The organism is Bacillus sp. BB51/4 (genome assembly GCF_008368845.1).
GTDB classification, from domain to species: Bacteria; Bacillota; Bacilli; order Bacillales; family Bacillaceae_G; genus Bacillus_A; species Bacillus_A wiedmannii.
This window is the reverse complement of sequence record NZ_QOSC01000001.1, coordinates 56,569-137,639: the sequence shown is the minus strand read 5'-3', so window position 1 is coordinate 137,639 and position 81,071 is coordinate 56,569. Positions and strand designations below refer to the sequence as shown.

The 81,071-nt window shown below is 36.1% G+C and carries 76 protein-coding genes, 13 tRNA genes, 3 pseudogenes and 1 riboswitch (1 of these 93 running past the window's edge); of the genes and pseudogenes, 69 read left to right on the top strand and 23 right to left on the bottom strand.

The genetic code is table 11. The features are described 5' to 3' along the window. Positions 1 to 33 precede the first annotated feature (33 nt). From DN392_RS00805 to DN392_RS00720, 16 genes are all read left to right on the top strand, one after another. Positions 34 to 106: transfer RNA gene (locus tag DN392_RS00805), tRNA-Ala, on the top strand. A 20-nt stretch (positions 107 to 126) separates the two neighbouring features. Continuing rightward, positions 127 to 203 (top strand) — tRNA-Met (locus DN392_RS00800). Between the two features lie 4 nt (positions 204 to 207). Beyond that, positions 208 to 284: transfer RNA gene (locus tag DN392_RS00795), tRNA-Ile, on the top strand. Positions 285 to 301: 17 nt separating this feature from the next. Further along, positions 302 to 394: transfer RNA gene (locus DN392_RS00790), tRNA-Ser, on the top strand. A 27-nt stretch (positions 395 to 421) separates the two neighbouring features. Then, a tRNA-Met gene (locus DN392_RS00785) sits at positions 422 to 498 on the top strand. Positions 499 to 556: 58 nt separating this feature from the next. After that, positions 557 to 625, top strand: a tRNA-Phe gene (locus DN392_RS00780). A gap of 14 nt (positions 626 to 639) precedes the next feature. Then, a tRNA-Thr gene (locus DN392_RS00775) sits at positions 640 to 715 on the top strand. A 10-nt stretch (positions 716 to 725) separates the two neighbouring features. Continuing rightward, a tRNA-Lys gene (locus DN392_RS00770) sits at positions 726 to 801 on the top strand. A 13-nt stretch (positions 802 to 814) separates the two neighbouring features. After that, positions 815 to 885: transfer RNA gene (locus DN392_RS00765), tRNA-Gly, on the top strand. A gap of 10 nt (positions 886 to 895) precedes the next feature. After that, positions 896 to 972: transfer RNA gene (locus DN392_RS00760), tRNA-Ile, on the top strand. Positions 973 to 979: 7 nt separating this feature from the next. Continuing rightward, positions 980 to 1,054 (top strand) — tRNA-Asn (locus tag DN392_RS00755). A 6-nt stretch (positions 1,055 to 1,060) separates the two neighbouring features. Beyond that, a tRNA-Ser gene (locus DN392_RS00750) sits at positions 1,061 to 1,151 on the top strand. A gap of 5 nt (positions 1,152 to 1,156) precedes the next feature. Continuing rightward, positions 1,157 to 1,228 (top strand) — tRNA-Glu (locus DN392_RS00745). Positions 1,229 to 1,545: 317 nt separating this feature from the next. Further along, positions 1,546 to 2,076, top strand: coding sequence for a sigma-70 family RNA polymerase sigma factor (locus DN392_RS00735; protein ID WP_064056408.1), 531 nt, complete (start codon positions 1,546 to 1,548; stop codon positions 2,074 to 2,076). After that, positions 2,069 to 3,097: a DUF4179 domain-containing protein gene (locus tag DN392_RS00730; RefSeq protein WP_064449158.1), complete on the top strand. Its 1,029-nt coding sequence runs from the start codon at positions 2,069 to 2,071 to the stop codon at positions 3,095 to 3,097. Before DN392_RS00735 ends, DN392_RS00730 begins: the two co-directional genes overlap by 8 nt. Positions 3,098 to 3,635: 538 nt before the next feature. Then, positions 3,636 to 4,580, top strand: coding sequence for an L-lactate dehydrogenase (locus DN392_RS00720; RefSeq protein WP_000715335.1), 945 nt, complete (start codon positions 3,636 to 3,638; stop codon positions 4,578 to 4,580). A gap of 171 nt (positions 4,581 to 4,751) precedes the next feature. Here the strand turns inward: DN392_RS00720 and DN392_RS00715 are convergent, their stop codons facing one another. Together DN392_RS00715 and DN392_RS00710 are read right to left on the bottom strand one after the other, a co-directional pair. Beyond that, positions 4,752 to 8,975: a S8 family serine peptidase gene (locus DN392_RS00715; protein ID WP_088321317.1), complete on the bottom strand. Its 4,224-nt coding sequence runs from the start codon at positions 8,973 to 8,975 to the stop codon at positions 4,752 to 4,754. 32 nt (positions 8,976 to 9,007) lie between these two features. After that, positions 9,008 to 9,613, bottom strand: coding sequence for a CalY family protein (locus tag DN392_RS00710; protein WP_088321318.1), 606 nt, complete (start codon positions 9,611 to 9,613; stop codon positions 9,008 to 9,010). A 471-nt stretch (positions 9,614 to 10,084) separates the two neighbouring features. Between DN392_RS00710 and glgB the strand changes: the two genes are divergently transcribed. The 5 genes from glgB (at position 10,085) to glgP (ending at position 18,124) form a co-directional block, all read left to right on the top strand. Next, positions 10,085 to 12,022 carry a 1,4-alpha-glucan branching protein GlgB gene (gene glgB, locus DN392_RS00705; RefSeq protein ID WP_000382602.1) on the top strand — a complete coding sequence of 646 codons (1,938 nt, stop codon included), beginning with the start codon at positions 10,085 to 10,087 and terminating at the stop codon, positions 12,020 to 12,022. Beyond that, positions 11,970 to 13,100, top strand: coding sequence for a glucose-1-phosphate adenylyltransferase (gene glgC / locus DN392_RS00700; protein WP_000057613.1), 1,131 nt, complete (start codon positions 11,970 to 11,972; stop codon positions 13,098 to 13,100). Before glgB ends, glgC begins: the two co-directional genes overlap by 53 nt. Positions 13,101 to 13,118: 18 nt before the next feature. Then, on the top strand, positions 13,119 to 14,153 hold the full coding sequence (gene glgD, locus DN392_RS00695) for a glucose-1-phosphate adenylyltransferase subunit GlgD (protein WP_000504142.1): 1,035 nt from the start codon (positions 13,119 to 13,121) through the stop codon (positions 14,151 to 14,153). Between the two features lie 113 nt (positions 14,154 to 14,266). Beyond that, positions 14,267 to 15,697, top strand: coding sequence for a glycogen synthase GlgA (glgA, locus tag DN392_RS00690; protein WP_002107519.1), 1,431 nt, complete (start codon positions 14,267 to 14,269; stop codon positions 15,695 to 15,697). An 18-nt stretch (positions 15,698 to 15,715) separates the two neighbouring features. Next, positions 15,716 to 18,124, top strand: a complete 2,409-nt coding sequence (glgP, locus tag DN392_RS00685; RefSeq protein WP_000494074.1) for a glycogen phosphorylase — start codon at positions 15,716 to 15,718, stop codon at positions 18,122 to 18,124. A gap of 159 nt (positions 18,125 to 18,283) precedes the next feature. On the opposite strand, the gene DN392_RS30645 is transcribed toward glgP, so the two are convergent. The 3 genes from DN392_RS30645 to DN392_RS00675 all read right to left on the bottom strand — a co-directional run bounded on the left by DN392_RS30645 (position 18,284) and on the right by DN392_RS00675 (position 20,174). Beyond that, positions 18,284 to 18,418 carry a hypothetical protein gene (locus DN392_RS30645; protein ID WP_000911067.1) on the bottom strand — a complete coding sequence of 45 codons (135 nt, stop codon included), beginning with the start codon at positions 18,416 to 18,418 and terminating at the stop codon, positions 18,284 to 18,286. A 76-nt stretch (positions 18,419 to 18,494) separates the two neighbouring features. Continuing rightward, positions 18,495 to 19,217, bottom strand: a complete 723-nt coding sequence (locus DN392_RS00680; protein ID WP_001260117.1) for a lipase family protein — start codon at positions 19,215 to 19,217, stop codon at positions 18,495 to 18,497. A 174-nt stretch (positions 19,218 to 19,391) separates the two neighbouring features. After that, positions 19,392 to 20,174: a TIGR00266 family protein gene (locus tag DN392_RS00675; RefSeq protein WP_001147830.1), complete on the bottom strand. Its 783-nt coding sequence runs from the start codon at positions 20,172 to 20,174 to the stop codon at positions 19,392 to 19,394. Positions 20,175 to 20,495: 321 nt separating this feature from the next. Between DN392_RS00675 and cspD the strand changes: the two genes are divergently transcribed. Then, the gene (gene cspD / locus DN392_RS00670) at positions 20,496 to 20,696 is read left to right on the top strand and encodes a cold-shock protein CspD (RefSeq protein WP_001193052.1); all 201 of its coding nucleotides are present in this window, start codon (positions 20,496 to 20,498) and stop codon (positions 20,694 to 20,696) included. Between the two features lie 43 nt (positions 20,697 to 20,739). Here cspD and DN392_RS00665 read toward each other — a convergent pair whose 3' ends face one another. Continuing rightward, positions 20,740 to 21,471 carry a yteA family sporulation protein gene (locus DN392_RS00665; RefSeq protein WP_000957360.1) on the bottom strand — a complete coding sequence of 244 codons (732 nt, stop codon included), beginning with the start codon at positions 21,469 to 21,471 and terminating at the stop codon, positions 20,740 to 20,742. 109 nt (positions 21,472 to 21,580) lie between these two features. Further along, complete coding sequence (locus DN392_RS00660) at positions 21,581 to 22,534, bottom strand: 1,4-dihydroxy-2-naphthoate polyprenyltransferase (protein ID WP_064056403.1); 954 nt, start codon at positions 22,532 to 22,534, stop codon at positions 21,581 to 21,583. A gap of 194 nt (positions 22,535 to 22,728) precedes the next feature. On the opposite strand from DN392_RS00660, the gene DN392_RS00655 reads away from it, so the two are divergent. The 16 genes from DN392_RS00655 to DN392_RS00580 all read left to right on the top strand — a co-directional run bounded on the left by DN392_RS00655 (position 22,729) and on the right by DN392_RS00580 (position 40,251). Beyond that, entirely contained in the window at positions 22,729 to 24,123 is a 1,395-nt protein-coding gene (locus DN392_RS00655; RefSeq protein ID WP_088321319.1) for an isochorismate synthase, read from the top strand. Beyond that, positions 24,120 to 25,874: a 2-succinyl-5-enolpyruvyl-6-hydroxy-3-cyclohexene-1-carboxylic-acid synthase gene (menD, locus tag DN392_RS00650; protein ID WP_064056402.1), complete on the top strand. Its 1,755-nt coding sequence runs from the start codon at positions 24,120 to 24,122 to the stop codon at positions 25,872 to 25,874. Before DN392_RS00655 ends, menD begins: the two co-directional genes overlap by 4 nt. Next, positions 25,871 to 26,683 carry a 2-succinyl-6-hydroxy-2,4-cyclohexadiene-1-carboxylate synthase gene (gene menH, locus DN392_RS00645; RefSeq protein WP_000869206.1) on the top strand — a complete coding sequence of 271 codons (813 nt, stop codon included), beginning with the start codon at positions 25,871 to 25,873 and terminating at the stop codon, positions 26,681 to 26,683. Before menD ends, menH begins: the two co-directional genes overlap by 4 nt. 68 nt (positions 26,684 to 26,751) lie before the next feature. Further along, a complete protein-coding gene (gene menB, locus DN392_RS00640; RefSeq protein WP_000963888.1) occupies positions 26,752 to 27,570 on the top strand; it encodes a 1,4-dihydroxy-2-naphthoyl-CoA synthase in 819 nt (272 codons plus the stop codon). 317 nt (positions 27,571 to 27,887) lie between these two features. Next, positions 27,888 to 29,333, top strand: a complete 1,446-nt coding sequence (locus tag DN392_RS00635) for an o-succinylbenzoate--CoA ligase (RefSeq protein WP_000449564.1) — start codon at positions 27,888 to 27,890, stop codon at positions 29,331 to 29,333. Beyond that, complete coding sequence (gene menC / locus DN392_RS00630; protein ID WP_000403297.1) at positions 29,334 to 30,440, top strand: o-succinylbenzoate synthase; 1,107 nt, start codon at positions 29,334 to 29,336, stop codon at positions 30,438 to 30,440. Positions 30,441 to 30,675: 235 nt separating this feature from the next. Continuing rightward, positions 30,676 to 31,374 (top strand): response regulator transcription factor, encoded by a 699-nt coding sequence (locus tag DN392_RS00625; protein ID WP_000822500.1) that lies wholly within the window; start codon positions 30,676 to 30,678, stop codon positions 31,372 to 31,374. Continuing rightward, entirely contained in the window at positions 31,367 to 32,473 is a 1,107-nt protein-coding gene (locus DN392_RS00620; RefSeq protein ID WP_088321320.1) for a sensor histidine kinase, read from the top strand. The genes DN392_RS00625 and DN392_RS00620 overlap by 8 nt, the downstream gene beginning before the upstream one ends. 82 nt (positions 32,474 to 32,555) lie before the next feature. Further along, a complete protein-coding gene (locus tag DN392_RS00615) occupies positions 32,556 to 33,416 on the top strand; it encodes a M15 family metallopeptidase (protein ID WP_088321321.1) in 861 nt (286 codons plus the stop codon). A 360-nt stretch (positions 33,417 to 33,776) separates the two neighbouring features. Then, entirely contained in the window at positions 33,777 to 34,877 is a 1,101-nt protein-coding gene (locus DN392_RS00610) for an amidohydrolase/deacetylase family metallohydrolase (protein ID WP_064469212.1), read from the top strand. Beyond that, positions 34,855 to 35,958 carry a DgaE family pyridoxal phosphate-dependent ammonia lyase gene (locus tag DN392_RS00605; RefSeq protein WP_064056398.1) on the top strand — a complete coding sequence of 368 codons (1,104 nt, stop codon included), beginning with the start codon at positions 34,855 to 34,857 and terminating at the stop codon, positions 35,956 to 35,958. Before DN392_RS00610 ends, DN392_RS00605 begins: the two co-directional genes overlap by 23 nt. A gap of 1 nt (position 35,959) precedes the next feature. Next, positions 35,960 to 36,715: a 2-dehydro-3-deoxy-phosphogluconate aldolase gene (gene dagF / locus DN392_RS00600; protein WP_000181913.1), complete on the top strand. Its 756-nt coding sequence runs from the start codon at positions 35,960 to 35,962 to the stop codon at positions 36,713 to 36,715. Next, positions 36,708 to 37,724, top strand: coding sequence for a sugar kinase (locus tag DN392_RS00595; protein WP_061673087.1), 1,017 nt, complete (start codon positions 36,708 to 36,710; stop codon positions 37,722 to 37,724). Before dagF ends, DN392_RS00595 begins: the two co-directional genes overlap by 8 nt. Next, positions 37,724 to 38,449: a GntR family transcriptional regulator gene (locus tag DN392_RS00590; protein WP_088321322.1), complete on the top strand. Its 726-nt coding sequence runs from the start codon at positions 37,724 to 37,726 to the stop codon at positions 38,447 to 38,449. The genes DN392_RS00595 and DN392_RS00590 overlap by 1 nt, the downstream gene beginning before the upstream one ends. 109 nt (positions 38,450 to 38,558) lie before the next feature. Further along, positions 38,559 to 39,884 carry a gluconate permease GntP gene (gene gntP / locus DN392_RS00585; protein ID WP_000356137.1) on the top strand — a complete coding sequence of 442 codons (1,326 nt, stop codon included), beginning with the start codon at positions 38,559 to 38,561 and terminating at the stop codon, positions 39,882 to 39,884. Positions 39,885 to 40,053: 169 nt separating this feature from the next. Beyond that, a complete protein-coding gene (locus tag DN392_RS00580) occupies positions 40,054 to 40,251 on the top strand; it encodes a YjcZ family sporulation protein (protein ID WP_001290407.1) in 198 nt (65 codons plus the stop codon). A 50-nt stretch (positions 40,252 to 40,301) separates the two neighbouring features. Here DN392_RS00580 and DN392_RS00575 read toward each other — a convergent pair whose 3' ends face one another. The 6 genes from DN392_RS00575 to DN392_RS00550 all read right to left on the bottom strand — a co-directional run bounded on the left by DN392_RS00575 (position 40,302) and on the right by DN392_RS00550 (position 48,871). After that, positions 40,302 to 42,281 (bottom strand): FtsX-like permease family protein, encoded by a 1,980-nt coding sequence (locus tag DN392_RS00575; protein WP_064056395.1) that lies wholly within the window; start codon positions 42,279 to 42,281, stop codon positions 40,302 to 40,304. After that, a complete protein-coding gene (locus tag DN392_RS00570; RefSeq protein WP_064056394.1) occupies positions 42,278 to 43,030 on the bottom strand; it encodes an ABC transporter ATP-binding protein in 753 nt (250 codons plus the stop codon). The genes DN392_RS00575 and DN392_RS00570 overlap by 4 nt, the downstream gene beginning before the upstream one ends. Positions 43,031 to 43,050: 20 nt before the next feature. Next, a complete protein-coding gene (locus DN392_RS00565) occupies positions 43,051 to 45,006 on the bottom strand; it encodes an ABC transporter permease (RefSeq protein WP_088321323.1) in 1,956 nt (651 codons plus the stop codon). A 79-nt stretch (positions 45,007 to 45,085) separates the two neighbouring features. Beyond that, complete coding sequence (locus DN392_RS00560) at positions 45,086 to 47,056, bottom strand: FtsX-like permease family protein (RefSeq protein WP_064056392.1); 1,971 nt, start codon at positions 47,054 to 47,056, stop codon at positions 45,086 to 45,088. A 94-nt stretch (positions 47,057 to 47,150) separates the two neighbouring features. After that, positions 47,151 to 48,173: a sensor histidine kinase gene (locus tag DN392_RS00555; RefSeq protein WP_000765354.1), complete on the bottom strand. Its 1,023-nt coding sequence runs from the start codon at positions 48,171 to 48,173 to the stop codon at positions 47,151 to 47,153. A 2-nt stretch (positions 48,174 to 48,175) separates the two neighbouring features. Then, positions 48,176 to 48,871, bottom strand: coding sequence for a response regulator transcription factor (locus DN392_RS00550; protein ID WP_000276736.1), 696 nt, complete (start codon positions 48,869 to 48,871; stop codon positions 48,176 to 48,178). A 207-nt stretch (positions 48,872 to 49,078) separates the two neighbouring features. On the opposite strand from DN392_RS00550, the gene DN392_RS00545 reads away from it, so the two are divergent. Next, positions 49,079 to 49,351: an autorepressor SdpR family transcription factor gene (locus DN392_RS00545; protein WP_064056391.1), complete on the top strand. Its 273-nt coding sequence runs from the start codon at positions 49,079 to 49,081 to the stop codon at positions 49,349 to 49,351. Continuing rightward, positions 49,348 to 49,986, top strand: coding sequence for an SdpI family protein (locus DN392_RS00540; RefSeq protein ID WP_064449162.1), 639 nt, complete (start codon positions 49,348 to 49,350; stop codon positions 49,984 to 49,986). The genes DN392_RS00545 and DN392_RS00540 overlap by 4 nt, the downstream gene beginning before the upstream one ends. Before the next feature lie 42 nt (positions 49,987 to 50,028). On the opposite strand, the gene DN392_RS00535 is transcribed toward DN392_RS00540, so the two are convergent. Then, positions 50,029 to 50,901, bottom strand: a complete 873-nt coding sequence (locus DN392_RS00535) for an AraC family transcriptional regulator (RefSeq protein ID WP_064449163.1) — start codon at positions 50,899 to 50,901, stop codon at positions 50,029 to 50,031. Positions 50,902 to 51,207: 306 nt separating this feature from the next. On the opposite strand from DN392_RS00535, the gene DN392_RS00530 reads away from it, so the two are divergent. From DN392_RS00530 to DN392_RS00485, 10 genes are all read left to right on the top strand, one after another. Beyond that, positions 51,208 to 51,978: an ABC transporter ATP-binding protein gene (locus DN392_RS00530; RefSeq protein ID WP_000859653.1), complete on the top strand. Its 771-nt coding sequence runs from the start codon at positions 51,208 to 51,210 to the stop codon at positions 51,976 to 51,978. After that, complete coding sequence (locus DN392_RS00525; RefSeq protein WP_016085794.1) at positions 51,965 to 53,914, top strand: ABC transporter permease; 1,950 nt, start codon at positions 51,965 to 51,967, stop codon at positions 53,912 to 53,914. The genes DN392_RS00530 and DN392_RS00525 overlap by 14 nt, the downstream gene beginning before the upstream one ends. 143 nt (positions 53,915 to 54,057) lie before the next feature. After that, positions 54,058 to 54,636: a class I SAM-dependent methyltransferase gene (locus DN392_RS00520; RefSeq protein WP_088321324.1), complete on the top strand. Its 579-nt coding sequence runs from the start codon at positions 54,058 to 54,060 to the stop codon at positions 54,634 to 54,636. Beyond that, positions 54,636 to 55,241, top strand: coding sequence for a DedA family protein (locus DN392_RS00515; RefSeq protein ID WP_000418937.1), 606 nt, complete (start codon positions 54,636 to 54,638; stop codon positions 55,239 to 55,241). The genes DN392_RS00520 and DN392_RS00515 overlap by 1 nt, the downstream gene beginning before the upstream one ends. 37 nt (positions 55,242 to 55,278) lie before the next feature. Continuing rightward, on the top strand, positions 55,279 to 55,980 hold the full coding sequence (locus DN392_RS00510; RefSeq protein ID WP_088321325.1) for a response regulator transcription factor: 702 nt from the start codon (positions 55,279 to 55,281) through the stop codon (positions 55,978 to 55,980). Next, positions 55,964 to 57,472 carry a sensor histidine kinase gene (locus DN392_RS00505; RefSeq protein ID WP_048565817.1) on the top strand — a complete coding sequence of 503 codons (1,509 nt, stop codon included), beginning with the start codon at positions 55,964 to 55,966 and terminating at the stop codon, positions 57,470 to 57,472. The genes DN392_RS00510 and DN392_RS00505 overlap by 17 nt, the downstream gene beginning before the upstream one ends. A gap of 143 nt (positions 57,473 to 57,615) precedes the next feature. Further along, positions 57,616 to 57,981 (top strand): YxeA family protein, encoded by a 366-nt coding sequence (locus tag DN392_RS00500; protein WP_088321340.1) that lies wholly within the window; start codon positions 57,616 to 57,618, stop codon positions 57,979 to 57,981. Between the two features lie 200 nt (positions 57,982 to 58,181). Further along, complete coding sequence (gene mreC, locus DN392_RS00495) at positions 58,182 to 58,946, top strand: rod shape-determining protein MreC (protein WP_179209975.1); 765 nt, start codon at positions 58,182 to 58,184, stop codon at positions 58,944 to 58,946. Positions 58,947 to 59,215: 269 nt separating this feature from the next. Beyond that, a complete protein-coding gene (locus DN392_RS00490) occupies positions 59,216 to 59,977 on the top strand; it encodes an ABC transporter ATP-binding protein (protein ID WP_088321326.1) in 762 nt (253 codons plus the stop codon). Between the two features lie 15 nt (positions 59,978 to 59,992). Beyond that, positions 59,993 to 61,840: an FtsX-like permease family protein gene (locus DN392_RS00485; RefSeq protein WP_071743624.1), complete on the top strand. Its 1,848-nt coding sequence runs from the start codon at positions 59,993 to 59,995 to the stop codon at positions 61,838 to 61,840. 487 nt (positions 61,841 to 62,327) lie between these two features. Here DN392_RS00485 and DN392_RS00480 read toward each other — a convergent pair whose 3' ends face one another. Continuing rightward, positions 62,328 to 62,507 carry a cold-inducible protein YdjO-related protein gene (locus DN392_RS00480; RefSeq protein WP_000289926.1) on the bottom strand — a complete coding sequence of 60 codons (180 nt, stop codon included), beginning with the start codon at positions 62,505 to 62,507 and terminating at the stop codon, positions 62,328 to 62,330. 240 nt (positions 62,508 to 62,747) lie between these two features. Next, a pseudogene (locus tag DN392_RS00475) lies at positions 62,748 to 62,888 on the bottom strand (helix-turn-helix domain-containing protein); the annotation flags it as partial. A gap of 41 nt (positions 62,889 to 62,929) precedes the next feature. Here DN392_RS00475 and DN392_RS31115 point away from each other — a divergent pair. The 3 genes and pseudogenes from DN392_RS31115 to DN392_RS00465 form a co-directional block, all read left to right on the top strand. Then, positions 62,930 to 63,089: pseudogene (locus DN392_RS31115) on the top strand (YxeA family protein); the annotation flags it as partial. 76 nt (positions 63,090 to 63,165) lie between these two features. Continuing rightward, positions 63,166 to 63,345 carry a hypothetical protein gene (locus DN392_RS00470; RefSeq protein WP_000924670.1) on the top strand — a complete coding sequence of 60 codons (180 nt, stop codon included), beginning with the start codon at positions 63,166 to 63,168 and terminating at the stop codon, positions 63,343 to 63,345. A gap of 88 nt (positions 63,346 to 63,433) precedes the next feature. Then, a pseudogene (locus DN392_RS00465) lies at positions 63,434 to 64,056 on the top strand (hypothetical protein); the annotation flags it as partial. A 40-nt stretch (positions 64,057 to 64,096) separates the two neighbouring features. Here DN392_RS00465 and DN392_RS00460 read toward each other — a convergent pair. Continuing rightward, on the bottom strand, positions 64,097 to 65,044 hold the full coding sequence (locus DN392_RS00460; protein ID WP_000483130.1) for an Rpn family recombination-promoting nuclease/putative transposase: 948 nt from the start codon (positions 65,042 to 65,044) through the stop codon (positions 64,097 to 64,099). A gap of 122 nt (positions 65,045 to 65,166) precedes the next feature. On the opposite strand from DN392_RS00460, the gene DN392_RS30210 reads away from it, so the two are divergent. Next, complete coding sequence (locus DN392_RS30210) at positions 65,167 to 65,304, top strand: DUF7003 family protein (protein ID WP_162937148.1); 138 nt, start codon at positions 65,167 to 65,169, stop codon at positions 65,302 to 65,304. Between the two features lie 24 nt (positions 65,305 to 65,328). After that, the gene (locus DN392_RS00455) at positions 65,329 to 65,838 is read left to right on the top strand and encodes a DUF2199 domain-containing protein (RefSeq protein ID WP_064056383.1); all 510 of its coding nucleotides are present in this window, start codon (positions 65,329 to 65,331) and stop codon (positions 65,836 to 65,838) included. Positions 65,839 to 65,878: 40 nt separating this feature from the next. Here DN392_RS00455 and DN392_RS00450 read toward each other — a convergent pair whose 3' ends face one another. Next, positions 65,879 to 66,781 (bottom strand): diacylglycerol/lipid kinase family protein, encoded by a 903-nt coding sequence (locus DN392_RS00450; RefSeq protein WP_000167911.1) that lies wholly within the window; start codon positions 66,779 to 66,781, stop codon positions 65,879 to 65,881. An 86-nt stretch (positions 66,782 to 66,867) separates the two neighbouring features. Further along, positions 66,868 to 67,395 (bottom strand): hypoxanthine phosphoribosyltransferase, encoded by a 528-nt coding sequence (gene hpt, locus DN392_RS00445; protein ID WP_001047287.1) that lies wholly within the window; start codon positions 67,393 to 67,395, stop codon positions 66,868 to 66,870. 160 nt (positions 67,396 to 67,555) lie between these two features. On the opposite strand from hpt, the gene DN392_RS00440 reads away from it, so the two are divergent. From DN392_RS00440 to DN392_RS00415, 6 genes are all read left to right on the top strand, one after another. Then, positions 67,556 to 67,771 (top strand): hypothetical protein, encoded by a 216-nt coding sequence (locus DN392_RS00440; protein ID WP_002096247.1) that lies wholly within the window; start codon positions 67,556 to 67,558, stop codon positions 67,769 to 67,771. 183 nt (positions 67,772 to 67,954) lie between these two features. Further along, positions 67,955 to 68,287, top strand: a complete 333-nt coding sequence (locus DN392_RS00435) for a hypothetical protein (protein ID WP_064056382.1) — start codon at positions 67,955 to 67,957, stop codon at positions 68,285 to 68,287. A gap of 177 nt (positions 68,288 to 68,464) precedes the next feature. Next, a complete protein-coding gene (locus tag DN392_RS00430; RefSeq protein WP_064056381.1) occupies positions 68,465 to 68,953 on the top strand; it encodes an LPXTG cell wall anchor domain-containing protein in 489 nt (162 codons plus the stop codon). 88 nt (positions 68,954 to 69,041) lie between these two features. Next, a complete protein-coding gene (locus DN392_RS00425; protein ID WP_064472347.1) occupies positions 69,042 to 69,662 on the top strand; it encodes a class D sortase in 621 nt (206 codons plus the stop codon). A 39-nt stretch (positions 69,663 to 69,701) separates the two neighbouring features. Further along, entirely contained in the window at positions 69,702 to 70,391 is a 690-nt protein-coding gene (locus DN392_RS00420) for a response regulator transcription factor (RefSeq protein WP_048565812.1), read from the top strand. Next, positions 70,388 to 72,238, top strand: coding sequence for a sensor histidine kinase (locus DN392_RS00415; protein WP_088321327.1), 1,851 nt, complete (start codon positions 70,388 to 70,390; stop codon positions 72,236 to 72,238). The genes DN392_RS00420 and DN392_RS00415 overlap by 4 nt, the downstream gene beginning before the upstream one ends. Positions 72,239 to 72,446: 208 nt before the next feature. Here the strand turns inward: DN392_RS00415 and thiT are convergent, their stop codons facing one another. Next, positions 72,447 to 73,052 carry an energy-coupled thiamine transporter ThiT gene (gene thiT / locus DN392_RS00410; RefSeq protein ID WP_001246569.1) on the bottom strand — a complete coding sequence of 202 codons (606 nt, stop codon included), beginning with the start codon at positions 73,050 to 73,052 and terminating at the stop codon, positions 72,447 to 72,449. 86 nt (positions 73,053 to 73,138) lie between these two features. Continuing rightward, positions 73,139 to 73,240: riboswitch (TPP riboswitch) on the bottom strand. A 194-nt stretch (positions 73,241 to 73,434) separates the two neighbouring features. On the opposite strand from thiT, the gene DN392_RS00405 reads away from it, so the two are divergent. The 3 genes from DN392_RS00405 to DN392_RS00395 are packed head-to-tail and all read left to right on the top strand — an operon-like array spanning position 73,435 to position 75,831. Continuing rightward, the gene (locus DN392_RS00405) at positions 73,435 to 73,662 is read left to right on the top strand and encodes a FeoA family protein (protein WP_000060512.1); all 228 of its coding nucleotides are present in this window, start codon (positions 73,435 to 73,437) and stop codon (positions 73,660 to 73,662) included. Continuing rightward, positions 73,659 to 75,647 carry a ferrous iron transport protein B gene (gene feoB, locus DN392_RS00400; RefSeq protein ID WP_088321328.1) on the top strand — a complete coding sequence of 663 codons (1,989 nt, stop codon included), beginning with the start codon at positions 73,659 to 73,661 and terminating at the stop codon, positions 75,645 to 75,647. Before DN392_RS00405 ends, feoB begins: the two co-directional genes overlap by 4 nt. A 16-nt stretch (positions 75,648 to 75,663) precedes the next feature. After that, the gene (locus tag DN392_RS00395; protein WP_000989597.1) at positions 75,664 to 75,831 is read left to right on the top strand and encodes a FeoB-associated Cys-rich membrane protein; all 168 of its coding nucleotides are present in this window, start codon (positions 75,664 to 75,666) and stop codon (positions 75,829 to 75,831) included. 37 nt (positions 75,832 to 75,868) lie between these two features. Here DN392_RS00395 and DN392_RS00390 read toward each other — a convergent pair whose 3' ends face one another. Beyond that, positions 75,869 to 76,447, bottom strand: a complete 579-nt coding sequence (locus DN392_RS00390) for a lipoprotein BA_5634 family protein (protein WP_000737476.1) — start codon at positions 76,445 to 76,447, stop codon at positions 75,869 to 75,871. Between the two features lie 402 nt (positions 76,448 to 76,849). Here DN392_RS00390 and DN392_RS00385 point away from each other — a divergent pair, with 402 nt between their 5' ends. The 5 genes from DN392_RS00385 to DN392_RS00365 all read left to right on the top strand — a co-directional run bounded on the left by DN392_RS00385 (position 76,850) and on the right by DN392_RS00365 (position 79,671). Beyond that, positions 76,850 to 77,515: a PspA/IM30 family protein gene (locus DN392_RS00385; protein ID WP_000110279.1), complete on the top strand. Its 666-nt coding sequence runs from the start codon at positions 76,850 to 76,852 to the stop codon at positions 77,513 to 77,515. A 79-nt stretch (positions 77,516 to 77,594) separates the two neighbouring features. Beyond that, positions 77,595 to 77,999 carry a DUF350 domain-containing protein gene (locus tag DN392_RS00380; RefSeq protein WP_000220323.1) on the top strand — a complete coding sequence of 135 codons (405 nt, stop codon included), beginning with the start codon at positions 77,595 to 77,597 and terminating at the stop codon, positions 77,997 to 77,999. Positions 78,000 to 78,020: 21 nt separating this feature from the next. Beyond that, positions 78,021 to 78,527, top strand: coding sequence for a DUF4178 domain-containing protein (locus tag DN392_RS00375; protein ID WP_000051738.1), 507 nt, complete (start codon positions 78,021 to 78,023; stop codon positions 78,525 to 78,527). A 12-nt stretch (positions 78,528 to 78,539) separates the two neighbouring features. Then, positions 78,540 to 79,355 carry a DUF4247 domain-containing protein gene (locus DN392_RS00370; RefSeq protein ID WP_000071201.1) on the top strand — a complete coding sequence of 272 codons (816 nt, stop codon included), beginning with the start codon at positions 78,540 to 78,542 and terminating at the stop codon, positions 79,353 to 79,355. 97 nt (positions 79,356 to 79,452) lie between these two features. Continuing rightward, positions 79,453 to 79,671 carry a hypothetical protein gene (locus DN392_RS00365; RefSeq protein ID WP_000180094.1) on the top strand — a complete coding sequence of 73 codons (219 nt, stop codon included), beginning with the start codon at positions 79,453 to 79,455 and terminating at the stop codon, positions 79,669 to 79,671. A gap of 103 nt (positions 79,672 to 79,774) precedes the next feature. Here the strand turns inward: DN392_RS00365 and DN392_RS00360 are convergent, their stop codons facing one another. After that, positions 79,775 to 80,647, bottom strand: a complete 873-nt coding sequence (locus DN392_RS00360) for a YitT family protein (RefSeq protein WP_000411241.1) — start codon at positions 80,645 to 80,647, stop codon at positions 79,775 to 79,777. Between the two features lie 188 nt (positions 80,648 to 80,835). Next, a protein-coding gene (locus DN392_RS00355) for a YdcF family protein (protein WP_000007814.1) crosses the window boundary here: on the bottom strand, positions 80,836 to 81,071 show its 3' portion. Its footprint extends 799 nt past the window's final position; the window shows 236 of its 1,035 coding nt (coding positions 800-1,035); its start codon lies off the right edge, out of view — the gene reads right to left on this strand; its stop codon occupies positions 80,836 to 80,838.

The window sequence follows — 81,071 nt, the reverse complement described above, 5'->3', positions numbered from 1 at the left end:
TCAAATCCTGTCTTCCCGATTTTCCAAAAACACGGGGCCTTAGCTCAGCTGGGAGAGCGCCTGCCTTGCACGCAGGAGGTCAGCGGTTCGATCCCGCTAGGCTCCACTTATTTTAATATCTTTTATGGCGGTGTAGCTCAGCTGGCTAGAGCGTACGGTTCATACCCGTGAGGTCGGGGGTTCGATCCCCTCCGCCGCTACCATAAAGGACCTTTAGCTCAGCTGGTTAGAGCAGACGGCTCATAACCGTCCGGTCGTAGGTTCGAGTCCTACAAGGTCCACCACTAAAGCTTTATATCTCGGAGGTATACCCAAGTTCGGCTGAAGGGATCGGTCTTGAAAACCGACAGGCGGCGAGAGTCGCGCGGGGGTTCGAATCCCTCTACCTCCTCCATTTTTTCTAAATTAAATATTTTATCATCGCGGGGTGGAGCAGCACGGTAGCTCGTCGGGCTCATAACCCGAAGGTCGCAGGTTCAAATCCTGTCCCCGCAACCAAATGGTCCCGTGGTGTAGTGGTTAACATGCGTGCGGGTCCGCCATTTTTTTACATAAAGGCTCGGTAGCTCAGTCGGTAGAGCAGAGGACTGAAAATCCTCGTGTCGGCGGCCGTCCCGAGCCACCATTTTGAAGTAGCAAGCCGACTTAGCTCAACTGGTAGAGCAACTGACTTGTAATCAGTAGGTTGGGGGTTCAAGTCCTCTAGTCGGCACCACTTTCAAAATGAGCCATTAGCTCAGTTGGTAGAGCATCTGACTTTTAATCAGAGGGTCGAAGGTTCGAATCCTTCATGGCTCACCATTTACAATTTAATGCGGGTGTAGTTTAGTGGTAAAACAAGAGCCTTCCAAGCTCTGGTCGAGAGTTCGATTCTCTTCACCCGCTTTTCAATTATGGGCCTATAGCTCAGCTGGTTAGAGCGCACGCCTGATAAGCGTGAGGTCGATGGTTCGAGTCCATTTAGGCCCACCATAATTATTCCGCAGTAGCTCAGTGGTAGAGCTATCGGCTGTTAACCGATCGGTCGTAGGTTCGAGTCCTACCTGCGGAGCCATATTATAGAGAAGTACCCAAGTGGCTCAAGGGGCTCCCCTGCTAAGGGAGTAGATCGCGAACGCGGTGCGAGGGTTCGAATCCCTTCTTCTCTGCCAGAATTGGCCCGTTGGTCAAGTGGTTAAGACACCGCCCTTTCACGGCGGTAACACGGGTTCGAATCCCGTACGGGTCATACTAAAAGAGATAGCATAATCTGCTATCTCTTTTTTATTGTGTAAAAGCGGACTTTGAATAGTCTGCTTTTTTTTATAGATTTCTTGTATACTTTTTTCTATTTGAATCGTCTAACTAATAGAAAGGAGAGAGCGATGGAGTATGAAAAGATTATTGTAGAAACATCTATTTCTATCTGGATTTCTGGTGTCTTTTCTTTAATGCTGGGTCTTAATCATTGCAATAAATTGTAGAAGATTTATGTATATGCACTTATTTTTGCAACCTTTTTATTCTCTCATTCGACTATATTAGTAAAGGGAGGAAGAAATAAAAATGGACATAGCCTATTTAGTAAAACAAGCAACAAGAGGAAATGATCAAGCATTTGAACAACTCATTACTTTTGTTCGCCCAAAATTATATCGAACAGCCTATTCTTATGTAAGAAATGAACAAGATGCACTGGATATATACCAAGAAACAATTTATGAAGCATATCTTTCACTGAGAAAATTAAAAAAGCCGGAGAAATTTCAAAGTTGGATTATCAAAATTCTTGTTTTTAAATCCATTGATTTTGTAAGAAAATCCTCTAGACAATTTGTTGCGAATGATGAAATATTTGCTAATTTATGTACAGAAGAGAGCATGAATACATTAGAACAATCATTGGATTTAACCGAGGCATTTAATTTCTTAGATCCTACTTACAAAACTATTATTTTATTACGGTATTATCACGATTTATCTATTAAAGAAATTGCTGAGGTTCTTAATTCTCCAGAAGGAACGATAAAATCTCAATTACATCGAGCAAAGCAAGCCTTACGCCCCATTTTAAAGGAGGGATATAGTTATGAATAAAGATGAATTTAATCACCATATCAATGATATTCCTATACCAGAAGACCGGTTAATTCAAAGAGAAAAAACAGCCATGCTCCAAGCTAAGAAAAATCAATACCGTAGAAAAAAAACAATCAAGTATTCTAGTCTTGTTGCTTGTGGAATATGTGTTTCTCTCTTAGGTTTTGGATTCATTTCTCCTACTATGGCAAAGACATTATCGAGTGTTCCAGTTATAGGCCCGATTTATGCACAATTTAATGATATTGCTTCTGATAAAATTGAAAAGGATGAGCTTGCTACATCAATTGAGAGACAAGATAACCATAGTGGTTTAACGATGAATGTGAAAGAAGCTGTTTACGATGGTGGACGTTTAGTAATCACAGTGGAATACAAAGGAGAAAATACTATTTCCAATAGTAATGAAGATAAAGCTGGACTTAGTTATGTAACCATTAATGGGAAAGAAGTCAAATCTGCGATTGGTTCTACTTCACAGAAGTCAAAAGGACGAAACACCATTATCGAGCAGCATGAATTCACTCTGGCTAATTACGGTGAATTTGGTGATAAAATTGATGTTTCCGTCCATGGAGAAGATTTATTTGGAAAAACAGGAACATGGAACGTAGCATTTCCTCTTACAAAAGTTGAAGATGAGATTCGTAAATTCACTCCTAATATAAAAACATTAACGAAAGATAATCTGTATGCATTAACAGTAGATCAAGTAACCTTTTCTTCACTTTCAACGAGGATTGATTTGACCTTTGATTATCCAAAAGAAATGGAAGCTAATGATAGGTGGCCAGCACTTGATTATACTGTCACTGATGATAAAGGAAAAATCTACGAAGGAGTCAGCTTGCAAGTTGGTAGCACGGGACTATACGGACACCATATTGTTTTAGCTCTTCCACCAATGGATAATCCTCCAAAATCCTTAACAATTGAACCTACGTATCTTAGTGGTCAAAATGATACATTAAAAAATGGAGGTGCTGAAGATTTAAAAACAACTGTGTTGCTACAATAATTGAAGAGCTTTGCTAGGTTTTCATGTCTATTGACTGTTAATAAGTGATGGTATGTTAATTTGACGTGTATGGAAAAAATATCGCTATCCAGCTAAGATAAATTTGTATCCATATAATCAAAAAACGCTATTCTTTTTGTAGAAATATACAGAAAGGATGGCGTTTTTTATGCTGTCATCATTGGCGGGCTTTGTCGGTAAGTCGATATATTGCAAAAAATCGCTGATATATCTGGAGTTGCGCTTGATATATTCAGAAAATCGCCGATATAATTTCAATCACCGAAGAAAACATAAGAAAAACCCTTTCACAATCTAAAGAAAACGCCTCCATTGAAATGGATTCCACACCTATTCCATCAACTTTACACTCTATGTGAAAAAGTTCACAAATAGGTCATAATTTGTGAAGTAATTCACAATAATACGTGCTACAATATGAATGTAAAGAAGTTAAACAACATTAAATTAGTATTTTAATTAATTACTTAAACAATCATAAAAAAATATATGTGAACAATAGAGAGGGGAAATTAACATGAAAAAAGGTATCAATCGTGTAGTATTAGTAGGAACAGGAGCTGTAGGTTGTAGTTACGCTTACTCAATGATCAACCAAGGTGTAGCTGAAGAATTCGTACTTGTAGATGTTAATGAAGCAAAAGCAGAAGGAGAAGCAATGGACTTAAGCCATGCGGTACCATTCTCTCCAGCGCCAACAAAAGTTTGGAGCGGTAGCTATGCAGATTGTAAAGATGCAGATTTAGTAGTTATCACTGCTGGATTACCACAAAAGCCAGGTGAAACTCGTTTAGATTTAGTTGAGAAAAACACAAAAATCTTTAAACAAATCGTTCGCGGCATTATGGATAGCGGGTTCGATGGAATTTTCTTAATCGCTACAAACCCAGTTGACATTTTAACTTACGTAACTTGGAAAGAATCTGGTCTACCAAAAGAGCGTGTAATCGGTTCTGGTACAACTTTAGACTCTGCTCGTTTCCGTTACATGTTAGGTGACTACTTAGATGTAGATCCACGTAACGTTCATGCTTACATCGTTGGTGAACACGGTGACACTGAACTTCCAGTATGGAGCCACGCTACTATCGGTGTACAAAAACTAGAAACAATCTTAGCTAACAACGAACAGTACAAACAAGAAGACTTAGACAAAATCTTCGAAAACGTACGTGATGCAGCTTACCATATCATCGAGCGTAAAGGTGCAACTTACTACGGAATCGGTATGTCACTACTTCGTGTAACTAAAGCAATCTTAAGCAACGAGAACAGCGTATTAACTGTATCTGCATACCTTGAAGGACAATACGGTGAGAAAGATGCTTTCGTAGGTGTTCCAGCTGTTATTAACCGCGAAGGTGTACGTGAAATCGTAGAACTTGAGCTAAATGAAGATGAAAAAGCGAAATTCGCTCATTCTGTAAAAGTATTAAAAGAAACAATGGCACCAGTACTATAATAATTGATAAATCATTCAGAGGCGGGACACTGCTTCCTACCTCTGAATTCATATAATTTAATATAAATTCCTTTTCCGGTTTCCCTTGTATATCCCCAATATACCCCTTTTGCTGGATAAGGATCGTTTATAGAAAAGAGCACTCTACTTTACGTAGAGTGTTCTTTATTATTATTTTTTAGGCGTTAATCCCAATTTCTTTAAGATATCTGCCAGTGTACCGCTTTTTGATTTTTCCGCAGGTGTTTGTGATTTAGATGCATCCGGACCCTTTTTCAAGAAGTTCTTTTCAACGAAGCGAATATCTTTTTCGTCGACAATACCATCTTTGTTAAGGTCTCCGTCTTTTACAGATACTCCTTTTTTACCATAGTTGCTAGCGATAATTTCAGCATCTTTTATATCAATTACTTTATCACCGTTTACATCACCGGCAAGGTTTTCATCAAGGCGTGCATAATAATATTGGCCAAGCAGCTTACCATCTTTTTCAGTACCTAATTTCGTTGTTAGACGGCTTGTTAAATGTCCTGGAACTTCTACATATAAGTTATAGTCGCGTTTATTAGCTGGAATTCCATTCAGCTTGAAGTATCCATATTTATCTAGTGAGCCTTCAAACTTATGACGGTAGGAATCTGTTGCATATACTTTTACGCCAAGCTTTGTATAATCGAATTTTTCATCTAAATATCCACGTTCATTTAAGAATGCAACAGGTTTAATATTTCCTTCTACTAGTGAGTTTAAGGACATAACTGAGAATGTTTGATCTTGAAGTACACGCATTCTGTTTGGTTCTGATTCACCTTGTTTCCAGTAAGCGAACACTGATAAATCTAATTGAGCATTTGCTTCATAAAACTCATCATTTTCTACTTTGAACGTTACATCAATGAATGGGAAATCACCATCTAATCCAGCGAAGTTTTTGTCATCGATAGCGCCGCCCACTGTAACAGAACCTGCTTCTAGTTTCGGTTCATTTACTTTTGCTGTTACCCCTTTTTCAGAAAGGAGTTTTTCAAAAGCAGGATTCAATTTCGCATTTGCAAATTTGAAGTTCTTCTCTAGGAATTTTACGTTATATTCCCCAGCAACGAATTGTTTTACGTGTTTCGCATTTAGGGTTACAGTAAGTTCATCATTTTTGTATACTTCTTTTTTATCATAGCTAGTTTTCGCATATTGAGCTCCTTGTGGGATAAACCAATAGTTATTTACACCGTTTGGATAGTCAGGTCCTGCAGTTGCATAATCGAAAATATATACGCCTGTGTTCATTGGGCCTTCCACCTTAAAGGATTCAGGAGTAATGCCAACTTTAAAGTCACCATTTGCATTAATAGGTAAAAACTTATGCAAGTATGGGGAATAATCATAGTACATAACGCCATTCGCTTCTTGCGTAATGTTTAAGCCTTTTCCTTTTAAGTAGTCAACGTTTGAATCATATACATTACCTTTAATCCATAGTGCCTTTTTGCCATCTTCCACTGTATAATTCTCTTCATTTAATTCATAAATACCAGGTTTTAATCCCGTTAATTTCACTTCCGGTGGTGTATTATCAATTACGACATAATCACCTTTCACACGTGCTTTCCCGGCTTTATCGTAGCCGACAAACTCAATTGTGTAGTCTCCTTCTGGTAAGTTGATTTTCTCATCACCGATTGGTTTTGCAGGATCATTTGTAAAAGGATATACTTTTCCGTTAAAGAATGAATCTAAGTAATAATACACATCCGTTTTTAGTCCACTCGTGTTTAATGTTCCAATGAAGCCGAGCGCTTTATTTGTTTTGGAATCTTTCACGATAAGATCTAACGTTTCAAGTTCGCTATTTAATTGGAATGCCCCGTGAACATAGGATTCACCGTATGGATTAAATTTCGATGTATCAGTTGAAATGGCTTTTCTTGATAATATCGCGTTTTCAATACCAGGCTCTGATACACGAATAGAGAACGGAATTTGATACGTTTCTTCTTTATTTTTCGTATTTGTAATATGAATATATCCTTCATATCGGCCTTGTTTTACACCGGCTGGGACATTAATTTTTGCTTCGATTTCATCTGATTTGCCAGCATCAAGAGTAATTGTTTCTGGAACAGAGACTTTTACACTGTTTGCGACAGCATCGTTAATAGTAGAAGAAGCCGGTGTATAAGAAATTTCTGTTTTAAATTCTTTCTTCTCTTGTTTATTATGGTTTTCCACTTTTATATTTCGTTTTTGTTCAAGAGCTTCACCGTCTTTTTGATAAAACTTACCGAATGCAATAGATCCAGTTTCTTCTGGTACTTCAATTACTTCATCATTTACAACAGTTTTTGTCGTATCTAATACTTTAAAGCTTGTTTCTGTATGAACAGCGTTGTATGCATCTACTCGCCCAGCTCCAACTTCATATACAGAATACTTTTCTTTTAAATCATCAGCCGTGTTCATAAGAGACGCCTTTACATCGAATGGAGAGTATTCTGGGTGTTCTTGTAAAATAAGAGCAGCAACGCCAGCGATATGAGGGGATGCCATAGATGTTCCTTGCATACGCTCATAGGAAACGTCATAGTTTTCGCCTTCTTGTGGATCGTTAATATATTCAGGCACTGTTGAAAGTACAGCAACACCAGGTGCTGTAATATCAGGTTTAATATCATCATTTGATGTAACAGGGCCGCGTGAGCTAAAGTCTGCAAGATGATCGCCTTCTGTTTGAATATAACTAATTTCGCCAAAAGTAAAGGAGGTGTTACCTTGTTCGATTTGAGCTTTTAGTTTTTCACCATCTTCTTTCGTTAGGCGGAATGCTGGAATGTATTTTGTGCTTTCGCCAACGTAGAAAGGAATTTCTCCGTCCACATTGTTATAAATAATAACGGCTTTTGCACCAGCTTGTTTCGCATTCGCGATTTTTTCATCAAATGAGAGTGTACCACGTGCAACGAGAGCGATTTTCCCTTTTACATCCTTTTTACTAAATTCGTCAGGCGTACCGATTCCTACAGATTCAATAGGGAGAGATTGTCCTTTGAAATCTTCTATTTTATCAGTGAAGTTTTTGCCAAATAAAATTAAGTTAGGGAATTGTACTTGTCCAGCATGACCTGATAGTTTTGGTAAGGAAATAGAACAATCACTTGCCCCGACCGTAATCGCAAATGGAGAAGCACCTGGTGATCCGAGTGTCGCTGGATTTGGACCAGAGTTCCCAGCAGCAACGACTGTAACAACACCGGAAAGCATTGCGTTATTGACAGCGATAGACGTTGGATCAAGTGGATTGTTACTATCGTCACCTAACGATAAGTTAATAACGTTCATACCGTCAGAAATAGATTTATCGATTGCAGCAATAATACCAGAACTATCTCCGCTTCCGTATGGACCAAGTACACGATAGTTATACAGTTCAATGTCAGGTGCAACACCTTTTACTGCGGAATCGGATGTATTTTTCTTTTGAGCAGAAACGATACCTGCTACGTGAGTACCATGCGCGGTGTAGAAGGAAGAGCCACGATCATCAAATTCAGGAGCGCCAGATTGTTGCCATTCTGCATACGTAGTTTCCATCGGATCTGCATCGTTATTAATAAAGTCCCAACCTTTTACGGAGTTTGGGTCTATCTTACTAGAATCCTCACCCGGTTTTGCGCGATAGCCTTTATACACGTCTTTTAAGTCAGGGTGATTGTAATCAATACCTGTATCTAGTACACCAACTTTAATTCCTTTTCCGGTAATACCCTCGCTATGTAACTTATCTACCCCAATTTGGGGAATGCTATCTGTTAGTTTTTGAGGTACTTTCTGCTCTGCTTGTTTTGGTAAATTTAATTTCACTTCGTAATCTTTCCAAATACGTTTTACAACGCCAATTCTTAACAATTCTTCAACTGTATTTGCAGGTAATGTCAGCGCAACGCCATTTATAGCGTGCTTATAAGAACGTTTAATTTGTACAGACTGGAAATTCCCTGATTTTACTGATGGGCTAAATTGATAAAGGCGTTTTAATCCTTTTTGGAATTCCTCATGTTCTTGATCAATACGTGCCTTTATATTTTCAGGAGCAGCTTGTAACCCTTTTTCTTTTTGTTTTAATTCATTAATCTTTACTGGCGCAGTTTGAAATTCTACAATGATATTTACTGGTTCGGAACTGCTCGTATTAATATCTGGTGAAATCGTAAAACCAGGATTGGCATCTAACGTTTGTAATGCCTGACGCTGTTCTTTTGAAAGTTTTGATAGTAAAGACTGGGCGTTTGAAGGGTCAATTTGGTTAATAGGGTTTTCAGCAAGTACATTGAACGGAAGGGCAGTTGAAAATAGAACACCAGCCGTTACAATTCCGGTAACAAAACGATTTTTCTTTTTCATGTATAGGCCTCCGATAATTTATATTTTAAAAATTATTTCTCCACGCCTGGTGTTTGCTCTGCATGGAATGTCCAGTTTAGCTGCATGGAATCACCCTGGAATTTATTTTGATCTTGGTCGTTATCTTCAAAGGAGAAGAGAACGTGTAAATAGTCTGTTTCACCAGACTTAATACCGTCTATTAAGTTATGACGTTCTAGAGAAGTAGCTACATCCTCAGGTTTCATAGTTTTTAATTCTGATAATTTTGTTTCCCACAAAATTTCATGATCATCGTTTGGATTAGATGGCTTTCCGTCATTCACTAAAAATTTGACGATGATGTGATCGCCTAAATCTTCACCATCATTATTTTTCTTTGCATCTGTAACTTCATAGGATGTTTCAAGTGCTACTTTTGCAATATGCAATGTTCCTTTATTTTCAAGCTTGAAGTTTCTTTCAATCAAATCACCTGGTTTTAAATCTTTCACATTAACAATTACGCTTGGGTTAATAGAAAGATCTAGTGTACCAGCTTGAAATGAGTTACTAGATGTTTCAGAATCACTGAAATAGGCGAATACACCGCCAAATGTAAGGGATAAGCCAAGTGAAGCTGTGACAACTCCCATTCCAACTTTTTGTTTTAATGACATAAGAAAGCCCCCTAATTTAATTTTTTATCAAACTTTTTCCAGGAGAATGGACAGAGTAAACATAGTGTTTCAGTATGAATTATATTTGCGAGAGTTCGTAGTTCTTTATTGAGAACAAGTATATGCTTATGAATTTGCCATTTCAATAAAATTGTGACAAAAAATGTTGAGAAACATTTTTTTATGACAGATTATTTTGTTACGATTTTAAGTGATAAATAGCGGGTAAAATAGGATAACTCTAATGAAATAAAGGTTGAGAAATAAATAATAGGATGAAAGACTAGTAGGTAATAAAGCGTTTACAATGAATATTCGTCAAAATTCGATATTTTACACAGTAAATTTGAATATTTTAAGCGAAATTAAAGAAAAAAACGAATATTTTTAAAAAAATAACAAGGATATTTCAGTTTTTCGCAGAAATGATAAAGAGTAAAAAATTTCTGTCATCTTAGTGAGGTGAACATATTGGATGTAATAAATTGTGAAGAAGTGAAACGAGATGAGTTTCATACAGAAAAGTACTATGACAGTTATAACATCTTTGGGGCACATATTGTGACGGAAGATGGGATGCGAGGTGTACGATTCACAGTATGGGCTCCTCATGCGAAAGCAATGAGTGTTGTTGGAGATTTTAATGAATGGAATTATGAGCAACATAAGATGCTACAAGTGACAGAAGAGGGGATTTGGTCCTTGTTTGTACCGCATATTGAAGAGAATGAGATATATAAGTATGCGATTGAAACGATGGATGGTGACGTTATTTTAAAAGCAGATCCTTACGCAGTATATGCAGAAGTAAGACCAAATACGGCATCTGTAGTTTTTGATATAGAGGGATATGAATGGAATGATAAAAACTGGATTCGTAAGAGAAAGAAAAAATCGATTTATAAAGAAGCGATGACAGTTTATGAATTACATTTCGGTTCTTGGAAAAAGAAAGAAGATGGCGCTCTGTATTCTTATAGAGAAATGGCCGAGGAGCTCATTCCGTATGTGGTGGAACATCAATTTACACATATTGAAATTATGCCGCTTGTTGAGCATCCATATGATCGTTCTTGGGGATATCAAGGGACGGGATATTATGCAGCGACAAGTAGATTCGGCACGCCACATGATTTGATGTATTTTGTCGATGAATGTCATAAATATGGAATCGGTGTCATTTTAGATTGGGTGCCGGGGCATTTTTGTAAAGATGCTCACGGTTTATATTTGTTTGATGGGACACCGACTTATGAATATAAAGATATAGATGTACAAGAAAACCTAGTATGGGGAACTGTTAATTTTGATTTAGGGAAGAGGGAAGTACGTAATTTCTTAATTTCAAATGCGTTATTTTGGATGAAGTATTTCCACATTGACGGTTTCAGGGTGGATGCAGTTGCGAATATGCTGTATTGGAATAAAGAAGGACAAGAACAAAGTAATGAGCACGCTGTTTCATTTTTACGAGAGTTAAATGAAGCGGTGTTTGCAGAAGATGAAGATTTTCTTATGACAGCAGAAGATTCAACAGCTTGGCCACTTGTAACAGCTCCAACGTATGAAGGTGGGCTTGGGTTCAATTACAAATGGAATATGGGCTGGATGAATGATGTGCTGAAATATATGGAGTGTGCGCCTGAGTATAGGAAGTATATTCATGAGAAAATGACGTTCTCTTTAATATATGCTTACTCTGAAAATTTCATATTACCGCTTTCTCATGATGAAGTCGTTCATGGGAAAAAGTCGTTATTAAATAAAATGCCAGGAGATTACTGGGATAAGTTTGCTCAACTTCGTTTATTATATGGATATTTCTTTACTCATCCAGGTAAGAAATTGCTCTTTATGGGTGGAGAATTCGGGCAGTTTGATGAGTGGAAAGACCTTGAAGATTTAGATTGGAATTTACATGATTTTGAAATGCATCGTTATATGCATGATTACTTTAAAGAGCTCATAGCATTGTATAAGCGCTCCAAACCACTTTGGCAGCTTGATCATTCACCTGAAGGATTTCAGTGGATAGATGCTAATAATCATGAGCAAAGTATTTTCTCATTTATTCGCCAAGGGGATAAACAAGAAGATGCGTTAGTTGTCGTATGTAATTTTACGAAAGCTACATATGAAAACTATAAAGTAGGTTTGCCAGATTTCGAGTATTATAACGAGATTTTAAACAGTGACGCTGAGCAATATGGCGGATCGGGGCAAGTGAATAAGAAACGTCTCAAGACGATTCAAGAACCGTATCATAATCAAGCGGCACATGTAGAAATTACAATTCCACCATTTGGCGTATCCATATTACGACCAGTGAAGACGAGAAAGGGGAGCAAAAAACAAGATGGCTCAAAAGCAAAAGTGCGTAGCAATGTTACTAGCAGGGGGAAAAGGTAGTCGATTAAGTGCATTAACAAAAAATTTAGCCAAGCCAGCTGTTCCATTTGGTGGTAAATATCGCATTATTGACTTTACGCTAAGTAACTGTGCGAATTCTGGTATTGAAACGGTTGGGATTTTGACGCAATATCAACCACTCGAACTTCATAATTATATCGGAATCGGCAATGCTTGGGATTTAGACCGAGTAAGCGGTGGAGTCACAGTGTTACCTCCTTATGCGGAGTCTTCAGGTGTGAAGTGGTACACAGGTACAGCAAGTGCCATTTATCAAAACTTAAACTATTTAAGTCAGTATGAACCAGAGTATGTTCTGATTTTATCAGGCGATCATATTTATAAAATGGATTACAGTAAAATGTTAGATTACCATATTGAGAAAGAAGCGGACGTTTCGATTTCTGTTATTGAAGTGCCGTGGGATGAAGCGAGTCGCTTCGGTATTATGAATACGAACGAAGAGATGGAGATTGTTGAATTTGAAGAGAAACCGCAATTTCCAAGAAGTAATCTTGCATCAATGGGAATTTATATTTTTAACTGGGCAATTTTGAAAGAGTATTTAGAGATGGATGCAAGAAATCCTGAATCTAGTAATGATTTCGGAAAAGATGTACTTCCGCTTTTATTAGATGAAGGGAAAAAGCTGATGGCGTATCCGTTTGAAGGATATTGGAAAGATGTTGGAACGGTGAAAAGCTTATGGGAAGCGAATATGGATTTACTTCGCGATGAAACATCGCTGAATTTAAACGATCGTAATTGGCGTATTTATTCTGTGAATCCAAATGAGCCACCTCAATATATTGCAGAAAAGGCAAAAGTAGAAGAATCACTTATTAACGAAGGATGCGTCATTGAAGGGGACGTGAAGCATTCTGTATTATTCCAAGGGGTGACAGTGGAAGAAGGTAGTATGGTTATTGATTCTGTCGTTATGCCAGGAGCGAAGATTGGTAAAAATGTTGTGATTGAAAGAGCGATTGTTGGATCGGAAATGGTTATTGAAGATGGAACAATTATTCGTCCAGAAAAAAATGTCGACGATGTAGTACTCATTGCTGAAGGGAAATAGAAAAGGGGGATGAAATGAATGGGAGAAAAAATGTTAGGAATTATTAATGCAACGGGAAGTTTTCCTTCCTTAAAGAAAGTAACAGGGCATCGTTCATTAGCGGCGTTACCATTTGGGGGCCGTTATCGACTCATTGATTTCATGCTTTCAAATATGGTGAATTCTAATATTCATAGTGTAGCGGTTTTTACAAGTCATAAAAACCGTTCACTAATGGACCATGTTGGTTCAGGAAAACAGTGGGATTTAGATAGAAAAAGAGACGGACTGTTTTTATTCCCGCCAAATTGCCAATGTGACCAAGATGAATTTGGGTCTTTTGCACATTTTAGAAGACATATTGATTATTTTTTAAGAGCTAGAGAAGAATACGTTGTTATTACGAATAGCCATCTCGTAACAGCATTAAATTTTCAAGCGGTGTTAGAGCGACATATACATACGGCAGCTGATATTACTGAAGTTTGCCATGAAGGGGTTTCGCTTCAAACATACGTGTTAAAGAAACAATTATTGTTAGATTTATTTGAGACATATAAAGATGTGGAGCAATACAGTTTATTTGATGTAGTGAGAGAAAAGCGCGGAAAATCACTGCATATTGCTACGTATGAGCATACAGGATATGTAGCTATTATTGATTCGATTGAAAGTTACTATAAACATAGCTTAGAAATTTTGCAACCTGCTATTTGGAAGCAATTATTTAAGAAAGAAGCACCGATCTTTACGAAAGTAAAAGATGAACCACCAACTCGTTACCTGAAGGGTGCAGCCGTGAAAAATACAATGATTGCAAACGGCAGTATTATTGAAGGAGAAGTAGAAAATAGTGTTATCTCCCGTTCTGTTAAAATTGGAAAAGGTTCAATTGTTCGTAATAGCATTATTATGCAAAAGAGCAAAATTGGAGATAACTGTATAATAGACGGTGTTATTATTGATAAAGACGTGAAAATTGGTGACGGTGTAGTACTAAAAGGAAACGCCGATGAGCCATATGTTGTAGAAAAAGGAAGCATTCAAAACAGTACGATTAATAGTTATTCTTAAAAGAATCAGTGGGGGGGTTTCCTCCACTGATTAAAGCATTCATTCAAATGAAAACTCGAAGGGAGGAAGCTGCAAGGGAAGTCGTATAAGCTTTTCGTGCAGTGGGACAACAAGTGAATATTTTATTTGCAGTATCAGAATGTGTACCATTTGTTAAATCGGGAGGATTAGCTGATGTAGCAGGTGCGCTCCCAAAAGAGCTGAAAAAATTAGGTGTGGACGTTCGCATTATACTTCCAAATTATAGTCTTATTCCGCAAAAATTAAGGGATGGATGTACGTTACATAAAGTAATTAACGTCCCGCTTGGGTGGAGAAATCAATATTGCGGAATTTTAAAAGGTGAGCAAGACGGGATTACGTATTACTTAATAGATAATGAATATTATTTTAAGAGAGATTCTCTATATGGTCATTATGATGACGGAGAGCGTTTTTCTTATTTTTCAAAAGCAGTTTTAGAGTGTATTCCGCATCTTGATTTCGAAGTGGATGTTCTCCATAGCCACGATTGGCATACAGCTATGGTGAATTTCTTACTACGTGAAAAGTATCAAGATAATCCATTATATGAGCATATTAAAACGGTGTATACGATTCATAACTTGCAGTTCCAAGGTGTATTTCCTCCTGAAGTGATGTACGACTTGTTAGAACTTGGTGATGAATATTTTCATAGTGAGCAGCTAGAGTTTTATGGAAATGTGAACTTTATGAAGGGCGGAATTATCGCTTCTGATCAAATTACAGCGGTTAGCCCGACATACAAAGAGGAAATTCAATATGAGTTTTTCGGTGAGAAGTTAGATGGGTTGTTACGAAAAAATAATGGTAAGCTTAGCGGCATCGTAAATGGAATTGATACGAGCGTATATAATCCAGAAACAGATTCGTATATTACTGCTCAGTATGATGCAGAGTCATTAGAGGAAAAGAATGAAAATAAAAGCGCCTTGCAGCGTTATTTTGGTTTGCCAGAAAAAGAAGATACACCAATTATTTCGATGGTAACGAGATTAACGAAGCAAAAAGGTCTTGATTTAGTACGTACTGTATTCCGCGAAATAATGGAGGAAGATGTGCAATGTATTATTTTAGGATCAGGTGATTCTGAATATGAACAATTCTTTGAGTGGATGGCATACGAGTATCCTGAGAAGGTAAAAGTGTATATCGGATTTAATGAAGAACTAGCCCATCAAGTGTATGCGGGAAGTGATTTATTCTTAATGCCATCACTATTTGAACCGTGTGGACTTGGACAACTTATCGCATTAGCGTACGGTACAATTCCGATTGTAAGAGAGACAGGCGGATTAAATGATACTGTACAATCTTATGACGAAGAAACTGGAGAAGGAAATGGTTTTAGTTTCACGAACTTTAATGCGCATGACATGTTGCACACGGTTCTTCGTGCGATTGAATTTTATCATGATAAACCGGTATGGGAGCAGCTTGTAAAACAAGCGATGACTGAAGATTATAGCTGGGAGAAATCAGCTCTTGCCTATAAGAAATTGTATAAAAGTCTCATGGAATAACATGTAGGTGGTGAAGAAATGTTTACTCATGTTGAAAGTTTCAAATCAGCTTTTCTAGAAAAGTTAGAGACGATGTATGGTAAAAGTTTTAAAGACTCTACAACTCGTGATCAATACAATACGCTTGGGTACATGGTACGTGAGTATATGAATAGTCAATGGATTGCAACGAACGAAAGTTATCGGTCTGGAGAGCAAAAGCAAATGTATTACTTATCCATTGAGTTTTTACTTGGGCGTTTGCTTGGAAGTAACATATTAAATTTAGGCATCAGGGATGTATGTGAGCAAGGACTTTCTGAGCTTGGGATTTCTTTACAACAGTTAGAAGAGGTGGAAGCAGATGCAGGTCTTGGAAATGGTGGACTTGGACGATTAGCAGCCTGTTTCCTTGATTCACTTGCATCTTTAAACTTACCAGGTCATGGCTGTGGAATTCGTTACAAACACGGTTTATTTGATCAAAAAATTGTTGATGGTTATCAAGTTGAATTTCCAGAGCAGTGGCTTCTTCATGAAAACGTATGGGAAGTAAGAAGGCATGATCAAGCTGTAGAAGTAAGTTATTTCGGCAATGTTGAACCGCTATACATTGATGGGCGTTTAGAGTTCAGGCATACGAATGCAGAAGTGATTATGGCAGTACCATATGACGTTCCAGTAGTAGGTTACGAGACGAGTACTGTAAATACACTCAGACTTTGGAATGCTGAACCAGTTCCTTTCCCGCAAAATTGCAAAGATATTTTGAAATATAAGCGTGAAACAGAGGCGGTATCGGAGTTTTTATATCCAGATGATACGCATGATGAGGGGAAAATACTTCGTTTGAAGCAACAATATTTCCTCGTATCAGCAAGCTTGCAAAATATCGTTCGTTTGCATAGAGAAAGATATGGTGACCTTCGTCAATTACATGAGAAAATTGCGATTCATATTAATGATACACATCCAGTTTTGGCGATTCCAGAACTAATGCGTATTTTATTAGATGAAGAAAAACTAGCATGGGAAGAAGCTTGGCATATAACATCGCAAACGATTTCTTATACAAATCATACGACGTTATCAGAAGCGCTTGAGAAGTGGCCAATTCACATTTTTAAACCGTTATTACCGAGAATTTATATGATTATTGAAGAGATTAATGAACGTTTCTGTCATGAACTTTGGGAACGTTATCCATATGAATGGCATCGTATTGAAGAGATGGCGATTATTGCGCATGATCTTGTGAAAATGGCTCATTTAGCAATTGTCGGTAGCCATAGCGTAAATGGTGTAGCAAAAATTCATACGGAAATTTTAAAGCAACGTGAAATGCGACTGTTTTATGAGTTTTATCCAGATAAGTTTAATAATAAAACGAATGGAATCGCTCATAGACGTTGGTTAATGAAGGCGAATCCGCAGCTGACGAACCTTATTTCAGAGGCGATTGGAACAGAGTGGAAGAAAGAACCAATTAAGCTTCAAGCGCTGCAAACAGTTCAATACGATGCGAGTTTCCAAGAGAAATTTGCAGAGGTAAAACAAGAGCGTAAAGAGATTTTAGCGGAGCGTATTTATAATAAAATGGGGATTACAATTGATCCTAATTCTATTTTTGATGTGCAAGTAAAAAGACTACATGCTTACAAACGACAACTATTAAACGTTCTTCATATTTTATATTTGTATAACCGTTTGAAAGAGGATGCTAGTTTTACATTTTATCCGCGTACGTTTATCTTTGGAGCGAAAGCATCACCTGGCTATTACTATGCGAAAAAAATTATTAAATTAATCAATGAACTCGCAAGGAAAGTGAATAATGATCCGTATGTGAGTCAATATATGAAAGTTATCTTTCTAGAAAACTATCGAGTGTCTTTAGCGGAAGATATATTCCCAGCTGCGGATGTGAGTGAGCAGATTTCAACTGCGAGTAAAGAAGCATCAGGAACAGGGAATATGAAATTTATGATGAATGGTGCGATTACACTCGGAACGTTAGACGGAGCTAATGTTGAAATAAAAGACCGGGTCGGTGATGATAACTGTTTCATTTTTGGCCTAACAGCGGAAGAGGTTCTTCATTACTATCAAAATGGTGGATATCGTGCAAGTGATTATTATCACCACAATATGCATATTAAAAAAGTAGTAGATCAGTTAACGAATGGTTTCTTTGCACATTCGGGAGCTGAATTTGAAGCGATTTATGATTCTCTCGTAATTCAAAATGATGAATACTTCGTTCTGCGGGATTTTGGTCCATATGCGGAAAGGCAAGAAGCTGTTGGTAGAGCGTATGAAAACCGAACGAAGTGGTTAGAAATGTCGATTTTAAATATTGCACAGTCTGGTCATTTTGCGAGTGATCGAACGATTTTACAGTATAGTAATGAGATTTGGAGTATTGGTAATGCGGTTACACAGTATTAAGTGAAAGTCCCTTTTGAAGGGACTTTTATTCATGGAGATAAAGTGTAAAAATGAATAATACGTATAGGGACGCGCTAAAGTGTATTCACTTTTAAAAGAGGAATATAATCACTTGAAAAACCGAGCTTAATCTCATTAAGCTCGGTTTTCTTTTTTTGCTTAAGAAAGAAATGGGATGGCGGTATATATGATACCTGTTCCATCGTATTCTCCTGTCGCAAAGTATGAAAATGTAAAGAAACCTGTAAACGAAAAAATTACAATGAGAAAAAGTGCAAAGATAAATTTTAGCATGTAAGGTCCCCTCATCCAAAAATAACTTCATATATTATTATAGTATAAGGATATAGAGTTTCCAATCATTACCTGGTTAAAAATGAGAAGTCAGACATGTTTTGTATGTTGTCATGGCATGATTATTTGTAATGGATTTTGTGTTTTTTGTAAAAGTCATATTGTGATGAACGTGTGCATATTCCCAGTCTTGGTCATTAAAATGGACATTACGCGGAGGGAGAAGAGGAACGACATCAAATAGATTAACGAAGCGAAAGCTACTAGCTACTTGTAGTTTATAATAATTGCGAAATGCAATATCGCCCACTTTGGGGGAGGCAAATGTATAAAGACCGTACTGTGCGAAGGCGGTGTTGATACGCGCATCTAGTATATGTAGTGTAGCGAGCGCGCCGCCTAAGCTATGACCTGTTGCAAGAAGTTTTTTATGGGCTGGTAATGATACGAGCATATCCATAATAGAATCTCGGCAAGATTCATAAATAGAAAGAAAGCCGTTATGGACATTTCCGCTATTTAAAGCATATGGATATGGTTTTTGATTGACGAGTGAATCGATAATCCATTCGGTATCTGTTTGTGTCCCGCGAAAAGCTACGATAATCGTATCCTCAGATTCTAGTATGAATCCAAACCAATCTGTCGTTTGAATGGTTTTTCCTTGAAAGCCTTGTACATATTGAAAACCATCTGGTATTTCGAAAATCCCATTTTGTTTATATTGTTCATACGTTAACTCACAACAAGAAGCTAACAATATGGCGGTATCTTTATCGAAGGATAAAGGAGTACGCATTAAGGAAGCCCTCCTTAAGAAAAGGTATAGTTCAATATATGCAGTGAGGGACTTGATTCATTCTTTTGGAGGGGGCAAATAGTTTGTATCGCGTATTTAAATTAGTGGATGAAATTATAGTGACTTATGGACGAATCATGCCAAAATAAAACAGCACCCCCATAAGGGCACTGTTTACTCTTTTCCATCTAATAAACGTCCAAGTCCGCCTAAAACGCTGCCTTCACCGCTGTTTTGAGCTGCTGGGCTTGTAAGGCGTGCTGCTAAACGGCTAAGTGTTAAGGACTGAATCCAAACCGTTCCAGGACCTTCTAACGTTGCGAAGAATAAACCTTCGCCGCCAAATAGAGCTGTTTTTACTTTTCCAACGAACTCGATATCGTAGTTAACGTCTTTTGTCATGGCAACGAGACAACCTGTATCGATGCGAAGTCTTTCGCCAGGTTTTAATTCACGCTTATATACAGTTCCTCCTGCATGCATGAAAGCGAGTCCATCACCTTCAAGTTTCTGCATGATGAAACCTTCACCACCGAAGAAACCAGTTCCAATTTTTTTCGTAAACTCAATTCCGATAGAAACGCCCTTTGCTGCACAAAGAAACGCGTCTTTTTGACAAACGACTTTCCCTTGATATTGTGTTAAATCAACAGGGATGATTTTTCCTGGATAAGGAGCGGCGAATGATACGTGGCGCTTGCCATGACCTGTATTTGTAAAGACAGTCATAAACATACTTTCACCTGTAACAAGACGCTTACCAGCGCCCATTAATTTACCGAATAGACCACTAGATGGGCCAGAACCATCACCGAAAATGGTTTCCATTTCGATATGATCTTCCATCATCATCATTGCGCCAGCCTCTGCGATAACGCTTTCTTCTGGATCTAATTCAATTTCAACAAACTGCATATCATCGCCATATAATTTATACTCGATTTCATGTGCTTGCATTTTTTCACCTCATCATATGTAGTAATTATATTGTACAGAAATCAAAGGAATTAGAATACTGTAGATTTGTTAATTTTTGAATAAAAATAGAATGAAAATTTAAGGTTATACTAGGATTATAAAAAACGATGGATTGAAAGTGTTCTCATTTGACGTTTTTGACATAGCATGATATAGTGAAAGAACTATTGAGCTACATAATGTGGTACGGAAATAAAGCACGTTGTATTAAAGGCTGTAAGCTTGTTATACATTCATGTCCTTTATATCCACCTTTTCATGTGGATTCATAGTTTCATTTTTATTTAGGAGGTACATGACATGCAAACAGGTAAAGTTAAATGGTTTAACGGCGAAAAAGGTTTTGGCTTCATCGAAGTTGAAGGCGGAGAAGACGTATTCGTACATTTCTCAGCTATCCAAGGCGACGGCTTCAAAACTTTAGAAGAAGGTCAAGAAGTTTCTTTCGAAATCGTTGAAGGAAACCGCGGACCACAAGCAGCTAACGTTACAAAAAACTAATTAGCTAGCGATAAAAAGCATTCCGAATTTCGGAATGCTTTTTTTATTCTTTGGAGCTAGATTCATTTGAAGATAACTCGCCTTTGAAAGTACGCTCTTCAAAGTCATCAAGCATTTGTTCATACTCTTCATGTTCTTCTGTGGCGAAAACTTGAGGATTTTTGCCATACATGTCTGTTCCTATAAAATTTTCGAAATCCTCTACATACCCAACATTTTCTTCACTATTTACGTACATGCCATTATAGTTTTTGGAATCCTGTCTTTCTAAATCGGACGGTGTTTCTGATGTCCCATAATTTGCGACATCTTGCCATGCATCTTCAGCATCGTATTCTACAGAATGATCTTCGTCGTGCTTGTGAAAAGAAGGAGCCAACACCTCTTCTTCAACTGGTCGCGTGTTCATATTTAATTTATTTGTCGTGTGCTGAATACATGTTGTAGCGGTTGGCATTGCCTCTAGTCTTTCAAACGGAATTTCTTCGCCAGATACTTCGCAAATTCCATACGTACCTGCTTCAATTTTTTGCAGGGCATGTTTCGTATCTTCTAGCTGCTTATGCCAAAATTCGATGAGCCCGAAATCTTTCTCACGTTCGTACAATTCTGTAGCCATATCACCTGGATGATTGTCATAGCTAGATAATTCTCCAACAGAATCGCGTTCAGAAGCACGATCTGTATTCTCATGAGTTTGTATTGTTTGTTCAACTTCTTGCTGTTGTTTTTCTAAAATAGATTTAAATTGATTTATTTGTTGTGGAGTTAACATAGTCGTCCACCTTCCTACAATTCAGTTTCTTTACATAGTATGAGCGTCGAGAGGAGGAATTATGAGCTGAAATTGGTATATGAAAAAAGAGCTGCATAAGCAGCTCCTTTTAGAGGAAATATCCAAGCAATAATCCGATTCCCATGAGGAGACCGAAGATTGTATTTGTTTTCGCTGTTGCAATCATCGCAGGTACCATTTCCATTGGAATGCTTTTACCAACAAAGCCTTTCGTCGCTTTCAATGCTTTCGGTGCACTTAAAAATACGATAAGCATCCACGGTGATACGATGCTCACGATAATTAGAGCGATTGTCCAAATATAAGAAACGATGAACATAGAAGCGAGTACACCAACGGCTCTTTCACGTCCAACGAGAATTGCTAATGTTTTACGACCGTTTTCTTTATCGCCATCTAAGTCACGAATGTTATTAGCTAGTAAAATGGCACCAATTAAAATGGAGCTTGGAATAGATAATAAAATGACTTCTGATGTTACAGTTCCAGTTTGAATAAAGAATGAAATCCCAATAATAATAACACCCATAAATAATCCGGCTGTTAACTCTCCAAATGGTGTATAGGCAATTGGAAGTGGGCCGCCTGTATAAAGGTAGGCAACGGCCATACAAACAAGACCGATTGCAGCAAGCCACCAGCTAGAATTCATACAAATATAAACACCTAATAGTATTGCGATCCCAAAAAATCCAAATGCTAAGTTAAGCACCGTTTTCGGCTGAATGCCATCGCGAACGATAGCGCCGCCGATACCAACTGATCCTTCGTGATCGAGTCCTCTTTTATAATCAAAGTATTCATTAAACATGTTTGTTGCTGCTTGAATGAGAAGACAAGCGAGAAGCATCATAAGAAAAAGAGGGAGATGTATTTGATTTATACCTCCGACCTGCATCGCATAGGCTGTTCCGATGAAAACAGGAACGAAAGCTGCTGTTAATGTATGGGGACGTAGTAAACTCCACCAAATGCGCCAGCCTGTTTGCTTACTTGGCTTTGGCGCCGTAGGAGAGGAATTCGTTTCGACGTTCATTTCCATGTTGAATCCTCCTTTGGTCACATATTGTACACAACTAAGTGTAGAAAAAGCATCATTTAGTGTCAACGTTTATTTTCTAGGAGGAGAAGGTGAATTTCTCAGAAATGCTAAACGTTGACAGGCCTTTCGTTTGAGGTGTATCTTAAAATCAAGCGTAATTATGACTATTTTTCGCCCATAGGGGGGAGACAATTGTGATTCAAACGAAACAAATAGGCTTGCAAGAAGTTTTGAGTGCAGCCATTAAGCGTGCAACTGATGAAAAAATATTAGTGAGCTTCGTAAAACAAATAGACTGGATGGATCCGCTTCTGTTTTATGCAGCAGGAAAAAGGATTGCATTCGAAAATAGATGTTATTTTGCAGACCCAGCTCAGCATGTAATATTTGCTGGAATTGGCTCTGTTTTCACTATAGCAACTTCTTCTCACAAACGCTTTCAAACGGCTCGTGACGAGTGGGATAAAGTAAAAGAGAAAGCATTTGTACAAAGAGAAAGATACGAATTTGGAACAGGTCCTCTTTTATTTGGTGGATTTTCATTTGACCGAGAAAAAGAGAAAACCGACTTATGGAAAGAATTTGATGATACGACATTTTCACTACCAGCATTTTTATTAACTGTAAAAAATGAAAAAGCATGGTTAACAATGAATACATTCGTTTCAGCAACTGATTGTGCAGAAACTCTTTATAACGAAATTGTTTCTTTAGAAGAGAAAATTTTTGGGGAGAGTAAATGTGCACTAGAAGGACCGAAATTAACAGTTACTTCTAAAGTAGAAGTAGATCCGAAAGGCTGGATGAAGGCCATTGAGAAAGTGCAAGATGAGATGAAGCAGGGGAACGTGCAGAAGGTTGTATTAGCAAGGGAGCTAAAAGTAGAAATGAATCATCATATTGATTCTGCTCTTGTTTTAGAAGCGCTTCGCATTGGGCAACCAGATTGTTACGTATTTTCTTTTGATTATAAAGGAGCATGCTTCTTAGGAGCGACGCCAGAGAGATTAATTCGCAAAGAAGATGAGAAGTTTACGTCGATGTGTCTTGCTGGTTCAACTGGTCATGGTCAATCTATAGAAGAAAGTAAACGAAATAGTAATGCGCTTCTTCATGATGAAAAGAATTTAGCTGAACACGGTTATGTTGTGAACATGATTCGAGGAGTACTAAATGAGCACTGCGAATCCGTTAATATTCCGGAAAGTCCGGGCTTATTAACAACGAAAAACTTAATTCATTTATATACGCCTGTAGAGGCAAAAGGCGATGCGAGTCTTTTGACAATGGTAGAAGAATTACACCCAACACCAGCTCTTGGCGGGACACCTCGTTTGGAAGCGATGAAACTGATTCGTGATGTTGAATTGTTAGACAGAGGGTTATATGGTGCACCGATTGGCTGGATAGATGATGAAGGAAATGGTGAATTTGCGGTTGCACTTCGCTGCGGATTATTAAATGGCGCAAAAGCATCCTTATTTGCCGGGTGCGGGATTGTAATTGATTCAGTACCGCAACTTGAATATGAAGAAACAAGCTTGAAGTTTAGACCGATGCTTGGTGCTTTGGAGGAATTAATGAAATGAACAATCATATAGAAGCATTATCATATTATTTAGGCGCGTTCGTGGATGAACTGACGCGTCTAAATGTATGTGATGTTGTCATTAGTCCAGGCTCACGGTCAACACCGATTGCTCTACTAATGGAACAACATGAAGGAATGAACACATATTTACATGTAGATGAAAGATCAGCGGGATTTTTTGCACTCGGTATCGCAAAAGCAAAAAAACGCCCTGTTGCATTATTATGTACGTCAGGAACGGCAGCAGCGAACTACTATCCAGCTGTATGTGAAGCTTTTCATTCACGAGTGCCGCTTATCGTCTTAACGGCAGATAGACCGCATGAATTAAGAGATGTTGGTGCACCACAAGCGATGAATCAATTCAATTTATACGGTACATTTGTGAAGCAATTTACAGAGATGGCACTTCCAGAAGCGAGTGAAGCGATGTATCATTATGCTCGCATGACGACGCAGCGCACGATAGCAAGCGCACTTTTAGCGCCGCAAGGACCTGTTCATCTTAATTTTCCAGTTCGCGAGCCGCTTATCCCAGATTTCTCATTAAAAAGTTTATGGGATAAAGGACGCGGGGAATATACAGGAGTAGTTCAGCAAGGGAACGTGATGATGCCGAGTGAATATGTAGATTCTCTTGTAGGGCGCCTTTCACATATGGAAAAGGGGCTTATTATTTGTGGAGATGATAGTCATTCAGAAATCGCAGCGTTTGCGGCAGAACTAGCTGAAAAAACGGGATATCCAATATTAGCGGATCCACTTTCTAACATTCGTAGCGGACATCACGATAAAACGATGATAATCGACTGTTACGATACATTTCTACGAAATGAATTGTTAAAAGAAACGTGGAAGCCAGAAGTTATAATTCGCTTTGGTGGTATGCCTGTTTCGAAAGCATTAACGCAGTTCATTAAAAAACAGACGAAAGCCATTCATATCGTTGTTGAAGAATCTGGCCAATGGAGAGACCCAGCTCTCGTTGCGACAGAAGTTGTACAGGCAAGTGATATTGCATTTTGCAGTGCACTAATAGAAAAAATGCCAGTTATGAAAAAGAATGATTGGTTCGGAATGTGGAAACATATAAACGAAAAAACGAAGGAAACGCTTCGTGAAATGGAAACATATGAAACGGCATTTGAAGGGAAAGTCATTACGGATATCGTCCGCGTATTACCAGAAGGGGCAACGTTATTTGCAAGTAATAGTATGCCAATTCGTGATACAGATTCATTCTTCTTCACATCGGATAAAAATATTCAAGTGATGGCAAACCGCGGTGTAAATGGGATTGACGGAATCATTTCGACAGCTTTAGGAGCGAGCATTATTTGCGATCCGCTCGTATTAGTGATCGGTGATTTATCATTTTATCACGATTTAAACGGATTATTAGCCGCAAAATTACATGAATTAAATATAACAATTGTCGTTGTAAATAATGACGGTGGTGGTATTTTTTCATTCTTACCACAGTATGAGAAAAAGGAACATTTCGAATCATTATTTGGAACGCCAATTGGACTTGATTACGAGCATGTTGTTAAAATGTACGGCGGTTCATTTAGCCGTGTAAACGGCTGGGAGCAGTTCCGAGAAGAGGTACAAAAAGGAACGACGACAGACGGTTTACACGTTGTGGAAATTTGTACGAATCGTGATGAAAACTTAACATTACACCGTACATTATGGGCAAAAGCGATGGACGTAATTACTACATCGTTGCAAGGTGAATCAAAATGAAAGTAACATTGCAAGGTGTATCGTATGAATATGAAGTAGTCGGAAGCGGGGAACCACTTCTACTTCTTCATGGTTTTACGGGAAGCATAGAAACGTGGCGTCCTTTTATCTCTTCATGGAGTGAGCAGTTTCAAGTTATTGTAGTGGATCTTGTTGGACACGGAAAAACGGAAAGTCCTGAAGATGTGACTCATTATGATATTCGAAATGTAGCATTGCAAATGAAAGAACTACTAGATTACCTTCATATTGAAAAAGCGCACATACTCGGCTATTCAATGGGCGGTAGACTGGCGATTACGATGGCATGTCTATATCCAGAGTATGTACATTCTCTTTTATTAGAAAATTGTACAGCTGGGCTTGAAAGTGAAGAGGCTAGAAAAGAACGCTGTGAAAAAGATGAGCGACTTGCCGATAAAATTGAGCGAGAAGGCATCAATAGTTTTGTAACGATGTGGGAAAATATTCCGCTGTTTGAAACGCAAAAACGTTTAGCACAAAACGTACAAGAAGCAGTGCGAAAAGAAAGACTTGCTAACAATCCAAAAGGAATTGCAAATAGCTTGCGCGGCATGGGAACAGGGGCTCAGCCTTCATGGTGGAACGAGCTGCAAAACTTAAAAATACCTGTTCTTTTAATGAATGGGGAGCATGATGAAAAGTTCTTTCGCATATTAAAAAACATCGAAAAATGCGTCTCTGACGCGAAATTTGTCAAAATTGATGGTGCTGGCCATGCAATTCATGTGGAACAACCGGAAAAGTTTGATACAATAGTAAAGGGATTTCTAAAAACTATGCAGTGATGCTTTTTCATCTAAGAAGGAAGCTACACTTATAGAGGAGATCAGAAATATACAAGGAGGTAGTTGTAATGGCTATTGAATGGGTAAAAGAAGGCAATTACGAAGATATTATTTATTCAACATACAATGGTATCGCAAAGATTTCGATTAACCGTCCTGAAGTACATAACGCATTCCGTCCTAAAACGGTAATGGAGTTAATCAACGCTTTTGCACACGCTCGTGATGATGCAAATGTTGGCGTTATCATTTTAACAGGTGAAGGTGGACGTGCATTCTGTTCTGGCGGCGACCAAAAAGTTCGCGGTCATGGTGGATATGTAGGTGACGACCAAATCCCTCGTTTAAACGTATTAGACCTACAACGTCTAATTCGCGCAATTCCTAAACCAGTTATCGCAATGGTAGCAGGTTATGCAATCGGTGGTGGACACGTACTTCATATCGTATGTGACTTAACAATCGCTGCAGACAACGCTGTATTCGGACAAACAGGTCCTAAAGTAGGAAGCTTTGACGGTGGATACGGAGCTGGTTACTTAGCTCGTATGGTAGGTCATAAGAAAGCTCGCGAAATTTGGTACCTATGCCGTCAATACAGCGCACAGGAAGCGCTTGATATGGGCTTAGTAAACACAGTAGTACCATTAGAAGAGCTTGAAGCAGAAACAGTACAATGGGCACAAGAAATCTTAGCAAACAGCCCAATGGCACTTCGTTTCCTAAAAGCTGCATTCAACGCAGACACAGACGGTCTAGCTGGTATTCAACAACTAGCTGGAGATGCAACGTTATTGTACTACACAACTGACGAAGCAAAAGAAGGTCGCGACGCGTTCAAAGAAAAACGCAGTCCGGACTTCGGTCAATTCCCTCGTTTCCCGTGATTAAAAGCGGAAGCGGCTCGTTTAGAATGTGAGGGCGTTGGAACTCCTGACGTAGAGGCGCTTTTTGCCTCGTAGGAAGGCGTGAAACGACCGACTGTTCTAGCCGCTGTAGCTAGATGTTTTAAAAGCGAAGCCGACTGCTTAGCCCCGTTGGCTAAGGTTCTTTCGCACAGAAAGTGTTTTTTACTTTCTCGTGCGGAAGGTTCTTAGACGGAAGGGGCTAGGAGGCGTAGCTAGATGAGATCAACAGGAAACAAAACAACTAAGAGACTTGATGTCATATCAAGTCTCTTTCTTTCATGAAAGGAGAATGAATGATGGAGACGATGCCAAATTGGTTAATGCAACGTGCATTTTTAACACCAGATCGCACTGCAATTGAAATAGAGGATGAAAAGGTTACTTTTATGCAGCTGCATGAAAAAGTAGTATCTGTTTGTGAACACCTTTCATATGTTGGGATAAAGCGTGGGCAAAAGGTGGCTGTTCTGATGAAAAATGGTATGGAGATGATTACAGTTATTCACGCCCTATCTTACGTAGGTGCAGTAGCTGTACTTTTAAATACGCGTCTTTCAAGAGAAGAGCTACTTTGGCAAATGGATGATGCTGAAGTTATTTGTTTAGTGACGGATCAAGATTTCGAGGCTAAAGATGTTCCTGTATATTCATTTGCCGAAGTGATGAATGGACCAAAGGCGGAAGCCTCTATACAAGAAGAATTCTCTTTAGAAGAAGCGATGACAATTATTTATACGTCAGGGACGACAGGGAAACCGAAAGGCGTTATTTTAACGTACGGTAATCACTGGGCAAGCGCAGTCGGTTCTTCGCTTAATTTAGGGCTTCGTGATGATGATTGCTGGTTAGCTTGTATGCCAATGTTCCACGTTGGCGGTCTTTCCCTTTTAATGAAAAACATTATGTACGGCATGCGCATTTTACTCGTTCCGAAATATGATGCGAATTTCATTCATAAAGCACTTCAAACGAGAGGTGTTACGATCATTTCTGTCGTTTCTAAAATGTTAACTGATTTATTAGAGATACTTGGAGGAGAGACATATCCATCTTCTTTACGATGCATGTTACTTGGCGGAGGACCAGCCCCGAAACCGTTACTCGAAACATGTGTAGATAAAGGAATTCCTGTGTATCAAACGTATGGTATGACAGAAACTTCGTCGCAAATTTGTACGTTATTCGCAGATTATATGTTAACGAAAGTAGGATCAGCTGGAAAACCACTATTTCAGTGTCAACTTCGTATTGAAAAAGATGGCGTAGTAGTACCGCCGTTTGCAGAAGGCGAGATCGTAGTAAAAGGACCGAACGTAACAGGTGGTTATTTTAACCGTGAAGATGCGACGCGCGAAACCATTCAAAACGGATGGCTTCATACTGGTGATCTCGGTTATTTAGATGAAGAAGGATTTTTATACGTATTAGATCGCCGCAGTGATTTAATTATTTCTGGCGGAGAAAATATATATCCGGCTCAAATTGAAGAAGTGTTGCTTTCTCATCCGATGGTAGCGGAGGCCGGTGTTGTCGGTATGACTGACGATAAATGGGGACAAGTACCCGCTGCTTTTGTTGTAAAAAGTGGAGAGGTAACAGAAGAAGAAATTCTTCATTTTTGCGAGGAGAAATTGGCAAAATATAAAGTGCCGAAGAAAGCGTGTTTCTTAGAGGAATTACCACGAAATGCTTCGAAAAAATTGTTAAGAAGAGAGTTAAGACAATTAGTGGAGGAGATGTAAGTGGAAATAAAAAAAGCGACACTTTATATAATAGAAATGCCACTCGTCATTCCGTTTGCTGCAAGCTACGGAACTTATGAAAAGCGTGAAAGTATCGTCATTGAATTAGAAGATACAGACGGGCACATTGGATTTGGCGAAGTCGTTGCATTCTCTGAGCCGTGGTATACGGAAGAAACGGTGAAGACAGCACTGCATGTACTGCAAGACTTTTTATTACCTGATTTATTAAAGGCTGAAATTTCTCATCCGAATGAAATGCCGAGTTTGTTCCAGCATATAAAGAGAAACCGAATGGCAAAGGCCGGAATTGAAGGAGCTGTTTGGGATTTATATGCGAAGCGTCAAAAGAAACCGTTAGCGACATTACTTGGTGGAACTAGGACTGAAATTGAAGTCGGTGTTGTAATTGGAATCAATACGATTCCGGTTATGTTAAAACAAATCGAGAAGTACGCGGAAGAAGGATACGAGCGTTTTAAAGTAAAAATAAAGCCAGAGCATGATTACGAATTATTGAAAGAAATTCGTAAAGAGTTCCCGCATATCCCGTTAATGGCTGATGCAAATTCAGCGTACACGTTAGCGGATACGGAGAAACTGAAACGATTAGATGAATTTCAATTGCTGATGATTGAGCAACCGCTAGCGGATTACGATTTTCTTGATCATGCACAGCTGCAAAAGAAAATTGAAACGCCGATTTGTTTAGACGAAAGTATCCATAGTTTAGAAGACGCGCGCGTTGCGATTACGCTTGGCAGTTGCCGCATCGTTAATATTAAACCAGGACGAGTGGGTGGATTAACGGAGTCGATTCAAATCCATGATTATTGTATGGAGCATAACATACCTGTTTGGTGCGGAGGTATGGTAGAGATGGGGATTTCACGAGCTCAAAATGTTGCTCTCGCCTCATTGCCGAACTTTACGATTCCTGGTGATATATCCGCTTCTAGTCGACATTGGGAGAAGGATATTATTTCGCCGGAAGTGATGCTTGAGGGCGGGAAAGTGATTGTACCGCAAAGCGTTGATGCTGAGTATGAGATAGATCGCGGGAGACTAGCAGAAATTACGAAGCAGCGAATTGTTTTGGAGCGGTAGGTTGAGTCTTTCAAATAGCAGGCGAATTTCGTCGTTAATTGTCGGTAAGTCGATATTCCTTGTCGAAACATCGATATATTAAAAAAATCGTTGATATATTTCAAGTTGTGTTCGATATATTTGAAAAATCGTCGATATAATTTCATTTACTAAGGTTACTCCCGCGAGTAACCTTTTCATATTGTACAAATTGGATAGACTAGTTTACAATCGAGCGTATATAAGGGGGAGTAATATGAAGCGCATTTCAATTTTAATAGCGGATGATGAGGCAGAAATTGCTGATTTAATTGAGATACATTTAGAAAAAGAAGGGTACCACGTCGTGAAAGCAGCTGATGGAGAAGAGGCAATTCATGTTATTGAAACGCAGCCAATCGACTTAGTGGTTTTAGATATTATGATGCCGAAAATGGATGGTTATGAAGTGACGCGCCAAATTCGCGCGAAGCACCATATGCCAATCATTTTTCTAAGTGCGAAAACATCTGATTTTGATAAGGTGACAGGTCTTGTATTAGGTGCAGATGATTATATGACAAAACCTTTTACACCAATTGAATTAGTCGCACGTGTGAATGCACAATTACGCCGATTTCTTACGTTAAATCAACCGAAAGTAGCGGAGAGCAAATCTGCTTTAGCCATAGGCGGAGTTGTGATTGATCCTGAGCGCCGAACGGTAGATGTGTACGATGAGAAAATTGAATTAACGCCAAAAGAGTTTGATATTTTATATTTATTAGCGAGCCATCCGAAGAAAGTGTACAATGTGGAAAATATTTTTCAGCAAGTGTGGGCGGATGATTATTTTGAAGGCGGAAATACAGTTATGGTACATATTCGTACGTTGCGGAAAAAGCTTGGGGAAGATAAAAGAAAGGATAAGTTAATAAAAACAGTGTGGGGAGTAGGGTATACTTTCAATGGCTAAAAAGATGAGAAGTTTTCGCTCGAAGATGGTTATGCTATTTGCGTTAAGTATGATATTAGCTGCTGGCATAACGTATTTCATTTATGAAGGATTACGGATTTATTATAAATTAGTCGTTCGTTATGAGGATCCGTTAGCTCAATTTCGTTCCATGGTAAGACAAATTGGGGATGTTAATTTCTTTTTAATTATTTTCATCCCTCTGTCCATTATGTTTTTCTTCTTCCTTACTAGGCCGTATTTAAAATATTTTGATGAGATTTCAAACGGAATTCATCATTTGGCGAACGGAGATTTTACAAATAAAGTGCGCGTTTCATCAAATGATGAGTTTGGATATATCGCAAGCGAAATAAATGTAGCAAGTGAGAAATTAAAGGAAGCAGTGGAACGAGGAGACTTCGCGGAAAGTAGTAAGGACCAGCTTATTGTTAACTTAGCTCACGATTTAAGAACGCCGTTAACATCTGTTTTAGGTTATTTAGACCTAATTCTTAAAGATGAGAATTTGACGAAGGAACAAATTAAACACTTTTCCACGATTGCTTTTACGAAATCGCAAAGGCTTGAAAGCTTAATTGATGAATTATTTGAAATTACACGTATGAACTATGGCATGTTACAACTAAATAAAAAGCCAATTGATATAAGTGAGCTGCTTATACAGTTAGATGAGGAATTATATCCGTTATTAGAGAAACATCATTTAGAAGCAAGGTTGAATGTTGATCCGCATTTACCGATTAACGGTGATGGAAAATTGTTAGCCAGAGTATTTGAAAACTTGTTAACAAATGCCGTTCGATACGGATATGATGGGCAATTTGTTGATATGAATGGGTATATCGATAATGAAGAAGTTGTCGTACAAGTTATGAATTACGGAGATAGCATTCCAGAAGAAGATTTACCGTATCTATTTGATATGTTTTATACAGGTGATAAGGCAAGATCAGAGCAGCAAGGTGGTACAGGCCTTGGGCTATTTATTGCGAAAAATATTGTTGAACAGCATGATGGGAAGATTTCGGCTGAAAGTAATGTAGTTAGAACAATATTTGAAGTACGATTGCCAAAAGACGAGAATGTAACAATTTAATAAAAATTTAAACTTTATCCCACTTTTTATTTTAATAGTTTTTTCTATTCTATACGTAAGTTACGTTAAGGAGGAACTAGAAATGAAAAAGTGGGTATTTATTTCTCTTTTTATAGCATGCACAATCTGTGTGGGCGTTTATATATCACCGTTATTTCAAAAGGAAATTGATGTGAAAATTGGCGGAGAAAATAGTGCAGGAAAGACTGCAAATATGGAAAAGATAGAGATTACAAAAGAACAAATTTATAAAGGGGATCTATTATTAGTTAATAAAGATTACCCAGTAAAAAAAGATAGTATTAGGTCTGACATTATAAATGTAAATCACAACAGTGAATTAGTAAGAGGTTATGTAATATTTGATAGAAATCTGCGTTTATCAAAGGATATTGTAAAAAAGTTTTTGAACGTTGTCGATGCGGCTGGAAAAGATGGCGTACAACATTTCTTAATGAATAGCGGGTATCGAGATTTTCAAGAGCAAAGTAAATTATATAAAGACATGGGATCTGATTATGCACTCCCAGCAGGATACAGTGAGCATAATTTAGGGTTATCACTCGACGTTGGTTCAACACAAAAGAAAATGGAGAAAGCGCCTGAAGGAAAATGGATTGAAGAAAACGTATGGAAGCACGGCTTTGTATTACGTTATCCGAAAAATAAAAGCAATATTACAGGCATTCAATATGAGCCATGGCATATCCGTTATGTCGGCTTACCCCATAGTGCGATTATGCAAAAAAAGAATTTCACACTAGAAGAATATTTAGATTTCTTAAAAGAGAAAAAAGAAATTACAACCGATGTGGAAGGTAAGAAATATACGGTTTCTTATTATAAAGTTTCCGGAAACATGAAAGTGAATGTTCCGGTGAATAAGCAGTATGAAATTTCGGGGAATAATATGGATGGGGTTATTGTGACGGTTCAGGAATAGAGAAAGAGGTTGTTCCGTTTTGGAGCAGCTTTTTCGTATATAAGAAAGGGATTGGCGTTTTTTGTCGGTAAATCGATATTTCTTGTTGAATCGTTGATATATTTTGAGTTACGGTAGATATATTTGAAAAATCGTTGATATAGTGCAGGTTTTGATAGATATATTCGAAAAATCGTTGATATAATTTCCTGTACTATCAGAATTTTGAGGAGTATCTCTTATTCTACTTTTAAACATTATAACGTTATATTTACTTCTTCCTTTTTTTGTGCTACTCTAAATATGTGAAAGAGATAAATAAAAATGAAACTTTAATGTAAGCGTATTCTTGGGCTTCTTATAGAAAAGGGTGGAAATACAATGACAGAACGATTCGTACTACGTAATGTGAAACGTGTGAACGGGGAAGAGATTGACATTGTAATTGAAAATAATAAAATCGCAAAGGTGACGAAAGCTGGTGCTGGCGAGGGTGGAAAGGTTCTTGATTACTCAGGTACTTACGTATCGAGTGGCTGGATTGATTTACACGTTCATGCTTTTCCAGAGTTTGATCCGTATGGCGATGAGGTGGATGAAATTGGCGTTAAGCAAGGGGTAACGACAATTGTTGATGCGGGTAGCTGCGGAGCTGATCGTATTGCAGATTTAGTAAAAAGTAGAGAGCAGGCGAAAACGAATTTATTTGCCTTTTTAAATATTTCTCGCATCGGTTTGAAACGAATTGATGAATTATCCAACATGGGATGGATAGATAAAGAGAAAGTAATAGAAGCAGTAGAAAAGTATAAAGATGTAATCGTCGGGTTAAAGGCGAGAATGAGTAAAAGTGTCGTTTGTGATAGTGGAATTGAACCGCTTCATGTTGCACGCTCTTTATCTCGTGAAACATCATTGCCAATTATGGTACATATCGGTTCAGCGCCTCCTCGCATAGAGGAAGTTGTACCTCTTTTAGAAAAAGACGATGTGATTACACATTACTTAAACGGGAAAGAAAATAATTTATTCGATGAAGAAGGCAAACCGCTACCTGTATTACTAGATGCCGTGAAGCGCGGTGTTCATTTAGATATTGGTCACGGCAATGCTAGTTTTTCTTTTAAAGTAGCAGAAGCGGCGAAGCGTCACGGTATTGCCTTTAATACAATTAGTACAGACATTTACCGGAAGAATCGTATACACGGTCCAGTGTATAGTATGGCTCACGTTCTTTCGAAATTTCTTTACTTAGGATATCCGCTAGAAGAAGTAATAAATGCGGTGACGAAAAATGCGGCAGAGTGGCTGAAGAAACCAGAGCTTGGCCGTATTCAAGAAGGCGATATTGCAAACTTAACTTTATTTACGGTGAAAGATGAACCGATTACGTTAATTGATTCAGAAGGGGATCAGCGCGTTGCTGAAAGAAGAATTGATACGAAAGGGGTTGTAATCAATGGGTCATTCATTGAATGCTAAGTACGGATTAAAAAGAGTGATTAATGCGAGCGGTAGAATGAGTATTTTAGGTGTATCCGCTCCGACAGATACAGTTATGGATGCGATGAAACATGGTGGACAAAATTATGTGGAAATTGCAGATTTAGTAGATAAAGCGGGAGACCATATTGCGAGAATTCTAGATTCAGAGGCAGCTGTCGTTGTAAATTCAGCATCGAGCGGAATTGCACTTTCTATCGCTAGTATCGTTACAGAAGGAAATCGCCGTAAAAGTGAAAGACTTCATCAAGAGGTCATCGCGAAAAACGAAGTGATTATGTTAAAAGGTCATAACGTTCAATACGGTGCTCCTGTTGAAACGATGATTTACTTAGGCGGAGGAAAACTTGTAGAAGTTGGCTACGCAAATGAAGGGAAAGCAGAACATATTGAAGATGCGATTGGTGAAAATACAGCAGCGATTCTATATGTGAAATCCCATCATGCCGTGCAAAAAAATATGATTTCTGTTGAAGAAGCATGGGAAGTTGCGCAGCGAAATAACGTACCACTTATCGTCGATGCGGCAGCTGAAGAAGATATTCAAAAATATGTGAAGTATTCAGACCTTGCCATTTATAGCGGTTCAAAGGCAATTGAAGGACCAACTTCTGGTATTGTCGGCGGTAAACGAAAATATATCGAGTGGCTGAAAGTGCAATTACATTGCATCGGAAGAAGTATGAAAGTTGGGAAAGAAACAACTTTCGGCTTACTTCAAGCGCTTGACGAGTACGGAGTAAAAGAAGATAAGAGTGAGCAAGAAAAAGAGTTATTACAAGTACTTATGCCGCTAAAAGAATTAAACGGTGTAAATGTAACGATCGTTCAAGATGAAGCAGGAAGAGCAATCTTTAGAGCACGTATTCACATTAAAGAGAACGAGTTAAATAAATCAGCAAAAGACGTCGTAACAGCATTACGAGAAGGGGAAATCGCAATTTATACACGTGATTACGGAGTAAGACAAGGATTCTTTGATATTGATCCACGTCCACTTCAAGGTGATGACATACATGTAATCGAAGAAAAAATGAGAGAAATTGTAGGGGGAAACTAAAATGACAAACATTCAAAAACGTTTTTATAAAGGCCGCGTAGCATTAAATGTATTAGCGAACAATATCGAAAATGCGAAAGACATTTTTGAGGCCGCAGAAGGTTATGTAGTTGTTGGAGTGTTATCAAAAGATTATCCAACAGTAGAAGAAGCAGTTACAGCGATGAAAGCATACGGAAAAGAAATTGATGACGCTGTATCGATCGGATTAGGCGCAGGAGATAATCGCCAAGCAGCAGTTGTAGCTGAAATTGCGAAGCATTATCCTGGTAGCCATATTAATCAAGTGTTCCCTTCAGTTGGAGCGACACGTGCAAATCTTGGCGGAAAAGATAGCTGGATTAATAGTTTAGTATCACCAACAGGAAAAGTAGGGTACGTAAATATTTCTACTGGTCCAATTAGTGCAGCTGGAGAAGAAAAAGCAATCGTTCCAATTAAAACAGCAATCGCACTTGTACGTGATATGGGCGGAAATTCATTGAAATACTTCCCAATGAAAGGTTTAGCTCATGAAGAAGAATATCGCGCAGTTGCGAAAGCTTGTGCGGAAGAAGGATTTGCATTAGAGCCAACAGGCGGAATTGATAAAGAAAACTTCGAAACAATTGTACGTATTGCGCTAGAAGCAAATGTAGAGCAAGTTATCCCGCACGTGTACTCTTCTATTATTGATAAAGAAACTGGTAATACGAAAACAGAAGATGTGCGTGAGTTATTAGCGGTAGTGAAGAAGCTAGTTGATCAATATGCGTAAGAAAATTGCAGCATTCGGCGAAGTCATGATGCGTCTGCAAGTACCAGGATATGAGTTATTGTCGCAAGCTAACACATTAAATTACTCCTTTTCTGGTACAGGTGTGAACGTTGCAGCAGCACTTTCTCATCTCGGTCATGAAGGCTTTCTTATTTCAACTTTACCGGAAAATTCTGTTGGGGATGCTGCGGTATCACATATTCAAAAGTTAGGCATTCGGGCACCGTTTATTTCAAGAGGCGGTAAATATGTCGGCATGTACTTTTTAGAAAATGGATTTGGAGCACGTGCAAGCCGCGTTACATATTCAAATCGATTAGAAAGCAGCTTCAATACGGCATGTGAAGACATGTATCAATTTGAAGAAATCGCAAAGGAAATTGATATCGTTCATTTTTGCGGAATTACACTTGCGATGAATGATACGGTGCGCCATCATATGAAATCTTTAGCGAAAGCAGTGAAAGAAAACGGAGGAACTGTCGTCTTTGATTGCAACTATCGTCCATCTCTTTGGGGAGAAGACGGGTATGAGCAGGCGAAACCACATTACGAAGAAATGCTAGCTCTTGCTGATATCGTTATGATGAACGAAAAAGATGCAATGTTCGTTCTTGGAATGAAAACAGAGGAGACAGAGCGAGAGGCGCAACTTGTTGATCTTATTCCAAAGGTTGCTGAAACATATCATATCGCTACAATTGCTGGTACACATCGCTCTATTAATAGCGATAATACACACTCGCTTCGCGGGTTTATATGTAAAGATGGTGCGTTCACTTTTGCAAAAACACTTACGTTTTCTGTATATGATAGAATAGGTGCTGGAGATGCTTATACGAGCGGGATTATTCATGGCGAGATAGAAGAGTTTGCACCAGAGAAAGCTGTTTCATTTGCGTCAGCAGCTGGAATGCTTGCACATACAATCGTCGGTGATACGCCAATGTCATCAGAGAAGGATATACTTCGGGCAATGACGGCATCAGTAGGTGATGTAGAAAGGTAGTGGGTGTAAAGGTGAACGTAACGAGGAAAAAAGGACCATTATATTTACAAATAAAAAATATTATTCGTGATCGAATATTGCATGGTGTATATGCGATTCATACGAATATTCCTTCCGAACCGCAGTTAGAAGAAGAGTTCAAAGTGAGCAAAATTACAGTGCGTAATGCGATTAAAGAACTTGCTCAAGAAGGATATTTAGAAAAGAAAAGCGGTAAAGGAACGAAAGTGATCCGTAATACTTCTGCGACAAAGTTGTCAAAGGGTAAGAAATTTACAGAAGTGTTAGTGGAAGAAGGATATAAAGTACAAAAGAAACTGCTAAAAGCAGAAATCGTTCATAATGAAGAAGGAACAGTGCCATTTCAATTATTCGGTAGGGAAAGTTTTCGTATCGAACGTTTATATACGTTAAATGATGCACCGTACATTCATTATACGCACTATTTCTCAGCACACATGGCAAGTACAGATTTATCGGACTTTGACTTGCAATCGCTTTACGATTTAGTTGAAGACCGAGGTATACATTTAGAAAACTTCAGAGATGAATTCGCTGTTGGACTTGCGCCTAGTTTCGTTGCAGAAGCGTTAGGTGAAAAAGAGGGGACAGCGTTATTAAAACGTATGCGCTATTCTTACGATGAAGTTGGCGAAGTAATTGAATATAGCGAAGGCTACTACAACACAGAAATGCAGCATTATGTAGTGAATTATGACGTATAAAAGGAGGGTATTCGCCCTCTTTTTTTATAAAGTGTTTCATTAGATTCATCCCGCACCAATTAGGTGTTTATTGCCTGCAAATACGGGATAAAAGTAAGGGGAATGAGAGATGGATATATACTTATTAATCGTCACGTTATTTGCAATCGCGATTGTTATTTTAGGGGTATCATGGTGGAAATGGCATGCATTTATTAGTTTAACAGTTGCGAGTTTATTTTTAGCTATCATGTCTGGATTGAATTTGACGAAAATAGTGACTGCCTATGAAACTGGTGTTGGTAGTGTACTAGGGCATTTAGTTGGTATTTTAGCTCTCGGAACAATTTTAGGAAAAATGATGTCCGATTCAGGGGCCGGCATGCAAGTGGCAGACTTCTTTATTCGATTTTTCGGTGTAAAGAAACTACCGTGGGCTATGTTATTTGCAGGATTTGTTATAGGAATTCCAGTGTTTTTTGAAGTGGGGATCGTCATTTTATTACCACTTGTTATTTCTATTCGAAAAACGACGAAGCAAAATATATTATTAATTGCGTTACCTGTTATTGCTGGATTATCTATTGTGCATGGGCTAGTGCCACCACATCCAGGGGCGATGACAGCAATCGGTATTTATAACGCGAACTTAGGAAAGGTACTTTTATATTCATTAATTATCGCGTTACCAACAGCCATTATCGCAGGACCGATATTTGCAAAGTGGGTACATAAAAGGGTTATACCTGAAAATGAACCAGAGCTTGTTCGAGTTACGACTGTATCAACAGATTTACCAAGTCGTAAAGTTTCATTTTTTATTATTTTATTACCAGTTGTATTGATGATTTTATCAGTAGTGGCACCATATATTTCATTACCAAAAAAGATAACTGAATTTTTTGTATTTATAGGAAGTCCAGTAATTGCTTTACTTATTTCATGTTTTGCAGCATTTTATTTACTTGGAATAAGGCAAGGAATTAATAAAAAGATGATTAAAAAATTAACGGATGACAGTTTATTACCGGTCGGTTCCATTATTTTAATTATTGGTGCAGGCGGTGGATTTAAACAAATATTAATTGAAAGCGGCGTTGGAACAGCGATTGCCCAAATGGCAGAACATATAGCGTTATCACCAATTGTGTTAGCTTTTATGGTAGCTGGATTAATTCGAATTGCAACAGGTTCAGCGACAGTAGCATTAACGACAGCAGCAGGGATTGTTTCACCAGTTATTCAGCACATGTCAGGTGTAAATTTAGAATTGCTCGTTATAGCAACGGGTGCAGGATCATTAATGTTTTCTCACGTAAATGATGCAGGATTTTGGCTTGTAAAAGAGTATTTAGGATTAACGGTGAAGGAAACGTTTAAAACGTGGACGGTACTTGAGACATTGTTATCATTTATTGCATTTGGTTTTGCGCTTTTATTAAATACTTTTATTTAGAAGATACCTTAATTGGTATCTTTTTTTTGATGAAGCCCATTTCCAAAAACAAGCCCGTTTTTAGGTAAGCCAAGCTTCCTATTCGCCCTGAAAACATACTATAAATGGAATCCCCTCATTTAGAGCAAGGTGAACTTGTTATGAATGATACTAAAGGAGGAATAGAGTAATGAGCGAAAAGTGTGAACACAGACATGATGATTGTAACCGCAGAAACCATGGTTGCGGAGGCGGTTTTGCGCTTCTAATCGTATTGTTTATTTTATTAATTATCATCGGTGCTAGCTGCTTCGGCGGAGGCGGAGGCGGTTGTGGTTATGGTGGTTACGGCGGTTATGGCGGCGGCTATGGTGGATATTGCTGCTAATTAAAAACTATTGAAAATAGCCTTGTGCATACTGCACAAGGCTATTTTATTCATATTTTTATATGCTGTGATAATTTATTAATGTACAGAGAACGGATTAAGAAGAAGAAAATAATCTCGATAATCCCGAAAAAGGTGAGTACAATCAATAACTCTTTTAGTAAAGAAAAAGCGAACATGCTTTGTAAAAACTTAACCGCAAATAACGTGTGAACACCAGCAACGATATAAGGAACGAAAAATAAAATTCCTAACTGAATCGTTGCAGAGCGAAACATTTCTGATTCAGTTAAGCCTAGTTTTGTAATCGTAATGTATTTTTGTTTTTCATTCGTTAAGTCGTTATACATACGGAAGTATAAAACGCTAGCCGCACCGATAAAGAAGATAAAGCCAAGAAATGCCCAAATAAAGAATTGAGCAACTGCATTTTCTTTATTATGGAGTAACTCATCAGTAGCTGTATAAATATTAAAAGGAACGGGAGATGCATGCTTATCGTCTTTATGTGCCTCATAATATTTTTCGGTGTCATTACTAATACTTTTTAATATATTTTTTGTTGGAATAATTGCATTTTCCCAATTATCCACGAAGTAGTTATAAACTGTAATGGTTTCAATATGAGGAATCATAGTATCGATTGCATAATCTTGCATAATAACTAAATTTGCTAATGCAAATGGTGGTGCTATTCCTTTGTTAATAAATCCCTTTATATAAAACTCCTTTTTATTGGATTCAAGCGTAATTGTATTTTGTTTTACAAATGGATTTGATACAAGGTTTAATAGCTCTGGTGAATAGCCAGAAATAATGTAAACTTCTTTTGAATCAAGGGTGATTGTAGGTCTCTTTAACTGTTTAGCAATTTCGTTATAATCACTCATTTTCATAATTGCAATCTCTTCTTTTGAAGCAGTATCTTTTAAAAGCGTAAATTTATATTTTTTATATTGAAAATGAGCATTGGAAAGTTCGGATTCAATAGTATTAACGTGCTTTCGTTCAAGGGAATGATCCCCTTCTAATTTGTATGTGAAGGGAATAGGATATCGCTCTAGTATCGACGTTTTCGTATTATTATTCGCAGCAAATAGTCCGATAATAATCGTAAATGCAAGCGCAGATAGCATAGAAACGATAAAGAGTACATTAATATTACTACGGGTACGAGCAACTAAATCTGAAATCCATAACATGTTTATTTGTTTCAAATAAAACTTTCTACGCTTCTTTAAAATATAGATAAAAAGAAGAAATGTTTGTGAAAAGAAAAAATATGTTCCGATTACTACGAGTGGCAAAATAGATAATATAATAAAGAAGACAGATCCGTTTTGCACATTTTTTTCGGTTACGTAGCCTTGTGGATAACCGGCAATATAATAACATAACCCTAAACAAGTTAAAGCAAATATCGAAATGAGTATAGACGGCCTTTTTTCGGCTGTCACTTTCTTGTTCCCTTTAATAAGGTGGACTGTTTTACGAGTCCGAATAAACATCGGTGTAAACGTAGAAACGATTAAAAATAAAATGATAAACGTTACGGTTGTCACGATAATTGCTTCTGTTGGCCAATATAAATAAAGGCCTTTCGCACTTGTTAATTTCGAAGTGACTAATAAGAAAAAGTTAGAAAATACAAGCCCACCTTGAATGCCGATAAAGATAGATAATATCCCGATTATCATGTTTTCAGTAAATAACAATCTTTTTAATTGTCTCTGTGAGATACCGAGAATCGTGAGTATCCCGAATTGCTGCTTCCGAACATTTAAAAAGGTCCCGATTGAATATAAGAGAAAGAAGAACGAGAACATAACGATAACGAATTGAGCTGTACTAGCTAAATTCATTAGAGGATCTCGATCTTGAAAGTTTTGTACACTTTGTAAGCGCGGATGATACGCGTATACAGTAAATGAAAAGAAAACCATTATAGAAAAAGCACTACTTACAAAATAAGCGAAATATGCTTTAGAATTACGCGAGACATTTTTAAATGCGAATTGCCAAAATGTCATCCACGTCTTCCTCCTAATAAGGCTAAAACATCTAATATTTCTTGATAAAATTTCTCGCGATATAGTCCGCGGTGTAGTTCGTTGTAAAGCTCGCCATCTTTAATGAAAATGACACGGTTACAATAACTTGCTGCAAATGGATCGTGCGTAACCATTAAAATGGTTGCATCTTCTTCGTTATTTAACTTCGTAAATAACTCCATTACATCAATTGCCGCCTTTGAATCTAAGTTTCCTGTCGGTTCATCGGCAAGTAGAAGTGATGGATGATGAATAACAGCACGTGCTACTGCGGTACGCTGCGCTTGTCCGCCAGAAACTTCAAAAATACGCTTGTCTAAAATATGATCAATTCCAAGCTTTTTTGAAATGTTATCAAGCTTTTCATCCATCTCTTTTAATGGAACATTATCTAACGTTAAAGGGAGTACGATATTTTCACCGATTGTTAATGTATCTAGTAGGTTAAAGTTTTGGAAAACAAATCCTAACTCTTGGCGGCGGAAAATAGCTAACTTCTCTCTACGAAATGTGTGCGGTTTTTTTCCGTTAATAACGACATCACCAGAAGTAGGTGAATCAATTGTAGAAATAACGTTTAAAAATGTAGATTTACCACTACCAGATGGTCCCATGATAGCAACAAATTCACCTTTATCTACATGTAAATTTATATTTTTTAAAGCAGTATGAGGGACTTTTCCTTCATAGACTTTTGATACGTTTTTTATGTGTAAAACTTCTTCCATAGTAATCACCTTTCTATTCGTTAAAACTTAATATGTTGTGATAATTTTTGCATATAGAAGGAACGAATTAAAAGGAAAAATATCACTTCAACTGTTCCAAAAATCATCAGTACGACTGTAATCTCAGCGAAGAACGAGAGATGTAAAACTTCTTGTAGCATCTTTGTCGCAAACATCGTATGGATCGATGCCATAATGTATGGAACAAAGAACAGAATCGCAAGTTGAATTGTAGCAGATCGTTTCATCTCGGATTCTGTTAAACCAATTTTTGTAATCGTCACATACTTTTCTTGCTCACTTGTTAAATCTGTATACATCCGGAAGTAAAGAACACTGCCAGCACCAATAAAGAAAATAACACCTAAGAAAGTACCAATTAAGAAGAACGAAGCGACATTGAGTTTAGTTGTGTATAGAGAATCACTTGCTTCACTTGCATGGAAAGGTGGGTGCTCTGCTTGAATTTTTATCTCGTCGTTATCAATCTTTTTTACAAATGCCGAACCGATGTTATTAGCTTTTTCCCAATCGTTAACTTTAAAGCTATATACACTCATCTGTTTTGAAGCTGATGATAATGTCTCGACATTTTCATCAGATAATACGAGTAATTGTGAGATTAAGCTATTTGGGAATGGATTATAACTTTTATATTCTTTTATGTGTAACTGTAAAGAATTTTGGTTCAGCGTAAGCGTATTTTTCGTTTTTTGATCATGAAGTGTTTCAAAAACTTGATTATCTAAATCTTTAATAAGGATATAAGATTCATTATTCTTCACGTGGAGATTTTCCCAGTTTAATGCTTTAGCAAGTATATTATAGTCACTTTGTTTAATTGCATAATAGAGCTGCGGTGTTTCTTCCGCCGAAGATACTTCATATATATCCGTTTTAAATTGTTTATAAGTAAATTGTTCTTCATTGAACTTTTGTTTTAACCAATTCAAATGTTCATCCGCTAACGTATTTTCAGTATGTGATAAATATGTAAAAGGAAAAGGATTTTCCCTTACTGCATCAAACTTTGTAAATTTCCCAAAACCGTATAAGAACGTAATCATAGTGAAAGCGAGTGTTGATAGCATCGCTACAATAAAGAGCATGTTAATATTTGTCCGAATGCGAGCTGCTAAATCAGAAATCCAAAGCATATTAATACGTTTCATATAAAATGTTCTTCTCGTTTTTAATATACGAATGAGTAAAAAACTAATTTGTGAAAAGAAAAAATATGTTCCAGCCGCAACGAGTGAAGGAATGACAAATATACTGGTGACGGCGTACAAAATTCCAATTACGTCGCCAAGCGATATGAAATATAGCGGATTTGCTGCTAGTACGTATCCAGATATTAAACATGTCGCACCAAATAGAGAGATGAGCACGGATGCTTTTCTTTCTTTTTGCTTTGTTCCTTCTTTTAAAAGACGTACAGCCTTTCTCGTCCGAATGAGCATCGGCGTAAAAGATGAAACGAGAATGAAGAGTCCAAGAAAGATGATCATAGTTAAAATAATAGCACTCGTTGGCCAATATAAATATAAACCAGGTACATGTGTAATTTTGGCGGTAACTAGTAGAAAGAACTGTGAAAAGACAAGTCCAAGTTGAATGCCGAAAAATATGGAAAGAACACCAATTAACATGTTTTCTAGAAATACGAGTCTCTTTAATTGTTTTTGAGATATACCAAGTACTGTTAAAATCCCAAATTGCTTTTTTCTTACTTTTAAGAAAGTACCGATTGAATATAGTAAAAAGAAAAACGAAAAGAATACAATAACAACTTCTGATATTGTCATTAATATGTTCAGAGCAACATTTACGTCTGTCATATGCAATTTAGGATGAAATAAATAAACTGCAAATGAGAAAAAAATTGCGATGGAAAACGCACTGCTTACAAAATAGGCGAAATAAGCTCTGGCGTTCCGAGTCACGTTTTTAAATGCAAACTGCCAAAATGTCATTCACCTAAGCCTCCTAATAGAGTGAAGATGAAAAGGATATAAAAGATACCCTTTTCCTGTACTAATATATTTATAAAACTTAACCATTCGTATACTCTGATAACTTTTGCATGTAAAAGGAACGAATGAATAAGAAAAAAATGACTTCAACGACTCCAAAAATAATAAGAACAGCTGAAATTTCTTTGAATAGTGATAAATCAATTACGTCTTGGAGCATTTTTGTTGCGAACATTGTATGAATGGACGCCATAACGTACGGAACGAAAAATAAAATGCTAAGTTGAATGGTTGCAGATTTTTTCATCTCTGCATCTGTTACACCAATTTTTGAAATTGCTACATATTTTTCTTGTTCATTCGTTAAATCAGTATACATTCTAAAGTAAAGAACGCTACCTGCTCCAATAAAGAAAATGACACCTAAGAATGTCCCGATTAGGAAGTATGCGGCACTTCCTGATGTAATTCTATATAATGAGCCTGCTGATTCATAGGAGCGTATAAGGGGTCCTTCGTATTGGAATTCCTGTCGATCTTTTTGTATTCTTTTCATAAAATCATCAGCAATTTCATACGTCTTTTCCCAGTTTTGTACGTTATAATTGTACGCTGCAACATGTTTTGTTGTATTTGGTAAGTTGTTTACAACAACGTCAGGTAAAATTAAAGTTTGATATGAAAAGTCAGAGGGAATGGCCCCTACTTGTTCATATCCTTTTACTTGTAATGTCGTATTTGTGCTAGAAAGTGTAATGGATTTTCTATTGTAGCTTGGCTCAAATTGGCTGAATAAGGTGAAATAAGCGCTACCTGTTAAGACATATGCTTCGTTATCGCTCATGAATAGTTGTTTCATTCGCAGGGAAGCTGCAAGTTTGTTATAGTCACTTTGTTTCATTGCATAGATGTCATTGTAAGTCGTTATACCTTCATCTTCTTTCAGTGGTGTTTCATATAAATCAGCCTTTAGTTTTTTATAAGAGAAATCTTCCTTTTGTAACTGCTTTTCAAGCCAAGTTAAATGCTCGTTAACAAAAGGATTTGCGTCATATGAAAAATAAGAAAATGGAAAAGGTGAAGTTCTCGAAACATCTAGCTTTGTAAACTTTCCGAATCCATATAGGAACGTAATCATTGTGAAAGCAATTGTAGAAAGCATTGCTACAATAAAAAGCATATTGATATTCGTTCGAATACGACTTGCTAAATCCGAAATCCAAAGCATATTAATTCGTTTCATATAAAAATTTCTTCTTTTCTTTAAAATATAAATAAGTAAGAAACTAATTTGAGAAAAGAAAAAATATGTCCCAATTGTAACAAGTGCTGGAATCACAAAAACACTTGAAACCATATAGATAACGCCTACTTGCGTGTTTATTGAGAAGAAATATTTAGGGTTTGCAGCTAAAATATAACTACCTAATAAACAGATAGCACCAAATAGAGAAATGAATATGGATGGTTTTCTTTCCTTTTGTTTCCCACCATTAGTTTTTAAAAGGTTTACCGTCTTTTTCGTACGAATTAGCATGGGTGTAAATGAAGATACAGCGATAAAGAGACCAAGAAATACAATCGTTGTTAAAATGAAAGCATTCGTAGGGGGATATAAATATATCCCTGGTAGATGTGTAATTTTCGCTGTCACTAATAAGAAAAATTGTGAAAATACAAATCCAAACTGCATACCGAAAAAGATAGATAAAATACCAATTAACATATTTTCAGTGAAAACGAGTCGATGTAATTGTTTTTTTGATATACCTAAAATAGTTAAAATACCAAATTGCTTTTTACGAACTTTTAAAAACGATCCGATTGAATAGAGTAGAAAAAAGAACGAGAACAAAACAATAACAACTTCTGAAAAAATCATTAATCCTGAAATTTCAGAGATCATAGTGGGATTTTGTAATTTCGGATGAAACAAATAAACAGCAAAGGAAAAGAAAACAGCAATTGAAAACGAACTGCTTACGAAATAAGCAAAATAAGCTCTTGAGTTGCGCGTTACATTTTTAAACGCGAATTGCCAAAATGTCATAGACTATACCTCCAAATAGAAGATATAGAAGTAGTTTTATTGCAAAAAATGTATGAGAGTAAGTTCTCATACATTTTGCTAGCATATGTCACGATCATGCTTCGGTCACCTTCTCCGTATGTTCTGCTTGATTACTTGCAGCGTTGTGGAAGATGATCTTAATCGTCGTTCCTTTACCAACTTCAGAATCTAGTTTGACAGAGTGACCTAAATAATCACAAATTTTACTTACAATATAAAGTCCCATACCAGTAGATTCTCCAAATGTACGACCGTTTTTCCCAGTGTAAAACGGTTCAAATACTCTTCGAATATCTTCTTGCGGAATACCAACACCTTCATCACGAACTTCTAAAATAATATCTTTTCCGTTTCGGTAAGCAGATAAGAACACTTTCTTTCCGCGCTCACCAGAGTAACGAACAGCATTCGTCATTAACTGATAGATGATAAATTTTAGCCATTTCGCATCAGAAGCAACTTTTAAATCAGAATGAACTTCTAAAACAGGGAAGACTCCGTTACGAATGAATAGTTCTTTTAGGCCGTTAATATTTTTTGTTACCGTATCTTTTAATGAAATTGTTTCGACATGGAAATCTTCATGGAAGTTATTTAATCTTGCCATATATAAAGCCATATCAAGCCCTTGATTCAGACGATCTAATTCCTGTTTAAACTTTGGAATTAAATGTTCGTCTTCCATTTCTAGCACCATAAGCTGCATAACGGACACAGGTGTCTTCATTTGATGCACCCAGTGGTTAATGAATAATTGATGTTCTTGTTGTTTTACTTCATACGATTGTAGTTCTTTTTGGAATAGACGATACTGCGTACGCACGAGTTCATTTACACCATGAGGCATCGGAGCGGTTGCTCTTTCAATAAAAGCATCTTCCATTTTTTCTGGTTGCTCACTTAATCTATGGTACATTCTACGATTGCGAACATAACGATAAGCGAGGAAACAAATGAATAAATACAAACTTAAAACGACGAAGTAAAATTTATTATTTTGAAATCCATCTACTGCATCATAAAGAACGAAGATGATACCGAAGTTTAATACGTACAGTAGAAAAAATGCAAAATGATCACGTAAAAATAGCTTCATGCTTATTCACTCCAAGTTGCGTTAAAACGATACCCAAGTCCACGTACTGTTTCAATAGCATTTTCAATACCAAGCTCATTGAATTTCTTACGAAGACGCGTAATGTTTACGTTTAATGTATTTTCCTCAACGAAACTTTCGTCATCCCATAGGGCAGCTAATAAATCTTCACGGCTCGCTGTACGAGGGAATTTAGATAATAACATTTCTGCTAAAATAGCTTCTTTTTTCGTTAAAAGAACTTGCTCAGCACCGAAATGGATTTCTGGGCGTTCTGGGAATAGTTTTAAACCTTCCACTTCAACGATACGTTCAGAAATATTTGGCGCATAATCACCGTAAATACGACGTAATTGACCTTTAATTTTCGCCATTACAACGTCGTAGTGGAAAGGTTTTGTAATATAATCATCCGCACCGCTTTCAATCGCCATAATTTGTTCCATTTCGCCAGCACGCGCTGAAATGAAAATAATTGGACAAGTAGATTCATGACGAATTTGACGGCACCAGTAGAATCCATCGAATTTCGGTAAGTTTACATCAAGTAAAACAAGATGTGGTTTCACTGCATTAAACGATTCCATAATATCATCGAAATTCTCTGCAACAACAGCTTCATAGCCATATTTTTGAATGTGAGATTGTAGTAATGATGAAATATTTGGATCGTCTTCAACGATTAAAATTTTATACATATGTATATTCCTCCTAAAAAAACAATTGTAGCTATAGTGTATCATGTGTTTCAAGTCTTTTCATTATGTTGAAAGATAAGCTAGTAAACAGTATGGGTCAAAAGCGTGAAAAGTAAAAAGGGCGCATGTCTAATTGACAATTAATTGGAAATTGTTTAATATTTAGATAAATATCTAAATGTCTAATTAGTGAAAGGAAGAAAGACATTGAATCAAGCATTCAAAGCATTAGCAGACCCAACAAGGCGAAAAATTTTGGACTTATTAAAAGAAAGTGATCTAACTGCTGGTGAGATTGCTGAACATTTCAATATGACAAAGCCAAGTATTTCACACCACTTAAACGCACTTAAAAATGCTGAACTTATTCAAGATGAAAAAAAGGGGCAATTCGTTATGTACTCTTTAAACACAACTGTATTTCAAGATTTATTGACTTGGGTGTTTACATTTACGAATAAGGGGGAAGAGGGGAAATGAAGAAGCATATATTTCCGTTATTATTAATTGCTTTAACGATTATTGCATGGTGTGTCGCGTGGCCCCATTTACCAGGTGAAGTTCCGAGCCATTGGAACATTGATGGTGAGGTAAATGGGCATATGTCAAAAATGGGAATGTTGATTTTTGATGTAGCAATTATGATTTTTATATATGCATTAGTAACTGTATTGCCTAAGATAGATCCAAAGTACGATAACTATAAAAAATTTCCTAAAGCACTTGGAAGGATCAATGGAGCAATTTTATTTTTTTTATTTACTATTAATATGATGACACTAGCAAATGCTTTAGGATATAACATTCCAATTGGAATCGTTGTGAATATAATGGTCGGTATTCTCTTCGTCGTGCTCGGCAATTATATGCAGCAATGTAAACCAAATTTCTTCATAGGTATAAAAACACCGTGGACGTTAAGTAGTGAGGAAGTGTGGAGAAAAACACATCGCTTAGGATCAAAGATTATGATGATTGGCGGTATTGTAATTACGATTTCGGCGTTTCTACCGGGAATGTGGAAAATGATTAGTTTGTTAAGTGTTGTAGTCGTACTGGTTGTTGGTACGATGGTGTATTCCTATATCGCTTATAAAAAGGAACTAAAAATGTAAAACAAAGCTGCTTTTCCTTTCATGGAAAAGCAGCTTTGTTTTTTATTTCTTCAAAACCGGTATCCAAATTTCACTTTTAAAATTCGGAGAAGATATATCTTTCTGTTCATTCCACAATATTTCTGGTCCTTCCGCTAGTTCATAGTTTGAGGAAGGAAACCATTCGGAATAAATGCGTCCCCATACATTTTGTAATGTTTCAGGAAATGGACCGACAGCTTCAAATACGGTCCACGTTGAAGCTGCGACTTCAAGTTGTGTGAATTGCTCTGGACAATCTTTCATTGAGGCTACTCCAATGTAGTGATCGAGTTCTCCCTTTTCCTCCATTCTACCTTCAGAAAAGTTAGTAGAAGCACTAATAATTCCAGTAGGTTCAATGTTTGAAAGGGACTTTAATGTTTGAATGGACTCTGGATTTAAACTTTTCCACATAGAAGCAATTTCTTCATTTACACCGTTAAATACAATCGGTACGCGTTTTGTAATACCAATAATTCGAAATGGTTCTTTTTCTTCAATTCGATAGTTCATTTCGTTTCCTCCTTGAATCGATAACTGGAAGGTCATTGGTGAATAAGCTTTCAAAGAATGATTACTATTTCGGGCCTCTGAAGGTGTTATGCCGTGCAAGTTTTGAAAAGCACGTGTAAAAGAATCTGGCGAGTTGTACCCATATTTTATAGCGACATCAATGACTTTTGCATTGCTATCTTTTAGTTCAAAAGCAGCGAGAGTAAGACGTCTACAGCGAATATATTCTGACAGTGATATGCCGGCTAGGAAAGAAAACATTCTTTTAAAGTGATACTCAGAGCAGAGTGCTAGCTGTGCAACTTCTTTAAAATTAATTTCATCTGTCAAGTTGTCTTCAATATATTGCATTGCAGCATTCATATTTTTTAGTGAATCCATTAAATGACCTCCTCTGTAAGTAGAATAGCAGGAAAGAAATAGCCCCATCCGACATTTCATGCACAACTTTGTAGGATACATTTTTAACCTTACAAAATTGTAATGTTCCTGTAAGGAGAATGAATGGATGGTATGATATCCCAATGCTATAGTAACAAAGTACTTTTGTTCAGTAGGTTAAATTTTTATATCTTTACTTATGCGTCTTACATAACTGTCATGTTTGTGTAAGAAACATCGATAGTGGCAAGAGTAGAGAATGTATATAGTTGAAAATAGAGAATAGAAGAAATGAGGGATGTCGAGATGAAAACAGTGTTAGAAGCAAAAAATATTGAAAAAGTGTATGACACGGGTGGTAATAAATTCGCAGCGTTAAAAGGTATTAACTTACAAGTAAAAGAAGGTGAGTTCGTTGGAATTATGGGACCTTCTGGTTCGGGTAAGACGACTTTACTAAACGTTCTTTCTACAATTGATAATGCGACGAACGGTGAGATTTTAATTGATGGAAAAGATATCGTGAAAATGAATGATGATAAGTTAGCGTTATTCCGCCGCGATCATTTAGGTTTCATTTTCCAAGATTATAATTTATTAGATACGTTAACGGTAAAAGAGAATATTGCGTTACCTCTTGCGTTATCAAAAGTAAAGGCAAATGAAATTGATCGTCGTGTTCTTGAAATCTCGAAAAAGTTCGGTATCGATCATATTTTAAGTCAGTTCCCATATCAAGTATCTGGCGGACAGAAACAGCGTTGCGCAGCATCGCGTGCGATTGTTACAAATCCAAGTATGATTTTCGGGGATGAGCCAACTGGAGCGCTTGATTCTAAATCAGCAACAGATTTACTTGAAAGTATGAAGTCGTTAAATGAATATGATAACTCTACAATTTTAATGGTAACGCATGATGCGTTTGCGGCGAGTTACTGTAAACGAGTTATTTTCATTAAAGATGGTGAGTTATATAAAGAATTGCACCGCGGTGAATTAACGCGCAAACAGTTCTTCCAACAAGTCGTTGACGTAATGTCTTCTATTTCCGGAGGTATGGCTGATGACCTTATCTAGCATTGCCCTCCGCAACATACAGCGGAACTTTAAAGACTACTTTGTATATTTTGCATCTATGATTTTTAGTATTGTTATTTATTTTACATTTAAAGCACTGCAATATAATTCACAAATGGAAAAAGCAGCAGAAGCTTCTAAAAAAATTAGTGGAGCGTTCCAAGTTTCCAGTGTCATGCTAATTATATTCGTAGCAGTGTTCATTATATATTCAAACGGTTTCTTTACAAGGAAACGTAAAAAAGAAGTTGGATTATATTCCTTATTAGGTATTCGTAAAAGACAGATTGGTAAAATGCTGTTTTATGAAAATATGTTAATGGGATTAATGTCATTAGTAATCGGGATTGCGATTGGTAGTGTCCTTTCAAAATTATTCCTTGAGTTACTAGTAAGTATGATGGGATTAAACTTAAATGTTCATTTTGAAGTACCGATGGCTGCAATTGTTGATACGGCAATTATTTTCTTTGTGATTATATTGTATACATCACTTCAAGGATATCGTTTAATTTATCGCTTCAAGTTAATTGAACTTTTCCGCGCAGAACGTGAAGGAGAAGCAATGCCAAAAGGATCTGTCATTATGGCATTAATTTCAGTGTTCTTAATCGGTTCAGGTTATTTCTTAGCGTTAATGTTTATGAAGGCAGTTAAATATGCAGACTTTATGGCAGTTGCACTTTATATTTTACTTGCGACAGTATTAGGTACGTACTTACTATTTATGTTCTTTACAGTATTCGTATTAAAACGTGCAAGAAATAATAAATCATCGTTTTATAACGGTATGAATATGGTAACGACGTCACAGTTACTATATCGTATTAAAGGAAATGCAAAGTCACTTGCGACAATTTCTATTTTAAGTGCAGTGACATTAACGGCGGTTGGTACGTCAGTTACGATGTATTACAACACATTTACGCAATCAAAAGCATTTACACCATACAGCTATTCTTATGAGAAAAAAGATGCAGAACTAGATAAGAAAGTAAATACGATTCTTGCGGAAGAGAAGCAGAATCACCCTGTTAAAGATCAATTTGAAATTGAGACAGTTCCTGTAAAAGGGAAGTTTGAAGGAGACAAAGTTGATTTCATTCTTAATATGAATTACACGATTTCAGAGAAATATCAGTTTATGTCTCAGTCTGAATTTAATAAACTTGCTAAAAAAATCGACGCAGAAACAGTGAATGTAGCTGCTGGTGAAGCATTTATATATGATAGTTCATATATTGAAGGGCATGAGTTTAGTCCACAATATAAAGGAAACAAAGCAGTATTCCAAATTGGAAATGAAACGAAGCAATTAAAAATCCAAGGTGCAAATGACGTTGCGATTACAAATTTAGGTGAATTAGTTGTTGTCGTGTCAGATGAAATGTATGAGCAAGCGAAGCAAGCATTTGGAACACGCGTTGTAAAAAATATTGATGTAAAAGATGAAAAAGATAGTAAAGTGTTAACAGAAAAATTAACAAAAGTGATGCCAGCTGGTGAATCAGAAATGGTACCACCATTTAGAGATTTCTACACTGGTTTCCATATGGGGCTTGAAGGAACAGGACTAATGATGTTTATCGGAATGTTCTTAGGACTTGTATTCTTACTAGCAACGGGTTCTATCATTTACTTTAAGCAATTAACAGAAGCAAATGCTGATCGTGAGCGCTATATTGTACTTCACAAAGTAGGGGTCACAAAACAAGAAATGAAAAAAGCTATCGCAAAACAAGTAAGCTTTATCTTTGCGATTCCGTTAGTAATCGGAATCCTGCACAGCTTGTTTGCATTAAAAGGTTTAGGGAACATACTACCATTTGAAATTATGATTCCGCTTCTAATTAGTATTGGAGTATACGGTGTCATTTATATCGGATATTACTTTATAACAGTTCGTTCTTATTATAAGATTGTGAGTGCGAAATAATAAAGGAGCAGCTATCGCTATAAGCGGTAGCTGTTTTTTGATTTCTTCATAAAATCTTAAGAAATCTCCTCAATTTTTATTAAGAAACGATAGTTATACTTAGAAACAAGTTAAAACTATTGAACGAATGGGGAGAGGGTTACATGCAGCTCATAACATTCTTACACGAATTTATTAAACATCCGAAACATACTGGTGCAATTGCGCCAAGTTCAAAAATATTAGCAAAGAAAATGGTAGATGTAATTGATTTTAATAGAGCGAAATGCATTGTAGAGCTAGGGCCTGGTACAGGGGCTTTCACGAAAGAAATTATGAAGAGAAAGAAGAAGGAGACAATATTTCTTCTTATTGAAATTAATGAAGTGTTTTTCAAAGAGTTAGAGAGAAAGTTTAAAAATGAACAGAATGTTATTGTTGTACACGGTTCAGCTGAAAATATAAAGAAGTATATGGAAGCGTTCCATATAGAATGCATTGATTACGTCTTATCAGGATTGCCTTTTACTTCTTTGCCAGAAGAAGTTTCAAAACGCATTTTAAACAATGCAATGGAAGCAATACATGAGAATGGGGAATTCATAACATTTCAATATTCGCTTGTGAAAAAAGGATTTATACAGCATTTCTTTCCCGAAATTACGCTAGAGAAAGTGTGGCTCAATTTCCCACCAGCGTACGTCTTTAGCTGTAAAAAAGAACTCAGGAGAGCATATGCATAATGGAATTACATGAATTATTATCTTATATTGAACAATACGGTTATTGGGCGTTATTTTTCTGTTTATGGTTAGGTATTATTGGTATGCCAATTCCAGACGAAATGATTGTCATGAGTGGTGGTTTTGTATCTTCAGTAGGGATATTAAGTGTTGTTCCTTCATTCGTATTAACATATTTAGGTGTTGTATCAGGGCTATCTTTAGGGTATATACTAGGGAAAATATTTGGCATAAAAGTACTTGGAAAATTGATGAAAAAGAAAAAGGCGAAGTACCTTTTAAAATCACAAGAGATAGTAGAGAAATATGGTCATTATGCATTAGTAATAAGTTATTTTATCCCCGTTGTGAGACATATCGTACCGTATTTAGTAGGAATGAATAACATGTCATTTAAAACTTATGCAATTTATTCATATGTAATAGGGTTTGTTTGGACGTTAGTTTACTTTGTACTAGGCTCTTTATTTGGAAAGCATATAGAAATGATAGTAACCCTTGTGACCGAGTATGGTATATATTTTGGTGGCATCGTTATCATAGTTTCTAGTATTTCTTATGTGTATATACATAAGAAGAATACAGTAGTGAGTGAAATAAAGTAACATTCATAGTTTGGTAAATGATGCTGGAGGAGATTTTGTGAATAAAGGAACGATACTTATCGTGGACGATGAGAAGGAAATTAGAAAACTTATCACCATCTATTTGAAGAATGAAGGGTACGAAGTATTACAAGCTGGAGATGGTGAAGAGGGTTTAGAAATAGTAAGGAAAAGAGACGTGCATCTAATTGTACTTGATATTATGATGCCGAAAATAGATGGTATTCATATGTGTATGAAAGTGAGAGAAATAGCGGAAATGCCCATTATGATGCTTTCGGCAAAAACGCAAGATATGGACAAGGTTTTAGGGTTAACAACTGGAGCAGATGATTACGTAGCAAAACCATTTAATCCACTTGAACTCATTGCTCGTATTAAATCACAACTTCGGAGATATATGAAAATGAGCGGGGCAAGTGTAAAAGATGAAAATGTGTTTGAAGTTGGAGATATAAAGATAAATATAGCAACGCGGCAGGTCATTATTGCAAATGAAGAGGTGAAATTGACACCGAGAGAGTTTGAGGTATTAGAATTGCTTGTACGAAATCAAGGAATGGTATTAAATGCAGAGCAAATTTATGAAAGGGTATGGAAAGAGCAAGCTTTCCAATCCGATAATACTGTGATGGTACATATTCGGAAAATACGTGAAAAGATAGAGGCAATTCCAAGGAAGCCTCGTTACATTAAAACAGTATGGGGAGTTGGCTACAAGATTGAGAAAGATATTTAAACCGATGATATGGATGAATCAAGTTTTTAAAAAAATGATAGGTAAAACAGTGAGTTATTTGCAAAAGAGCATACGGGTACAGCTAATTACTACATTTACTTTCTGTACATTACTTGGTGTATTAGTAGGAGGGGTTTCATCTTCCTTTTTCGAGGATGCGAATAAAATTTCTATCATTGATTATGCATCAGGTATGGAAGCCATTGATGGACAGACACAAAGGCTTGTTGAAAGTATGACAGAAGAGGGTAAGGAAATTAATATACAAGAACTGCTTGATCAATTAAATCATCAAAATCAATTGAAGGTTTTAATAATAGATGAGAATGGGAAAGTCGTTTATAAAACAAAGGGAGCACCGGAAGAACAGATTAATCTTCATGAGACGATGCGTAATGTAATGGATTTTAAAATGGATCAAGTACGCTATGTAGAAGCACAAAATTTAATTCGAGATAGAGCTGAACAAAAGCGTAAGGAGTTTACCACCTTTTATCCAGTTACTGTTAATACGAAAAATATGTATGTCATTGCAAGTGGTATACCACAAGGAAATGTAAAGTATGTAGTGAACGGTAGTAGTCCACTCCCATCTTTACTAGGTTTTATTACTTTTCTACTTTCTTTCTTTTATATAACGAAAAGAAAGATGAATCAGATTGAAGCAATGGCAGAAGGAGTAAGAGAGTTTTCGAAAGGGAACTTACAATATAAAATCAAACAGGCAGGTCAAGATGAAATAGGTGTATTAACTTCAAATATTAATCAAATGGCAGAAAAGCTTTTGGCTAATATAGAAAAAGAAAAACAAATAGAGAAACAAAAAAGTGAATTGATTACAAATGTATCACATGATTTAAGAACACCACTTACTTCTATTATGGGGTATTTACGCTTACTAGGTGATGCGAAATATGAAAATAAAGAACAGCATGATGAGTATATAAAAATTGCTTTTTCAAAATCAGAGCAGTTGAAGATGTTAGTAGAGGATTTGTTTGAGTATACAAAACTAACAGATGAAAATATGGTGTTAGATTCGCAAGAAGTGTGTATGAATGAACTACTTGATCAGTTAATAGAAGAGCTAGTACCACAAGCAGAGGAACATAAGCTTTCATTTATGAAAAAATTTGAGGAAGATCGTATATATGCCGTTGTGGATTCTGAAAAAATGGTGCGTGTGTTTGAAAACCTCTTAATCAATGCAGTTAAATACAGTATAGATAAAGCAGAAATTCAAGTTTCGCTTCAAAGAAAAGAACAGTATATCAAAATTTCTATAGCGAATTGTAGTGAAAAATTTACAAAAACAGAATTGGAGAATTTGTTTGAGCGTTTTTATAAAAAAGATCAATCTAGAAGTAGAGCTGTAGAAGGTTCAGGCTTGGGGCTTGCAATTGCAAAAAGTATTGTTGAATTGCACAAAGGAGAAATTCGAGCGGAATATGAAAATGGGGTTATTCAATTTATTATCTTATTGCCAATTTAATTAGAAGGGTATTAGAAATATCGGTTACCTTCTAACTAGAGAAGAACGAGCGATAGTGTTGCTATTGATTTAGAGAGAGTCTTATTCCATCATTCAGGTGGATATTGATTAATAAAACAGAGAAGTGGAGAATCGAAAGTTATATGAAAAAATTAAGTGCGTTTATCGTATTGATTATAGTTGGAGTTACATTACTTGTAGTGAAAGGTGGACCGATTGTAGATCAACTCAATCCGTTTATTAAAGAAGGTATTTATTATGCTGTTGTCGACAGTGATGGGGAATATGAAACGAAAAGTAATGGTTTTGGTAGATGGAACTATAAATTTAAAGGGTATGATGAATCTGGTAAAGAACAAAAAATTATGATGACTTCTTCAAAACATTTACGAATAGGAGCATATTTAAAGATTGAATCAAAAGGGAGTTATGGTATGAAATGGGAAGAAATACAAGGTGACGAAATACCCGCTAAGGCAAAAGAAAAAGTAACAATAAAACATAAGTAGTTATAGAAATTATAAGTTGCATTCAATGGATAAAGTAACGAGTAAGCTTCGAATATAGTGGCAGTATATGATAATTTCTAAATTTTTTATAAAGAAGATAAAGATTATCTGAACTTTAGCTAAACTGCATTTCTTCTGTATACAACTACTAGTATTCTATATTGTGTAGATAAAAAATGGTAAGGAGTAACAGGATAATTATGCAGGCTTCTAAGAGGAAAATATTGTTATTTCTTTCAATTATTCTTTTTGTTTTATTGATGATGTATGTATGTACGAATAATAGGTATGTACAAAATATTATTCACAATATAGAAGACATTTATAAAGTGTATAAAGAGAATCAATTATTGAAAGAAAAAATTGAGAACCAAGAATCGTTAAAGAGTAAAGTGCAAATATTAAGTGAGGAGAAAGAAAACCTTACTAAGCTTATCAACAAGACGAGAGAATTAAAGGAACAAGGAAAATATAATTTAATTCAAGCTACAGTAGTAAGGCGTGTAGCAGAAGATTGGTATGGAAAAATCACTCTTAATAGAGGGGTACAACATGGTATAAAGGTTGATATGGTTGTTATTACAGTGGATGGTTTTATTGGAAGGGTAGAGAGTGTAGATCAATTTACATCTATTGTGAAATTAATTACGAAAGATGAACGAACAAATCGTTTAGCAATTACTTTCCAAAGCAATTCATCCATTTTAGGATTTGTTACAGGGTATGATAAGGAAAAACAAGCCCTTCGAATTGAAAATATTCCATTAGATCAAGCGAAAGAAATAAAAATAGGTGATAGTGTTATTACTTCTGAATTGAGCCAGAAAATACTACCTGGTTTTGAAGTAGCGGAGGTAATAGAACAAGAGCCGGATAAATATGGTCTTACACATATTATTTATGCAAAACCAAAGGCGAATTTATATGATTTAGAAGATGTCATTTTAGTAGAACCTAAAGGTTAGCAAAGTATAGATGAACATCATTTCTTTTTTTAGATAGAGTAAGATTAAGAGGGAAAATACAGTCTTTATTTCTTACTCAAAAATAGAATATAGAAATCAAAAGTCCCAAGCTATTAGCTTTGGGGCTTTTTCATATTCTTAAAGAAATGTTAAGAATATCCGCTGCTATTTATTAAGAAATGCTATCTATACTTAGAAATGGGTTAAGAAATACTCGGAAAATATGTAAGAAAAATAAAAATAGGAAAAAGAAGTATAGGAGGATATATATGACAAAATCAGTTGTAGAGGTAAAGAATGTACAAAAGGTATACGGTAAAAAAGGTGAGAGCCAATCGCATGCACTAAAGAATGTATCGTTCTCGATTCAAGAGGGTGAATTCGTTGGGATTATGGGACCATCTGGTTCAGGAAAAACAACATTATTGAATGTAATTTCTACATTAGATAAAGCGACAGGTGGAATTGTTGAAATTGCTGAAACAGATATTATGAAAATGAAGCAAGGGGAATTATCTGATTTTCGCTCAGAGAAACTAGGGTTTATCTTTCAAGATTTTAACTTACTTGAAAATTTATCAATCTATGAAAACATTGCATTACCGCTTTCTCTGCAAGGTGTGCATTCGAAAAGAATTGGATTAAAGGTGAAAAAGGTAGCAGAGATGTTAGGAATTTCAGAGATTCTTCAAAAATATCCGTCCGAAGTATCTGGTGGACAAAAACAACGTTCGGCGGCGGCCCGTGCACTTGTACATGAGCCAGCAATAATTTTAGGAGATGAGCCAACAGGAGCGCTTGATTCTAAAAATGCGAAAAGTTTATTAGAGGCGATGACCAACTTAAATGAAGAACAGGATGTTTCAATTATGATGGTTACACATGATCCGTTAAGCGCAAGTTATTGCCGACGTATTTTATTCATCCAAGATGGAGAGTTGTATAAAGAAATTTATCGTAGAGGTACTCGTGAAGAGTTGTATAAAGAAATTTTAGATGTGCTTGCAGATTTAGGCACACAAAAAGCATAAGAAAGAAGGTTCAGCATGTTATTCAAACTTTCCATGTCGGGACTAAAAAGTAAACGAAAAGACTATATGGTCTTATTAGTGGGGCTTATTATGTCTATTTCAATTTTTTATATGTTTCAAACGTTAGCGTTAAATAAAACGTTTATCGAAGGAAATTCCATGGACGGGATTTTTTCTGTCTTCCAAACGGGCTCATTTTTATTAGGGTTTATTACATTATTTTATATTTTATACGCCAACTCATTTTTATTATCACTTAGGCAAAAAGAATTTGGTATGTATATGGTATTAGGGGCAAAAAAGCATAAAATTACATTGCTTATGTTTATTGAAACAATTGTATTAGGAATAGTATCTCTTATAGTAGGTGTAATATTCGGTATAATTTTGGCGCAAGGCGTTGGGCATTTACTGATGAAGGAGCTGGGGTTTACTGGAGGTGGTTATCATGCATTTTATGTACCATCAATCATTGTTACTTTCATCTATTTCATTGCATTATTTATGTTGTCCTCAATTATGAATGGTATGAAACTAGCGCGTAATTCGTTATTACAACTCGTTCACTCCAATAGTCACAAAGAGCGTACGCCTACTAAAGGAAAACTAGCGAATATAGTAGCACTTTTATCAATTATTTTATTAGCAGTTGGTTATGCTTCGATGATTTATATGAAAGAGTTAAAGGAATCAGGATTTATCATTGCTACAATTACAGTAACATTAGGAACTTACATGCTATTTGCATCATTCCTTCCCATTATTATTAACAAACTAAAAGCGAATCAAAATCGTAGTGAAAAAGGAATCAATGCGTTTACGTTTGCACAGTTAAGTTTTTCTATTAATAGTTTAACGAAAGTATTAGCGACAGTTGCTATGTTAGTGGCTCTCGGTGCGGGTGCAATCTCCAGTGGTATGGCGTTAAAAAATAATGTCACAAATATGGTGGAGAGTGCAGAATACTATGATGTCGAAATTAAAAATCCCACAGCAGAAGAAAAGAAAATATTAGATAGTATTACATTTAAAGAAAAGAACGAATATCGATACAAAGTAGATGAGCAGTTTATTTACCAATTGAAAGAAGATTTAGAAAGGAATCGTCCGCTAACACCTACTGGAAAAGACGGGAATAGTAGCCGATTCGTTCCTGTTTCGAGGGAGCTAATTGTCGGAGCCGTTTTAAGCCATAGCCAAGAAAAAAACGAGGATAATACCAATGTAGTTCCAGAAGAGTGGGCAAATGTTTTAAGGTCTCTTCAAAAGACATATATGAATCCTAGTCAAAAGATACAAATTGTAGATCAAAAGATGTATGACGGGATACAAGGTAAAGAAGAAATTATAATACTGGGGAAAACGGACAATTTTATAACGTATAAAGAAGAATGGGAAAAAATCGATGAATTAGAGCTAGCTAAATATAAAGATATGAAAGAAGTACATCTTTTGAGTAAATATATGCTGTATGAAGGATATTACAGTACTTACAGTGGAACAGTATTTATGGGTTTTTTCTTAGGCATAGCTTTCTTAGCGATGTTGGCAAGTTGTTTAATGTTTAAAATTCTTTCTGGTGCTTCAAAAGATATTACGCGTTATCAAATGCTTCGTAAAATTGGTGTGCGTTATGAGCTATTAACGAAATCAATTTATAAAGAGTTACTTTTCGTTTTCTTGTTCCCAGCGATCGTAGGTATAATGCACGTATTAGTCGGAATGAACATGTTCTCGTTCTTAATAGATAATCCATATTTCCGTATTTGGCTGCCGATTATTATTTTCTTAGTCATTTACGTGTTTTATTATTTCATTACAGTTCAATTGTATAAAAAAATTGTTCTACCGAAAGAAGTGTAGCATATAAGCCTAGATATAAATCTAGTAAAAATTTATATTAGAGTGTTTTGAAAACATATAGAAATGATTGTAGCGAATTGATTTAATGAATATAGGGGGATAAAATATGACAGAAGATTTCCTGATATTTTACTTTTATTGTAAGAGAGGATACACTATGTTATTGATTTCTTAACATCATTTTGATAAGAATTATGACCGGGATGAAAGTAGTAGTTTTTGGGATAGTAGAGAGAAAAAGGTTTGTATATGTATTGTCCTAAGTGGAATGGGAGAATTAGAAAGGGGAATTCTGCTCCTTTTTATTCAAAATGTAATTTGTTTTTTAGTAAAGAATGATAGTTGGAATGAGTTTGAGATATTGAAAAAGCTTTGCGAGGATACGCAAAGCTTTTTGTATAGTTTATTTTCTTTCGATTCACATTGTAAATAAGGAGAAAGAGAATCCTCTATGTTTCAGTTTATAAAAGGTGAAGAAGAGAATTTATTATATCTTTTGTAATAAGCGTTCGCCGCTTTCCATATCGCTTTTGCATAACGGACATTTCGGTTCTGCTTCTAATGAAAAGTTTTTACGCATCCATCCACGGCAGTTTTCTTCTTGGCATTCCCATACAGCAATTGCTTCTGGTTCTTCTACAGGTTTATCATTTTTTCTCCAATACATGTGATCGCTCCCTTAAATTGAAAAGTTTTTCAGAAAAACAAAAAAGGTTGTTAACGATTTTGTTAACAACCTTCTTTGTAATTAGTTCATTATACTTTGTTTTTTGGAAAAATGCGAAGGTTAGTAATTGTTAAAGTATAGAGGAATAAGGATTATATAAGCTAAGGATTATAAATTATCGTTGAAAGCTTTGGTAATCATTCAATTTGACACGGTGTATGACGTCAACCTTCTCCTCATTTTTCTACCTTTTTCAATTTCTACTAATGTTTTTTTCGATAAACCAATAACTTCTGACATTTTTTCTTGTGATAAATCATTTTCAACACGGATAAGTGTTAATTTGGAATTAACGAGTTCAATAAATTCTTGTTTATTTATAATGCCACTCCTCTTTTATTATAGTGTAAATTTATCGAAACAATAGGGATGGTAAGGAAAAAGAAGCAACTATTAATGAAGTAGGTAAATTACCAAAAGGTTCGTACTGGAATATGCTTACAAAGGGAAAGTTTTTACATGATAAAATGCAAGTAATGATGGGTATGACTCCTGATGGACGAAGCAAAGTTAGGATTGTAAGTATGAATCCGATTCTTAATGAGAGAATTAGATTTGTTATTTTATGGTAAAATATAGAGGGAGGGGGGAGTAAGTTATGCTACTCATTGTTAGCCTTATTTTAATTGGAATCATGTGTAGTATGAGAATAGTATCTTTACATATGATAGAACGAGATAAGATAGAAGAGCGATACGTATATTGTCCAAAATGTGATGCGAAAATTAGAAGAGGGAATGCTGCTCCTTTTTGTTCGAAATGTAATTTAATATTTTAGTTCAAGTAAGTCCGCCGAATCACTTTGTATGGTGCTGGATTGTTCTTTTGAAGAAACCGTTGGGAAATTTCAGTGCTATTTCAAAAAAACGAACTGTATTACTTCTTTATACGAGCGATATATACCAAAGTTAAGAACAGACTATGAAAAAGGTATCTGGATTCACTGTGTGGATGATATTTCATTATTAAATCAGTGGGAGGAGAAATATCGAATTTTTCCTGAATATATGAATGTGTTTGTAGAATATGGGAGTGTAAAGGATTTCCCATATTTATCAGATAGAGAGAAAAAAGAATTAGCCCTTAAAATCGTTCATACTGAAATGTGATTGGGATATAGAGATGTTAGAAAAAGCATACAATAAGGTACTGGATTTGGATTATAAAAATGAATTTATTTATATAAAGAAGAGTAGTCCAAATAAAAAAATATGTATGTAGTATAATTTGGCAGCATGAAGTGATGTATGCTGATATGTACTTAGAAATAAGGGAGTATAGAACGAGACGACTAATCAAAAAGGAAAAGCTTATTAGAGAAGAAGATATGTATAAAATGTCTAATCATGTTAGTGACGTGGCTTGGAAATTAAACCATAAAGTAATGTTGATGAACGACAAAGAGAATATTATGTGGATGTTAACTTTTTTAGAGAAAAACGATCCAGATAATTTAGTTTGGAAGATTGAACGAATTGAGGAAAGTTGATAAAAAAGAGCTTGAAACAATTCAAGCCCTTTTTTTATTACTATTTATGTCCTAAAATATGTTCAACCTCATGCACACTTAATTTACTTGCCTTAGCAATCGTTTCAAGTGGCATACCAAGATCATACATGCTTTTAATCATTTGCATTCTTCCCTGTTGAACACCTTCTTTTCGACCTTGTTCAATGCCTTGTTCAAGCCCTTGTTCAAGCCCTTTTTCAATTCCTCTTTTTATTCCTTCTTGCTCTGCGTGAGCGAATTTTGCGGCTTCATCCATTAGAACCTTCTCTCTTGCGTCATAAGCTTGTCGGAAAGAAGAATCTTGACTCATACGTTCCCATTTATTTATCGCTTTTTGTAAAATAGGATCTTGGTTCATAGCAATATCCTCCAATAGTTTAGTTAAGTGCTCATCCTCATTTGCTGAAAGCAATAAAAGCCAACGAACAAATGGATCTTTCCACGGATTTACTTTTTCTTCATGCCATTGTTTTGTTAACTTTGGAATTTCTACAATGTGAATTTCTATGTCATCACTCAAGAGTTTTTGTTGCTGTGAATTCCATAATGTGCCCGTTGTATGAAATTCTTTGTGGTCTGAGAACATTATAAAGTTCAATAAATTAATGGTGATGGTTTTATGAAGCGAACTGTAAGGCATACCTTTTTGTAATTGAGATGTGTATAATTTTCCCCAATAATATAAACTACGTTTCATCATATCGTGATTATTATTGAGCTGTATTTCTACATTTACTTTTGTTCCTGTGTTTAATGTCGCTGAAATATCTAAAATAGATAACTTATCCTCTTCATATTCCCGATGTAAATGTGGATCTTCTAGTTGTAGAGAAGCAATGGGTGATTCTAAAGACTTTTGTAACATAGCGTTTAAAAATGCAATTAGAATATCTTCACTACCATTCGTACCAAACAATTGTTTAAATGCAAAATCAATGCGTAAATTAACTAACTGTTGGTTGAACAAAGTTTGTCCTCTCCCTTGTATTAAGCCGCTTCTTTCCTTCATTGTATCTAAAAAGAACTAGGGCATGCAAACAGGAAACTTTGCTATTTTTTAGCAATATTATTAGAATGTCGCAAACAAATATGTCTATGTTATACTCTAGTGAAATTGAATTCTTCCAATCAGTAGCGGCTGCTATAGAGAAGAAAGATCCAAGTATTATTGTGAATAAGGATTCTAATACGCACTGGAAAGATTGGGTGGAGTTTGATTGTGACTGAAAAGGATAGGAGAAAGAATAATAAATGAAAAGAAGAAGAAAATCCGGAGAAAAAGTACAAATGAATCGTTTTGCACTACCTTTATGCTACGGAAGTGAAGCACCATATTATTATTACGAGGTAGCGCCTCATGAAAGAGAGGAACGCTTCCATTTAACATCAGAACTTTGCGTAATGGACGATGAACATTACTTTATTAGAGGTTGTTTAGAGATTCCTATCATTGATTACCACGAAAATTTCATATGGACTGTGTGGGTATCACTTAGTAAAGAAAGTTATGATGAAGTATTAGAAAAGTGGGATGAGAGAGGCCGAGAAAATAGTGACCCTTATTTTGGTTGGTTATCTGTAGAAATACCAGTTTATCCAGAAACATTAAATTTAAAAACAAATATACATATAAGAGAAGTTGGAATGGCACCGTATGTTGGATTAGAACCAACCGAGCATCCTTTAGCGATTGAACAAAGAAATGGAATTACTTTAGAGAGAGTTAAAGAAATACAAGAAATGATTCAACGATATAACTAGATTAGAAGAGAAAAAACGAGTGCTAGCACTCGTTTTTTTATTACACAACCGCAGGATTATAAATCATCGTAAAGTGTCCTTGTAATAGTTCAATATGACAAGGTGTATGAAGCGAGCTTTCTCCATCTGTATCTACTTCTTTTTCTTCTTCTGTTTCAATATGAATGGATTTCGCTTTTACGTGGAAGATGTCATTTTCATTTGAGTCTTCAAATAGTTTCTTTCCGATATAGTCTTTAAACGCTTGAATGCCTGTTGATTTTACAACAAAAATATCAAGTGTTCCGTCGTCGCACTTTACGTTTGGAATAAAGGACGGGATACCGCCAAGATATTCACCGTTTCCAACCATAACAAGGACAGCTTCGTCTTCATATACTTGTCCATCGTACGTAATTTTTACTGGAAATGTTTCAGCATTCTTTACAGTTCGAATTGTGCTTAAGTAGTAACCAATTTTACCAAGCTTTGCTTTTTCTTCTGCATCGATATTGTTTGATACTTCAGAGACAAGTCCAATGCCCCAGAAGTTTAAGAAGTGTTGTCCATTTGCTTTTGCGACATCAACTGGTTTTACGTGTCCTTGTGTAATAAGTTTTGCTGCTTCTGCAATGTTTTGCGGAACACCAAGTGTGCGAGAGAAGTCATTGCAAGTTCCACCTGGAATAATTGCAAGTGTAGGTCTAGTTTCGAGAGGTGCTAAGCCATTTGTGCATTCAAATACTGTTCCATCACCACCAAAGACGATAATTAAATCTACTTTACTAGCAAACTCTTGGCAATATTTTGTTGCATCACCTTGCTTTTTCGTATGAAGGATATGTAAGTCAGGAAAAGCTGCCGCAAGAGGTGGTACAATTTTCGTTAAGTTCGTATGTAAATCGCCTTGCCCTGCTTTTGGATTTACGATGAGGAGTACTTTTTCAAATTTTGTCTTTGTCATTTTTATTCTCTCCCTTTGTCTTTTACGAATCGTGATAGAAAATAAACTTCCACCAGTAATTGATGGTGGAAGTTTATTCTATTATATTATTCCGTTACAACTGAAGCGATAAATGGTAAGTTACGATATTTTTCTGCGCAGTCGATACCGTAGCCAACGATAAATTCGTCTGGAATTTGGAAGCCAACATATTCAGCTTTTAAGTCCACTTTACGACGCTCAGGTTTATCAAGTAACGTACAGAATTTCAATGCTTTCGGTTTATGCATAAAGAAGTGATCTTTTAAGAAGTGAAGTGTTAAACCAGAATCGATAATATCTTCTACGACAATTACGTTTTTTCCAGTAATGTTTACATCGATATCTTTTAATAGTTTTACTTTTCCAGTTGTTTCTGTTTGATTTCCGTAGCTAGATGCAGAAATAAAGTCGATTGTTACATCGTTTTTAATGTGACGAATTAAATCGGCAGCGAATACGAAAGATCCTTTTAATACAGCGATTACTACGATTTCTTCTCCTTCAAAGTCACGTTCGATTTGAAGTGCTAGTTCTTTTACTTTTTCTTGTAATTGTTCTTCAGAAATTAAAGTATCTTTTATTTCAAGATTCATTGGAGTCCTCCTACAGTGTAAAACTTGTGAACATTTCGACTGTAAAGGAAAGAAAGGGAAAAGTCAAAGAAGATATAAGTTTTTTACAAAAATCCCCACAAAATAGTCAGATGATATGATATACTGATTATATAAAGAAAACGCTTCCAAAAGGGTGATTATGATGAGAAAGAAAGAGTATACAAGTGCAACATTTATAAAAGCATTGTTTTTAACAATTGTTCTTGGCAGTTTAGCTTACATAATTGATGTACCAGCGATTCGGATTTCACTAATTGGAATGACTTTAGTATTAGGCGCAATTTCCCACGGTATGATGTCACAGTTGCAAGAAGCTGGAGTCGATCATATGAAAGATCATATAGATGAGAACTGAGAAACCTTCACGTATAGAGAGTGAAGGTTTTTTGTTTCTTACAAAAATGTAAGGTAGTTGTAAGGCAAATCGATAGTTGCATAGTAGTGTTTTGGATAGACTATAGGTGTAAGGTAAAAGGCAAACATATTTTAGGTAAATTAAGTTTTAGGCACTCTATATGTGAAAAAGGAGTAGGAGGGCATGGAGAAACGTTGGACGACCTTTTCTTTTTTAGCAACTAGCAACACCGTAATGCTAGCTGGCGAAATGGATTTTTTGCACTTGTTTGATCGAGAAGACGATCATTCTTCTTCTAAATTTACAATGAAATGGAATAAATGGAGCGAAAGTTGTAAGTTTGAAGAAGAGGCCCCTAACGAAGAGCAAAAGATTATTTTGACAAACCCTATTAAAGCATGGGTTGTTCAACGTCGTAAGTGTAACGTCAAAAATCACTTAAAGAAAACTGAGCCGAGACAATTAGTTATCGCTCCGGCCCATTCTACTTCTAAATCACGCGAAAGTAACATGTAAATATTGAGACACACACCCGAAAAAACATCGTATATATTGCGATGTTTTTTTATTTTTCTACAATGAAATCTTTAAATGAAATATATTTCATCTGCATCTTATATTTATATCTCTTGTTTATTCTAGTGATACATCCGATGCGAAGTGATGTAAAACGTATAAAAGGAGAGAAATAAAATGAAAAAGAAACTATTACCAATTTGTGCAATGGCACTTTTAACAGTAGGATATTCTTCAGTAGCGAGTGCATCTACTGGAACATTAACAAAGGAAGAAGCAGCGCAATTGCAGCAAGATAAAGTTAAAAAAGAAGAAGCAATTAAGGAACAGCAAAAAAATGATATAGAGAAAAAGCAAGCGGCACAAGTACAAGAAAAAAGTGATATGGCTAAAAAAGAGGAAGCGATAAAAGCCACGCAAAAGAGTGAAGAAGAGAAAAAGATAGCAGCACAAGAACAGTTGAAAAATGATATGGCAAAAAAAGAAGCGGCACAAGTACAACAAAAAAATGGTGCGGTAAAAAAAGAAGTAGCGAAGCCAGCTGTACAAAGTGAAAAATTACCAAACACAGCATCAAATAATGTAGCAATGATGGCACTAAGCGCATGTCTTGTAGCGATAGGTACATTATTTGGTTTGAATCGTCGCAATAAAGTTAAGGCGTAAATAAAATATTGTCCTATAAAGAATGGAATAATTTCATATATTAAAAATGGTAGGTTATTCCTACCATTTTTGGCATGGAGGGATGAACATGAAGTTACTCAATTATATCGGTATCATATTAATGGCTATAGGACTATTCATGGGATCATATTACGCTATGGAATGGTATAAAGGAAAAAGCTCTGCCGGGCAATTAACGAAAGAAGAAATAAAGAGCCTTAACAATATACAACATAATCAACTTTCTCATGAAACACCTGTAACTTCTCAAGTGCCTTCTTCTCAGACAGAGCATAAAGAAGGAGAAAAGGTAGCGATGTTACATATACCGAAAATAAAGAAGAAGTTTTCTATATACTGGGGAGCGGATGATGCAACGTTGAAGAAAGGAGTTGGAATGTTCGTTAGTGATTTAACGACAACGCCATCTGGAGGGGGACATACTGTACTGAGTGGACACCGGGATACTGTATTTACAGATTTAGGAGAGTTAAAAGAAAAAGACACTCTTGTTTTAGAGTATGATAATAAAACTTACACATACGAAATTCAAAAGATATGGATTACCCATGCGGATGATCGTACTGTTATTATAAAAAAAGAAGAATCGATATTAACACTGACGACTTGCTATCCATTTGATTATATAGGGGATGCACCAGATAGATATATTATCGAGGCGAAGTTAACGGCTAGTTATTCAAAATGAAGTTGTAGTTTCTGAAAGCGAGAGGGGGATACATAAGTTATGTCAAAAAACATTTTAATTGTGGAAGATGAAGATATTTTGCGTGAAATTTTAAAAGATTATTTTTTGAGCGAGCAATATGTAGTGTTTGAAGCAAGAGATGGGAAAGAAGCTTTAGTTGTATTTGAGGAAGAAGAGGTTGATTTAGTTATTTTAGATATTATGTTGCCAGAACTTGATGGGTGGTCTGTTTGCCGAAGGATCCGTAAAACATCCGAGGTTCCTATCATTATGCTGACGGCACGTGTAGATGAAGATGATACGTTACTTGGATTTGAACTTGGGGCGGATGACTATGTGACGAAGCCGTATAGTCCGCCAATTTTATTAGCAAGAGCGAAACGGTTGTTAGAAAGTAGAAAAGTGACAAAGCAACTTTTAGAGAATGAAGATGATACATTATCAATCCATGGTATCCATGTCCATTTTCCGTCGCGTACTGTTACTGTAGATAAAACAGATATTAATTTAACACATACAGAATTTGAAATATTAGCGTATTTTATGAAAAATCAAGGGATTGTTTTAACACGAGAGCAACTCATTTCAAGGATTTGGGGATATGAATTTGCAGGTGATGATCGAACGGTTAATAGCCATATTCGTAATTTGAGAAACAAATTGGGAGAGAAAGCAAAGTACATTACAACTGTAGTACGAACAGGTTATAAATTTGAGGGGAATGTATGAGAAAAGGGATTGTACTAAAATTATTTACTCTCACAACAGCATTATGTATGTTAATTTTAGCGACGATATTTATTGGACAAACGATATTTTTTAAACAATATTACGCGAATCGAAAAGTGGAAGATATTAAAGTGAATTTAAATTCCTTTGAGAAGAGTTATTTAAACTATGCAGGAAATACAGAAGAAATTAAGCGACTGGAGCAAGATTTTTTAAGAGAAAATAATACGTGGATTACGACATTAGACCAGAATGGGAATTTAAAACATGCAGATGATTTCTATTTTGAGGTAGCGATAGATCGTAGGCAACAAAAGAGTTTTGGACAACAAATATTCAAAATTCCTTTATACAATCTCATCAATATAGAGGAGATTGATAATAAATCATCAAATGCATTTTTAGGACAAGAAATTTATTTTTCTGGCGTGAAAAAAGATGATAGTTATATTCCATTCTCTTTCGCGTTAGGCAAGCAAAATTTAAGCGGATCTAATAAACCGTTAGAAAAAGCGTTTCAGGAGAAAATGAAATTAAATGAGGAGAAAAAAAGAGCAGCCGGGGAACAACTTGCTAAGGAAAAGAAACCAGCTGTCCAGGAAGAACCTGCTCAAGAATTAGATGCTTACATAAGTGGGCGTGTTACGAACGTTCAGCTTCCTGATGTAACAGGTCCTATAAATCCAATTTATAAAAATAGCATCTTCTTAGATAACATAAAAGAATTTCAAACTAATTTATTATTAAAAGAGAGCAAGCACATACAATATGCAATACAAACAATGGACTATGAAAAAAATGATATAAAATATAAATTGTTAATCAAACCAATAAAAGAAAAAGATGGATCGGTGACATATATTTATGCGATGGCTTCTTTACAGCCTGTAGATGAAGCTGTACAAATGGTGCAAGATTACTACATTTACATCATTGCATTTGTAGTCGTTCTCATTTTTCTAGCTTCGTTCTATTACTCTAAACAAATTGCAAAGCCGTTATTAAAAATAAATGATACGACGAAGAAAATAGCACACTTAGATTTCACAGAACAAATACCGATTACTTCAAAAGATGAAATTGGTGATTTATCGAAAAATATTAATGTATTATCTAATAAGCTCCATTCGCATATTGGACAGCTAGAACAAGATATTGAAAAGGAAAGAAAGTTAGAAAATACGCGGAAAGAATTTATTTCTGGTGTTTCGCATGAATTAAAAACACCACTGAGTATTATGAAAAGCTGCATTTCTATTTTAAAAGATGGAGTAGCTGAGCATAAAAAAGAGTACTATTTTCAGGCAATGGAACGAGAAGTAGATAAAATGGATACGTTAATTTTGGATATGCTGGAGTTAGCTAAATTTGAATCAGGCACATATAAAATGAAAATGGATTCATTTTATATCGATACAGTAATTGAAGATATATGTGAACACCTTTCTGTGGACATAGAGAAAAAAGAACTTCATGTGCATAAAAATATATGTTCATTTGAAGTAGTCGCAAATCAAAGTCGGATTGAACAAGTAATCGTGAACTTCATTACGAATGCCATACGTTATACACCGAATAAAGAGGACATTATTATTTCTACAATAGATGAGAAGGATCGTATAAAAGTGTGTATTGAAAATAAAGGTACTCATATTGAAGAAGAGCAATTAGATAAAATTTGGGATCGTTTTTATCGTGTGGATGCAGCTCGTCAGCGTTCACAAGGTGGAACTGGGCTTGGTCTAGCTATTTCTAAAAATATTTTAGAACTGCACGATGCTGAATATGGGGCAGAAAATACAGAAGATGGTGTATTATTTTACTTCTATTTACCGAAAAAAGCGTAGACAATGTAATCTACGCTTTTTTAATTTATTTTCATATTATCTTTACCTAATCTTTATTTTTAAGCGATATAATCTGGTTAGAAAATGAGGTTATGTAAGGAGTCGATGAACCGTGCATAGCAAGTGGCTAAGTATAATGGTATTTATTTTCTTTTGTGCATTTATTGTATTTTTAATTGATATTACGATATGAAAAAAAGAGCGCTCATTAAGCGCTCTTTTTGTTTGAATTTATTTGATAAGCATTGATGCTCTTGAATAAGCGTGGTGAAGTAAGAAATAAAAATATAAGTAAAACGGTACATAGAATATAGGAACCAATCATTGTGCTACCGTTAAATATTAAAGAATATAGAACTGCTGATTGACCTTTCGGTGCATATTGTCCCCAGAAAATAATACCAGCGATAAAGTGACAGAAGTAGCGAGCAAAGCTACCAACAAATGTAGCGAGAATAATGTAACCAATAACTTTCTTTCCTTCGTTATTTAAAAGTGCTTTTTGAATTGGTCTATAGAATAAACCAGCAAATCCAATGAATGCGAAAGCAACGAAGTATTCAATGAGTACTTGAATTGGTGTGACGATAATGGCATCGCCTACGACAATTTGTAATAATCCCCAAATCAAGCCTCCTAAGAAAGCCATTTTGAAGCCCCAGCGATATGCGATAATAAAAATAGGAATCATAGCGAATGAGATGGAACCGCCTGTTGCTGATATTTTGATTGAAAGTGGTAAAATGTCGATGACCAAGGCGAAGGCTGCAAGAATGGCAGATTCGATCATCGCTTGTAAATTGGTGTTACGCATGTTGTCTCCCCCTAAATGCAAGTTGTACAAAAAAGAATAGATATCATAGGAGGATACGAAATACGTAAATAAAAAAGAGGTATGTATTTCGGACGTTTGCACAATCCCTGCGTTAGCATTAACTAACAGGTTCGAAGGGTCGGAACGAAGTGTTCCCTCTCAGCGGCATGGCTCCCCCTGTGATAACGAGATTCTTTATTTGCTATTGTTTATTGTAAGCGAAATGGATGAGAATGGCAAATGAATCAAGTATGACAATAATTGAAATATAATTGTATTGAAATGTTAATAAATATGAAGCGAAAAGATATAGTCCAAATGAAATAGAGTATGCTATAATTTTTTTGAAAATAATTATCATTCTCTTCTGAGGGGGAAGGTTATGAGCTTAGTAGATATTAAAATTGGCGAGAAAGTGTTAGTAAAAAGTATTCAGTCTTTAGATCAGTTATTAAAGCGTAGACTAGCTGCTTTCGGTCTTGCGGAAGGAAGCGAACTTCGCTTGAAACAGAAAGCGATGTTTAAAGGTCCTTGTACATTGGAGTGTCGTGGACAGTTAATTAGTATTCGTCATTGTGACGCGAAAATGATAAAGGTGGAATTAGCGTGAATAAGGTAGCTTTGCTAGGGAATCCGAATACAGGGAAGACATCATTATTTAATGCACTTACTGGTTCTTATGAATATGTAGGAAACTGGAGTGGTGTAACAGTAGAAAAAAAGGTTGGTAAATTAAAAGATAAGCAAGGAACATTAATTGATTTACCAGGAGTGTATGATTTGAATCCAGTTTCACGTGACGAAGGTGTCGTTACGAATTTTCTACTAACAGACGAATTTCATCATATGTTAAATATAGTGGATTCTTCGCAATTCGAGAGAAATATGCATTTAACGTTGCAATTGCTTGAATTTGGTAAGGCAGTTTCAATCGGCTTAAATATGGTTGATGTGGCGAAGCAAAGAGGAATTGTAATTGATGTAAAACGATTATCAGAGCTATTAGGTGTAACAGTCGTTCCTGTCGTTGCAAGAAGTGGAAAAGGCTGTGAAGAACTACTTACTACTCTTAAAGAAAATGACAAAAATGAGAAAAAGCCATTCATTATTTCATATGGTGTACCAATGGATGAAGGAATTGGAGAGGTAATTTCTCTTTTAGAGAAATCGAATTATAAGCATCCAAGATGGTTAGCTCTTCAATTTTTAAGCAATAACGAAGTAGTAGAAAAAGAAATGAAAGCATTACCAATTTATAAGGAACTTGTAGCCATTCGATCTCGCTTAGAAGGAAAACTTGATTGTACGTTAGAAGAGCACATTTACAAAACTCGTGAAGCGTATATTGAAAAGTTAAAAACAAATGTTATGCAGCATGAGAAAGAAGGAAAAATTCCTTTTTCGGAAAAAATTGATAGATTAATTACACATAAAATTTTAGGACTTCCAATCTTTTTAGCAGTTATGTTTTTTATTTTTCAGGTTACGTTTACGTGGATTGGTACACCTTTATCTGATATGTTAGATGGATTTTTTGGCGGACAGCTTACGGATTGGGTAACGGCTGGACTCACAAGTATTGGTGCTTCTGACTTTATTCAAGCGCTCGTTACAGAAGGTATTATTGCTGGTGTTGGTGCGGTATTAGTATTCGTTCCACAAATCTTTGCACTATTCTTTTTCATTTCATTATTAGAAGACTCAGGATATATGGCGCGAATTGCAGTTGTTATGGATAGAATTATGGAGTTCTTCGGTTTAAACGGAAAAGCGTTCATTCCGATGATTATCGGTTTTGGATGTAACGTTCCAGGTATTATGGCAGCGAGAACGATTGAACAAGAAAAAGAACGTTTACTTACAGTTCTTGTAACGCCATTTATGTCTTGTTCAGCACGTTTACCTGTATATGCATTATTTGCGGGAGTATTCTTCCCTCATAGTCAGGCAACTGTTGTATTTTCTTTATATGTTGCAGGTATTGTTCTTGCATTATTAGTTACAAAAATTATGTCGCTTACTATTTTAAAAGCGGAAAAATCTATTTTCGTTATTGAACTACCGCCTTACCGTGTGCCACAAGCGAAAACGTTATGGCTGAGCACATGGGAGAAAGGAAAAGGATTTGTTCGTAAAGCAGGTACATTCATCTTTGGTGGTTCTGTTGTCATTTGGTTATTAAACTATGCAGGTCCATCAGGGTTTGGTGTTGATATGGGAGACAGTTACTTAGCGATGATTGGTGGATTTATCGCACCACTATTTGCACCCCTTGGCTTTGGAACGTGGCAAGCTGCGGCATCTCTTTTAACAGGATTTTTAGCGAAAGAAGTTGTCGTTTCTACAATGGCAATTATTTATGCGGTGAAAGAAGATGTGTTAGGAAATGTAATGGGAGCACATTATACTGCATTATCAGCATATGCATTTATGTTCTTTATTTTATTATATGTTCCGTGCTTAGCGACAGTAGCTGTTATTAAACGTGAAACCGGATCAGCGAAGTGGACGATTTTCTCTGTCGTTTATCCACTCGTTGTTGCTTATATATTAACGTTCATTATATACCAAGTTGGATCTTTACTCGGATTCTAGAAGGAGATGTATTAGAGTGATGGTCAATATTATAATTGGAGCTATCATTTTTGGTTATGCAGCATACACGTTAGTTAATTTTGTAAAGAGAAGTAAAAAGGGAAAATGCGCAGCATGTTCTTTAAATAAATCGTGTCAGTCGCAAACTTGTAGTCCGGATATGGAGCAAATCGCTCACAAATAGCAAAAAAGCTTTGCGAATTTCGCAAAGTTTTTTTGTTTTACTTTTTAATTTTTACAAGTTGTGATGATTCTACACCATTTTTTCCAGGGAATTCTTTACTAGGGTCTTTATCGAATTTTAATACCCCAACAGATTTTTCATCGCCTTTTACATTTACGTAAGTTGCATCATCAACAATCGCGAACATGTCGGCATATGCACGGCCACTTCCGATAATTGTATTGCCTTCGTATTTTAATTTTGCCCCATCAAGTGTAGCATTTTCTACTTTTTCTTTAGCAAATAATACACCTTGCTCTGCTGTTACAGCTGGTAATTTATCAAGTGGTTTCGTGTCGTCTTTTTCATTAACTTTGCTAAGTAACTCTTTCTTCACGAGTTCTTCACCAGTTTTTTTATCCATGACAAGAACTTTTTTACCCTCTAATGTTGTCATTTTCATTTTATAGAAGTCTTTTTCTTTCACTTCTTTTTTATTTTGATCTGTAATTTTCTGAACTTGCGCATCTGTTCCATATAGTACAAAGCCGTTCGCTTTCTCTCCTAATAAAGAACAACCTGATAATGCTCCGAATGAAATTGCTGCTGCTAATCCGATTCCTACTAATTTTTTCATGATGATTTCTCCTTTTATCTGTTTTATAGTAAATACATTTTTGTATTAGTTCTGAAATGATGAGAAGCTTGTTCGTTGCTTCTGGTATTAGTGTATAAGAAATATTGCAACGCAACTATCGAGTTAGCTTACAGTAACATTACAATAATGTAATTTAGTGAAAGTGCATAAAAATAAGTCAATTTTGAAGAGGGTTAATGAGAATATATTAGGAATACAATGTTTTATATAGAATGTCATATTATATTGGCTGTATTTTGGAAATAACATGTAAGGACATATTAGTTTTGTTATAATAAACACATAGGCTGTAAAAATGAATATTCTTTACTGTAAAGGGAGATTTTTCAGTTTTCCAAGTAGTGAATTTGAAATATGAGGTATATCATAGGAGGAATTTGGATGTCTGTATTTAAACGATTAAGAGATTTAACAATGTCGAATGTGTATTCAATAATTGAAAAAGCGGAAGATCCAGTTAAGATGACGGATCAATATTTACGCGATATGCAAGCGGATGTACAAGAAGCTGAGAAAAGTGTAGCAGCTCAAATTGCACTTGAGAAGAAATTCAAAATATTATTTGAAGAGCAAGAAGCACTTGTGAAAAAACGTGAAGAGCAAGCTCATATGGCTGTTCAAGCAAGCAATCTCGATCTTGCGCGTCGTGCTCTTGAAGAAAAACAAAATGCAGAGCAAAAGATGAATGAATATAAAGCAAGCTATGAGCAAAACAAAGCTGCTGCTGATAATCTTCGCCTGAAGTTAGAAGAAATGCGTAAGCAATTAACAGAGCTGAAAAATAAACGTGAAACACTTGTAGCACGTGTAAATGCGGCGAAAGCACAAAAGAATATTAATCAGGCGATGTCTGGTTTTGATTCAAACTCAGCAAAAGCTGGTTTAAGCCGTATGGAAGAGAAAGCTCTTCAATTGGAGGCTGAAGCAGAAGCAAGTGGCGAAGTTTATAAAAAAGAAAAGTCATTAGATGATGAATTCGCAAGCTTAAACAAAAATTCTGCTGTTGACGATGAATTAGCTCGTATTATGAAGCAGTATGAGAAATAATATAGAATAGACAAAGAAACCGACATGTCTGAAGAGAATTCATGTCGGTTTTCTATTACTTTTTAGAGGAGGTTTTGCAATGACATGGACAAATGTGTTAGCCATGCTTGTATGGACTGGAGCGAGTGCAGTACTTTTATTTGCAATTATGTGGGTTGATTCAATTTTTACTAAATACAATGATTTAAAAGAAATAAAGAATGGGAATACAGCTGTAACAACGCGTTTCGTTATGAAATTATTCGCGCAAGGGTACATTTTATCTCAATCGATAACGAAAGCAAATGACTTATGGCAAGCGCTACTTGCATCAGCAGTTTCTTTCGTTATTTTATTAGTGGTAGAAATGTTTATCGAATTTGTGTTAAAGAAAATGTCTGGTTTAGATTTAGAAGAAGGCACGAAAGAAGGCAGTGTTGCGCATGCGATGTTGGCCGGATCATTACATATCGTTGGTGCACTTATTTTAGGTGCTTGTTTATAAAGAGAGAAGGAGGGGTAAATCATGAGTTTATTTAAACGAATTAAAAATATAATAAAGAGCCCAGAGCCGCCGAAACCAGAGAAAAGTTTGTTAACGTTAGCTCCTGGCGATATGATTGAAGTTTCATTAGTCATGTACGAATTAACTGGGAAAACGAGTATGCATTCTCGTAAAGAAATTGTTTTAACACTGCAAGACGGGAAAGATATTCGTTATTTAAAAATTGAAGACCGTGAAAATACGTATTACAAATTATATACACCAATTGATGGTCGTTTAGATTCGATTGATGAAATTCCGACAACAATTGAAATGGATGATACGGAGTACCACATGGAAGAGCAATATAACGGACGTGTTGTTGTGATGGGGAAAACACCATTCTCTGCTTCAGAGGAACAGTACGTATGGGAATTCCAATCAGATAACCGAAAATTATTACGTATTGAATGGCAAAATGGTCGCACAATGATGTATGAGGGAGAAGCAATTATTCCTGCTGATGTACAAATTATAAGAGCAACGTAAGGGGGCGTAATCATGTCAAACCGATTGTTTACCATGATTAAATCGTTCGTAATCCCTATACTTGCTATCGTTCTATTACTTGTTGTTGCTGGATATGCCTTATCAGGTTGTCAAGGCGGACAGACAAAGTCGATTCAAGACCGTTATCCACTAGAATCTGTCGCAAAAGAAGGTAAACAAGAATCTTACGTGTATAGGGCCGCCAATCGGTCAGTTCCTGAAGTCGCAAAGGAACTCATTAATGAAAGAGAACCGAAGCAAGCATCTAAAGAAGACGAAAATCAAATGTTCCTCGTTTATTCTGATAAGATTTATAACCTGCAAAAGGATAAAGAGAAACCTTCTGATACGTTAATTGAAATAAGTAATAAAGAATTTGTCCGTCAAAATTACCAACCATCCTTCCTGCAAGGATATATTATGGGAAGTATATTAAACGATATATTCGGTTCACGAAAATCATCATACGGTGATTATCGCGGATATAATGACAGACAAAATCATAAACCGGTTATTCCAGAAAGACCACCGACGAAAGAAGAAAAGAAAACCCCGCCTCCAATTACGAAGGAAGGGAAAGGATCTATCATTAAGCGAGGCGATAATGTAGATTCGAAACCTTCCGTAGGAGATACAGGAAGTATTACGAAAAAAGGAAGTAGTACGCCTCCGCCTTCTACTGGAAGCAAAGGAAAAATTACAAAAACACCAGGTGGCTCGAGCGGATCAGATGTGAAGCCGAAATCATCTATTAAAACGCCGCCAAGGAATACATCTCCTCCGAAAACGAGGGTCGGTGGTTCAGGAAAAATTACGAAGAGAAGATAGTTATAGAGACCGAAAAGTGGAAGTTGCTTTTCGGTCTTTTTATTGTGGAAATTAATTCCTTGTAGCTAGTACAATTAATGTATAAGGAGGGATTAGTATGACTATGTATAAAAGATTTAGTGTAATTATGTTCCTCGTCTTATTTCTCAGTTTGTTTATTAGCACAACGATGGAATTCCACTTTGTAGTAGGTATTCTATGGATACTATGTACATGTACTCTTTTTCTATATGTTCCGCTTCGTTTTCAACAAGAAGTGCCCGCCTTTCAAAAATACGTAGCATGGATTAAGAGAGGAAGAAGATGGGGAGAGTAAAATTATATCAGCGATTATCGCAATATATCGACTTACCGACAAATACTTAATAATAAGAAGAGGGTGTGCCAAAATGTTGGCACACCCTCGTTTTTCATAATGATTAATGAATATCACGTTTCTTGAAATTACCGCCTTTTACTTCTGCTACGTCATAAACTGTAATAAAGGCATTTGGATCGATTTCATTAATAAGTTCTTTCATTTTACTTTCTTCTAAACGGTTAATTACACAAGAAATCTCTTTAAATTTCTCTCTTGAATAACCACCGTATACTTCGTTATATGTTGCACTTCGGCCTAAACGATCGCGAATTGTTTCTACCATTAATTCAGGCTCTTTCGTAATGATTTTAAATGCTTTCGAACCACTTAAACCAACTTCAACGATATGAATCACTTTCGAAGCGATAAAGTAAGCAATTGCCGAAAGGATAGCTCCTTGAAGGCCGAATACTGTTGATACGAAAATAAATACGAACATGTTTAAGAATAAAATAAGGTCACTCGTTCCAAATGGTAACTTACGAGAAAGCAATACAGCTAGCATATCGATTCCATCTAATGCCCCGCCGTTACGTAATGCTAGTCCCATACCAAAACCGATAATAATACCACCAACAACTGTAACTAATAATGTATCGCCTTCAATAATAGCTGGTATTCCGTGCATGACAACGGTACCTATTGCTAATGAAGCAATCCCGATAATGGAATAAATAGCAAAGCTTTTACCGATTTGCTTATATCCTAACCAAACGAAAGGAATGTTAATAACTGCGATTAGAGCTCCTAATGGCAATCCAAATAATCTTGAACTAACGATACTTAAACCAGTCACACCACCGTCTGATACGTTATTTGGAATTAATACCGCTTCTAATCCGTATGCTGTGATAAATGCCCCAATAATAATCATCAAAGCTTTTGAAGCGATTTTTAGCTTATTGGGCTTGTTTTTGATAATTTTCTCCATGTAATTTCCTCGTTTCAAACTAGTTTCTTATTTGTTACGTAATTCACACCTAAATTTAATTTTAACATTTTATTTGAAAAAATTCTCCTTTAATGGATGTATGCAGGGAATATTATCACCATATTATCTTTAAAATATTTTTGAAATAAGTATAAGAAATCCCATCCTTATGAAAGGATGGGAGAATGTTAAGAAACAATAAAACTAATTACTGTTAGGAATAAAGCGAAACCTAAAATAGTCCCGCACACTTTCATATGGCGCTTACGTCCCATAACGACAATTGCGACATATTCGCGAATCATTGCGTTAGGCCAGTAATAAAATGCTGTTTTTGATCCAATTCCTTGGCTATTAAGTCCAGCTTGTCTTGCATATATACCAGCGCGGAAAAGATGGAAGTTGTTTGTTGTAAAAATACTTC

Bases quoted from the DNA above. Each gene is read 5' to 3' on its own strand.
- DN392_RS00720 (WP_000715335.1), top strand. From the start codon at position 3,636: ATGAAAAAAGGTATCAATCGTGTAGTATTAGTAGGAACAGGAGCTGTA.
- DN392_RS00360 (WP_000411241.1), bottom strand. From the start codon at position 80,647: ATGGAGAAAATTATCAAAAACAAGCCCAATAAGCTAAAAATCGCTTCA.
- DN392_RS00710 (WP_088321318.1), bottom strand. From the start codon at position 9,613: ATGTCATTAAAACAAAAAGTTGGAATGGGAGTTGTCACAGCTTCACTT.
- thiT (WP_001246569.1), bottom strand. From the start codon at position 73,052: ATGCGTAACACCAATTTACAAGCGATGATCGAATCTGCCATTCTTGCA.
- DN392_RS00715 (WP_088321317.1), bottom strand. From the start codon at position 8,975: ATGAAAAAGAAAAATCGTTTTGTTACCGGAATTGTAACGGCTGGTGTT.
- DN392_RS00385 (WP_000110279.1), top strand. From the start codon at position 76,850: ATGTCTGTATTTAAACGATTAAGAGATTTAACAATGTCGAATGTGTAT.
- DN392_RS00500 (WP_088321340.1), top strand. From the start codon at position 57,616: ATGAAAAAATTAAGTGCGTTTATCGTATTGATTATAGTTGGAGTTACA.
- DN392_RS00380 (WP_000220323.1), top strand. From the start codon at position 77,595: ATGACATGGACAAATGTGTTAGCCATGCTTGTATGGACTGGAGCGAGT.
- menD (WP_064056402.1), top strand. From the start codon at position 24,120: ATGAACAATCATATAGAAGCATTATCATATTATTTAGGCGCGTTCGTG.
- DN392_RS00515 (WP_000418937.1), top strand. From the start codon at position 54,636: ATGGAATTACATGAATTATTATCTTATATTGAACAATACGGTTATTGG.
- DN392_RS00470 (WP_000924670.1), top strand. From the start codon at position 63,166: ATGCTACTCATTGTTAGCCTTATTTTAATTGGAATCATGTGTAGTATG.
- DN392_RS00635 (WP_000449564.1), top strand. From the start codon at position 27,888: ATGGAGACGATGCCAAATTGGTTAATGCAACGTGCATTTTTAACACCA.
- menB (WP_000963888.1), top strand. From the start codon at position 26,752: ATGGCTATTGAATGGGTAAAAGAAGGCAATTACGAAGATATTATTTAT.
- DN392_RS30210 (WP_162937148.1), top strand. From the start codon at position 65,167: ATGTCTATGTTATACTCTAGTGAAATTGAATTCTTCCAATCAGTAGCG.
- DN392_RS00420 (WP_048565812.1), top strand. From the start codon at position 69,702: ATGTCAAAAAACATTTTAATTGTGGAAGATGAAGATATTTTGCGTGAA.
- DN392_RS00525 (WP_016085794.1), top strand. From the start codon at position 51,965: ATGACCTTATCTAGCATTGCCCTCCGCAACATACAGCGGAACTTTAAA.
- DN392_RS00595 (WP_061673087.1), top strand. From the start codon at position 36,708: ATGCGTAAGAAAATTGCAGCATTCGGCGAAGTCATGATGCGTCTGCAA.
- DN392_RS00485 (WP_071743624.1), top strand. From the start codon at position 59,993: ATGTTATTCAAACTTTCCATGTCGGGACTAAAAAGTAAACGAAAAGAC.
- DN392_RS00540 (WP_064449162.1), top strand. From the start codon at position 49,348: ATGAAGAAGCATATATTTCCGTTATTATTAATTGCTTTAACGATTATT.
- cspD (WP_001193052.1), top strand. From the start codon at position 20,496: ATGCAAACAGGTAAAGTTAAATGGTTTAACGGCGAAAAAGGTTTTGGC.
- DN392_RS00390 (WP_000737476.1), bottom strand. From the start codon at position 76,447: ATGAAAAAATTAGTAGGAATCGGATTAGCAGCAGCAATTTCATTCGGA.
- DN392_RS00570 (WP_064056394.1), bottom strand. From the start codon at position 43,030: ATGGAAGAAGTTTTACACATAAAAAACGTATCAAAAGTCTATGAAGGA.
- DN392_RS00375 (WP_000051738.1), top strand. From the start codon at position 78,021: ATGAGTTTATTTAAACGAATTAAAAATATAATAAAGAGCCCAGAGCCG.
- glgD (WP_000504142.1), top strand. From the start codon at position 13,119: ATGGGAGAAAAAATGTTAGGAATTATTAATGCAACGGGAAGTTTTCCT.
- DN392_RS00365 (WP_000180094.1), top strand. From the start codon at position 79,453: ATGACTATGTATAAAAGATTTAGTGTAATTATGTTCCTCGTCTTATTT.
- DN392_RS00425 (WP_064472347.1), top strand. From the start codon at position 69,042: ATGAAGTTACTCAATTATATCGGTATCATATTAATGGCTATAGGACTA.
- DN392_RS00580 (WP_001290407.1), top strand. From the start codon at position 40,054: ATGAGCGAAAAGTGTGAACACAGACATGATGATTGTAACCGCAGAAAC.
- DN392_RS00435 (WP_064056382.1), top strand. From the start codon at position 67,955: ATGGAGAAACGTTGGACGACCTTTTCTTTTTTAGCAACTAGCAACACC.
- DN392_RS00605 (WP_064056398.1), top strand. From the start codon at position 34,855: ATGGGTCATTCATTGAATGCTAAGTACGGATTAAAAAGAGTGATTAAT.
- menH (WP_000869206.1), top strand. From the start codon at position 25,871: ATGAAAGTAACATTGCAAGGTGTATCGTATGAATATGAAGTAGTCGGA.
- DN392_RS00575 (WP_064056395.1), bottom strand. From the start codon at position 42,281: ATGACATTTTGGCAATTCGCATTTAAAAATGTCTCGCGTAATTCTAAA.
- DN392_RS30645 (WP_000911067.1), bottom strand. From the start codon at position 18,418: ATGCTAAAATTTATCTTTGCACTTTTTCTCATTGTAATTTTTTCGTTT.
- dagF (WP_000181913.1), top strand. From the start codon at position 35,960: ATGACAAACATTCAAAAACGTTTTTATAAAGGCCGCGTAGCATTAAAT.
- DN392_RS00450 (WP_000167911.1), bottom strand. From the start codon at position 66,781: ATGACAAAGACAAAATTTGAAAAAGTACTCCTCATCGTAAATCCAAAA.
- DN392_RS00610 (WP_064469212.1), top strand. From the start codon at position 33,777: ATGACAGAACGATTCGTACTACGTAATGTGAAACGTGTGAACGGGGAA.
- DN392_RS00735 (WP_064056408.1), top strand. From the start codon at position 1,546: ATGGACATAGCCTATTTAGTAAAACAAGCAACAAGAGGAAATGATCAA.
- DN392_RS00565 (WP_088321323.1), bottom strand. From the start codon at position 45,006: ATGACATTTTGGCAGTTTGCATTTAAAAACGTGACTCGGAACGCCAGA.
- DN392_RS00730 (WP_064449158.1), top strand. From the start codon at position 2,069: ATGAATAAAGATGAATTTAATCACCATATCAATGATATTCCTATACCA.
- DN392_RS00480 (WP_000289926.1), bottom strand. From the start codon at position 62,507: ATGTATTGGAGAAAAAATGATAAACCTGTAGAAGAACCAGAAGCAATT.
- DN392_RS00665 (WP_000957360.1), bottom strand. From the start codon at position 21,471: ATGTTAACTCCACAACAAATAAATCAATTTAAATCTATTTTAGAAAAA.
- DN392_RS00620 (WP_088321320.1), top strand. From the start codon at position 31,367: ATGGCTAAAAAGATGAGAAGTTTTCGCTCGAAGATGGTTATGCTATTT.
- DN392_RS00625 (WP_000822500.1), top strand. From the start codon at position 30,676: ATGAAGCGCATTTCAATTTTAATAGCGGATGATGAGGCAGAAATTGCT.
- DN392_RS00415 (WP_088321327.1), top strand. From the start codon at position 70,388: ATGAGAAAAGGGATTGTACTAAAATTATTTACTCTCACAACAGCATTA.
- DN392_RS00680 (WP_001260117.1), bottom strand. From the start codon at position 19,217: ATGCGTACTCCTTTATCCTTCGATAAAGATACCGCCATATTGTTAGCT.
- DN392_RS00520 (WP_088321324.1), top strand. From the start codon at position 54,058: ATGCAGCTCATAACATTCTTACACGAATTTATTAAACATCCGAAACAT.
- DN392_RS00440 (WP_002096247.1), top strand. From the start codon at position 67,556: ATGATGAGAAAGAAAGAGTATACAAGTGCAACATTTATAAAAGCATTG.
- DN392_RS00560 (WP_064056392.1), bottom strand. From the start codon at position 47,056: ATGACATTTTGGCAATTCGCGTTTAAAAATGTAACGCGCAACTCAAGA.
- DN392_RS00490 (WP_088321326.1), top strand. From the start codon at position 59,216: ATGACAAAATCAGTTGTAGAGGTAAAGAATGTACAAAAGGTATACGGT.
- DN392_RS00370 (WP_000071201.1), top strand. From the start codon at position 78,540: ATGTCAAACCGATTGTTTACCATGATTAAATCGTTCGTAATCCCTATA.
- DN392_RS00430 (WP_064056381.1), top strand. From the start codon at position 68,465: ATGAAAAAGAAACTATTACCAATTTGTGCAATGGCACTTTTAACAGTA.
- gntP (WP_000356137.1), top strand. From the start codon at position 38,559: ATGGATATATACTTATTAATCGTCACGTTATTTGCAATCGCGATTGTT.
- DN392_RS00535 (WP_064449163.1), bottom strand. From the start codon at position 50,901: ATGGATTCACTAAAAAATATGAATGCTGCAATGCAATATATTGAAGAC.
- glgC (WP_000057613.1), top strand. From the start codon at position 11,970: ATGGCTCAAAAGCAAAAGTGCGTAGCAATGTTACTAGCAGGGGGAAAA.
- hpt (WP_001047287.1), bottom strand. From the start codon at position 67,395: ATGAATCTTGAAATAAAAGATACTTTAATTTCTGAAGAACAATTACAA.
- DN392_RS00550 (WP_000276736.1), bottom strand. From the start codon at position 48,871: ATGTATAAAATTTTAATCGTTGAAGACGATCCAAATATTTCATCATTA.
- DN392_RS00555 (WP_000765354.1), bottom strand. From the start codon at position 48,173: ATGAAGCTATTTTTACGTGATCATTTTGCATTTTTTCTACTGTACGTA.
- DN392_RS00615 (WP_088321321.1), top strand. From the start codon at position 32,556: ATGAAAAAGTGGGTATTTATTTCTCTTTTTATAGCATGCACAATCTGT.
- DN392_RS00675 (WP_001147830.1), bottom strand. From the start codon at position 20,174: ATGCAAGCACATGAAATCGAGTATAAATTATATGGCGATGATATGCAG.
- glgP (WP_000494074.1), top strand. From the start codon at position 15,716: ATGTTTACTCATGTTGAAAGTTTCAAATCAGCTTTTCTAGAAAAGTTA.
- DN392_RS00660 (WP_064056403.1), bottom strand. From the start codon at position 22,534: ATGGAAATGAACGTCGAAACGAATTCCTCTCCTACGGCGCCAAAGCCA.
- DN392_RS00405 (WP_000060512.1), top strand. From the start codon at position 73,435: ATGAGCTTAGTAGATATTAAAATTGGCGAGAAAGTGTTAGTAAAAAGT.
- DN392_RS00455 (WP_064056383.1), top strand. From the start codon at position 65,329: ATGAAAAGAAGAAGAAAATCCGGAGAAAAAGTACAAATGAATCGTTTT.
- mreC (WP_179209975.1), top strand. From the start codon at position 58,182: ATGCAGGCTTCTAAGAGGAAAATATTGTTATTTCTTTCAATTATTCTT.
- DN392_RS00530 (WP_000859653.1), top strand. From the start codon at position 51,208: ATGAAAACAGTGTTAGAAGCAAAAAATATTGAAAAAGTGTATGACACG.